Source organism: Collimonas sp. (assembly GCF_039923675.1).
Classification (GTDB): domain Bacteria; phylum Pseudomonadota; class Gammaproteobacteria; order Burkholderiales; family Burkholderiaceae_D; genus Collimonas.
In genome coordinates, this window is record NZ_JBDTCG010000097.1 from 56,287 (window position 1) to 157,706 (window position 101,420).

Sequence of the window (101,420 nt, forward strand, 5' to 3'; positions counted from 1 at the left end):
CCGCACGGTCCTGATCGAGCCAGCTCTGTTGCTCAAGCAAAGCCAGGATCTGTTTGCCGCTAAGGGACATGAGCACCAGCGTGTTGCCATACGGCGTGGTGGCGGCAACCTGGGCGTAGTTGCTGCCGCCCGCGCCGCTCTCCAGGTTTTCGCGGATGCTCTTGTGATTGATCAGCGCAATTTGTGCGCCGAGCTTGCTGGTGGCTGCCAGTTGCGAATCAGCGATGACGTCGCCCAGCGGCGATTCGCCGGCATCGTCGATCTGCTTATCGATATGTGGCACGGCAATGCGGGCAATCGGCTGCGCAAGTACGACATCGCTGCGCGCTTTCAGTTTTTGCAGGAAGCTGGCAAGCGCCGGATCGGGCGCAAAGCGTTGCGGGTCCATCAACACGTTGCGTGCGCTGATGGCGGTAATTTTTTCCGGCAAGCTTGCATTGCGCGGATCAATGGTCAGGGCAATGCGGGTCAGCATGTGGCCGAAGGATTCGCCTTGCGTCACGGTGCGGCCATCGACCTGGCAAGTGTAGCCATTGTGCGAATGGGCGCTGATGACCAGCTTGATGGCAGGATCGAGCCGCTTGACGATGTCGACGATCGGACCGCGCAGCTGGCTGCAGCCGGCCTTGTCGAACGGTTCGGGTGTTTCTCCGCCCTGGTGAATCAAGACCACGATGGCGCTGACGTTTTGTGCTTTGATCTCGGGAACCCATTGATTGATCGCGTCGGCTTCATCGATAAAATGGACATTGGCAATGCCGTCGGCGGACACCATTTTCTCGGTTTCGCGCACGACAGCGCCGATGAAAGCGATTTTGACGCCATGCGCCTGTTCAATCCGATAGGGCGACAAGAGCGGGCGGCCGCTATCGTTGACGATGACATTGGCTGCCAGATAAGAGAATGTGGCGCCCGGGAATTTGTCCTCGTAGTGACATGCCTTGTCCTGACGGTTGGATTGGCAACCGCCATGCTGATAACGCAGCAGTTCCGCCGTGCCTTGGTCGAATTCGTGATTACCGACCGAGCTGACCCGCAGCTTGAGCTGATTGAGCGCGGCAATGGTCGGTTCGTCAGCCCAGATCGACGACAGCGCCGGACTGGCGCCGATCAGGTCGCCGGCGCCGACCAGCAGCAGTTGTGAATCTTCGGCGCGCCATGCATTGAGCGCGCCGCCGATGGTATCGATGCCGCCGACCTTGAGTTTGCGCGGGTTGGCGTCGGTGACGCTGGCAAAGCTTTTGGTTTCCGCTTCCAGATGACCGTGCAAGTCGTTGATGGCGACCAGGTTGACGATGACCGGCGCGCCTGGCGGCTGGCTTGGCATGCCGCTACAGGCTGTCAGGAAAAAGGCCGCCAGGCAGCTCGCCAATCCGGTCCGGCTGAAAGATGTTGCACGCATTTGATTCAACCGGTCCTTTACCATGAATTAATCAGGCGAGATGCAGCTTTCCTGCTTCAACCGCTGCAGCAGCCTTCGCAATCTTGCCGGCATCGCGGCCAACGCAAGCGCGCAACATCAAGACCTTCAAGTGATCGTTGATGCGCTCGATCCGTTCCTGGAACATGTTGAAGAAGAACATGCCGACTACCGCAATGCCGATCCCCAACGCCGTTGCATACAAGGCGGTGCCGATACCCTGAGATACCTGGCCCGGATCGGAAACACCGGAGACCGCGAGCGCCTTGAAGGTATCGATGATACCTAAAATCGTGCCGAGCAGGCCGAGCAATGGCGCGGCGGTCACAATCGTATCGAGAATCCACAGACGGTGCTGGACCGCGCCGCGGTTGGCGATATACACCGATTCGCTGAAATCTTCGAGATCCTTCTCGGTGGTCAGCTGGTGCTTTTCAGCCAGGATATCCGACACCAGAGTCAGCGGCAAGCTGGCGCGCGCCGTCAGTTCGGCCGGCAATTCCTGTACGTGCTGCACGGCGTGCGTCATGGCTTTTTCCAGGCCGACGGCCTGGCGCAACGTGTAGTTGAAAAACAGTCCGCGTTCGACAATCACGAAGATCGCCAGCGCAGCGCAGGCGTACATCAGATAGAAAGCGAGCTCGTGGAATAATTGCATGTTCATGGTGACCTCTTTGTGCACTTATGTTGCAGCGGCAGACCCCGGACTGGAGTCCGCCGCCTGGGATGACAACCGGTTTAGAAATCCGCGACCAGCGTTACGCTGAAGGTCCGCGGAGGACTGACATAGAAAGATGGCGCCGATGCCGCGATATTGCCGACTGCGACGGCATTCGTGGTGAACTGGCTGCCGCTGCCGGAACTCAGGCTCAGGAATTGTTTGTCGAAGATATTGTTGACGTTGAAACGGACCGTCGGTTTCTTCAGCCAGGTTGACGACGGGAAGGTATAGCCTGCGCCGGCGTTGAACACGGTGTAGCCGCCGATGCTATCGTCATTGACCAGCGTCGTGTAGCGCTTGCCGGTGTATTTGCCCTGGCCGAATACATACCAGTTGTCCTGTTGATACTGCAGGCTCAGGCCGCTCAGCCAGTTCGGCGTATCCGGGAATTCCTTGCCGCCGGTAGGCAATGCCGTGGTGGCTGAAAACGGCATGTCGTTATCCATTTTGCTCTTGATGTAGGAAAGCGAACCGTACAGGCTCAGATTCTTGGTGAGCGAATAGCCGGATTCCAGTTCCAGGCCCTTGGAGGTGGAGTCGCCAACGTTAAAGTCGGTGTTGCCGCCAGTCAGAGGGTTGTAGGAGGTCGCAATGCGGTTCTTGAAATCGACATAGAACAAGGAACCCGAGAAAGTCCACTTGTCGGCAGCAACGCGGTAACCGAGATCGTAGTTCCACGAAGTTTCCTTGTCTACCTGAGGGTTGCGCACGGTGCCCCCGGTATACACGCCGTTAACAATAGTGCCGCCTGAGATCAGGTTGAAAAAAGAGAAATTGCCAGGTGTTTTGAAATTTTTCGCAGCATTGAAAAATATCGAATCTGTTTGTGTCAGCTGATAACGGGCGCCGAAACTGGGCAACAGATCGGAGTAGGTTTTTTGTAAAGTATAGAAGCCGGGCGCACTCTGGCTCGGATTGTTGACGATGTCGCGGTCGACGCTCGAATAGCGTGCGCCGATCTGCAGGTTCAGCTTGTCTTGCAGCAGGCTGATATTGTCCTGTGCAAAAACCGATTTCCCGGTGCTGATCGTCATTGTGTCGCGGTACTGCACGTAAGAGCCGTTCTGGTTCTTCAGCCACAGGTCGGGATTGTTGAGCCAGATATCGGCGGCGTTGCCGTTGTTGTCGATCGATGTGTAAGGACCGGTTTGCTGGTGACGTGCACGCTCGTACCAATAGCCCACCAGCAACTTGTGATTGTCGATCTGCTGGTTGAATTTGATCGTCACGCCTGGACGATAAGTGCGGGTGCGGCTGCCTTCATAGGCGAACACGGTGTCTTTGGTATCGCCGTCGCCGTTCGCGTCACGTACGCCGCCAGCCAGCAGGTTGCCGGCATTGCCTTCGGTGACAGTCTGCAGCTGATTGGCGCCGGTACCGAAGCCGTACCACATGTAGGGGCTCACATCCAGGCTAGATGCCGGCGTCAGCGCGAAGTGCGCGTTCATGGTCGCCAGCCAGTTCTTGAACGGATTGAGGTTATAGCCGTAGTACAGATTCTTGTTGCCGTTGTTGATGCCTGCGTTCGGACCGTAGGTCGAATCGTTTTGCGCGCCGGGACCGCCGGGCTGGTGTACCGGCGGCACCGTGCCGAAATCCAAGCCGGGACCGTACTGGGCGATCTGCGCCTTGGTCAGCGAGCGGAAGTTGTTGTTGATCGCCGAGTTGTACATGAAACCGGTGTCGACATAGCTACCGCCACCCAGGTCGAATTTGCTGTTGAAATCGATATGCTCCTTGTCGGCGCGGCCTGCACCTTTAAATTTGTCGGCCTGGGCCTTGGAGTAAGAGATGAAGAATTTGAAGCGGTCGTTGAACAGCTTGCCGGAATCGAAGCGGACGTAGCTTTTTTGCAGATGACTTGAGCCAAAGGTATATTCGGTGCGGAAACGCTGCTGGTCTTCCGGCGTACACATGGTCATGCCGATATTGCCGCCGGAGGCGCCGACGTGCGGCGCTTCAGTATCGGTGGAGCCTTGCGTGACGAAGATGTCGCACAGATTTTCTGCGTCTGTGTATTCTTGCGGATAGACTGCAAAACTGCCGGAATCGTTGACCGGCGCGCCGTTGATGGTGAAGCCCAGCTGGTCGCTGTTGAAGCCGCGCACCCGGATATTGCCGCCGAACAGGCCGGTACCGTCCTGGTCATAGGAGTTCACGCCTGGCAGCAGATTGATCATCTGGTAAGGATTGCTGGTCGTCCCTTGTTTTTCCATATAGTCGCGATTAACCGAGCTGCGCGCCTTGGCTGACTCTTCTTGCTGGATCAGGCCGGTGCTTTGACCGCCGCCGGCGTCACCCTGCACGGTGACCTTGCCGACGTCGGAGGTATCGGCGGCGTAAGTTAGCGGACTGATGGCGATAAATAGCCCGGAGATCAGCAGTGACAGCCGGGTGACTTTGAATTGCATGGTGTTACTCCCTGTATGTTTTTGGTGTGTGTTTGAACCAGGCGTTCAAACGAAGTCTTCAACTCGGTTTTGAAACTGCTGCTCAGCCCGCTCCCGGGATGAACTCCAACTCGGCGCTGAATCGATGGGTCGCTTCTCCGGCCCAGCTGGATTCCGGGAAAGCGGTAAAGGTGGCGCGGTTGATGGTCTTGCGGGCCGCTTCGTCGAGCAGCATCGAATTCGACGATTCCTCGATGCCTTGATCGGCCAGCGTGCCGTCGCGGTTGAGCACGAACCACACCTTGACCTTGCCTTGCGGCCGCTGCTGGCTGGCCTCACGGCCGGTCGGATAGCGCTTGATGCTGTTCAGATGGGCGCGCACCTTGCTGATATAGCCGGCTTCGATGTTGGCGTTGTTCGGCTTGACGACAGGCACAGGCGGCGCTTCAGGTGTTGGTACGGCTAAAGCGGCTGCGGCCGGCGCAGCTGGCAGCTTGGGCGGCGCCGGTGCCGCCAGTTCCGGATTCGGCGTATTGCTGACAGCTGCCGGGGTGACTGTTTGCGGCGGCGTCGGCAATGGCAGCGGCTGACGTACCGGCTGTACCGGCGGCGCTATTAATGGTTTGACTACCTGCGGTGGTGCTGACGGCGTCACCACAGGCGGTGCAGGCGGCTCCGGTTCGGTCAAGGCGATCTGCACCAGTGAATCGTCACTATGCGGCTGGATCTTCACCGCCTTCTGGATACCGGTAAAGATCAGGATCGCCAGAATGAGAATGGATGGCAGCGTCGCCAGCGCATCACGAAAGCGATAAAAAAACGGCATGGTCGTCATTGCCTGCATCACGGTTTGCGGGTAGCGATGGAGATCGACTCGAAGCCATTCTGCTTCAGGGTATCCATCACTTCCACCAGCCGTTGCACCTCGACGCCGCGATCGCTGTTGACGATGACGTTGAGTTTTTCACCGTTCTTTTTTGCCAGGTTCAGGCGCGCCGGCAATCCGCTGATCTTGGTGTCGACGCCGTCGACCTGCAACGCATCGTTCAAGCCGATGGTAATCACCGCCTTGTTTTGCGGCTTCAGGTCTTGTGAACTGCTGGCGCTCGGTAGATGTGTTTTCAGGCCCAGGGCCGGAATCACGTTGAGACTGATCAAGACGAAAAACACCAGTAGAAACATCATGACGTCGATCATCGGAATAATCTCGACGCGGGCTTTCCGTTTTTTTTGTTCGTCCCAACTACGCATTGCTATACCCCCGGTTGAAGATGTGCGGTGAGCGCGATAACGTGCACGGCGCTACGCAGTTTGCGCAACACTACACTGGTTGATCGCTATAATTTCTATAACTGTCGGCAGAATAGCGAGGAATTATTTCGGCAGTATTACAATGAATAACAATGTGGCGATCGCGCCACGTCTTGGTTTGCGGTACTCTGGGAGAGTGTTGGATCAACCTCGGATTTTCGCGGCGTGCGCGTCAGGAATCAGTTGCGCGGGAGGGGGAAGAAAGATAACAGGAGCTTGATCGCATAGACCACGATCAGCGAGCCGGTCAGGTCGCCGATCGACATGACGATCAGGCCCGACCAGAAATGATAGGAGACGCCGCGCAAGACAAACCACATCAGTTGCAGCAGCGGATTGGCGAGGCCATAGAGCAGGATGCAGGCCAGCAGGTTAGTCGTGGTCAGGTTGCTGAGCGACGGCTGCAAGCGCATTTCCCGCAAGGTGAAGCGATAGGAAAGATAAGGCGCCAATGCCGAGATTGCGCTATAGCCGATGGTGGTGACAGGATCGCCGGGAAATAGCGCGTAGATGCTGGAAGTTAGCAATGAGCCAATCAGGATGCCGATGACGCCGGCTTCGGCAAATAGCAAAGTACAGATAAGGCGTATCCCTGCCGGCAAATAGATCCAGGCAATCCCTTGGTTAAACTCGATGTGCGTGAACAGCCAGACATTGGTCGTGTACACGAGCGTGTACACCGCCACCGTGATGGTGATGGTCAGCAGATTTTGGCGCAGCTTGTCGGCAAGGGGTGAAGTAGATCGCATGGCGCGCTTATTCTACTGAATTAAGTTGCCGATGTATCTGCATGTGTGGCGCAATGTGCTTGCGGCGGCTGCAAATTGACAGGTATGATCGTTATGTAATCAATAGCGCCAGCTTTTGGTTTTTTACTGCAGTTTATAAAATAGCCATGAACAAAGACAACCGACCTGCAGATATCTATGTACGTTTTCTACAACTGGCGAATGCGCTGCGCGGCTTGCCGTCATTGCCGTCGCTGGACCCGCTGGAAGACCGCATCCTGGCCTTTGTCGCCCGCTCCGGACAAGCGCGCGAGCGGCTTTCGGTACGCGACATGATGGCGCAGAGCGAACTAGGTTCGCCGGCCATGTTGCATGCGCGGCTGAAATCGATGCGGGAAAAAGGCTGGATCGTGTTGTCGGATACCGACGATACGCGCCGCAAGCAGGTCGAGCTCAGCCAGGCCGCCTGGCTGCATTTCGATAAGTTGTCCAAGTGCCTGGTGCAGGCGACGCGGGACGCCAGTAAATAGATGTCGTTTGCTCACAGTGGGGCCGGCAAGTTCCTTGCAATGAAAAATACGCCATCGGCGTATTTTTTTTGCCTGTCGTTTGTAACAGGCAGGTCATATTTTCTTTTTATAATTTGCCAACTCTCCGTCATCTACCTTCAATTCTGTGAGCACCATGGACGCCATCAAGCAGCAACAACAGCGGAAGCCATTTGCAAAAACCATAGGCCTGGCTTCGACCATGACTCTCAGCCTGCTGGTGGCAGCCTGCGGTGGTAGCGACAGCAATATCGATGCCGGCGTCAAAGCTGCCTGGGTGACGGTCAACAGCAACAACCAGGCGATCGTCCGGGTGATCACCACCGATGCCAGTTGCCCCGAGGTGCATGATGGTTTCAGCTACACGGCGATGACTTTGCGCGCCGTCGCCGGTACCGTGGCGCAGCGTCCGACCGCAAGCGCGGCCACGGACTCCAAGCCTTCCGCTTTCCCGGTTACTGCCTGTGAGTACAAGGTTCCCGCCGACAGCAGCGGCATCTCTGTCGGTTCGCGCAACTTGCCGCTGCCGAAGAAGACACCCCAGCGTATCGTGGTGCTGGCCGATACCGGATGCCGTTTGAAAAAGGCCGACAATGCCTGGCAAGCCTGCGATGACAACGACTCCTGGCCATTCCCTGAAATCGCCAGCACGGCGGCCGCCATGAAGCCCGATCTGGTGCTGCATATCGGCGATTATCATTATCGTGAAAACGCCTGCCCGGCCGATATCGCCGGTTGCAAAGACAGTCCCTGGGGCTACGGCTGGGATGCCTGGCAAGCCGATCTGTTCAAGCCGGCGGCGCCGCTGATGGCCGCCGCGCCGTGGGTCATGGTGCGCGGCAATCATGAAGAATGCGCGCGCGCCGGCCAGGGCTGGTTCCGCTTCCTCGATACGCAAGCGCTTGATCCCAAGCGTTCATGCGACGATCCGGCGAATGACGCTGCCGGCAATCTCTCCGACCCGTACGCGGTGGCAGTCGGCGCCGACACGCAAGTGATCGTGTTCGATTCAGCCAAGGCGGGCAGAGCCGCGCTGGCCACCAACGATCCGCAATTCATCGTCTATCAGGCGCAATTCCAGACAGTCAACCGGCTTGCGGCGAAAACCGGCGTCAACAGCATATTTACCAACCATCATCCGATTCTCGGTTTCGCGCCGATCGCCGGCGCACCGCCGGCGCCGGGTAACCAGGCGCTGCAATCGGTGATGCAAAGCGTCAACCCGACCGCGTTTTATCCGGCTGGCGTCAAGACGGCGATCCATGGCCACGTCCATGATTTCCAAGCCATCAATTTTTCTTCGAACCATCCCGCCACGTTCGTCTCCGGCAACGGCGGCGACAACTTGGATGTGAATTTCGCCGATCCTTTCCCCGCCAATACCAATCCGGCTCCCGGCGCCATCGTCGACAAGATTTCGCACACCAGCAGTTTCGGCTTCATGGTGATGGATCGCCAAAGCAATGGCAACTGGGCATACAAAGCCTATACCCGCAAAGGACTGCTGCTGACCACCTGTATGCAAAGCGGGAACCAGATCAGTTGCGACAAGACCGGTTATCTGGCGCCAAACTGATGCGTTGGAAGTCGATGCAGATCCTGGGGGCGCTATTGCTGCTGCCGCTTTTGGCAGCAGCAGCGAACACGCCGCTCTACCCTGAAATGCCGGCGCCCGCTGCTGCGCCTGTCGATTCACCGGCACTGGTCGCCTTAGGCCGCAAGCTGTTTTTCGATACGCGGCTGTCGGAACCGCGCGGCACCAGTTGCGCCGGTTGCCATGCGCCGCAGCAGGCTTTTTCAGGCAATCACGGTTCACGCATCGGCGTCGCGCTCGGCAGCCGTCCGGCCAGCCTCGGCACGCGCAACACACCTTCGGTGCTTTACCTGCGCTATACGCCGCCACGCTTTTTCTACCAGGACGACGACGCCCTCGCGCCGATCCCATTCGGCGGTTTATTTTGGGATGGACGCGCCGACACCCTGGCAGAGCAGGCGCAAGGCCCCTTGTTCAATCCGTTGGAAATGAATAACCGCAATCCGCGTCAGCTTGCCGCAAAACTGGCGCAGGCATATGCGTCGGATATGCGGGCGCAATTTGGCGCGGCGATATTTGAGCGGCCAGCGAAAGCCACGGAAGCCGCCACGCTTGCGCTCGCAGCATTTCTACGCAGCGACGAAATGACGCCGTTCAGTTCCAGGTACGACGCCTATATTCGCGGCAGCGGCAAACTGGACGAGGCCGAAATGCGTGGCCTGCGCTTGTTCAAAGACCCGGACAAAGGCAACTGCGCGTCCTGTCATAAATTCAACGACAGATCGAGCAATCCGGCGCGCTCGATGTTCACCGATTTTGGCTACGACGCGGCGGCTGTGCCGCGCAACCGCCGCATTGCAGAGAATCGCAATCCCAAGTTCTATGATGTCGGTTTGTGTAAAACCGCGGATCAGCTGCAATGGCCGGACAGCAGCCAATGGTGCGGCTATTTCAAAACCCCCGGCTTGCGCAACGTCGCCGTGCGCGAGAGTTTTATGCACAACGGCGTATTCACTTCCTTGCGTGATGCCGTCGCGTTTTACGCAACCCGCGCCACCAAACCGGGCAACTGGTACAAGACCGGTGTCAAGTTCGATGACGTCCCTCCCGCCTATCGGGAAAACGTCAATATCAATTCGGTGCCGTACAACCGGCGCGAAGGTAGTGCGCCGGCGTTGAGCGACAGCGATGTTGACGATCTGGTGGCTTTTTTGAAGACGCTGACGGATGCTCAGTTTGTCAAACCGCAAACTAATGCGGCGAGTAGATAAAAATTCTGGCCCGTTCGAATGGTCTTTATCTCATGACGTATGCATTTTTAGTTAACACTTATGCATGTCATTATCAACAACAGGCACGCGCAGAGCGATACGAGGATTTTTCACTTGATGAATGCTTTCTAATTCCTGTTGGATGGCTTGCTTAGGAGTGTTACAAAATCAAGCCGCGTTTGGTCTACGAAATACGGGACGTGCAACTGATCGTGCAGGTGGTGGCTGTCGGAAAGCGTGAGCGCAATGCCGCGTACAAGCTTGCAGAAAGACGTTAGGGAGTGTCTTGCGGCTCCCCAACGGGACACAGCAGTTTAATTTTTGTTCAGCATGCTCAGCGCAACCGCTTCCGCCACCCGGATCCCGTCAATCGCCGCCGACATGATGCCGCCGGCATAACCAGCGCCCTCACCAGCAGGGAACAAACCGGTCGTATTCAAGCTTTGCAAACTGTCGTCATGGCGCTTGATGCGTACCGGCGACGAGGTGCGGGTTTCGACGCCGGTCAATACCGCATCGGCCATGGCGAAGCCGCGGATTTGTTTGTCGAAAGCCGGCAACGCTTCGCGAATCGCTGCGATTGCGTAGTCCGGCAAGGAGGTGCTGAGATCGCCCAGCAGCACGCCGGGTTTGTAGGATGGGATCACCGAGCCAAGTTCAGTCGATGGGCGGCCGGCAATGAAGTCGCCCACCAGTTGGCCCGGCGCATCGTAGGTACCGCCACCGAGTTCAAAGGCGCGCGATTCCCATTGCTGCTGGAAAGCGATTCCCGCCAGCGGATGGCCGGGATAGTCGGCCGGGGTGATGCCGACCACGATGCCGCTGTTGGCGTTGCGTTCATTGCGTGAGTATTGGCTCATGCCGTTGGTGACCACACGGCCGGGTTCCGATGTGGCCGCCACCACGGTGCCGCCAGGGCACATGCAGAAACTGTAAACCGCTCGACCACGTGCTTGACCAGATTCACAGTGATGTACCAGCTTGTAATCGGCGGCGCCGAGAATCGGATGACCTGCACTTGGGCCAAAACGGCAGCGGTCGATCAGCGATTGTGGATGCTCGATGCGGAAGCCGAGCGAGAACGGCTTGGCTTCGATATAGACGCCGCGATCGTACAGCATCTGGAAAGTATCGCGCGCGCTGTGGCCGATCGCCAGCACCACATGGTCGGTGACGATGGTTTCGCCGCTGGCCAGCACGACCGCTTGCACCTGGCCCTGGCCATCGTCCGACTTGATAACGATGTCTTCCACTTTTTGCTGGAAGCGGAATTCGCCGCCGAGCGCCTCGATCGTCGCACGCATTTGCTCGACCATCTTGACCAGGCGGAAGGTGCCGATATGTGGCTTGCTGACATACATGATTTCTTCCGGCGCATCGGCTTTGACGAACTCGGTCAGTACCTTGCGGCCGTAATGCTTGGGATCCTTGATCTGGGTCCACAGCTTGCCGTCGGAAAAAGTGCCGGCGCCGCCCTCGCCAAACTGGACATTGGATTCGGGCTGCAATTCGCGCTTGCGCCACAGGCCCCAGGTATCCTTGGTGCGCTCGCGCACCGCCTTGCCACGTTCCAGGATGATCGGATTGAAGCCCATTTGCGCCAGGATCAATCCGGCGAACAGGCCGCAAGGGCCTGTGCCGATCACGACCGGCCGCGATTTCAGCTGGCCGGGCGCCTGCGCCACAAAGCGGTAATTGGAATCGGGCGTCGGCGTCACGTTGCGATCGCCCGCGCGCCGCTTGAGGACGGCGCTTTCATCCTTGAGCTCGACATCTACCGTGTAAGTCAGGATCACCGCGGTTTTTTTGCGGGCATCGTAGCTGCGCCGGAAAATTGTGTAACCGAGCATTTCCTCCGCGGCGATGCCGAGCCGTTCCAGAATCGCCGCGTGCAGGGCGTCTTCAGGATGATCTAGAGGCAGTTGTACTTCATTCAATCGCAACATGGGTAATCCGGGAAGTCAGGTGGGGATAGCTGGCAAGCATAGTCTGGCGAGGCGTTGGCGCTATCCCGCATATATTTTATAAAACGACAATGCCTTCTGGCAGGCCGCCATTTTACCTTAGCGGGGCCTGCTCCGGCAGTTCACAAGGGATTCCGGCGCCTGGACAGCCTGTATCTTTTGGAAACACAAAATTACAAGTGGCCATGGTTTTATGACCTATATTTAATCGTCGCCGGAAGTTTTTAAATAATTAAAGGAGGTCCCCAATGAAGATCAAATCGATTTTATGTGTCAGCGCCCTGGCCCTGAGTGCAGGAATGATGGCGCCAATGAGCCAAGCTCAAGCCCAGGCATATGTAGGTGTCCAGATCGGCCAACCGCCGCCACCGCGCTATGAAATCGTGCCGGGGCCACGCCGTGGCTATCAATGGGCGCCAGGGTACTGGCGCTGGAACGGCCGTCGCCACGAGTGGATCGGCGGCACCTGGATGAGAGCGCGGCCGGGTTACCGTTACGTACCGCCAAGCTGGGTCAGAGGTCCGCGCGGCGATTGGCAAATGCGGCCATATCGCTGGGATCGTTAAGCAACGCCAAGGGCGCCTCAGGGCGCCCTTTTTAATGGGACGGGTTTAGTATCATGGCGTTGTTTTTTTAGTAAAAACCGTCCCGGGTCGAGCGCTGCAGCCAGATCCGCCTCGATGGGTAATGGTTCGCCCCCAAGTTGCGCCGCCAGTAATTCCGCCGCCAATGGCGCCCAGATCAGGCCGCGTGAAGCGTAGCCCAGCAAACTATACAGCCCTGGAAAGCGCGGCAGATCCTTCAATTTTGCTTCGCGCACGCTGGATTGCCCCGCCTGGTCCGGCAATCCCCCAACCAACGGCAAGCGGTCGCCGGCCACGCAGCGAAAGCCGACACGCCCGGCCAGCGGCAACTCGCTGCCCAGCCATCCCGGCAGGATATTTGCCAAGCGCGCCAGATTGTCGGCCTGGCTGTCTTGCCGCAATTCCGTATCAGTATCCTCGTCGTAAGAAGCGCCGACGCTGCAGACGCCTTCGCAGGCCGGCGTCAAATAGGCTTCGCCGCAAATCACCGGCGTGATGGCGGGAGTCAGATCGGCGTCGATATGGGTGATCTGCCCGCGTATCGCCGTGAGGGGCAAATTCTCTGCTTGCGGAAAGTCGAGCGCCTCGCAGCCATTGGCCAGGATCATTACCGGCGCGCGCGCAATCTCGACGCCGTTCTGGTCGCGCGCTATCCAATGTTGCTGTTCGCGCTCAAGGGTCGTCACGCGTTGCTCGAAAAGAATTTTCAAACCAGAGCCACAATCATCCAGCATTGCCCGACACAGACTCTGCGGCTGCACCCAGCCGGCGGCCGGGAAATACCAGCCGCCGTTGCTGACCGGATTGCCGGCCAGGCGGGTTGCCGCTGCTTGATCCAGCCATTCGGCAAAGTCCTCCGGATAACGCCAACGATCGGCCAGTTGTTGCTGAGCGGCGGCATGTCCGGCATCGCGCGCGATTTGCAGTACGCCGCAGGTAGCGCCGGTGAATGCGTTGCCGATACCGCCTAGCTGCTGCCAGACATGCCGGGCAAACAAATAAGCGTTGCGGCTCAGACGCGAACTTGGGTTATCGTCGCGCGACAGCAGCGGCATGAAAATGCCCGCTATGTTGCCGGAGGCTTCTTGCGCTATTTCAGCGTGGCGCTCGATCAGCGTGACTCTCCAGCCGCGCCGCGCCAGCCGCTGGCAAGCCGCACTGCCGGCCAGTCCGGCGCCGATCACAATAGCGTGGCGATCAATGACGGCCGGGGTATTTTCTATTTGCGATCGTGGCGTAAAGCGCGGCGAAAAAATGGCGCGCGAGGCATCTTTGTCAAAAATAAATCCTGCTTGCTCGAGCGCAGCCTGCCGCGCTTCAAGACCCGCTATCTCGAGGGAGCATATGGAGAGACTCGCCTGCGCGGCCGCCATTCTGCCCAGCGTGCCAAGCAGGGGCCGGGACCACGTCAGCCAACTCTGGCCATGCAAATGGAAAGCATCAATACTTGCCACAATCTGGCGCAGGCAAGCAGTGCTGTCGCCGACCATCAGCGTCAGCACCAGCTGGCCGCTCTGTAAAAATAGCCGGTGAAACCCTGGCACCGCAGGCGGCCATACGGCGCACAACTCAGCGGCAAGCGCTTGCCATTGCGGCCATTTTTCCAACAGGGGCTGCAACGCCTGTAGCGAGGTCATGTCAGGCATCAGGGCCAGGTAATGCAACTGTTGCGGACGTTGCGGGTGATCGCGCCAGGCTTGCCAGGTCGTCAGGAAATATGCGCCATCGCCAAAGTCGCTGTCCAGTAGCACAAAGCGATCCTGTCCCCGCCACCGGCTGGTGTGTTCTGACGATACTTTGGCGGAATGGCTGATGGACATGAAGAGAGCGTAAGGCGACAGTGGTCAAGAACGAATTATAGGCACTATCGTGTTTCCGTAGCAGCCATAGTAACGCCGGCTTGATCTATGTCAAAGCGCAGGCCAGCCCTGCAAGCTAGGCTATAGCGATAGACATAGCACATCGCCGGAGCCAGATCATGTTAACTTCCCCAACGCCGATAGCCGCGGTTGCGTCGCTGGCTGCGCTTGCGTTCGAACCGTCCTTGCTGAGCAAGCTGAACCAGCTCGGACCGCGCTATACCTCCTATCCGACGGCAGACAGGTTTTCCGATGCATTCGGCGTCGAAGCCTATGAACAGGCGGTTTCCGACCGGCGGGCGATGGGCGCGCGGCACGCCTTGTCGCTGTATCTGCATATTCCATTTTGCGACACGGTCTGCTATTACTGCGCTTGCAACAAGGTCGTAAGTAAAAATTTGAACAAGGCCGCACTCTACCTGACTTACCTGAAGCGCGAGATTGAAATGCAAGCGGCTTTGTTTCAAGGCATGAACCAGGTTGAACAGCTGCATTTCGGCGGCGGCACGCCAACCTATCTGAGCGATCGCCAGATGAATGAACTGATGGCGCATCTGCATCAGCATTTTCAGTTTGCGCCGGATCAACTGGGCGAATATTCGATAGAAGTCGATCCGCGCACGGTCACGCCGAAGCGCATCGTCACGCTGCGCCGCCAAGGTTTCAACCGGCTCAGCCTGGGTGTGCAGGATTTCGACCACGCGGTGCAGAAAGCGGTGAACCGGATCCAGGCGGAAGAGGACACGCTACGCATCATCGATGCGGCCCGCTTTGCCGGCTTCCGCTCGGTCAGCATCGATCTGATCTATGGCTTGCCGAAGCAGAGCCTGACGTCGATTGCGCAAACGCTGGACAAAGTGATTGCGGCTGCGCCGGATCGCATCGCCATCTACAATTATGCGCACATGCCGCACCTGTTCAAACCGCAACGGCGGATTGCCGACAGCGACCTGCCGACGCCTGCCAGCAAGATCGACATGCTGTTCCTTTGCATCCAGCGTCTGACGGCGGCTGGTTATGTGTATATCGGCATGGACCATTTCGCCAAACCGGACGATGACCTGGCGATCGCACAGCGGCAAGGACGTTTGCACCGCAATTTTCAAGGCTATTCGACGCATGCCGAGGCCGACCTGGTGTCTTGCGGCGTGTCGGCGATCAGTGCCGTCGGAGCCAGCTACAGCCAGAATGAAAAGACGCTGGAGGCCTACTATGAGCGGCTCGACCGGCAGCTGCTGCCGATTGCGCGCGGGATCAAACTGAGCATGGATGATTTGCTGCGGAGACTGATTATCCAGCACCTGATGTGCCATTTTGAATTGTCGCCGGCGTCGATCGAGATGGCCCATCCGATCAAGTTCGCCGAGTATTTCGCGAAGGAGCTGGCGCAGCTGAAATTGCTGGAAGCGGATGGCTTGCTGCTGTTGGAAGACGACTGGATCAGCGTCACCATGAAAGGGCGTTTGCTGATCCGGAATATCTGCATGGTGTTCGACCGCTATCTGGATCCCGTGAAAGATCCTGTACGCTACTCGAAAACCATTTGATGCAGGCGCCGCGAACCGCCAGCGATCAGATGCAAGCCTCGGCGCCGGTCGCCAGTGTTTTCAATGCCGGCAAGTCGATCAGCTCAATTTCCCGGTTGCTGACTTTCAGCATGCCGTCTTTCTTCAGCTTGGACAGCAGGCGGCTGATGCTTTCGATCGTCAGGCCGAGATAGTTGCCGATATCCTCGCGCGTCATGCGCAGCTGGAAACTGGTCGATGAATAGCCGCGCGCCGCGTAACGCGACGATAGGTTGACCAGGAAAGCCGCAAAGCGCTGTTCGGCGCGCATGTTCCCAAGTAGCAGGATGACGCTTTGTTCGCGCGTGATTTCCTTGCTCATGATGCGATGGAAATGCCGCAACAAGGTGGGAATGTCGCCGAACAGTTCTTCCAGCCGCACAAAGGGAATTTCGCAGACCTCGCTATCTTCCAACGCCATCGCATCGCACTGATGGGTATCGGTGCTGATCGCATCCATGCCCAGCAATTCGCCGGTCATCTGGAAGCCGGTGATTTGCTGCGCGCCGTCGGGATTGGCTTGCGAGGTCTTGAACTGGCCCACCCGCACGGCATACAAAGAGTTGAATTTATCGCCGATACGGTACAAGGTTTCTTCGCGTGCGATGCGGCGGCGGCCGATAATCCCATCCAGGCGCTGCATCTCAGGTTCATCCAGTCCCATCGGCAGACATAGTTGGTGCATGCTGCAAGAAGAACAACTGGTGCGCAAGGCTCTGATGTCCAACAGCGGCGCTGTACGGAGTGGAGCGTGATTCATGGCGGGATCCGGTGGAAAGCGTGGCGTTGTAACTTGCCAAGACATGCCATTCTACCGCCATGTGCCGTAGAACAGCCAAAACCTGACTGGAATCAATTGACGATGGCAGCCGCGCTGGTCGGCATGCCGGCAAAATCAGTCCAGCAATGACGCCGGAAATCATACAGTTTGCAGCGCCGCGCCGTATCGAAATACCAGCGCCAGGAAAATTTCTGGATCACGATGCGCAGGGGCAGCATGGTTTCAAGAATCTGCTGCGCTTCCTGCAGGCGATACAGCGGGATACTCATGTCGACGTGATGCGCGGTGTGCTCCATGATGTGATGCAAGAGCGCGCCGATGCGGTAGCGGAACGTCAGGTGCACGGTGGTCGAGACAAACGGTTGCGATGCCGCCCAGGTGGCTTTCTGATCGTACCAGGCGATGCCGGTATGGGTGTGATGCACGTAGACGACAAAGCCGATCATCGCATTCCAGAACAGGAACGGCAGCACGAAGCCGGCCATCAAGGTCAGCCAGATCGATTGCGTGGTGGCCAGTGCCGCGGCAACCAGCACGGCAATCCAGACCAGCGCCGCCACCGTCACCAGGATGCCGTCCCAGACGAATACCGGACGCCGGGTCGGCATGGTGCGACGATTCGGAAAGTACATGCGTTGCCACCACATTTCAACCAGGTAGTACAGCCACGGCGCCCAGCCGCTGCGGTAGATGCGTTCCAGCCATTGACGCCGGCGCGGCAGGGCCTGGAACTCTTCCAGCGACAGCGGTTGCCAGACGAAATCGAAGCCTTTCAGATTGGTGTAACCATGATGCACGACGTTATGGCCCACATCCCACAGGCTGTAAGGCGTCAGCGACGGCAGGAACACCAGGCGGCCGAGCCAGCGGTTGAGACGCCGGTGCGGCGTAAAGCTTTGATGGCAGGCATCATGGCCGAGGATGAACAGACGGCCGATGATGAAGCCCGCGATCGCACCGGACAATAATTTCATCGCGATATTTTGCAGCCAGACAGTGGCGACGATCGCCAGTGCGAACAGGCATAGATCGAGCAGCACCAATGCCAGCGCACGGTTGGTGTTGCGCTGCGCGACCGGCAGCAGCCAGGAACGAATTACTTTTCGATGTGGCATGGCTGTCGACGGTGATACCGGCTCGGGCAAGTGGGAGAAATACATTTGGCAAACCTTTGATAGGGAGATGACGCCGCCTGATCTTAAGAGAGTTGATCGGGAGCGACCTTGATTTCGATCAAAGATTGTTGAGATTGGCCGTGCTGCGATCCCGGGTCATGTCAGCAGTGGAAAAAAGCGCGCCAGGCAGCTTTGCCCCTGGCGCGCAACAGTCCGGGGAAAGACTGATGAGGTATTGATTTCGCGATGACGCGAACGCGTATCCGGTCTAGAAGCGGTAGCCGACGCCCATGCCGATCAGCCATGGATCGATCTGCACGCGGCTGATTTTTTCGCCGCCGGCATAGACATCGCTGCGGATCTGTATTTTTTTCACATCCAGGTTGAGCGACCAGTTTTTATCCAGCTTGTAATCAAGCCCGGCCTGCAGCGCCAGGCCCCAGCTGCTGTTGTCCAGCGAACCGGCGCCATTCAGCAGGTCGACGTTCGAAATACGGGTGTAGTTAACTCCGGCGCCAAGATACGGGCTGAATTGCGCTTGCGGCAGGAAATGGTATTGCAAGGTCAGCGTCGGCGGCAGATGTTTGAAACTGCCGATATTTTTTCCATCCAGCGAAACATTCTGCTTTTGTGGATAGGTCAAGACTAGTTCCGTCGCCCAGTTCGGCGTGAAGAAATAAGTAATGTCGACTTCAGGGATGGTCTTGTTATTGACCTGCAAGCGGTCGGATGCGCCGACGCCGCCAATCGGATCCGACTTGTTCGCCGGCTTCAGATAGTCGGCGCGCAGCCGTATTTGCCAGGGACTTTCTTGCGCCATGCTGTTGCCGGCCAGGACCAGCGCCAGCGCCGAAAGCGCCAATATGCATGCAGGTTTTTTCATTTCCAATTCCCGTTTTTTCTGTGAGAGGTCTGTGTTGACCTTAACTGTAAAAGGAAACGCTGCACTATGATTTGATGTAAATCAAATCAATCGCAGAACCCCGAAATGCGGGTAGTCATGATGACGCGTCGGGTTTCAGTAAACCCGCTTCACGCTATAACCACGCTGCTGCAATATTGCCAATACGCTGTTGGGCCCCACCAGGTGCAGCATGCCTATGGCGACGAAGGGATAGTCGCTCGAGTTGGCCAGTTTGGCGATGCCGTCCGCCAGTCCCGGATTTCTGCCGTCGAGCAAGGCGCGTTGCACCAATTTGCTGGCAAACGTATCTTCGGCATTCATTTCCGCCAGCATCGCGGCCAAGCCGTCGACATCGCCGCTGCGCCACAGATTGACCAGCTCCAGCGAGCGCTGCGCTTTGGCGGGATCCTGGATTTCATCGACGCTGTCTTGCAGGAACCGGACTTGTTCGGTAAGCGACAGGCTCCCCAGCAGCGACAGCTGCGCTTCGGCGGTTTCCAGCTCGACCAGCCGCTTGTTGCTGCTTTTCGCCAGATTGGCCAAGGTGGTGTCGACGCCGTATTGCGACAGATAGCCTTGGCTGCTGTACTCATTGATGCCTAACATGGTCGCTATCAGCCAGGGTTTCAGGCTGGCGACCTGGTCCGGCGCCATGCCGTATTTTTCCAGCAGCGCGGCGAGCTGCCTTTGCAGCTTGGGCGGCAAATCCTTCTGGTGCGATTGACCGTCCGGGTAGATACCATATTTTTTTATCAACGGTATCATGCCCTGGCTATTGTTCGGATCGATTTCCAGGGCGATACACGACGATTGTTGTATGGCTTGCAATACTTTGGTATCTAATGGATAAAAATCCGCCTTGCCGACGTGAATCGTGCCGAACACGTAGGCGCTATGGCCGCCGCGTTGTATCTGGAACATGGCGCCGCCCTGGCGCACGCTGGCGGCCGGCTGTAGCGAGGCGGCGGCAATGCCATCCTGGGCGAACAGCGGCGGCGCTCCCGCCAGCAACGCTCCCAGCCCCAAGGTCAGCAGCAGTTGGCGTGGCCCGATCCATGGCCAAGGGCAGGGCAGTGGCGCGAGTAATCTCGCGGCTGAACGTAGTCCTGCCACACCTAATATCACTATAATCTGACGAAACACATGTTCCCCTTTTGCTGGTCGACTCAAAGATTCTAATTTCCGGAAAATCACCGGCGTTCATCATGGTAATGGATTCAAGAAGAAAAAATACAAGGGGAAAGAATAGGGCCATGCTCTGGCTGTTCGACCTGGACAATACCCTGCACAACGCTTCGCATGCGATTTTTCCGGCGATTCACGTCAACATGAACGCCTTCATGGCGCGCACCCTTGGCAGCGACGGCGTTGACGCCGATGCCGCTACTGTCAATGCCGCGCGCGAAAATTACTGGCGGCGCTATGGCGCGACCTTGCTTGGCATGGTAAAACATCATCAGGTACGGCCTGAAGATTTTTTACGCGAAGCGCATCGCTTCGACGATCTGCCGGGCATGATCCGGGCCGAACGCGGCCTGATCAATTTGCTCAAACGGCTGCCGGGCCGCAAGATTCTGCTGACCAATGCGCCGCTGCGCTACTCTGGCGATGTCATGCGCCACTTGCGCCTGCAGCGTCATTTCGGCAAGCATATTTCGATTGAGGCCATGCATGTACACCGCCAACTGCGGCCCAAGCCGTCGCGGCATTTGCTGCGGCAGCTGGTGGCGCGCGAGAAAGTGCCGGCGCGGCGCTGCATCCTGGTGGAGGACACGATCACCAATCTCAGGGCCGCCAAATGGGTCGGCATGCGCACCGCGTGGGTGACGCAGTACCTGAAGGATCAGTCAAATACGATAAAGCGCCCCAATTACGTCGATGTCAAAGTAAAATCCGTCCGTCAGCTGAGCAAGAATCTGCACCGTTTGCGTTGAAGCCGCCATAGCGGCTAGTGTGGTGGTCCGGCGCCGGGGTTCCGATTCGGCCACAGTTTTCCTTATCTCCATCATTACTAAAATAAAAAATCATGGCTACTACCAAACCAGGCGAGCGTAAACTTCAAATCCTTCAGACCCTGGCGGTCATGCTGGAACAACCCAAGGGCGAAAAAATCACCACGGCCGCGCTGGCGGCCCGGATCGAGGTCTCGGAGGCGGCGCTGTACCGGCATTTCGCCAGCAAGGCGCAAATGTTCGAAGGCTTGATCGATTTTATCGAGAACACCGTCTTCGGCCTAGTCAACCAGATTACCGAACAGCAGGAAAAAGGCTTGCATCAGGCGCAGGCCATTACGCTGATGCTGCTCAATTTTGCCGAGCGTAATCCTGGCATGACCCGCGTCATGATCGGCGATGCGTTGGTGAATGAGGATGAACGCCTTCAACTGCGCATGAACCAGTTCGTCGACCGCATCGAACTGTCGTTGAAGCAAGCGCTGCGCACCGCCGCCGCGCAAGGCGAAGCGAACGAAGCGGAAACCGCGATGCGGGCCAATATCCTGGCCAGTTTCGTGCTGGGCCGCTGGCAGCGTTTCGCCAAGAGCCGTTTCCAGCACAAGCCCGGCGCCGACGCCGCGCAACAGGTAGCGCTGATGCTGGTTTGATTTTTTTGCTACCATCGTGGGCTTGGCGCTCTCGCCGCCCGTGACGGCTGCGCACAAGCGCTATAACCACATGGAGCAGATCAGATGAAAAAAGCATGGTTGGGGATGACCGTTCCCGCAGTACTGGCAATCAGCCTGGCCGCAGGCAGCGGCGGCGCGTACGCCCAGATCAAAGTAGGTGTGAGCGTGTCCGCCACCGGCCCGGCGGCTTCACTGGGAATCCCGGAAAAAAATACCTTTGCCTTGTTGCCGAAGGAAATCGCCGGTCAGAAAGTGGAATACATCGTGCTTGACGACGCCACCGACAGCACCACCGCCGTCAAGAATGCGCGCAAGCTGGTCAGTGAAGAAAAGGTCGACCTGCTGATCGGTTCGACCGCGGTGCCCGGCTCGCTGGCGATGAGCGATGTCGCCGCCGAATCCGGCACGCCGATGATCACGATGGCGGCTTCGGCTGCGTTGATCGAGCCGGTCGATGCCAAGCGCCGCTGGATTTTCAAGACCCCGCAAAACGATTCGCACATGGCGACCGCAATCATCGCCCACATGGCGGATGCCGGCGTCAAGAGCGTGGCCTTTATCGGCTTCTCCGATGCCTACGGCGAAGGCTGGTATCGCGAGTTTTCCAAGCTGGCCGAGCTGCGCAAGATCAAGATCGTCGCCAATGAGCGTTTCGCCCGCAACGATACTTCCGTGACCGGCCAGGTATTGAAAATGGTCAGCGCCAATCCCGACGCCGTGCTGATCGCCGGCGCCGGCACCCCGGCCGCCTTACCGCAGAAGACCCTGAAAGAGCGCGGCTACAAAGGCAAGATCTACCAGACTCACGGCGTCGCTAATAACGACTTCTTGCGTGTTTGCGGCAAGGATTGCGAAGGCACTTTCCTGCCTGCCGGCCCGTTGCTGGTGGCGGAGCAGCTGCCGGACAGTAATCCGGTCAAGAAGTCGGCCATGGCTTACCGTGCAGCCTATGAAAAAGCCTATGGCGTCGGCAGCATCTCTACCTTCGGCGGCCATGCCTGGGATGCCGGCATGCTGCTGGGCGCCGCTGTGCCTGCGGCCCTGAAGAAAGGCAAACCAGGCAGTCCGGAATTCCGCGCCGCGCTGCGCGACAACATAGAAGCCATCAAGAACCTGCCGGTCTCGCAAGGCATCGTCAACATGAGCCCGACCGATCACGTCGGTTTCGACCAGCGCTCGCGCGTGATGGTGGAAATCGTCAACGGCAAATGGAAACTGCTGGGCGTTGCGCAGTAACTCGGTAACCTCGGTAACTTCACGCGGCACAGGTATACATCATTATGGATTTTTCAATCGCCGCCATCCTGGCGCAGGATGGCATCACCAGCGGCGCCGTCTACGCGCTGCTGGCACTGGCGCTGGTGCTGGTGTTCTCGGCCACCCGCGTGATCTTTATCCCGCAGGGCGAGTTCGTGGCTTTCGGCGCCCTGACGCTGGCGGCCATCCAGGCCGATAAACTTCCCTTGTCGGCGACCCTGCTGGTGGTGCTTGGCGCGTTGAGCTTTATCCAGGAAACGGTTGCGCTGGCCTTCGACCGCAATGGCGAAAGCCGCGGCACAGTTGTCCGGCGCATCAGCGTGGCTTTGCTGAAATTCGTGCTGCTGCCGCTGGCAATCTTTGCCGTTGCAAGAGTTTATGGCCATGCATCGCTGGCCATGCCGCTGCAGGTGTTGCTGACCCTGGCGATCGTGGTGCCGACGGGACCGATGATTTACCGGCTGGCGTTCCAGCCGCTGGCGGAAGCCAGCACCCTGGTCTTGCTGATTGTCTCGGTGGCGGTGCACTACGCCTTGACCGGCATCGGCTTGCTGATGTTCGGGGCGGAAGGTTCGCGCACCACATCGTTTTCCGACGCCCGTTTCGAGATCGGCGGCTTGACGGTTTCCGGCCAGAGTTGCGTGATCATCATGGTGTCGCTGCTGCTGATCGTCGCGCTTTACCTTTACTTCGAACGGACATTGTCCGGCAAGGCCTTGCGCGCCACCGCCGTCAACCGGTTGGGCGCGCAGTTGGTCGGCATCGGCACCACGCAAGCCGGACGGTTGGCGTTCACCCTGGCCGCCGCGCTGGGCGCGCTATGCGGCATCCTGATTGCGCCGCTGACCACTATCTATTACGACAGCGGTTTCCTGATCGGCTTGAAAGGCTTCGTCGGCGCCATCATCGGCGGCCTCGGCAGCTATCCGGTGGCCGCCGCCGGCGCTTTGCTGGTGGGCTTGCTGGAATCGTATTCTTCGTTCTGGGCCAGCGCTTTCAAGGAAGTGATCGTGTTTACACTGATCATTCCGGTGCTGTTGTGGCGTTCGCTGACCAGCAAGCAGATTGACGAGGGAGGCCAGTGATGCGCCATCTCTCCGTGCGCAATCTGCCGCTGATCGCGTTTGTCGCCGTCCTGGTGTTATTGCCGGTCTTGCCGACGCCCGAATTCTGGATCACGCTGGCCAATTACTTCGGCCTGTATGCGATCGTGGCGCTGGGCCTGGTGCTGCTGACAGGAGTCGGCGGCCTGACGTCGTTCGGCCAGGCCGCCTTTGTCGGTCTTGGCGCTTATTCCACCGCTTACCTGAGCACGCATTTCGGGCTGTCGCCATGGATCGGCTTGTTGACCGGTCTGGGCGTGACGACCTTGGCGGCATTGGCGATCGGCGGCATCACCATGCGCCTGTCAGGACATTTCCTGCCGCTGGGCACGATTGCCTGGGCGTTGTCGCTGTATTTCCTGTTCGGTAACCTGGAGTTTCTCGGCAAGTACGACGGCTTGAACGGTATTCCCGCCATCAACCTGTTAGGCATCGAACTCGATAGCGGCCGCAAGATGTTTTACCTGATCTGGGTGATCTTGCTGGTTGCACTGGCCGGCTTGCAGAACCTGTTGAATTCACGCTCGGGCCGCGCTATTCGCGCGCTCAACGGCGGTGGCGTGATGGCCGAGGCGATGGGTGTCAATACCGCCTGGATCAAGGTGTTGATTTTTGTCCTGGCGGCTTTGCTGGCCAGCGTCTCCGGCTGGCTTTACGCTCATCTGCAGCGCTCGGTGAGCCCGACCCCGTTCGGCCTGAATGCCGGTATCGAATACCTGTTCATGGCGGTGGTCGGCGGCGCCGGTTACGTATGGGGTGCGATCCTGGGATCGGCGTTGCTGACCGTGCTGAAGGATCAGCTGCAATCATGGTTGCCGAAACTGCTGGGCGCCAATGGCAATTTCGAGACCATCGTCTTCGGCATCCTGATGGTGTTGCTGCTACAGCGCGCACGTAACGGACTGTGGCCGTATCTGCGCAAACTGCCGCCAGCCAAGCCGACGGTGAGGGCGCCGGAATCAGCCACTGCGTTGGCGGCGAGAAGCAAGCATGCAGACGCCGCAACGGTGCTGGAAGTCGACCGGGTACGCAAGGAATTCGGTGGCCTGGTCGCGGTCAATGACATGAGCTTTAGCGTCAAGGCCGGACAAATCGTGGGCCTGATCGGTCCTAATGGCGCAGGCAAATCGACCATGTTCAACCTGGTGACCGGCGTCTTGCCGCTGACCGGTGGTTCGATCAGGTTCCGTGCAGAACGGGAGTTGCAGCAGATCTCGGGTTTGCCATCGCGCCGGATCGTTGCGCGCGGAATTGCCCGCACCTTCCAGCACGTGCGCCTGATGAGCAGCATGTCGGTGCTGGAGAACGTCGCCATCGGCGCGCACCTGCGCGGCAGCCATCGCGATGTCGGCGGCATCGCGGCCAGCCTGCTGCGGCTTAATCGCGCGGAAGAAAAGACCCTGCTGTTCGAGGCCAGGACGCAGCTTGAGCGTGTCGGCCTCGGCCATTTGCTCTACGAAGAGGCCGGCAGCCTGGCGCTGGGCCAGCAGCGGATCCTGGAAATCGCCCGCGCCTTGTGCTGCGATCCCACTTTGCTGCTGCTGGATGAACCGGCGGCGGGATTGCGTTATCAGGAAAAGCAGGCGTTGGCGGATCTGCTGCGCAAGCTGAAGGCCGAAGGGATGAGCATTTTGCTGGTAGAGCACGATATGGATTTCGTCATGAACCTGACCGACCATTTGGTGGTGATGGAATTCGGCAGCAAGATTGCAGAAGGCCTGCCGGCCGACATACAGCAAGACCCGGCGGTGCTGGAAGCTTATCTGGGAGGGATCGATGACTAATGTGATAGCCAATTCCGTGCTGGAAGTCAGCGACCTGCACGTCGCCTACGGCAAGGTGGAGGCCTTGCATGGCGCCAGCCTGCAAGTCGGCGCCGGTCAGATCGTCACCGTGATCGGCCCCAACGGCGCGGGTAAATCGACCATGCTGAATGCGATTGCCGGCGCCATGCCGAACAGCGGCAGCATGCGCGGCAAGGTGCGCCTGCTGGGCCAGGATACCGATGGCGTGGCGATAGAAACCCGGGTCGCACGCGGCATGTGCCTGGTGCCGGAAAAGCGCGAACTGTTTGCCAGCATGACAGTGCAAGACAATCTGCTGCTCGGCAGCTATCGACGCTACAAGGCCGGCGAGAGCGGTTATGCCGACCAGATGGCGGTGGTGTACGAGCTGTTTCCGCGTCTGCAGGAACGGCGCAGGCAGCTTGCCGGTAGCTTGTCCGGCGGCGAACGGCAGATGCTGGCGCTAGGGCGCGCCTTGATGGCGAAGCCGCAACTGCTGATGCTGGACGAGCCCAGCCTTGGACTGGCGCCATTGATCGTCAAGGAGATTTTCCACATTATCGTGCGTTTGAAACAGACCGGCGTGGCGATCTTGCTGGTCGAGCAAAACGCCCGCGCGGCCTTGCAGGCTGCCGATTACGCCTACGTGCTGGAAACCGGCGACATGGTCTTGCAAGGTCCGGCCGCAGAACTGGCGCATGATCCCAAGGTGATCGATACCTATCTCGGGCTGGCCCGGAAAACCGGTTGACGCCGCCGCTGCCGGATCCGGCCGGTTTGTGCAGCGCCGCAATTTATGTGATAAATTCTCTGCTCGGTGTGCCATCAATCTGGTTCGCCGAAACGTTCTCAGGGCGGGGTGTGATTCCCCACCGGCGGTAATTGCGTGCAATGCGCATAGCCCGCGAGCGCTTGTTGTTATTTTTTACAGCAAGGTCAGCAGACCCGGTTTGATTCCGGGGCCGACGGTATAGTCCGGATAAAGAGAGAACAGGTCGCGCAGTGCTTGTCATCATTGACAGGCGTCTTGCTGCATGCCGCCGAGGCGGAGGCAGCGTTATTGCTATTGGCAATCGACGCCTGTGGATGTTACTTGAGTGCGTGCTTCCTTTCGATCCGATGCGCCCTGTTTTTATCATGTAAACAGGAGTCTTCACATGCAACAGCAACAAACTTCAGCAGTCGATATCAAATCAAAAATTCCCGGCACAGCCAATGAACGCATCGCCTTCATCCAGGCCGGCTGGCATCGCGAGATCGTGGATCAATGCCGCATCGCCTTCATTGCCGAAATCGCCAATGCCGGCTACACCGAGCAAGACATCGATTTCTTCGAAGTCGCCGGCGCCTTCGAAATTCCCTTGCACGCCAAACTGCTGGCCAACAGCGGCAGGTACGCTGCGGTGGTCGCTACCGGGCTGGTGGTGGATGGCGGCATCTATCGCCATGAATTCGTCGCCCACGCAGTGATCGACGGCTTGATGCAGGCGCAGTTGGAAACCGGCGTGCCGGTATTGTCGGCGGTATTGACGCCGCATCATTTCCACGGCGGCGAAGAACACCATAAATATTTCTTCGAACATTTCCTGGTGAAAGGCGCAGAAGCAGCGCGCGCTTGTGCCGATACGATCCAGAAGCTACGGGCGCTGAAAGCCATGCAAGCAAGCGGCGCTGTGCGCGCTTTGCATAGCGCTTAAGGGGCTTTGCGCTATCGCCTGCCATTCTCTCGGCAAGCGATAGCGTCATTCATAACCTGAGTAACCTGATCAAACGTTGTCTTCAATCTGCGGCGTGGTCGAACCCTTTGGCAATGTCATGCGGGTCCGTTTCAGCAACGGTTGCTGCGGCGCGCTGCCATCGCCGGCAAGCGGCTTGACCTTGTTAAATACCACCACAATGCTGTCGTTGGTCACGGTTGCCGTGGCATAGCCCTGGGCATCGTGATCGACATAGGCAAAGTCGGGATTGAAGTGTTTTAGCAGACTGTCGAAAATCTGCGGTGTCTGCACCAGCTGGCCCAGCAGAGGATTGACCACCGCGGCGCCGGACTTGATGTAGTTGTAAAACGACTGGCTGCTGATGCCGGCCGTCAAAAAATCCACCAGCACAGGCGGACTGCTCAGGTCGCCCGGATTGGCGCGCACTACACCGCATTGGAAGGCATGCAAATCGCCGGTGATGGCCACCACGTTCTGGATGTTTTGCGTATTCAGATAGGATAGGAGTTCGGCCTTGTGGCTGGGATAGCCATCCCATGAATCGCAATTGATCACATACAGCTGGTTGTACGGCGCCGGAATCCCCAGCGCCGGCGGCGTCAGGTCGGCCCACATGCGGTTCAGCATGATTTCATTGCCCCACACTTTCCAGGTCGCATCCGAATTTTTCAGCGTGTCTTTCCACCACTGGGTCTGAGTCGGCCCGAGGATCGACGGTGTCCGCCCCAGTTTGGCGGTTTCCTGCGCTTCCATTTGCAACAGCAGCGGCTGCGGCACAAAATAGCGCGAACCGATGGAATCGTCGCCGTTGACCGGATCATGGCCCAGCTGCTGCGCCACCGATTGTTCGCTGACCACGTGGTCGTCGCGATACAGGCGTTCGTCGGTCATCACCAGATGCATCAGTTTGCCGAAGCGGAAATCGCGATAGATACGGATGTTCTGGTAGCTGCTGTTGTTGAGGTCGAAGGACAGGTCGCCGAAATCGATCGGCGTGTATTCGGCCCAGGCCTGGGTAGCGCTGCGGCGGCGCCCGGTCTGCTGCAGGTTTTCATTGGTATAGACCTGGTGATCTTGCCAGCAATCGTCTGAGAATTCATGATCGTCCCAGATCGCGATGACCGGGAATTTATGATGGATGCTCTGCAGGCGGGCATCGGTTTTGTAGGTGCGGTAAAGAGTGCGATAGTCATTGACCGTATTGGCGTAGATGCCGCCGCCGGGATGCGCCAGGCCATCCGGCAATTTGATCGTGCCGTGCGCCGGTTCGGCGCCGCCGGTCTGAAACGAGGCGCCCACGGTTTCATAAATGTAGTCGCCGACATGCACGACGAAATCCAGGTTTTCCTGCGCCAGCAAAGACAATGCCTGCCAATGGTTGACCGACCAGTCCTGGCAAGTAATCCAGGCGAATCGTACTTGCTCGTTGCTGCTGCCGGCAAGCGGCGCGGTCTTGGTCTGGGCCGTGACGCTGACGTCGCTGCCGGCGGTAAACCGGTAGTAATAGATGGTGTCCGGGTTGAGTTGGATGACCTTGGCGCGGACCGTGAAGTCGTAGTCGGCGCTCGCGCTCAAGTTGACTTGCGCTGTGAAGCTGGAAAAATTCGCCCTGGTGGAAACGTCGAGGCGGACGTTCACCGCATCGGCAATGGCGCTGTTGTTGTGCACTACCCGGCCCCAGAACACCACGCTGCTGTCCTTCGGATCGCCGGAGGCGATTCCCTGCGGAAAAGCATACGTTCCCGCTGCGCTGCTGCCGATATCCGCGCCGCCGCCGCAAGCGCTGAGCATGCCTGATGCTGCTGCCACCGTAAAAAATGCCGAGCCCTTCAAAAACTGTCTGCGTTTCATGCCTTTATCTCCCGCTTATATTTATGTGATGTTTATCGCGTGTTTTCGTGACACGATAACAAGACGTAATTTAAAGCAGCGGAAGGAATTGGCGGAAGAAAAAGCGGACGATCAGAAGGATATGTCTAATTACCGGATTAGTAATTGCTACTACCGGCCGTAGTGTGCAAGCGTCGGCTTTGAATCAGGCGCGATGCTGCGTTCCGCAGACCGGGCAGGCGGCATCGCGGGCGACGCCGATGCGTGTCCATTCCATGCTGCGCGCATCCAGCATCAAGAGAAATCCTGACAGGGAAGTGCCGATGCAAGCGATCAGCTTGAGTGCTTCCGCTGCCTGCATGCTGCCGATGATGCCGACCAGCGGCGCAAATACGCCCATTGCGGAGCAGGCGACTTCTTCAAATTCGCGGTCCGGCGGGAACAGGCAGGCATAGCAGGGCGACTTTGCATCGCGCGCATCGAAGACGCTGATCTGGCCGTCAAACTGGATCGCGGCGCCGGACACCAACGGTACTTTCAGCGCGACGCAGGCGCGATTGATGGCCTGCCGCGTGGCGAAATTGTCGCTGCAGTCGATGACCACATCGGCGCCGGCGATCAGTTCATGCAGGCGCGCCTGGTCTGCGCGTTCGGCCAAGGCGACGATCTCGATGCCGGGATTGATTTGCGCCATGGCCGCTTTACCCGAGCTGACCTTGGCCTGGCCGACCCGCTCGCTGGTGTGCAGGATCTGCCGCTGCAGGTTGGTCAGGTCGACCGTGTCGTTATCTACCAGCGTGATGCGGCCGACGCCGGCCGACGCCAGGTACATCGCCACCGGTGAACCCAAGCCGCCGGCGCCGATGATAAGGGCATGCGCCGCCAGGAATTTCTCCTGGCCGCCGATGTCGATATCGTCCAGCAGGATGTGGCGCGAATAGCGGAGTAATTGCTGGTCGTTCATAAGAAGCTGTCAAAAAATAAATGTACGCCGCGCCATCAGGCAACAGCCGGCAACAGCTGCAGCCATAAAAAAAGCCGCATCGCTGCGGCCTTAGTTTAACGTGAAAAGCGATTATTCTTTGTCGCCTTTCATGTCGTCCTGTTTCTTGTCCTTTTTATCGTCAAGCTTCAAATCTTTCTTGATCATGGCGCCGGCGGCCGGATCGGGTTTGTCATCTTTCGACGTCTTGTCGTCCTTGTCGGTTTCCGAGCGAATTTCCGGCTTGACCTTGGACACCTGCACCGGCAATCCCTTCAACTGGTTGATCGCTTGCGCCAGCTGGAAATCGTCCTTGCTGCCGTATTCCAGGGGTTTGCGCTTCTTCTCGGCGGCGGCAATCCGTTGCGCTTCTTCCAGTTCATCGACCTTGGGCGCGGTGACTTCAGGACTCTTGTCGGTATCGTTGCTCAGATGCTTGGTGAGGTCGGCTTCGCGCAGGCGCAGGCCGTTCAAGCCGTCGCCGTCGCTATATTCATCCACCATGACGTCAGGCACGATGCCCCTGGCCTGGATCGAGCGGCCGTTAGGCGTGTAGTAGCGCGCCGTGGTCAGCTTGACTGCCGTGTTGCGGTCAGGCGGCAGGGCGATCACGGATTGTACCGAACCCTTGCCGAAAGTCTGCGTACCCATGATGGTGGCGCGCTTGTAGTCTTGCAAAGCGCCGGCGACGATTTCCGAAGCGGACGCGGAACCGGTATTCACCAGCACCACCATCGGCACTTTTTTCAGCGCTTCCGGCAGGCGCGCCAGCGGGTCGTTGCCCGGATTGGCATAGTATTCGCGCTTGGCGTAGAACGAGGCCTTGGAGCTTGGCAGCTGGCCGTTGGTCGTCACCACCACCGAATCCTTGGGCAGGAAGGCGGCCGACACGCCGATCGCGCCTGGCAGCACGCCGCCCGGATCGTTACGCAGATCCAGCACCAGACCCTTCAGGTTAGGCTCCTGGGCGTAGATGGCGGCGATTTTCTTGGCCATGTCGTCGACCGTCGGTTCCTGGAACTGGGTGATGCGCAACCATGCATAACCCGGTTCGACCACTTTCGACTTCACGCTCTGGACCCGGATTTCCTGGCGCGTGATGGGGATGATCAGCGGCTTGTCTTCGCCCTTGCGTGAAATGGTCAGGGTGATCTTGGTGTTCGGCTCGCCGCGCATGCGCTTGACTGCCTGCTCCAGAGTCAGGCCTTTGACCGGGGTAGCGTCGAGACGGGTGACCAGGTCGCCTGCCTTGATGCCGGCGCGGTAGGCCGGTGAATCCTCGATCGGCGAGATGATCTTGATGTAGCCGTCTTCCATCCCGACTTCGATGCCGAGGCCGACAAATTTGCCTTGCGTACTCTCGCGCAGCTCTTTGTAAGCCTTCTTGTCCAGGTAGGCGGAGTGCGGATCGAGCGAGGCGACCATGCCGGAGATGGCTTCGGTCAGTAGCTTTTTGTCATCGGCCGGCTCCACGTAATCCGACTTGATCAGTCCGAATACATCGGCCAGCTGCCGTAACTCTTCCAGCGGCAATGGCGCAGCAGCACTCTTCTGCGCGATGGCGTCGAACTGGATAGAGGCGCCGATGCCGGCAATGACGCCTAAACTGATTAGACCGATATTTTTAAGCTTACTGCCCATGTTTCACCTAGTAGTTACCCATCCGAGTGGGTCGAACGCACGGCCTTGATGCCGAATTTCGAAGTATAAACCCGATTGTTCATTACCGCCGCTGTTGCCGGCATTGGCAATCACGTCGCCGGCTTTGACCGCATCGCCGGGACGTTTCAATAATGCCTGATTATTACCGTAAATAGTCATGTACTGGTTGCCGTGATCAACAATGATCAGGTTGCCGAAGCCGCGCAGCCAGTCGGCAAACACCACGCGGCCGGCGGCAACCGCCTTGACCTCGCTGCCTTCCGGGGTGCGGATGAACAGCCCTTTCCAGCTCGGGCCGTCGCCACGCTTGCTGCCGAAACGCGCCATGACGTCGCCGCGCACCGGCAACCGCAGCTGGCCGCGCAAGGATTCGAACGGCCTGCCGTAGGAAACATCCTTGACGTCGGCTTCCGGCGTCAGCTCATTGCGCGCCACTGGCGCTGCCGGAACCGGCGGCGTGACGGCCACGGCCGGCGGCTGGTCGTCGTCGATGGCATCCGGATTGACGGGCTTGGGCTTGACCGGATTGTCGCCGGCGGGCGGCTTTTTGATCTGGGCGGCGCGTTGCTGTTCAAGCAGGCGCTCGCGCGCCGCCTGGGCTTGCGCCAGTGCTTCGGCCTTGGCTTTTGCCTGTGCCAGCTGTTGCTGTCGCAGTTTCTCACGGGCCGCGGCTTCGGCTTGTTTTTGCGCTTCGATCAACTGCGCCAGCTTATCCACCAGCCCCGACAGGCGCTGGTCGTCGCGTTCGATATTGCCGACTTCCTTGCGCTGGCTGCTCAGTTTGCTGGAAAGCTGGGTCAGCAGCGTCGCCCGCTTGGCCTTCTCCTGGTCCAGCAGTTTTTTCTGGTCGCGCTGTTCCTGGGCGATTTCGTCGAGATCGTCCTTGGCGCTCTGGACTTCAGTCTGGTTGGCTTCCACCGCGGCCAGGTTGGCGCGCAGCGATTCCAGCAGCTTGGCTTGGGCCTGCGAGACGTAGCCCATGTATTGCAGGTCGCGGTTGATGCGGTTCGGATTGTCGCCGGACAGCAGCAGCTTGATGCGGTCTTCATTGCCGGCCACATATTGCTGGCGCAGCAGGTTGGCTAGCTGGGTTTGCTGCTTTGCCACGGTCTTGCTGAGCTCGTCGTGCTGTTTGGCCAGCTTGGCCAGCTTGGCTTCGGTCTGGTTTTGTTCGGCGCCAAGGTCGCGCAAGGAGCGGGTGGCCTTGGAAACCGCTTCTTCGGAGTCCGCCAGCGCGTCGCTGGCGTCGTCTTTTGCGGTTTCAGTCAGGCTGATGTCGCGCTTGAGGTTATCAAGTTTTTGCCGCAAGTCGGCGCGCTGCGCTTCTGCTGCCTGCTTTTGCTTGCTGCGTTCCGTGATTTTGGCGGGAGCGGCGTTGGCGACGACGGGCAAGGCAGCGCCCACCGTCGCCGCCAGCAGCAGCGCCAAAGACCACGCCAAGAGCGCCGGCTGGCGGCGTTTGGCGTGGCGGGTTTTGCGCTTGCCGAAGGGCGTCAGGAGATGACCCGGCGAGATATTTATTTCGCTTTCCCCTGGCTGGCGACGGCGTTCATCGCCGCTGCTATCGCCGCCTGGTCGCCGAGGTAATAGCTCTTGATCGGCTTGAGATCCGCATCCAGCTCATACACCAGCGGCTGGCCGTTAGGGATGTTGAGGCCGACGATATCTTCGTCGCTGATGCCATCCAGCATCTTGATCAGGGCGCGCAAGCTGTTGCCATGCGCCGAGATGATGATGCGTTTACCGCTGCGGATAGACGGTGCGATTTCATCGTTCCAGTATGGCAACACGCGCGCCACTGTGTCTTTCAGGCATTCGGTCAGCGGGATGTCATCGCGCTTGAGGCCGGCGTAGCGTGGATCGGCATAGGATGTACGTGGATCGCTCGGCTCCAGCGGCATAGGCGGCGTGTCGTAGCTGCGACGCCACACCATGACTTGCTCGTCGCCATACTTGGCGGCGGTTTCGGCCTTGTTCAAACCTTGCAGGGCGCCGTAATGACGCTCGTTCAGACGCCAGCTGTGCTGGACCGGCAGCCACATCAGGTCCATCTCGTCGAGCGTGCCCCACAACGTGCGTACCGCACGTTTCAGCACCGAAGTGTAAGCCAGGTCGAAGGTCAAGCCGGCTTGCAGCAACAGCTGGCCAGCCTGTTTGGCTTCCGCTACGCCCTTTTCGGTGAGGTCGACATCGACCCAGCCGGTGAATCGGTTAGCCAGGTTCCAGGTGGATTCGCCGTGGCGCATCAATACGATTTTGTACATGGTAAGTTTGCTAAGTTAAGTAAGAAATCAGTTGTACGCGGTTGTTCGCCATCGATATCCAGCCAAATGCGTCGCACGGGGCAGGGTTTTTTCACTGAACCCTATACGAATTGAATGGCGCTCCAGCTTCTATTTTATAATGGCGGGATTAACTAATACCATTGGATCGCCGTGAAATTCTTGATTGATAACATTTTTCTGATTGCAGTAGCATTTTTGTCGGGCGGCGCACTGTTGCTCCCTTTGTTGCAAAAACGCGGTAACCGGGTAACGACTTTACAAGCTATCCAGCTGATTAACCAGGGTAAAACCCTGGTGCTGGACGTACGTGACAGCGATGCATTTGCCGCCGGCCACCTGATCGACGCCAAAAACATTCCTTTGAAAGATTTGCCGCAGCGCATGGCCGAAGTGGACAAGTTTAAAGCAAAGAATGTGGTGGTGGTTTGCCAGACCGGCAACCAGGCCACGAAAGCGGTAGCGCAATTGAGCCAGGCCGGCTTTGCCCAGGCCTATAACCTGGAAGGCGGCATCGCCGCCTGGCAGACCCAAGGCCTGCCTACCGTCAAATGATCGCCGCCGCCCGCAGGGGCAACGGTACAGATTGAACCAGAAAGAGTAGTCATGACAGCACATGTTGTAATGTATAGCACTGCGGTATGCCCGTACTGCATCCGCGCCGAGCAATTGCTGAAGGCAAAAGGCGTGGAAGATATCGAAAAGATCAGGATCGACCTCGACCCGTCGCAACGCGAGACGATGATGCAAAAAACCGGCCGCCGCACCGTGCCGCAAATTTATATCGGCGAAACCCACGTTGGCGGTTTTGACGACTTGCACGCACTCGATCGCGATGGCAAGCTTGAGCCCCTGCTGCAAAGCGCCTGATTTTCAGCAATAAGCCAGCAAATAAGCTGGCGATTCAGGTATTGTTGCAGACTGTACGGAGAAACAGGTCAGATGGCATTATCCGCAATCTGGCTAATTTAAATTAACTGAAAGAGTGTCATGGCTGAAGAGAACCAACAAGTTGAAGCACCGGTGTTCCAGATTCAACGCGTTTACCTGAAAGATTTGTCGCTTGAACAACCGAATTCGCCGGCCATTTTCCTCGAGCAAGAGGCTCCGCAAATCGAAGTGGCAGTTGATGTAGGCGCAGAAGCGCTGGCCGAAGGCATTTTCGAGTCGACCGTTACCGTTACCGTCACTGCCAAGGTGAAAGACAAGGTTGCATTCCTGGTCGAAGGCAAGCAGGCCGGCATTTTCGAACTGCGCAATATCCCTACCGAACAACTCGATCCGCTGCTCGGCATCGGCTGCCCGAACATCGTGTATCCCTATCTGCGTGCAAACCTGGCCGACGCTATCACGCGCGCCGGTTTCCCGCCGATCCACCTGGCGGAAATCAACTTCGAAGTGTTCTACCAGCAACGCCTGCAAGCATTGGCCGAGCAAGCGCAAAAAGGCAGCGGCGACAGCATCGCTGTTGATGGTTCGACAGCAATCAACTAATGTCGTCGGCCGCACCGGCGGCAAAGCGCCGTCGGTCGCGGTTGGCCAATGAGTGCGGTATGTCTGGCGGCAAGCCGTCCGCTCTGGCGGGCGCTTGCCACCCAGCGATTTTTTCCGCAACTGGAGATCAATAGATGAATTTTGCACGCATAGCCGGTGCCACCACGTTGTTCATGGGAAGCTTGCTTGGCGTTGCCGGTTCTGCCCATGCCCTCGATTTCAAGGCGATTGGCGCAGCACCTGTAGTGTTATACGACGCGCCTTCGGAAAAAGGCCGGCGCGTAGCGGTCGCCCCGCGCGGCATGCCGGTCGAAGTCGTGTTGACCTACGGCGAATGGACCAAGGTGCGCGACGCCAGTGGCGATTTGTCATGGTTGCAGTCGAAAGGCCTGGTCGCCAAGCGCAATTTGCAAGTCAGCGTAGCGAATGCCAAGATCCACGCCAATCCCGACGATGCCGCCGCGGTCGTGTTTTCTGCCGACAAGGGTGTCTTGCTGGAACTGGTTGATCCCGTAGCATCTGGCTGGGCCAAAGTGCGTCATCGCGACGGTCAAACCGGCTATGTGAAGGCTACCGAGGTTTGGGGCGATTGAGTTCTATCCGGTTTTTTTGTCATTTACGTGCCAACCACCCGTGTCTTCCGAAGCCACCATTGCATCCATGAACATTACTGTACTAGGCGCCGGCGCCTGGGGCACCGCCTTGGCGATTGCCCTGGCGCAGCGCCATAGCGTAACGCTGTGGGGACGGAATCCCGACACCATGGCGGCTGCTGCCGCGCAGCGTGAAAATAGCGTTTATCTGCCAGGTTTTGCCTTGCCCGACAATTTGCGCTTGAGCGCCGATTTTGTGCAGGCCATTGCCCATGTGACCGGCGACGCGCTTGCCTCTCAGGCCGAGGGTTTGCTGATCGTCGCTTCTTCGGTTGCCGGCTTGCGTGAACTGGCGCAGCAGCTGCAAGCGTATCCGATTCCGAATATCGTCTGGCTGTGCAAGGGTTTTGAAGAAAACACCAGCTTGCTGCCGCATCAGATCGTGCGCGAAGTGCTGGGCGATGCGATCCCGGCGGCGGCGCTGTCCGGACCGTCGTTCGCGCAGGAAGTCGCACGCGGGTTGCCTTGCGCCTTGTCGGTCGCCAGCGCGCATGCCGGCTTGTGCGATCAGGTGGTGGCGGCGGTGCACGGCGATCACATCCGTGTGTATTCGACCGACGACCTGGTCGGGGTTGAAGTCGGCGGCGCGGTAAAGAATATCCTGGCGATCGCCACCGGCGTTGCAGACGGCCTCGGGCTCGGCCTGAATGCGCGGGCAGCCCTGATCACCCGCGGCCTGGCGGAAATCACCCGGCTCGGCGTCGCGCTTGGCGGCCGCAGCGAAACCTTCATGGGTTTGTCGGGGGTAGGGGACCTGATCCTGACCTGTACCGGCGACCTGTCGCGTAACCGCAAGGTCGGGCTGGGACTGGCGCAGGGCAAGCCGCTGGCGACCATCGTAACCGAACTCGGCCATGTCGCCGAAGGCGTGCGTTGTGCCGCCGCAGTGCGCGCCCTGGCGCAGCAGCGCGGCGTCGACATGCCGATCACCAATGCCGTGGCCGGCGTCCTGTTCGACGGCGCTTCCTTGCGTTCGGTCATGGAGCTCTTGTTGTCGCGCAATCCGCGCGAGGAAGCTGTATAGGCAGCCGTATTGAACCATTTGGCCCGGCCATATGAGCGGGCTGCACAAACCAGTCGATAAAGCCGATCCTACATAGCGATGCAATGTCGTTATGCCGCTTTATGGCCGCATCAAGTAATATCATTTCTTTGTGTCAAATCAATGACAAAATCCGGATAAATACACTGACATTAATTAAGTGTATTTCTCCTGCTTGTTAGCAACGATTGCGGCATATAATCGCCCTTTCCAAACATGCTCATGGTTTTTTTGATAAGGAAAGAAATGCATAGCACAATGTTCCCGGCTGTTCGACGTCGCTCTGCCCTTATGCAACGTGGATTCACGCTGATTGAAATCATGGTGGTGGTGGTGATCATGGGTATTCTGGCCGCTTTGGTGGTGCCCAAATTGATGGGCCGTACCGACGATGCGCGGATCCAGGCTGCGCGCCAGGATATTGGCAGCCTGATGACTGCACTCAAGCTGTACAAACTGGATAATCAGCATTATCCGAGCACCGAGCAAGGGCTGCAGGCATTGATCGCCAAACCGACTAGCGGCCCGTCTGCCAACGGCTGGAAAACCGGCGGTTATATCGACAAGCTGCCAAAAGATCCCTGGGGTAATCCTTATCAATTCCTGTCGCCAGGCATCAAAGGCGAAGTGGATATATTTTCCTATGGCGCCGATGGTCAGCCGGGCGGAGAAGGCAACGACGCCGATATCGGCTCGTGGGATCTGTAATGTCCTTCATGGCGCATCGCAATTTGCGCCAAGGTGCACCGCGCGGCTTTACGCTGCTGGAGTTGCTGGTGGTGGTGGTGATTGCCGGTATCACGCTAGGCGTGGTGTCGCTCAGCGCTTTTCGTAGCGATCGCCAGGTCATGCAAGACGATGCGCAACGCATCGCCTTGTTGTTGCAACTGACGCGCGAAGAAGCCATCTTGCGCAATCGTCCCACGGCTTTCGAAGCCGACGCCAACAGCTATCGGTTCATGGTGCGCGAAGAAGCCGGCTGGCAGCAGCTGGTGCAAGACGACACGCTGCGCCAGCGCGATTTCAAACGCACGCCCATGCAATTGTTCATGGATCCGCCGCCGACCGAGGCGGCGCCGCCCAATACCCTCCGCATCACCTTCGGCCGCGAACCGGTAGACAAGCCATTTGCGCTGACCATGACCAGTGGCGACAGCAGTGTCATCATCCGCGCCGATGGCATCGGTCATTTTGTGGTCGAATAAATGCCTACGCCACGTATATTTTCCAACCGTTATGGAGCGGGCTTCACCTTGCTGGAAGTGCTGGTGGCGCTGGTCATCGTCGGCACTGCGCTGGGCGCCAGCTTGCGCGCGGTCGGCAGCCTGACGCAAAACAGCAGCGGCTTGCGGGCCTCCATGATGGCAAACTGGTCGGCGGAAAACCGCCTGACCCAGATCCGTCTCGGCAAAGAGTGGCCATCGATCGGCAGTCGTGCATTCGAATGCGCCCAAGGCGAACTGCCGTTGCACTGTGAAGAAAAAGTTTCAGGTACGCCCAACCCGTATTTCCGGCGGGTTGAAGTCTCCGTGTTCGCCGACGCCAGTTCCGATCGGCGCATCGTCAATCTGTCGCAGGTGGTGCCGAATGCGCGCTGACCGAAAGTTTAATGGCGGCAGCCGCGGTTTTACGCTGGTGGAGCTGATCATTGCCGTCACGATCCTGGCAATGGTGGCGGTACTGGGCTGGCGCGGCCTGGACGGCATCGTCCGCTCGCGGATTTCGCTGACCGCGGAAATGGAAGAGACGCGCGGCATGCAATTGACGTTTGCCCAGTTGCAAAGCGATTGCGCGCAAATCGCTCCCAAGAGCCTGATGACCACGCGGCCGTATTTGCTGGCGCAACCGGGCCGTTTGCTGCTGGTGCGGATGGTGTTCGCCGACCAGCAGCCGACGCGTTTGCAAGTGGTGGATTACCGTCTGCGCGACGGCAAGCTGACGCGCCAGGAATCGGCGCCGACGCGGGATTTGAATGTCCTCGATACGCTGTGGCAGAGTGCGCTCAACGATGGTGGCGACGGCAACAACAGCCAGGCTGTGCTATTGCAATCGAATATCGCCAGCATGCAAATGCAGGTGTGGGGTAGCGACCAGCAGGGTTGGCGGCCGCCTTCCGCGATCAGCGCCGGCAGCCAGGATACCAGCGTCAACGCCAATCGCTGGACCGGCTTGCAAGTGGCGCTGCAACTGCGCGGCCATACCAGCACCATGGCCAAGACTTTCCTGCTGGGGGCTGTATGAACCGCAGGTTCCGGAACCGATCCACCCAGCGTGGCGTCGCGGTGGTGACTGCCTTGCTGTTGACGACGCTGGCGATCACCATCGTCGCCAGCTTGTTCTGGCAACAGCAGGTACAGATGCGCTCGGTCGAAAACCAGCGCCTGCAATTGCAGAAGAACTGGATCATGCGCGGCTCGCTGGATTGGGCCGGCATGATTTTGCGCGCCAGCGGCAGACAGTTCCAATACGATGATCTGGGGCAGCCCTGGGCCGTACCTTTGGCAGAGACGCGGCTTGATCAATATGCGGAAGATGGGGCGGCGGCCGGCGATGCGGCGGATGCAGTCTTGTCTGGCAACATCATCGATGCGCAATCGCGCTACAACCTGAATAACCTGAGCACCAATGGTGTTCCGGTACCTGATGAGGTGGCCGCTTTCAAACGTTTGCTGACTTATCTGCGCCTGTCGACCACCTTGGCTACGGCCGCGGCCCAGGCTATCGCCCAGGCGCAACCTGTCACGGCGCCGACCGGGCAGCAGAGCCCGGCTGCTTCAAGCAACGGTACGATGCCGCTGCTGCTGGTCGACGATTTGCTGGCGGTGCCGGGATTTACGCCGGACATCGTGCGCCAGTTGCAGGATTATGTGGTGCTCTTGCCATGGACCGGAGCCGCTACGCCTGTCAATGTGAATACTGCGCCGGCGGAGGTACTGGCCTCGCGCTTTGTCAACTTGTCTTTGGCGCAGGCCAATTCCCTGGTCGCCGCGCGCCGCACCGCGCCATTTACCGATGTCGCTAATTTGAATGCACAAATGTCAAACCTGTTTGGCATATCCGTGCCGCCAACCGCGAATATTGCGGTTTCCAGCAACTTTTTTTTGGTCTACGGCAAGATTCACATGGGTCGCGCCGCCCTGAATACCGTATCCTTGTTGCAGCGTGGCACTAATGGCTCCAGCACCAATATCGTGTGGATTAGAGAACAATAAATGGAAGATGCGTTTTGAGTACCTTACTTATCCGCTTGCCCGCAAGGGCAACACTGGACAGTGCGGCGGCGGTGGCCATGCCCGATTGTCGCTACGCGCTGGTATCGGATGCCGGTCGCATCGAGCGCCAAGGCGTGGAGCAGCTGGCGGGTCTGGCCGAGCCGATTGCCGCGGCGACCCGGGTGGTGCTGATACTGGCTGCGGCCGACGTCAATCTGCTGCAGTTGCAGGTGCCGCCGTTGTCAGACAGCAAATTGAAGATGGCGCTGCCGAATCTGGTGGAAGAACAACTGCTGGTCGATCCCTTCGACTGCGTGATCGTCGCCGGCCGCAAGCGTCCTGGCGCGGTTGCCGCCGCAAATAACCTGCGCCTGATCGCGGTCGTGCAAAGAGACTGGCTGGAGTTGCTGGTCAAGACCTTGTTGACATTAGGCGCGCACAATCTGCAGGCCTGGCCGGCCCAGCTTTGTCTGCCGTTGCGCGAGCCGGAGATGGCGGTGGCGGCGATTACCGATCACGGCGGCGACATCGACGTCGCCTTGCACGTGTCGGCCGAGCAGGGCATGGGCTGGTCGCTGTCGCCGGTATCGGGGCAGTCGGTGGCGCAAGAAGTGCTGGAGGGATTGACCGCCATCTTGCCGCAGCAGCAGATCACTTTATATGTGCCGCAATCCAGCCTGGCTGCCTATCAGGAACTGGAGCCGGCGCAAATCACGGTGCTGGCCGACGACTGGAGCCACTGGCTGGCAGGGACGCAGGAACTGGCGTCGGCGCGCAGTGGCATCGACCTGATGAGCGGACTGACCGCCAGCGCGGCCGGCACCGAGTTCAGTTGGCGCCGCTGGCGCTGGCCGCTGGGTTTGGCGGCGGCGCTGCTGCTGGTGAATATCGTGAGCGTCAATTACGACTGGCTGCGCATGCGGCGCGAAGCCGCCGGCTTGCGCAGCGGCATGATGCAAAACTACCGCGCCGCCTTCCCGAAAGAAACCGTGATCGTCGACCCGATCGCCCAGGCCAGGCAGAAAATCGCCGTCGCCCAGCGTGATGGCGGCCAGCTTGCGGCCGACGATTTCCTTTCGCTGGCAACCGCTTTCGGGACTGCCTGGGCCGGATTGCCGCAAAGTTCAGATAGCGGCGCGATCGCCAGCCTGGATTACCGCGACCACCATCTGTTGGTGCGTTTGAAAAATCCCGGCGACGCAGATGGTGCCGAAACACAAATCAAGAGTGCATTGGCAAGTATGAAATTAACGCTGAGCAAACCGACTACCGGCGTCTGGCAAATCGGGAGCGGCAAGTAATGTCTACACGCAATCCCCTGCAGCAAACCTGGGACCGGATCTCGATTCCGGCCGGCGCCTATTGGGCCCAGAGAAACCAGCGCGAACGCCGTCTGCTAAGCGCAGCTGGAGTGCTGATTCTGCTGGCGGTCATCTATCTGCTTCTGCTGGATCCCGCCTTGAGCGGTCGCAGCCGGCTGCAAAAGGATTTGCCGGCGTTACGCCAGCAAGCTGCCGAATTACAGTCTTTGACAACCAAGGCGGTGTCCCTGTCCGGCCAGATGGCGGAACGGCCGGCTTCGCCGTTGAACAAAGAGGCGGTCGAGAGCGCATTGAAAAGCAAAGGGCTGAGCGCACAGAGCGTGACGCCGAACGGCGATATGGCCAAGGTGCAGCTGTCGTCAGTCGCCTTTGCCGGCTTGCTTGACTGGCTCGACGATGTACAGAAAAATTCGCAATGGCAAGTGGTGGACGCCAATGTCACAGCGCTGGGCGGCGCGACTCCTCAACCGGGTATCGTCAACGCCACGGTCACTTTGTGGCAGCAAAAGCATGAGTAGTGAGCAACAAGGAATGCCGTCGGCAGCGTCATCGCAAATGTCGGGATATCGATGCGCGGACTAGGCAGAGTATTGATATGGCTGGTGGCGGCGGGATTGAGTGCACTGATCACGGTACTGGCGTTTTTACCGGCTGCGTGGCTGGCGCCTTTGCTGGAGAGCCGCACCGGCGGCCGTCTCACCTTGGGCGATGCGCAAGGGTCGTTGTGGCAGGGGTCGGCTTTTATCGGTGCGGCGCCAAGCGGCAAGGATGCTGTTGCGGCCTTGCTGCCAGGCCGGTTTGCCTGGCGTCTGTCGCCGCTGGTATTGCTGGGGAAGGTCGATGCGACGCTGGAAAATGCGCAAGTATTGTCGAGCAAGGTAAGCATTCGCGGCAGCTGGAGCGAATGGACCGTCAGTCCGTCCAGCATGCTGTTGCCGGCCGAACGTCTGTCGACATTGGGTGCGCCATTGAATACCTTGCAGCCGTCAGGCAAGATGCAACTGAGCTGGCAACAGCTGACGCTGGCGCGCACCAAGGCTGGCAGCGCTGACGGGATTGCCTTGAATGGCAGCATGACGCTGGACCTCCTAGCGATGGCGTCGCGCATGTCGCCGGTCAAGCCGCTTGGCAGCTATCGCATGCGGCTCGATTGGCAAGGCACCCAGGCGGCTTTGACGCTGACCACCTTAGGTGGCGCGATGTTGTTGAACGGCAGCGGTAAATTGCAAGACGGTCATTTTCAGTTTTCGGGGACCGCGGAAGCGGCGGCGGGTCAAGAGGAAAAGTTGGCTACTCTACTGAGCTTGCTCGGCCAACGGCGCCAGATCAATGGCAGAAATGTTATCGGACTAGAGTTTAAATCATGAAAGATAAAATGTATCTCGCACCATTCAACAACATTGCGTCGACATTCGAGACACCCAATTTGCAGATGGCAGTGCGCAGCTCGTGGCGCTATGCCGCCGCCATTGCCTTGCTGACCTGTGCCGCAGGCGTTCCCGTCGCCGCGATTGCGCAGCCGGTGTTGGGAACGGCCCCCGCAGGCGCCACCACCGACGTCCCAAGCGGCCAGGCAGTGATGAATTTTGTCGGTGCGGATATCGAGTCGGTGATCAAGGCGGTCGGTCAATATACCAATACCACTTTCATCGTCGATCCGCGCGTCAAGGGCACCATCAATCTGGTGTCGGAAAAGCCGGTAAGCAAAACACAAGCTTTCGATTTGCTGGCATCGACCTTGCGTCTGCAAGGCTATGCCGTGGTGCGCGGCGACGGTTTTGTCAAAGTGGTGCCGGAAGCGGACGCCAAGCTGCAAGTGGCGCCAACCCGGCCGGCCAGCGTTCGCGGCGATCAGATCGCCACGCAGATTTTCTCATTGAACTACGAATCGGCAACCAATATCCTGCCGGTGCTGCGGCCGCTGATTTCTCCGAATAACACGATCAATGCCAATCCTGGCAACAACACGCTGGTTGTCACCGATTACGCTGAAAACTTGCAGCGCCTTGGCAAAATGATTGCCGCGTTGGATGTGCCTGCGATCAATGATCTGGATGTGATCCCGATCCGCTACGCGGTGGCCAGCGATATCGCTGTGATGGTGACCAAGTTGCTGGATTCCGGCTCTGCGGCGCCGGGCGGCAGCGATAGCGCGCGCACCATGATCATGGCCGATTCCAGAACCAATTCGGTGGTGGTCCGCGCGCCGTCTGCCGGACGCGCCAACCTGGCCAAGTCGCTGATCGCCAAGCTTGACCAGCCGACCACCAACGCCGGCAATGTCCACGTGGTGTATCTGAAAAACGCTGATGCGGTAAAGCTGGCGAAAACCTTGCGGGCGATTGTTTCCAACGATACGTCGTTGCCGACTTCCAGCTCATCCAGCAAGAGTTCCGGCAGCGGTTCCGGCGGCATGCTGCAAGGCTCGAACAGCAATAGTGCATTGAATTCAGGTACATCGACCCAGCCTTCGTCGCCGTCGACAGATACGTCTTCACAATCGTCGGGCGGTGGCAGCAGCGGTGGCGCTGCGGGCTTTATCCAGGCCGACGATAGCACTAATACGCTGATCATTACCGCCAGCGAACCGGTCTACCGCAACATTCGCGGGGTCATCGACCAGCTTGATACCCGCCGTGCGCAAGTATACGTGGAAGCCTTGATCGTTGAAGTCAACGACAGTGCTGCGAGCGAGATAGGGGTCCAGTGGCTGGCGCTGAGCGGCAACTCAACCAGTGCATACCGGGTCGGCGGTGGCACCGGATTTACCGGCACCAATACCGGCATCAATCCGAGCAATACGGCAGGCGGCAATATATTCAATACAGCGGTTGGCTTGGCTGCCGGGAGCGGTACTACAGGACTCCCAAATATAGGTAGTGGTATGCAACTCGGGGTATTCCGCCAGATTGCCGGAAAAATCGGTCTTGGCGCTTTAGCCAGCGCCTTGAACAGCACCGTCGGCAGCAATGTGTTGTCGATGCCTAATTTGCTGACGCTGGACAATGAAGAGGCAAAGATTATCGTCGGCCAGAATGTGCCATTCGTGACCGGCTCCTACGCCACTACCGGAGGAAGCAGTTCGACCGCGAGTCCGTTTACTACTGTTGACCGCAAGGATGTCGGCACTGCGTTGAAGATAAAGCCGCATATCTCAGAAGGAGGCACGGTGCGTCTGGAAATCTCGCAAGAGGTATCCGCAGTGCTTCAGGGCACGGCTGGCAATGCTAACGGACCGACTACGTCTAAACGTTCCCTGGACACCAATGTGTTGGTTGATGATGGCGAGATCATCGCAATAGGTGGTTTGATTGGCGACGACAACGAAAGCAGCATACAAAAAGTGCCGCTGCTGGGCGATTTGCCCTATATCGGCAATTTGTTCAAGTATCAATCCGGTTCCCGCGCCAAAACCAATCTGATGATCTTCCTGCGTCCGACGATTGTCCGTGACAAGGATACCGGTAGCAACCTGGCCGCGGATCGTTATGATTACATGCGCTCGCAACAGATCCGCACGCAACCGGGCAAGACTGTCCTGACTGATTTCGGTTCTGCGATCGCAGCCAAGCTGGAAGACGGCGGCCCGTTCGTCGATCTGCGCAAAAAGCAGACGCTACCGGATGCGCCAGACCAACCGGCGCCGGAGCAACAGCAGATGCCTGTGTTGGTTCCCGCTAAACCGCAGGTTTCGCCGGCCCCTGGTTTCTTGAACGACGGAACGCCATGAGCGATCCCAGAATGACCGATACGCGTCTGCTACCGTACGCCTTCGCCCGCAATTTTTCATTGCTGGCGCAGCGTACCGAAGACGCCAACGGCGCAGATAATCCAGTGGAACTGTGGATTTCCGAAGCCACCCAGCCGAGCGCGATCGCCGAAGTCAGCCGGCGTTTCGGCCGTGTCAAATTTCGCAAGCTGTCGCGCGATGAGCTGGAGGCGGCGATTGCCTTGGCTTATGCCGGCGCTGGCGGCGATGCGGCGCAAGTGGTGGATGAGTTTGAATCCGATATGGATCTGGCCAAGCTGATGCAAGACATGCCGGCGATCGAGGATTTGCTGGAGTCGTCCGATGATGCGCCGGTGATCCGCATGATCAACGTGCTGCTGACGCAGGCGCTGCGCGAAGGCGCATCCGATATCCATATCGAGCCGTTCGAGCAGATCTCGGTAGTGCGTTTCCGCATCGACGGCAGCTTGCGCGATGTGGTGCGACCGAAGAAAGCCGTACATGCTTCGCTGATTTCGCGCATCAAGATCATGGCGCAACTCGATATCGCTGAAAAGCGCTTGCCGCAGGATGGCCGCATCACGTTAAGAGTCGGCGGCAAGCCGGTCGACGTCCGGGTTTCTACTTTGCCTACCGGCCACGGCGAACGCGCAGTGCTGCGTTTGCTGGACAAGGAGGCCGGCCGCCTGGATTTGCAGCATCTGGGGATGAGTCCGACGATGTTGCCGCAATTCGACCGCCTGATCGCCCAGCCGCACGGCATCGTCCTGGTGACCGGGCCGACCGGCTCCGGCAAGACCACCACGCTGTATGCAGCGCTGTCGCGTCTGAATACCAGCAGCACCAATATCCTGACGGTGGAAGATCCGATCGAGTACGAACTGGCCGGAGTCGGCCAGACCCAGGTCAACGCGCGTATCGACATGAGCTTCGCCAAGGCCTTGCGGGCCATTTTGCGGCAGGATCCGGACGTCATCATGATCGGCGAAATCCGCGACCTGGAAACCGCGCAGATTGCGGTGCAGGCATCGCTCACCGGCCATCTGGTGCTGGCGACCTTGCATACCAATGATTCCGCCGCCGCAGTCACGCGTTTGCTGGACATGGGGATCGAGCCGTTTCTGTTGTCATCGTCCCTGCTGGGCGTGGTGGCGCAACGATTGGTGCGCAAGCTGTGTGTGCATTGCCGCCGCCATGACGGCCAACTGTGGCACGCGGTCGGTTGCGAGCAGTGCGGCCACACCGGTTATCACGGCCGCGTCGGCGTCTATGAGTTGCTGCTGACCACCGACGAGATCACCGCGCAGATTCATAACCGGGCTTCCGAAGCCGAGATCCAGCAGGTGGCGCTGCGCAATGGCATGCATACCATGCGCCAGGATGGCGAACGTTGGCTGACTGAAGGCATTACGACGCAAGCCGAGTTGTTGCGCGTAACCAAAGAGTAAGGCCGAAAGCAGGCCGGGATTCAAGTTGAAAATTTAAGCGAGGAGCAGAGTGCCAGCATTTCGTTACGAAGCGGTAGATACCAGCGGCAGCACCACCAAAGGCGTGGTGAATGCGGACAGCGCCAAGGCGGCGCGGGCGGATTTGCGCGCCCAGGGTTTGCTGCCTTTGACCGTAGACATCATTGCGCAACAGGTGGATGCCGCCGGCAATACGCAACGGCGCGGTTTTGGCGAGCACTTGTCGACTGTCGAGATTGCCTTGTTCACGCGTCAACTGGCCAGTCTGCTGGAAGCCAGCCTGCCGCTGGAGCAGGCGCTGACGGCGTTGCTGGAACAGTCCGAACGCAATTATCAGCGCGACTTGATCGCTTCGATACGTTCCGATGTGATGGGTGGCGCTTCCTTGTCCAGCGCATTGGCTGGACATCCGCGCGATTTTGCCGAGATCTATCGGGCGCTGGTGGCCTCGGGTGAACAGATCGGGCAATTATCCCGGGTGCTGTCGCGGCTGGCGGATTACATCGAACGCCGCAACGCGCTGGTGCAAAAGGTCAAGCTGGCGTTTACCTATCCGGCCATCGTGACCGTGGTGGCGTTCGTGATCGTGATCTTCCTGCTGACCTATGTGGTGCCTCAGATCGTTTCAGTTTTCGCCAACACCAAGCAGAAATTGCCGCTGCTGACCGTGGTGATGCTGGCGACTTCCGATTTCGTCCGCAGCTATGGCTGGATCGTGCTGATCGTGGTGATCGCATTGTTCTATGCCTGGCGCACGGCGCTCAAGAACCCCGCCACCAAGATGCGCTGGCATACCTGGCTGTTGAGCGCCCCCCTGTACGGCAAGTTTGAACGCAGCCTGAATACCGCGCGCTTCGCCAGTACGCTGGCGATCACCACCGGCTCCGGCGTGCCGATTCTGAAAGCTTTGCAAACCAGCCGCGATACGCTATCCAACGTCGCCATGCGGCAGCAGGTCGATACCGCCGCCACCAGCGTCCGTGAAGGGGTCGGCCTGGCGCGTGCTTTGGCGGCGCACAAGCATTTTCCGCCGATGCTGATCCATATGATACGCGCCGGCGAAGTCACCGGAGAATTGCCCGCCATGCTGGAGCGCGCCGCCAGCGCCCAGGAGCAGGATCTGGAGCGGCGCGCCATGACCATTGCCGGCTTGCTGGAACCGGCCCTGATTCTGGCGATGGGGGTGGTGGTATTGCTGATTGTGCTGGCTGTGCTGATGCCGATTATTGAAATCAACCAGTTGGTCCACTAGGAATAAATGTGAATGTACCGATAAGTAAAAAACTCGGCCGGCATACCAAGCGCCTGCCGGAATTCATCAGCCTGCTGCTGTTCATGCTGCTATGCGCCTGCGCCGCCTATTGGGTGATGCAGCTGATCAAGCCGCCGGTGCGCCCGGTGGCTGCGCCGCCGCCAGCCGCTGATGCGCAGGTTGACGTGACGCTGGCGGCCGGCTTGTTCGGTGGTCGCGGCACGGTCACTGTCGCCAGCAATTATCAGCTGCTGGGCGTCGTTGCTGCAAAAAAGGATGGCGAGAGCGTCGCCATCCTGAGCGCCGACGGCAAACCGCCGCAAGCTGTGCGGCAGGGCAAGGAACTGCTGCCTGGAACCAGTATCAAAGAGGTGCACGCGACTTATGTGCTGCTGTCGGAAGGTGGCGTGCTGAAGCGGGTCATGTTGCCAGAAGATGCGCGCGCCAAGTCGGGCATGGCGAATGCCTCGCCTGTACAAGCACCGCCTCAGATGGCGCCACAACCCCCGCCAAACCAGGATCTGCCGCCTGAGCAGCCGGCGGTGCCGGTGCAGGACAAATAAGCATTGCAGGATAGCTTCGATGCCGGCATACGGCAGCCGCACTGAATTCTGTGAGATTGGCCGATGGTGAGGACGGATTTGGTATGTTGCTGTTTTACCGAATGACGGCTAGCGGGACAGAGCGGCTCTGCCCCGCATTTTCTTAAAGCACGTAGCGTGACAAGTCTTCGTTCACCACCAGAGCGCCCAGGCGCTGATCGACATAAGCCGCATCGATCACCATGGTTTTTTCGGTGGCGTTGGTCGCCGAAAACGAGATTTCTTCCAGCAGTTTTTCCATCACCGTGTACAAGCGGCGGGCGCCGATGTTTTCGGTTTTCTCATTGACCGAGAAGGCGATTTCCGCGAGCCGTTGTACGCCTTCCTTGGTGAACTCCAGCGTCACGCCTTCGGTTGCCAGCAACGCTTCGTACTGCTTGGTCAGGCAGGCGTCGGTACCGGTCATGATTCTTTCGAAATCGCTGATCGACAAGGAATCGAGTTCGACCCGGATCGGGAAGCGCCCTTGCAGTTCCGGGATCAGGTCGGACGGTTTGGCCAGATGGAAGGCGCCGGAGGCGATGAACAGGATGTGATCGGTTTTGATCATGCCGTACTTGGTGTTGACGGTGGTGCCTTCCACCAGCGGCAGCAGATCGCGCTGGACGCCGGCGCGCGAGACATCGGCGCCGCCGTTTTGCGAACGGGTAGCGATCTTGTCGATCTCGTCCAGGAACACAATCCCGTTTTGCTCGACGTTGTTGATGGCTTTTTGTTTCAGTTCATCTTCGTTGACCAGCTTGGCGGCTTCCTCTTCGATCAGGACTTTCATCGCATCCTTGATCTTGATCTTGCGGTTTTTCTTGCGGTTGCTGCCCATCCCGGAAAACATGGATTTGATCTGCTCGGTCATCTCTTCCATGCCCGGCGGCGCCATGATTTCCATTTGCGATGCGGCTTCCGACAATTCGATCTCGATTTCCTTGTCGTCGAGCGCGCCTTCGCGCAGCCGCTTGCGGAAAGTCTGGCGCGTGTTGCTGCCCTTGTCAGCGGCGTTGTCGCTGTCACCCGTGCTTTGTTCCGGATGAAAGCCGAAATCGCGCGCCGGCGGCACCAGGATATCGATGACACGGTCTTCGGCGGCATCTTCTGCGCGGGTGCGGACCTTGCGCATTTCCGCTTCACGAGTCTGCTTGATGCCGATATCGATCAGGTCGCGGATGATGGTGTCGACATCGCGCCCGACATAACCGACTTCGGTGAATTTGGTCGCTTCGATCTTGATGAAAGGTGCATCGGCCAATTTGGCCAGGCGCCGCGCGATCTCGGTTTTGCCGACGCCGGTAGGGCCGATCATCAGGATGTTCTTGGGAGTGATTTCGTGGCGCAGCGGTTCAGCTACCTGCTGCCGGCGCCAGCGGTTGCGCAAGGCGATCGCCACAGCGCGTTTGGCGCGATCCTGGCCGACTACGTGTTTATCCAGTTCCGAAACAATTTCTTGAGGCGTCATGTTCATGGTTTTTCCGCGTTTGATAGTTGAATGCGCAAGCTGGCTACACTGTCCGGCCATTTACCGGATCGGACATTGATTTGCTCAGCGTAGCGTTGGCGCATCACAGAATGTGTGGAATCTTGAATGTGGAATCAATCCAGCGTTTCGATGATATGCGACTGGTTGGTGTAGATGCAGAGCTCGCCTGCAATCACCAGCGATTTCTTGACGATTTCGGCCGGCGTCAGCTCGGTGTTTTCCTGCAGCGCCTTGGCCGCCGACTGCGCAAAGGTGCCGCCGGAACCGATCGCGCCGATGCCGTCGGTCGGCTCCAGCACGTCGCCGTTGCCGGTGATGACCAGCGTGGTTTCGCGATCGGCTGTCAGCAGCATGGCTTCCAGCCGGCGCAGCATGCGGTCGGTGCGCCACTCCTTGGCCAGATCGACCGAGGCGCGCATCAGGTTGCCCTGGTGCTTCTCCAGTTTTGACTCAAACAGGTCGAGCAGGGTGAATGCATCGGCGGTGCCACCGGCGAAACCGACCAGCACTTTGCCTTGATACAACTTGCGTACTTTGCGAGCAGTGCCCTTCATGACGACATTGCCGAGTGTTACCTGGCCATCTCCGCCCAGGGCGACGCTATTGCCGCGCCGCACTGAAAGAATGGTGGTGCCGTGAAATTGTTCCATTGTTTTCGAGCCTCAGAAAATGCGGACAGTGCCGCTCATGCAGGGCGCAGGATGCTGCGGCCATGCTGCATGTGATTCAGTATCAAACGATAAATTGATGCTGTTCCGAAAAAATGGGGACGGCCGGCGTGATTACAAGCACTGATTTTGGTCGATTTGGCGTTGTTTTCTTAATTACTGGAGAGTCGGATTTTGCTAAAAACTTAATTTCAAGCCTAATTCTTGCGCGGCACTACCCGGACGATTTCCTGTATGCCAACTACCTTGAACAAGGCCGTCACCAGATGATTGACGCTGTGAAATTCAATGGCGTTGCCGTTGCTGGCAAGCATGGATAAACCATTCAACAATTCGCCTGCGGCGCTGAAATCCACTCTGACCAGGCGCGAGCAATCCATGATCGCCGGACTATGGCTATTGGCGTGGGTTTGAATCTTGGTTATCAGGTCCTCGGTGCGGCCTTCTATCAGGATCGGCATCAGCAAGCTGTTGCCGCCAGCCATATTGGAGACCTGCGTGTTGTCTTCCGCCGCCGTCATGATCTTGGCGTGCGGTACGACAAACGGTGGCGGCGAGACTTCAAAGGTAATCGAATAATCGATGCTGGCGTCTTCATAAGCTTGTTCAAGATTGAGCAGGTGAAGGATTTCCAGCAGCAGCAGCCATGGGGCAGCGGTTTCATCGCGGCGGCCGACCTGCAGGATATCGCGGATTTTGTCCGCCAGTTCATCCGCGCCGACCAGTACCAGGTCGAGTCCGGATTTTTGCAATTTTTTCAGCATGCGCAGCAACAGGCCGCAACCGATCGGATCCACCGAGCTGACCCGGGTAAATTCCAATCGCACCGCAGGATGGGTGACGCTCAGTTTTTGCGCGCGTTCGAGCTGCTTGCCGATGTTGGCGTCCAGTTTGCCGGAGAACGCCACGGCCGGCGTCGAGCCGGGTTTTTCCTGGTTTTTTGCCTGCGGATCGAGGGTCATGATGTCGATCCAGGTTGGCGGCGAGGTTTCAAATTTGTTGGCGAAATCGACGGACAGGTTATCGAATTCATGTTGCTTGCCGGTAATCTGGTACAAGTCCAGCAGCATCCACCAGACAATGTGGGTGGAAGAGCCGAGATCGTCTGCACCGATCGCATTCAACAGCAGCGCTTCGGCGATATCGCTCTGGTCGCTGGCAAACAGCACTGCGGCTTCCTCGATGACTTCCGGCGTGTCGGAGATGGATACTTCGATGCTGCCGCTTCTGGATTGATCGTCCAGGTATTCCGTGGTTCTGCTCATGACCGGCAGCGTCAGCTGGGTGGTGTTCGGTCCCTGCGTGGTGACGGGCGGCGCGGTAGTCGAGTCGGTCAGCGATTTTGCCGATGGCGGCAGATGGACGAACTCGGAAGACATCTCCGATTCGATGGCGTCGATCTTCATGGTGGTCGTGCTGCTGGCGTTATGACGTGAGGAGCCATCGCGTAGCGTAGTCGAGTTGGCCAGCCGCTCCGGGCCTTCGCCAAACAGAACCGGCGCCTGATTGTCTGCCGCGGCTGGTAACTTGTCATCCTCCGGTCGCGTACCGTTTGGACGATTATTTTTGCCGAAGAGCGAGAAAATCCCCACGTGTTAATCCTGAAAGTTAGTTGCTGTTATAGCTGCGTATGAGTAGCTGCGTTAGCTGGTATTTTATTGAAAACCGGGTTGTCGGGTAAGGCCATTTATTGTGAGGCCTGGCGCCGATTCCACGAATTTCCAGATGCGCTTTTGTCATCGCTTTGGCCACTGCTTTTACTGTCTTCGTGGCCGCATTTTTGTTTAGAGACTGTTCTGGCTTTTACCTGTTTTCGAGAAAAAAAAGCACGATCAATCGGTACCGCTAAAGGTAACACAAAGCCACCCGGTAAGTATGTCTGGAACCCTCTAAGTTATGACATAAATATGTTGTGATTTTTGCATATGCGCTACTAAAAGTGATCATCTTTTGTACTTTTGTACTTTTGTACATTTGAAAACAAGCGGGGATTGCACAGCGCGAGCGGGTTGGCCTTCCGGCTTTGCAATCCCGCTTGTGCCGCTTAGAACCTGGTGCGTACGCCGAGAATCAAACTACGTCCAGGTTGTGGAGCAACAGCCTTCAGTACTGACGTCGCCAGGCGGATATCCTGGTTCAGCAGGTTTTTAGCCAAGGCAAACCAGGTCACCTGCGTCGCCCCTATTTTTTGCGTATAGGAGAGATTGGCGTCGATCTTGGTGTAGGCAGGCGTCACGCTGTGCTCAAATGTCGCCAGCCGGTCCTGTTGCTGCGCGCGCAGAATCGTCATGCCGCTGCGCCAGGCGCCTTGCGCATAGCCGAGATCGACGCCGTAACGGCTTGCCGGTTGCAGCGGCAGGTTACCCATCTGGTCCAGCTTGCCGCGCGAGGTGTCGGCAAAGCCGCGCACCGAGAAACCTTCACCGCGCAGGTTGTAGCTGATTTCCGCTTCGGCGCCGCGGATGGTGGCGTCGGCTTGCGACCAGAAGCGTTCGGTGAATTCACCGTCGGCATCCGCTGCGCCTTCCTTGTCGACCTGGCCGGCGTTGCGGCCGAAGACATAGTTGCTGACATGGTTCTGGAACAGATTGGCTTTCCAGCGGATCATTCCTGCGGTTTTTTGCAAGGTCAGTTCGATATTGCGCGAGGTTTCTTTTTTCAACGCCGGATCGCCGATATCGAAAGTCGCGGTCGATTCATGCGGGCCGTTGGAATACAACTCTTCCGTCGCCGGCGCGCGCTGCGCAATCGATACCGTGGGGCCGAAACCGTAACCCGGCAAGAAGCTCCACAATGCGCCGGCCGAATAAGAGGCCAGGTTGAATTTGCGACCGGTAAAACCGGACTCGGTATCGGGCCGGCGCTTGACCGATTCCAGGCGCAGGCCGGCACTGGTCAGCACCGGACCGAAGTTGCGTTCTTCAACCAGGAAGGCGGCGACCGAGGTCGACTTGGTGCGTGGCACGGTGTCCGGCAAGCCGCTCTCTGCGGATAACGCCGAGAAGCGGGTATCTTCGGTTTGCATACCGAAAGTGCCATGCCAGCCGGCCAAGGGTTTGTGTGCGAGTTCCCAGCGGGTCTCAGTGGATTGATTGGAGAAGATGGTATCGGCTGTGCCGTCTTCCTGCTTCTCGGTATGGGTGTAATCGGTATGCCCGAGCTTGAACGTGAATTTTTCAAAACCAGCCAGCGGTTCGTCGATCTGGCCGGCGATGTCGTAGCGGGTTTGATGCAGGTCGATGAAGGATTTTTCCGCTGTGGGGATGCCGTAGTGATCATCCAGCGTCGCCACCGATGCGCCGATATAGCCCCAGGTGGCGAGGCAGGAGGCGCCGGCGCCGACGCCGGTTTCGTGCGTGAAGGAATTCGGCAGACGACCGGAAGCCGAGTTCGGATCGCCTTGGGTGGCGTGGCCCGGAATCTTGTAGTTGCCGGTGTCGCGCCAGTTGCCATCCAGGTGCATGCCGATCGGCCCGGTGGAACCGTCCAGCACCAACGAGGTGCTTCTGCCGTTGTCGACGCTGCCATAGCGTACTTCGGCTTCGCCGCTGATGTCTTTTTGCAGCTGCGTCGGAATGCGGTTGTTGACCACGTTGACCAGGCCGCCGATAGCGCCGGAGCCATATAGCAATGCCGCCGGACCGCGCAGGATTTCAATCTGGCGGGCGGTGGCGGCTTCGGTGGCGACCGCATGGTCGTTGGACAGGCTGGAGACGTCGGCCACCGACATGCCGTTCTGCAGGATCTTGACGCGCGGTCCTTCCATGCCGCGGATGATGGGGCGCGATGCGCCGGCGCCGAAACCGGATGCCGATACGCCCAGTTCTTGGGACAAGGTATCGCCGAGCGATGTGCCGGTCTTGTTGCGCAGTTCTTCGCCGGACAAGACCTTGGCCGGCGCCAGGATCTGGGTGTCGACATTGGCGTTGAGCGGAGTGGCGCTGACCACGATTGGAGGCAGGGTAGTGTGCCCTTCGGCAGGAGTGGCTTGGGCGATGGCGTTGGACGAGAGGGCGGCCAGCGCGGACAGGACCGCATTGGATGACAATGTACGTTGGACAAACATGATGATTCCTTGACAGGCAATGGCCGTCGCCTTCCACTTCAACGCGGATATTCGACGTGACAGTGCTGCGCGCCGGGCAGCGTGCTTGCTGCCGGCGAGCGCTTATGCCCGGCGCACGGCCGCAAAGCCTGTGCACGCGGCAAGACTGTCACGCCTTGGATCACGAGTGACGATGGCGACGGCTATAAATGATGTGATGCTTCGCCATGGGCGAAGCTGATAGACGAGTCCTGTCAGGACTGTGGCGGCGCCCGCGGCGAAAAGTGGCAGGTGAACGGCGCATCCCAGGAAGCAAAGGCTTGCCACAAGGCCAGCAGATGCTTGCCCGGGAGCGGCGGCAAATTCAGCGGGGTCGCGTAAATCGTCGCCGCCAGGGTGGCGTCGTCGAACGCAGCGCAAGAGTGATGCGCTTTGCCGCCGCCTTCGATCACACGTTCAATCACCGACGTGATGTGCGTCAGGTGGTTCTCGGATTTACTTTCCCAGGCGGCATGGACAATGCTATGCGTGAGTCCCAGCCATTGCGCAAACAGGATCGCAAACACCAGCACCGGCGCCAGGGCGGCATGCCGGAGGTGTCTTGAATGAGAGGGCTGGGCTGGCATCAAGGAATCGGAGAGTGCACAAACAGCTATGCATCAAGCGTAACGATCCGGAGATAGAAAAACTATCTGAACTGCTCGCCTGCTTCAGCTGCAACAAAGCTTCATTGCTGCGATTGCAGGCGTATCTTCTCCCCAGACCGTCAGCGAGAATCAGTCGCCGTAAAGTTTTTGCTTCAGTTCGCGACGTTGTTGTGCTTCCAGCGACAAGGTTGCAGTCGGCCGCGCCAGCAGGCGTGGAATGCCGATCGGCTCGCCGGTTTCTTCACACCAGCCGTATTCGCCGGCGTCGATCGATGCGATCGATTGCTGTACTTTTTTCAGCAATTTGCGTTCGCGGTCGCGCGTACGCAATTCCAATGCATGTTCTTCTTCAATCGTGGCGCGATCGGCAGGATCCGGCACGAGGACGGTTTCCCGCAGATGTTCGGTGGTTTCGCCGGCATTTTTGAGCAGGTCGATTTCCAGCTGCTGCAAACGCGCCTTGAAGAACGCCAGTTGTGCCTCATTCATGTAATCCTTCTCGCCCATCTTGAGGATTTGCTCTTCGGATAACAGAATGTCAGAGGTTGGTTTGGTTGTTTTAGTAGCCACTTCGCTTGCTTTCGATACGACGTTTTTTTCAATTTTATCCGTTGATCCGGCACTAGCAGGCTTGCTGCTGGTATTACTGGCGCCGGATCTGGCCGTTGGGGAATTCAGTTTCTTTGTAGCAGAACTACTGGTTTTCACCGCTGTATTACCCGTTACTTCATTACGGATTACCTTATTGCGTGTTTCCTTGTCGGCTGCAGGATCGGATCTTGTTGCAGTCGCCGTTTTCTTGGCTAGGGATTTTACAACAGGTTTGGGACTGGGTTTGGCAACTTCGGAAACTGCCTTGGTTGCGGCTGCCGTAGGGGGCTCGGTTTTGCGGGCCGCCTTGGCGGCAAGTTTGCTTACATTTTCAGTTGTTTTTGCGCTGCCGCCGCTACCGGTCTTCCCGGCGGCCGCAGAAGCCCGGCCCGATTCACGGGCTTTGCTTGACGACGTCGATTTCCCTAGCGAGACCGGCGCTTTGGCGGCGGTCCTTTTATCGGTCAGGTTCATGGTCCTCTCCCTTAATCAGCGGCCAAAGGAAGATGCTATTGGCCTGCTATCCAGTGATTTCCCAGCGCAAAAACTGCCATAGTTTATACCAAACATTGCTCTAAACCGCGAATAAAGATGTCTTTCGGCAGATTCTTGCCGATGAAGACCATTTTACTGCCGCGTGTCTCATTTGCATCCCATTTGCCGCCGACATCGCTGCCCATGATCTGATGCACTCCTTGAAACACCACCTTGCGGTCGGCGCCATCCATCAACAATACGCCTTTGTAGCGCAACATGCGCGGTCCGTATACTTGCACCAGGCCACCGAGGAATTCATCCAGGCGCGCGGTATCGAACGGTTTTTCGCTTTTGAACACAAAAGCGGCGATTTCATCGTCATGGTGGGCGTGATGATGGTTGTGGTGATGTTGATCGTGGTCATCGTGCTGATGGGACGGATGGTCGCAATCATCGCCGACATGGTCGTGATCGTGCTCTTCCGTTGCCAAAAAGTCAGGATCGATTTCCAGCTTGGCATTCAGGTTGAAGCCGCGGATATCCAGGATCTCTTCAATCGGCATGTGTTGCGGATCGAGCGTGATGATCGGCGCGCGCGGATTGATGCGCTTCAAGCGGTGGGTCAGGGCGGCTACCTCTTCCGGGCTTACCAGGTCGGTTTTGGAGAGCAGCAATTTGTCGGCGAAACCCACTTGCCGTTGCGCTTCTTCCTGCTGGTCCAGCTTCTTCATTGCATGTTTGGCATCCACCACCGTGACGATGGCATCCAGCATGAAGTGCATCGCCACTTCGTCGTCGACGAAGAAGGTTTGTGCTACCGGCCCCGGATTGGCCATGCCGGTGGTTTCAATGATGACCCGGTCAAAATTCAGTTCGCCGGCAGTGCGGCGGCGCGCCAGCGTGGTGAGCGCAACGATCAGGTCGCCGCGCACGGTGCAGCAGATGCAGCCGTTGTTCATCTCGACGATTTGCTCTGTGCTGTCTTGCACCAGGATTTCGTTGTCGATATTTTCCTGGCCGAATTCGTTTTCAATCACGGCGATTTTATGGCCGTGCTGCTGTTGCAGGATACGGTTCAGCAAAGTGGTTTTGCCGGCGCCGAGGAAGCCGGTCAGGATCGTAGTGGGTATGAGTGCCATGGCAGGTTCGGAAAATTAAAAATAAAAGGGGGCCGGCAGAGGGCCGCAATGTGTAGCCGCACCCGCCGGTCAGATATCAGGCGGCTGGTTAGTGGGCGCAGTCGGCGCACCAGCCCTTGATAGTCAATTCGATCTCGTGGCCTTGGAAACCCTTGCCTAGCGTGTCTTGCAAGGCCTGCTGCAATTGCTTGCGCAACGCTGCCGGGGTGCTGCTGGCGTGGCCATCGCCGAGCGCCAGTATGCTGTCGAGGAAGCCTGCATCGCCGCTGCCATCCAGGCAGAACACCTTGGCGCAGCGGGTGCATTTGAAATGGCCGTGCTGGTGCTGGGCATGATGCGCCGCATCGCCGTGCGCTGCGGAATCGCCATGTTCTGTGCCCGCGCTATAGCGGAATACGCGGTCATCGCCGGCGATCTTGTGCGCCAGTCCGGCGTCGGTCAGGCAGTCGAGGGCGCGATACAAGGTTACCCGGTCCATGTCGACAAACTGGTCCTGCATGTCCTGATGCGAAAAAGCGCAGCGCGCTTCCAGCAAGGCGGCCAGGACCTTGATGCGGGCCGGCGTGATGCGCAACGCGACTTCGCGCAGCTGCGCCTCGGCCAGAGCGGCGGCATGCTGATTGGGGCCGGCCTTGGCATGCGCGGCGGCGGATTTGGATTTTGGAACTGGATTCATAGTGTGATGCATGCTGCCGGGTTGTATGAGGGTTCAATTATGCCTGAAATGCAATTCAGTTGCATATTTGATGTGGATCGCAAAACAAGCGCTTCAGTTCGCCCGGCTTGCGATTTACTTGTCGGAGATTTTTTTTGCGCGCGGGTGGGCCGCATCGTAGACCTGCGCCAGACGCTGGAAATCCAGCGATGTATAAACCTGGGTGGCGGCAATCGATGCGTGGCCCAGCAATTCCTGCACCGCCCGTAAATCCCCCGACCCTTGCAGCATGTGCGAGGCGAACGAATGGCGCAGCATGTGCGGATGGACATTGCTGCCGATGCCGAGCGCTTGCGCATGGTGCTTCAAGCGCAATTGGATCACACGTGACGACACGCGGCTGCCGCGCTCGGTCAGGAACAGCGCAGCCGCATGCTCGGCCTGATCGCTTTTGAGCAGTGTTTCCCGCTGCGGCAGCCAGGCGGTAATGGCATTGATGGCCGGGCCGCCGACCGGCACGCTGCGCTTCTTGCTGCCTTTGCCGGTGACAGTCACTTCGGCGGCGTCCAGGTCGATCCAGCCGGCCGATTCGTAGCCGTCCTGGCGTGTATAGCGCAGATCCAATCCGGCCAGTTCAGAGACCCGCAAGCCGCTGGAATACAGTAGTTCGAACATGGCTTGATTGCATAAGGCCATGCTGGATCCTGCATCGGCCAGCGGATTGCCGCTGGCGACCAGGTGGATGGCGTCGTCCGCCGCCATGGCTTTCGGCAGCGGCTTGGCGCGTTTGGGGGCTTTGACGCCTTCGACCGGATTGCTGGCGAGCGTGGTTTGCTCCGCCAGCCACTCGAAAAATCCGCGCCAGGCGGACAGCTTGCGCGCAATTGAGCTCGGGCTCAAGCCGCGCGAATGCAATTGCGCGGCGAATTTACGGATATGGAAATGATTGATGGCGGCGAACTGCCACTGTTCACCCAGCGCTTGCGTCAGGCTGGCCAGCTCCTGCAGATCGCGCGCATAGTTGCTGATCGTATGCGCGGATAACTGGCGCTGTCCCGCCAGGCTATCCAGATAGCTGCTCAGATAAGACTGGTTGGTGGCGCCGTTCACGTTGTCGCTGGTCCTTTGGTTTCCGCTTAGTCGAGCAGGCAGGCGAGGGCGGCGCTCGCAGTCTCACCGATCTGCACCAGGAAATCGGTCGCCATGTCGGCGCTGAAGCGCTGCGCATCGGGCGAGCCCAGCACCAGCAGGCCGAAGGTGGCTGAGGCCGCGCTGCTGCTACGTAGTGGCAGCATGGCCACGGACTGGATGTCCTGCTCCAGCCAGGAGGCAGCTTCGAAATCGTTGTTGCTGCCGCAAAACGGCATGCTCAGGCCGTTAGCGAAGATTTTGACATCGTCTGACGCCGCGGCGGCAAACCAGGTATGCGAATAGGCTTCGGCCACTCCCCAAAGACGCAAGGTCGCCTGTGGCACGGCAAAAGTGGTGCGCAATCCGTCTACTAGTGTGTGCGGCAAGTCGACATCGTTACGGGCCATCAGCAGGCTGCGGGTCCAGCTATGCAGTTTTTGTGAGCTGGCGTCATTCTCCTGCGCATTGCGCACCATGTCGGCCAACCGCAAATCCTGTACTTTGATTTTTTCGCGCAGTATTTCCATTTGCCGTTCTTGCAGCGATATGGCGCGTCCGAGCAGCGGACTGCTGAGGCGGATTTTGCCAAGCAGTTCAGCGTGTTCTTCGAAAAAATGCGGTGAGTCGATGAGGTATCGGGCGACGCTATCGGGATCCAGAGGAGAGGTCATGTGCAGTGTGTCGACGATGAAGAAAGAGAAGAACCTAGGGTACACCGCTAAGCGGCTGTGTGACAACCTGAGGTGTTCATAGAGTGGCGGGGAGATGCGGCTGGCGATAAAAAAGCCCGCATGGCGAACCATGCGGGCTTTTTAACTCTTGATTCAAGCAACCTGACCCGCTTGTTGCTGCAGGTTCGGCTAACCTAAATTAGAACTTGTGACGGATACCAACAGTAACTGCTGTTTGGTTAGTTGCATCGCCAGTACCACCGTTTTCAATGCCTGGGTTAGCGGCGTTCTTAGCTTGCAGGTAAGAAGCGAATGCATACAGGTCGGTACGCTTGGACAGGAAGTAGTCTGTACCCAGGTTGTACTGGATCAGCTTACCGTTGCTGTTCAGGCCAGTGCCATCAGGAACGAAAGTCAACTTGTTGTACTGAACGCTGCCCAACAGGTGCAGAGGAGCAGTCACAGCGTAGTTAACACCCAGTTCGAAGATGTCAGCTTTGCTGTTGTTGATCGAACCAACGCTGTAGAAGTTAGGAGCACCCGAAGCGCTTGTCAGAACCGATGTACCGTTCCATGCAGTAGCCAGTGGCTGCTTGACGCGCGACCAGTTACCGTACAGGCGAGCAGGACCGGCTTGGTAGCTAGCGCCCAACGAGAATGTCTTCAGAGCTGTATCGCCAGCGTTGCCAGCGAATGCAGGTGCGTTGTTAACCAAGGAAACGTCGCTTGGTGTATTGCCCTTTTTCGATTGGTAGTATGCCGCGAACAGACCCAGTGGACCGTTTGCGTACTGACCACCCAGGCCGAACGATTGACCGCTCGAAGTTTGGCCAGCTGTTTCGCCGAAGCCATAGATCAGGCTGCCGGTGAAGCCGGACAGATCTGGTGTGTTGTAACGGATCGAGTTGTTGGTACGAGTACCTTCCAAACGGTCCAGATTGTGACCGACGGAACCAGTTACACCACCAAAGTCTTGAACCGAAGTCCATTGGCTGACGTCGTCCAGGATGTCAGTTTGACGACCCAGCAGAACGGAACCGAAGTTACCGCCCAGGCCAACTACCGACTTACGACGGAACAGAGTTGACGAACCTGTATCGCTTTGCAGCGCGCCAGTATCGTTCGAGAAACCAGCTTCCAATTGGAACAGAGCCTTCAGACCGCCGCCCAGATCTTCAACGCCCTTGAAACCCAGACGCGAACCTTGGATGATGCCGGAGTTAACAGCAAATTTGCTGCCGGTAGCGGACGATGTGCCGTTTGTACCAGCGTTTGCAGTCGAAACCTTGTTTGTGTAAGTGATACCAGTATCAACGATACCGTAGATGGTTACGGAGCTTTGAGCTTGTGCTGCACCTGCGATTGCGCCTAGTACGGCCAGTGCGATTAGTGATTTCTTCATTTGACGTCCTTTATTTAGAAAACTGTCTTAAGGATCCGTACATCTTGCCGGATGGATGAACATTAAGGGGTCTCGCCGTCTATGCTGGCGGTTTGGTTTCCTGTGATGCTATAAATTGGTCGAAATTGAGGAAGATTGTTAATTGTGTTGTATTTTTGGGACAAGTATTAAAGGCCTGGCGCTGCTTTCGCAGCCCAAGCTTTTCTTGTTTATCCCGATATCGTTTGAATTTTCCTTGGCGCAACTGGGTAAGTCGGGCAATGAAAAATAGATAATTAAGCGGAGGATTTTGATCGATGTTTACAAAAAATCCCGGACGGTGTTACCGCCCGGGCGAGTTTGCAAAAAGCAAATCTCAAGTATTGCCGCCTGGCGGCTGACTTATGTTAGAACTTGTGGCGGATACCGACAGCTACCGAAGTCTGGCTGCTTTTGCCGGCGTCGTCTTGTGCTACAGGCGCATTGTAGTAGCCGACATCGCCGCCATTTTTGCCCTTGGCGTAAGAAGCCAGGGTGTAGAGGTCGGTACGCTTCGACAGGTAATAGTCCAGGCCCAGGTTGATTTGGGTCACTTTTGCCTTGGAGCCATTGCTTTGATCGCCAGCGTTGTCGATGGAATCGACTTTATGTTGGACGGCAGCCAATACGTGCAGTGGCGCAGTGACTGCATAGTCCATGCCGAGCTCAAAAATGTTGCGCTTGTACACGTCTGGAACATTATTGCGTGACCAGTTGCCGTACAGGCGTGCCGGGCCAACCAGATAGCTGGCGCCCAGGCTGAAGATCTTGCTGGACGTTGCGCCTTCAGGGAACATGACGTCAGTCGGCAATGGGTCCTGGTCTGCAGGGTTGACACCTACTTTCGACTGATAGTAGCCGAGGTATAGTCCCAACGGGCCGTTGTCATAAGTACCGCCGGCGCCGAACGCCTGGCCGTTTGAATTCGCGCCGGCTTCTTCGCCGAAACCATAGATCAGGCTACCTGTGAAGCCTTGCACATTTGGCGAGTTATAGCGGATCGAATTCTGGGTGCGCGCGCCTTCCAGGCGGTCGCCCTCATGCATGGCGCCGACGAAATTACCGAAGTCTTTCACTGAAGTGTATTTATTGCCGGCGTCTTCCAGCAGGTCGGCTTGACGACCCAGTAACACGGAACCGAAGTTGCCGCCCAGACCGACTACCGATTTACGGTTGAACAGGCCTGTATTGTCGTCGTTGTTGGAGCCCAAGGCGCCGGTGTCGGTCTGGAAGCCGGCTTCCAGTTGGAACAAGGCCTTGAGGCCGCCGCCCAGATCTTCCACGCCCTTGAAGCCGATGCGGGAAGTGTCGATATTACCGGAGCCGACGCCGAACTTGCTGCCGCCGAGACGGCTGTTCTGATCGGCGTTGCTTGCCGGTACATTGTTATTCGAGAAAGTCACGCCAGCGTCCACGATACCGTAAATGGTGACGGAGCTTTGAGCTTGTGCCGTACCTGCGATTGCGCCGAGTACTGTCAGTGCGATAAGTGATTTTTTCATTTGACGTCCTTTATATAGAAAACGGTCTTAAGGGTCCGTACATCTGTCGGATGAGTGAACCTTAAGCGGTGCTGTCAGGGACGTCTGAAGTTTGGTGTGTTGTGTATTTATAAATTTGTCAAAACCCTCAGCGCTGATCGATTGTGTTGTATTTTTACTACTAAAATATTTCCATTGGTATATTTTTTGTAATTAAGCGAACTTGGTGAAAGTTAAATGTATGTTGGGAGAAGTTATAGGATTTGTCCTAATTTCTATGCAACTTTTCACATTCTGTCCGTTCCAAGAGGAGTTGTTGCATAAAAGATTCACATATTCTAAAAAACGGGTGGAAATAAAATTTTATGAATTTATCGGGGATAATTTACGTTTTAGTAGCGAGTGCTTATGGCGAAACGTGAAGACTTGGCGATTATTCGCGCCGCCCGTGCCGGGCAGGGGCCAGCGCAACTGGCCTTGGGCAAACGCTACTTATTTGGCGGCAACGGTTTGCCGCAAAGTCTGCCGACCGCGCTGCATTGGCTGGATCGGGCGGCGCAGCAGCAGGAACCCGAAGCCTGGTTACTGATCGGCAGCCATATTCCGCTGGACGTGGCGCGCGCTGCCGCAGATCCGCTAGGCCTGTGCGTCTGGTACGAGCGGGCTTTCGATGCCGGCTTGATGCAAGCCGGCCTGGTGTTGGCGCAACTGGTCCTGACTGGTGACGGCCAGGCTGCCGCGCATGCGTCGTCAGGATTACGGACGAAGGTGATCAAGGTGCTGGAAACGGCGGCCAATGCAGGCGTGGCCGAAGCGCAGTGGCTGTTGGCGCAACACTCGGATATTGCGCCGCAAACCTTGGCCGAGAGAAAACCCGCAACCGAGCGTGTTACCGCTATCCAGCCGCAAAAACTTGCCGAGCAGCAGGCGGAGCAGGACGCGACCCTGAAATGGACCGCGCGCGCCGCCGATGCCGGCGTCACGCAGGCGCAGCAATCGTTGGCCCAGCTGGCTTGGGAAAAAGCCGACTGGCCGGTCTTTCTGGAAAGAGCGTTGCCGCTGGCCAAAGCGTTGGCGCAGCAATATACCGACATCCTGGCGCAATTGAATGTGCCGTCGGAAACCCTGGCGCGTCAGCTGGGCGAAGAAAACCTGTCCTTGTTGCTGCGTTGCGCCCAGGTGCTGCAGGCCAGCACCGGTTTCGATGCCGCCGAAGTGCAGCAGTTTCTCGAGCTGGCAGCCTACGGCGACGATAAAGCCGCGCAGCTGTCGCTGGGCCTCTGGTATGCCCGCATGAACAGCGATGGTGAGCGCTTATTGGTAGGAACCGGCTCGGCCAATTATAAAAAAGCCATCCGTTGGCTGACGCTGGCCGGCGAGGCTGGTTTGGCGGATGCCTGGTACGCCTTGTCGCGCATCTATTTGAAGTCCGAATTTTCCCAGCGCAACCTGGTCGACATGCAGCGCCACTTGGAGCATGCCGCTGAAATGGGCCATTGCGCGGCGCAACTGGAATGCGGCTTGAGCGCATGGCGCAATCGCCGCGAGAAGCTGGCCAACGATGTACGGGCTGTGTACTGGCTGCAAAAGGCGGCGGCGCAGGGCAGCAGTGAAGCCGCCGGTTTGTTGGCAAAGATCGCGGATAGCGCGCAGCCGGCTCCCTGGGCCGAGTCGGCGAAACAGCAATTGACGCGTGAATTGGTCAAAGCCCATCCGTTTCTTGCCGCACGCATCGAGCTGGCGACCATATTCGGCTTGAGCCGGCCGGAAGCCTTGTTGCTGGATTTGAATCAGGCCGATTGCGGGCATTGCCTGGTGGTTGACATCCGGGCGCACTACGCACGCAGCAAGCGGCGTTTGATCCAGATCCAGACCGGCGATGAACGCCAGGCGCTGAGCCGGATTGCGCGTTTGTTTGAAGATGTGGATTGCGGGCCGAACGGCCCCGAAGGCAATTATCGCCAGCGCCTGTACCGCTTCAAGGCTGCGGTTCCGGCTGCGGCATCCGGCGCCGAAGCCGACGAGCCGGCCTAGTCTAGTCGGCAGCGATCTCGATTTCGCCTTCGAATACCGAAACCGCAGGGCCGGTCATCATGACCGGCTGCTGGCTGCCGCCCCAGGCGATCGACAGTTCGCCGCCGTGCGTCTGGACTTTCACCGGCGTATCCAGCAAGCCGCGACGGATCCCCGCAACCACCGCCGCGCAAGCACCGGTGCCGCAGGCCAGCGTTTCTCCGGCGCCGCGTTCGAATACGCGCAGCTTGATATGGTGGCGATCGACAATCTGCATGAAGCCGGCGTTGACCCGTTTCGGAAAGCGCGGATGATGTTCGATCAGCGGGCCGTCGACCAAGACCGGCGCGGCTTCGCTATCCTCGACCACTTGCACCGCATGCGGGTTACCCATCGACACCACCGAGATCCAGACTTGCTTGCCCTGGATTTCCAGCGGCCATAACGCATCCTCGCCTTGTACCTGGCTGCTCAGATTGCCGGCATCGAACGGCACAGCCGCAGGTGCCAGGACAGGCGCGCCCATATCGACGGTTATCCGGCCATCGTCTTCCAGCCGCGGCTCGATGATGCCTGACATGGTTTGTACCCGGATCGCACGTTTGCTGGTCAAGCCCTTGTCGGTGACGAATTTGACGAAAGCGCGCGCGCCGTTGCCGCATTGTTCGACTTCGCCGCCATCGGCGTTGTAAATTCGATAGCGAAAATCGACGCCTTCTGCCGGCGATTTTTCCACCACCAGCATTTGATCGGCGCCCACGCCGAAGCGGCGGTCGCCCAACAGTTGCCATTGCGCCGCAGTGAAGTCGACCCGCTGGCTGATGGCGTCGATGACGACGAAATCATTTCCGGCGCCGTGCATTTTTGTGAATTTGAGTTTCATGTGGCTATTATCACGGAAACCGTGCCTGGGCGCTGCGGAGTTTCAAGTCTGGTCTGATGATGATGCGGTATATACATCGGCCTGCCCCGGCGGTCGGGTCTTGAAGCGCTTGTGGGCCCAGAAATACTCGGCTGGCGCTTCCAGGATGCGCGCTTCGATAAAGGCATTCATGCGGCGGGTAGCTTCGATCATGTCGTCGCCCGGATAGTTTTCCCAGGCCGGATAGAAGGTGACTTTCCAGCCTTTGTAGCCGGGCAGGAAAGTCGCAATCATCGGCACCACGCTGGCTTTGGTGGCGGCGGCAATCCGTGCGGTGGCGGTCAGCGTTGCCGTCGGGATGCCGAAAAACGGTACGAACTCTGCATCTTTCATGCCGAAATCCATATCCGGCAGCATGATGAATGGATAGCCTTCGCGCATGGCGCGGATGATCGGCTTAACTCCCTGTTCACGGGCAAACAACTTGACCGGCCGGAAGCGTGAGCGTCCCTTCAGCAGCGCGGCGTCGGTCACTGCATCCTGTTGGCGTGTATAAATGGTGCAGATCGATACCGATGAATTCAGCACCAGCGCAATCCCGGGAATTTCCAGGCAGACGAAATGCGGACACAGCAGGATGGTCGGGCCGGCTTGCAGCGTGCTGAGCGGCAGGTCGGATTCGATTTTGATCAAGCGTCGCAAGCGCGTCTCCGATGCCCACCACAGCACGCTGCGTTCCAGCACGCTGCGCGAATAGGCCTGGAAATGGCGGCGCGCCAGGGCGATGCGTTCCTGTTCCGGCATCTCGGGAAAGCACAGGCGTAGATTGGTTAGCGTGATATGTCGCCGCGGCTTCATGATGATAAACAACAATGAGCCCAGCGCCTCACCAACGGGGCCGAGGATCCATAGCGGTAAAAAATGTGCCAGCCACAATAGTGCCAGTAGCGCTCTCATGCCTGCGGCTCCGGCGCTGTTGCCGGCGTCACTCCCGGTGGCGTCTTGTAGCGGTTGTAGCTCCAGATATATTGCGCCGGGCAACGCGCAATCAGCTGTTCCATCGCCTGATTGATGGCGAGCGTGCGTTGTTCAGGGGTATGACCCGGGGTGTCGTCGAAAGGCACGAAGCGAATCACATAGCCGCGCCCGAAAGGCAGCCGTTCGGCGTAAGACAGAATAATCGGCGCACCGCTCATCTGTTGCAATTTGGCTGGTAGCGTCATGGTATAGGCTGGAAGTCCGAAGAAATCGGCCCATATACCTTCACCGTTTTGCGGCACCTGGTCCGGCAGCAGACCGATCGCCTGGCCTTTCTTGAGCGCCTTGAACAAGGTGCGGACACCCGCCAGATTGGCTGGCGCCAGCAGCAGGTTATGGCGTCCGCGCGCGCCTTCGATCAAGGGCTTGAGGGCGGCTTTGCGCGGCGGCCGGTACAGCGCCGTAAGCGGGGTCTTGGTGGCGATGGCTTGGGCGATGATTTCAAAGCAGCCCAGATGCGGCGTCAGGAAAATCACGCCGGTCTTGGCGTCCAGCGCTGCCTGCGCCAGTTCCCAGTTCTCGATGGTGGCGGTGCGCAATACCCGTTGCGGCGATGCGCACCAGATGAACGGCAGCTCAAACATGCTCTTGCCTGATTCACTGACCGCTTGCGACAGGGTGGCCTGATAACTGGCCTGCTTCAGATTGGCTTTCAATTTTTGGCGGTACGAGGAAGAGGCCAGATAGACCAGCCAGCCGCCGGCCGTGCCTATTGCATGTAAGAAAGAAAGCGGTAATGTCGATAGCAGGCGAAAGAGTGATACAAGCATTGGATGAGCCTAAAAGAGCTAGACAAGACCTCAAACGGGGCCGGATTTTGCCGATTTTTTTCAAGAGGCGTAAAATAGCACAATAGTCTGGAATTCAAATGACGTTGCAATATCGTTTTTGAATTGCAGAAGTTTGCTTATAAGAATCATCTTAATATATAGTAAGCAGCAAGTAATCCGCATTATCAGTACTATCCGCCGAGTTAATAGACAACTTGCGAGGCGGAATACAAATTTCGCTAAAGCGTCGCAGGCTCAACAGGTTTGACTGCGACATGGTCACCACTTGTTTTTTGTTGGAGCTTGCAATGGCACATGAATACCTTTTCACCTCGGAATCCGTCTCTGAAGGTCACCCCGACAAAGTCGCGGATCAAATCTCCGACGCGATTCTCGACGCAATTTTCACCCAGGACCCGCAAGCCCGGGTCGCCGCTGAAACCCTCTGCAATACCGGCCTGGTAGTACTGGCCGGCGAAGTCACCACCTTTGCCAATGTCGATTACATCGCCGTTGCGCGCGAAACCATCAAGCGTATCGGCTACGACAACGCCGACTACGGCATCGACTACAAGAGCTGCTCGGTGCTGGTCGGCTATGACAAGCAATCGCCGGATATCGCCCAAGGCGTGGATGAAGGCAAGGGCCTTGATCTCGACCAGGGCGCCGGCGACCAGGGCCTGATGTTCGGCTACGCCTGCGATGAAACGCCGGAACTGATGCCCGCCGCGATCTACTACGCTCACCGGATCGTCGAACGCCAGTCGCAATTGCGCAAGGACGGCCGCCTGCCTTGGCTGCGTCCGGACGCCAAATCGCAAGTCACGCTGAAATACGTCGACGGCGTGCCGGTGGCGATCGATACCGTGGTGCTGTCGACCCAGCACGCGCCGGAAATGCTGCATAAGGCAATTGAGGAGGCGGCAATTGAAGAAATCATCAAGCCGGTGGTGCCGAAGGAATGGCTGCAGAATACCCGCTATCTGGTCAACCCGACCGGCCGTTTCGTCATCGGCGGTCCGCAAGGCGATTGCGGCCTGACCGGACGCAAGATCATCGTCGACACCTACGGCGGCGCAGCGCCCCACGGCGGCGGCGCATTCTCCGGCAAGGATCCGTCCAAGGTCGACCGTTCGGCGGCGTATGCCGGCCGCTACGTGGCAAAGAATATCGTGGCAGCCGGTCTTGCCAGCCGTTGCCAGATCCAGATTTCGTATGCTATCGGTATCGCCAAGCCGACGTCGGTGATGGTGACTACTTTCGGCACCGGCAAGATCAGCGACGAAAAGCTGGCGCAACTGGTGCTGGAGCATTTCGACCTGCGTCCTAAGGGTATCGTGCAGATGCTTGACTTGCTGCGGCCGATTTACCAAAAGACTGCAGCTTACGGTCATTTCGGCCGCGAAGAGCCGGAATTCACCTGGGAACGCACCGACAAGGCTGCCGCCCTGAAAGCCGCTGCCCTGTAATCGAGTGATCAGGCATGGCGGGTTTTTGCCCGCCATGCCCATACCGATTATCTGCGATGCCAGAATCGTGCTTTGCACGATGGTTACGACTTGTTACACTGATCATCTCAGTGACTATCCTAAAAGAAAGATACAAGAGCATTACTTCGCCCTCGTCGTAATGTGCTTGATCTAACCAAGTCCCCACATGGCCTCTGCCCGCAAATCCGTGCCCGAATTCCCTTCCGCTTCCCGTCAGCTGCGTCCGGTAGTCACCGAGTTGCCACGCTTTCGCCTGGCCGCCTGGCTGGTGGCGCTGGCGGTGCTGTTTCTGGTCATGTCCTTGCACATGCTGACAGCCCTGCTGGCCGGCTTGCTGGTGTACGAACTGGTGCGGACGCTGACGCCGTTTGTCCAGCGCCGGCTGACCAGCGAACGTGCCCATCTGATTTCAGTGGTGTTCTTGTCGGCGATTATCATCGGCTTGCTGACCCTGCTCATTTTTGGCTTGATCGCTTTCTTTCACGGCGGCCCCGACCGTCTGCAAGTGCTGCAGTCGAAATTGATGGTAGTGGTGGACCAGGCGCGCACCCAGCTGCCGGCTTGGCTGCAACAGTATCTGCCCGATGATGTCGAGGATATCCGGCAAATGATCGGCGACTGGCTGCAATCGCATAGCGGTGAAGTACAACTGGCGGGCCGCGAGGCGGTGCAGGTATTCGTGCATGTGCTGATCGGCATGGTGCTGGGCGCCATGGTGGCGTTGAATGCGGCGCATCCGATGCCTTTGCTGCAACCGCTGGCGAGCGAGCTGCTGGGCCGTGCGCATTTGCTGGCGGATGCCTTCCGCCGCGTGGTGTTCGCCCAGATCAAGATTTCGCTGCTGAACACGACCTTGACGGCGATCTTCCTGCTGGTGGTGCTGCGGCTTGGCGGCATTCATCTGCCGTTGACCAAGACCATGATCATCGTCACCTTCCTGGCGGGACTGCTGCCGGTAATCGGCAACCTGATTTCCAACACGCTGATCGTGCTGGTCGCCTTATCGGTATCGATATATGTCGCTCTTGCCGCGCTGGTGTTCCTGGTGGTGATTCACAAGCTGGAGTATTTCCTGAATGCGAAAATCGTCGGCACCCAGATCAATGCGCGCAGCTGGGAGCTGCTGCTGATGATGGTGCTGGCCGAAGCCGCATTCGGCTTGCCGGGACTGGTGGCGGCGCCGATCTACTATGCTTATATCAAGAGCGAATTGCATGAAATGGGCTGGGTTTGATAGCAGTCCGGCTATTCATTGATCCGGATAGCCGGAATTTGTATTGCGGCCAGCCGTAAACCCGCCAATTTGCTTTAAAATGACAGGCCGTATCCAAGGAGCGTTGCGACAGACATGGTCTGCCAGGCTTGGTACAGTCAACATGCAACCGCGCTCACGTTACTTTTTTTCTAACGAAAGGAGGGCGTGATGAACGCCGCTGTAATGAACTCTACAACCTCTTCAACTCAAGACTACGTCGTTGCCGATATCAGCCTGTCCGGCTGGGGTGATAAAGAAATCAAGATCGCCGAAACCGAAATGCCGGGCCTGATGGCGATCCGCGACGAATTCGCCGCGGCCCAGCCGCTCAAGGGCGCGCGCATCACCGGTTCGATCCACATGACGATCCAGACCGCGGTGCTGATCCAGACACTGGAAGCACTCGGTGCGAAAGTCCGTTGGGCATCCTGCAATATCTACTCGACCCAAGACCACGCCGCCGCCGCCATCGCTGCGGCCGGCACGCCGGTGTTCGCTTTCAAGGGCGAATCGCTGGACGACTACTGGGAATTCACCCACCGCATTTTTGAATGGCCGGGTGAAGAGCAAGCCAACATGATCCTGGATGACGGCGGCGACGCAACCCTGCTGCTGCATCTCGGCACCCGCGCGGAAAAGGACGCATCGGTCTTGAATAACCCAGGTTCCGAAGAAGAAATCTGCCTGTTCAATGCGATCAAGAAAAAGCTGGCGACAGCGCCGAATTGGTATTCGACCCGTCTGGCCCAGATCAAGGGCGTGACTGAAGAAACCACCACCGGCGTGCATCGCTTGTACCAGATGCACAAGGAAGGCAAGCTGGCTTTCCCTGCCATCAACGTCAATGATTCCGTCACCAAGTCCAAGTTCGACAACCTGTACGGTTGCCGCGAATCGCTGGTCGACGGCATCAAGCGCGCCACTGACGTCATGATCGCCGGCAAGGTTGCCGTGATCGCCGGTTACGGTGATGTCGGCAAGGGTTCGGCTCAAGCCATGCGCGCTTTGTCGGCGCAAGTCTGGGTGACTGAAGTCGATCCGATCTGCGCTTTGCAGGCGGCGATGGAAGGCTATCGTGTGGTGACCATGGAATACGCGGCCGAGCACGGCGACATTTTCGTCACCTGCACCGGCAACTATCACGTGATCACACATGCGCACATGCAAAAGATGAAAGACCAGGCGATCGTTTGCAACATCGGTCACTTCGACAATGAAATCGAAGTCGCCGCACTCAAGCAACACACCTGGGAAAACATCAAGCCGCAAGTCGACCACATCATTTTTCCGGACGGCAAGCGCATCATCCTGCTGGCCGAAGGCCGCCTGGTCAACCTGGGTTGTGGCACCGGCCATCCATCGTATGTGATGAGCTCGTCGTTCGCCAACCAGACCATCGCCCAGATCGAATTGTTTGTGAACACCAAGGCCTATCCGGTCGGCGTGTACACCTTGCCAAAACACCTGGACGAAAAAGTCGCGCGCCTGCAGTTGAAAAAACTGAACGCGCAACTGTCGGTACTGACTGAAGAACAGGCTGCTTACATCGGCGTCAAGCAAACCGGCCCTTACAAACCGGAACACTACCGCTACTAACAGCTCGGCCGCCTGCCGCCATGTGCAGTGATGCATGGCGGCAGGCAGATCTCCCATAACCAAGAGGAAAACCCAATGCGCTTACTGATAACCTGGCTGATCAATACCCTGGCCTTGCTGGCGGTGCCGTATCTCATGCATTCAGTGCAGTTCACCAGTTTCGGTGCGGCACTGATCGCGGCGCTGGTGCTGGGCTTCATCAATACCCTGATCCGTCCGGTGCTGCTACTGCTGACCTTGCCGGCCACCTTGCTGACCCTGGGTTTGTTCATCTTTATCATTAACGGCCTGATGTTCTGGCTGGTGTCGCATCTGGTAAGCGGTTTCTATGTCGCCAGTTTCTGGGCGGCGGTAGGCGGCGCAATCTTGTACAGCATCGTTTCGTGGGCGCTGTCCACGCTGTTGTTGAAGAAGAATTGATTGGCACAGAAAATGGCACAAAAGAATTTTAGTATCGAGTTTTTCCCGCCGAAGACACCTGAGGGCACCGAAAAGCTGCGGGTGACGCGCGCCAAGCTGGCGGAGCTGCATCCGCGCTATTTTTCGGTTACTTTCGGCGCCGGCGGTTCGACTCAAAAAGGTACGCTGGATACGGTGCTGGATATCCGCAGCGAAGGCCACGAAGCGGCGCCGCATCTGTCTTGCCTGGGTAGTTCGCGCGAATCGTTGCGCGCCATCCTGACGCAATACAAGGATCACGGCATCAAGCGCCTGGTCGCCTTGCGCGGCGATTTACCCAGCGGCTACGGCGCGGTGGATTTTTCTTCCGGCGAGTTCCGCTATGCGAATGAGCTGGTGGAATTCATTCGCGCAGAAACCGGCGACTGGTTTCATATCGAAGTTGCGGCTTATCCTGAAATGCATCCGCAGGCAAAGTCGCCGCAAGACGATGTGCAGCGATATGTCAGCAAGGTGAAAGCCGGCGCCAATGGCGCCATCACCCAGTATTTCTACAATGCGGATGCGTACTTCCGCTTTGTCGACGAAGCGCAAAAACTGGGTGCTACAGTGCCGGTGATTGCCGGCATCATGCCGATCACCAACTATTCGCAACTGATGCGTTTTTCCGACATGTGCGGCACCGAGATCCCGCGCTGGGTCCGTCTCAAGCTGGCCAGCTATGGCGACGATACCGATTCGATCAAGGCTTTCGGCCTGGATGTGGTGACGCAGCTATGCGAGCGCTTGCTTGCCGGCGGCGCGCCAGGATTGCACTTCTATACGCTGAACCAGTCGCTGGCGACGGTCGCCATCTGGCAGCGCTTAAAATTGTAAGCGGTTATAAGCTGATTGTTTCAGTGATGATGGCGTCCAGCGCAATATCATGCGGCGCGCCGTCAAAATCCACCAGTCCGCAGGAATAGGCAATCCCGATTGCCTGCGGACGCGGCGTCGGCGCCAGCGTCCTGTCATAAAAGCCGCCACCATAGCCGAGCCTTACCTTGCGGCGATTGAAGCCGACACAGGGAATCAGCAAGGCCGATGGTGTCGCAGTCATATTGCTGGCCGGTACTGAAACGCCGAAACTATCCTTGTTCATGCTCTCACCCGGCGTCCACGCCACAAAGCGCAAAGGCTGGTCATTGGCGACCACGACCGGCAACGCCAGCTGCAGCCCGCGCGCCGCCAGTTCTGCACAGGCCGGCCGCAAATCCGGTTCGCCGCGGATCGGCCAATAGATTCCCAGCACGCCATCCGGATTGGTTTGCCGCCACTGCGTGACCCAGGCAATTACCCGCCGCCCGAGTTCCGCGTCCCAATCCTGCCGCCTGCCCGCATCTATCGCGCGTCGCGCCGCCAGCAGCGCAGGTCGCAATAACGCTTTGTCCGAGCCGCTTTCCGGTGTTGCATCACTGGCATCACATGCTATGCTAGGCGTCATCGTTCGTACCCGTAAAAAATAGGTTTAACATGCTTAAAAAGAAATGGCTTGCTGTTATCGCCGTCGCCGTGGCGTCCTCCGCCGTGGTGACAAGTACAGCTTATGCGCAAAAGCGCTCCACAAACAGCGCTGCTATCGGCAGCTACGCCAGCCAGGATGATGCATTCCTGGCCCTGCGCGATGCCTCGCGCGCAAATAACCCCGACAAAGCAGAGCTGCTGGCTTCTACCTTGAGTGATTATGACATTCCTTCGTATGTCGATTATTACCGTCTGAAACCGTTGATCAAGGACCTGGTCGCTCCGCAGGCAGACATTCGCGACTATCTCAGCCGTTACGACGGCAGCGCGATCGCCGACCGGCTGCGCAACGACTGGTTGCTGGAGCTAGGCAAGGCCGGGGACTGGGCTACGTTTGACGAGCAATATCCAAAATTCGTACTTGATGACGACACGCAGCTGAAATGCTATGCGTTGACCTCGGCGGCTTCGAAAGGCACGAATGTGGCGCCGCAGGCGCGCGCCTTGCTGATCACGCCGAAAGACTATGGCCAGGGTTGTACCGATCTGATCGGCACGCTGGCGCAAAATGGCCAGTTCACAGCCGATGATGTCTGGTTCCAGATACGGCTGGCGGTAGAGTCCGGCTTTGCCGGCGTGGCGCGCCGGATGACGCCGTTTATCGATGCCGACGATACCCAGGTGACGCAAGCGACCGATAAATCGGCGCTGGTGGTGGCGCGCGGTCCTGGCGCCGGCCGCAGCGGCCATGAGTTATTCATTCTGGCGCTGGGGCGTGTAGCCAAAAACGATACCGGACGTGCCGCGGGAGCACTGAATACCTCTTCCGAGCAGCTGTCAACCTCGGAACGTTCACTGGCTTGGGCGCAGATCGCGCTGCAGTCGGCGCTCAAGCTGGAGCCGCAAGCCATTGATTACTGGCGGCAAGTAAAGAACAATGCGTCATTATCCAGTGATGCCTATCAATGGCGCGTGCGTTCAGCGCTGCGCGGCGGCGACTGGAAATTGGTCCGCAGCGGCATCGAAGCGATGCCGGAGGCTTTGCGTAGCGATCCGACCTGGGTCTATTGGCTGGCCCGCGCCGACCAGGTCGAAGGCAAGGTTGATCAAGCACAGGAGAAGTTCCAGTCGATAGCGGACCAGACCAATTTCTATGGCCAGCTGGCATTGGAAGAACTGGGGCAAAAGATTATTGCAGTGTCTTCCACGCAGGCATTCACCCCGGCCGAAATGGCGGCGATGACAAGTAACCAGGGTTTCCGTCGCGCCTTGCGTTTCTTCGACATGAATCTGCGTTTTGAAGCCGTGCGCGAATGGAACTGGGAATTGCGCGGAATGACTGACCGCCAATTGCTGACGGCTGCCGAATTCGCACGGCGGAACGATATCCTGGATCGCATGGTGAATACATCCGACCGCACCAAGGTCGAGGTCGATTTCAGCCAGCGCTTCCCGTCGCCGCATCGCGATGTCATGAGCACAAATACCCAAAACCTGGGTCTCGACATGGCTTGGGTATACGGCCTGATCCGGCAAGAGTCGCGATTCATGCGCAGCGCCCGTTCGAATGTCGGCGCCAGTGGCCTGATGCAGGTGATGCCGGCGACGGCGAAATGGGTCGCCAAGAAAATCGGGCTGAACGGTTTTACCACAGACCAGATTTCTGATGTGAATACCAATATCATGTTGGGGACGAATTATCTCAGCATGGTGCTGTCTGATCTGGACGGTTCCCAAGCGCTGGCCTCTGCCGCCTACAACGCCGGCCCCGGCCGGCCGCGCGCCTGGCGTTCGACCTTGCCTGGCACGGTGGAAGGGGCGATCTTTGCCGAGTCGATTCCGTTTAACGAAACCCGCGGCTACGTCAAGAACGTGCTCTCCAATGCGACTTACTACGCTGCCTTGTTTGACGGCAAGCCGCAATCCCTGAAGGCGCGTCTGGGCACCGTTGCGCCTAAGGGGTTTGTCGAATCGGCTTTGCCTTGACCGTCGTATTTCTGCAGTCGGCGCCCGGCAGGAATATTGCGTGGAATTTTGACATTCGTAGTCTCGGAGCGGTATATGCAAACCACAGAACTCGATCCAAGCCTGTCGGCTTCCTTGAAGAAAGCCGGAGATGGGGGCCTGACGCTGGTGATCGCCAATAAAAATTATTCCTCATGGTCGATGCGGCCGTGGGTGGCGATGACCGCGTTCGGCATACCCTTCAAAGAGCACAAGATCCTGTTGCGTCAGGCGCATACCGCCAACGAAATAGGGCGCTATTGCGCCAGCGGCCGGGTGCCGATCTTGATGGTGGGCGAGACGCCGGTCTGGGATTCCCTGGCCATCTGCGAATACCTGGCGGAACAGTTTCCCGATCTCGGCATGTGGCCGCAGGACACGCTGGCGCGCGCCACCGCGCGCTCCATATGCGCCGAGATGCATTCGGGATTTTCCGCTTTGCGCTCAGATATGCCGATGGATATTCGCGCCCACAAGCCGGGCCATGGACGTACCGCCGGCTCCCAGGCCGATATCGCCCGGGTGGTTGAAATCTGGGAAACCTGCTTGTCAGAATTCGGTCATCATCAGTTCTTGTTTGGCGCATTCTCGATTGCCGACGCTTACTTTGCGCCAGTCGTGATGCGTTTCCACAGTTATGGCGTATCGCTGGCGCCGGCTCTGCAAGCCTATGCCGAGCGAGTCCAGGCCCACCCGGCGGTGACGCGCTGGATGCGCGAGGCGTTGGCGGAAACGGAAGTATTACCAGGTTAAGGATTGCCGGATTTGCATTTCATTACGGGTTCAATTGAAGACATGAAAGTTTTTGCGGTTGGCGGCGCAGTACGCGACGAATTGCTCGGGTTTCCGGTAAAGGACCGTGATTACGTGGTGGTCGGCGCGACGCCGGAAGACATGCTGGCGCAAGGGTTCCGTCCGGTCGGCAAGGATTTCCCGGTGTTCCTGCATCCGGACACGCATGAAGAATATGCGCTGGCGCGTACCGAGCGCAAGACTGCGCCTGGCTACAAAGGTTTTGTGTTCCATACCGCGTCCGACGTCACGCTGGAACAAGACCTGGTGCGCCGCGACCTGACCATCAACGCCATCGCGCGCGCCGACGACGGCGCCCTGGCCGATCCGTTCAACGGCCGCCAGGATCTGCAGGACCGCATCTTCCGTCATGTCTCCGATGCTTTCGCCGAAGACCCGGTGCGCATCTTGCGCGTCGCCCGGTTTGCCGCACGCTTCACCGATTTTACAGTGGCGCCGGAGACCAACGCATTGATGCAGAACATGGTGGCAGCCGGCGAAGTGGATGCACTGGTGCCGGAACGCGTCTGGCAAGAACTGGCGCGCGGCCTGATGGAAAACCGGCCATCGCGCATGTTTGAAGTCTTGCGCGCATGCGGCGCACTGGCGCGCATCTTGCCGGAACTGGACGTTTTGTGGGGCATTCCGCAGCCGGAGAAATATCATCCGGAGATCGACACCGGCGTACACGTGATGATGGTGGTGGACACTGCCGCCCGTGAAAATTATCCGCTGCCGGTGCGTTTTGCCTGCATCATGCATGACCTGGGCAAGGGCGTGACGCCGGCGGCCGGCTGGCCCAGCCATCACGGCCATGAAAGCCTTGGGCTGGAACTGGCGGAGCGGGTTTGCCAGCGTCTTAAAGTGCCGAGCGAAGCGCGCGACCTGGCGCTGATGACGACGCGGGAGCATGGCAACGTCGGCCGCGCTTTCGAGCTGCGTGCCAGCACCATCGTCAACTTGCTGGGACGCTGCGACGCCTTTCGCAAGCCCGAGCGTTTTATTGATATGCTACGTGCCACCGAATGCGATTCCCGCGGCAGGACCGGCTATGAAGACAAGCCGTTTCCGCAGTTGGCGTATTTGCAGGCTGCGCTGCGGGCGGCGCAGTCGGTCAACGCCGGCGTGATTGCCGGCATGTTCCAGCAGCAGCCGCAGCGGATACCCGAAGCGATTCACGCCGCCCGGGTCGAGGTGGTTGAGCAACTGGTGCAAGCGCAGCGGCGATAATCCGGATCAGCTGATCCGACCAGAGAGGCCAGGATGACGGCGACAGATGCGAAGGTGGGCGGCACCAGCGGGATACCCGCTGGCGGCTCTGACCATGCCAAGACGTCGCGGCCGACCATCTTCGTCAAGGAATTGTCGCGGCGTGCACGTAAGCGGCTGTTGCGTCATTTCCTGGCATTGAGCAGCGGCGACCGTTTGCTGCGCTTCGGCTCGGTGCTGTCGGATGACCTGGTCAGCCGCTACGTCGACAATATCGACTTCTCTCGCGATACCGTGTTCGGCGTCTACGACCGTAAATTGCGCTTGCTCGGGGTCGGCCATCTGGCATTTGCGCCGCGCGAAGCGCTGCCTTCTGTGAGCGCATCCACTACCAAGGAAAGAGTGGCCGAATTCGGCGTCTCGGTGGCCGCGTCGGCGCGCGGCATGGGCGTCGGCAGCCATTTGTTCGAACGCGCAGCGATACGTTGCCGCAATGTCGATATCGATACCTTGTATATGCACTGCCTGTCATCCAACAAAGTGATGATGCACATCGCCAGGAAAGCCGGCATGGCGATCCATCGCGATTACGGCGAGGCCGACGCCTACCTGAAACTGCCACCGGCAAGTCCCGCCAGCGTGCTACAAGAAGCGGTTCAAGAACAGGTGGCGAGGCTCGATTACACCTTCAAAGCCAATCTGCGCGCGGCGCTGAAGTGGCTGGGCAACTTGCGGGGAGTTAATCGCGATAAATGAAGCGTTGGTCCGCTTAAAGCAAGGGCAGCGCCGTCGTGTCTTTCACCCGTTGCAGGGCAAAACTCGATTTGACGTCGAGTACCGCCGGATGACGCAGCAATGTCTCCATCATGAAGCGCGAAAAGTGCGCCATGTCTTCCACGTGCACCCTCAGCAGAAAATCCATTTCGCCGGTCATTGCATAACAGGCAACCACTTCCGGCCAGCGTTCCACTGCCGTCGAGAAAGAGACCCGTGGTGACATGGTCTGATGCTGTGCCGCTGCCGCTTTGGTGCCGCTCAGATAGAGCGGGTCGCTATGTTTTTCCAGGCGGACGTTGATATAGGCCAGCAGGCCGAGGCCGATCTTGTCCGGTTCCAGCAGCGCCACATATTGACGTATCACACCGGCTTGTTCCAGCTGTTTGATGCGGCGCAGGCAAGGCGACGGCGACAGATTGACGCGCTCGGCCACCTCTTGATTACTCAGGCGCCCATCTTCCTGCAAGATCGCCAGGATTTTACGATCGGTTGCATCCAATGCAATGGTTGGCATAAATAACCTCAAATATAGGTGTTTTTGATATATTAATGCGCAAATCTCAGTCAGAGGAATTAATTTTGCAATTAACTGCCTCCGACTCGCCCGTATACTGTACGCATAAACGTGTACGCATAAACGTAGCAAAACGCCTTGGATCCGGGACAAACAGAATGAATGCAAACGTAATGGGCATGAGCCTGAACACCGATGATTTTTTTGCCACCGTCGCTGAAAAGTCGGACGGCGCCTCGCTGCGCGGCGACTACAGCAAGATCGATGCGCAATACGTGGTCAAGCAGGATTGGGATGCCTACACGCCGGAGCAGCATGCACTGTGGCGTCGCCTGTATCAACGGCAAGCCAAGCTGATCCCGGGCCGGGCCTGCGATGTGTTCATTGAAAGCCTGGAGCTGCTGAACATCGGCGACGGCATTCCGCGTTTTGAAGAAAGTTCGGCCTTGCTGTTCAAGGCCACCGGCTGGACGCTGGTGGCGGTGCCTGGCCTGGTGCCGGATCACACTTTCTTCGAGCACCTGGCCAATCGCCGCTTCCCGGTCACGGTCTGGCTGCGCGACCCGGAAGAGTTCGACTACATCGTCGAGCCGGACGTCTTCCATGATTTTTTCGGTCATGTTCCACTCTTGTTCAACCCGATTTTTGCCGACCATTTGCAGGACTACGGCATCGGCGCCCTGAAGGCGATGAAACTGGACGGCCTGTCGATGCTGGCGCGCCTGTACTGGTATACGGTTGAATTCGGCCTGATCCAGAGTCCGGAAGGCTTGCGCGTATATGGCGCCGGTATCCTGTCGTCGGGCGGCGAAATCGAGCATTGTCTGAGCAGTCCGGCGCCGTTGCGTTTGCCGTTCGATGTCGAACGCGTGATGCGCACCTTGTACAAGATCGACTCGTATCAGGAAACCTATTTTGTCATCAATGATTTCAAGCAGCTGTTCGATGATACCGCACCGGATTTCACGCCCGTCTATGCGCGCCTGAAAACGCAGGAGCCATTGCCGGCGAATGCTTTGCAGGCAGGCGAAACTAATCTGGCGTTGAAATAAAAAAGCGGATCCTGCCGGGGAGAGCAGAATCCGCGAACTAGTGATAATGGGAACACTAGAGGGAGGAATGCCCGACATGGCTGGTCCAGGGGAGGTATTCAACCATATCAGACAAGGTGCCATTACACGCCCAGTCGCTCTTCTGATCTACTCGATTTACCAGTTGTTACAGTTGTTACCCCGATACCGGCCTGCCTGATTGCTGCGCCGTGCATTGAGTCGGCCCCCCGCATGTGATAATCTTGGGGCCGTAACAGGCAGGAAAAATGCAGGAAAAAAATGAACGATTTGCCCACAAGGCAAAGACGTTTGACCGCGTAGGATAACCTCCACGCAGTGCAATCAAAAACATAATTTTTGGCACGGAGACTGAATGAACGCACCACTCAAATCGGCGGAAGACTTGCTGCCCGCACAAACGGCGCAAGCGTCTGAAGGCGATAACATCACCCTTGATGACAAATTTACACTAGAACGTGGCCGTGCTTTCATGACGGGCACGCAGGCCATTATTCGTTTGCCAATGTTGCAACGGCAGCGCGATGTGATGGCTGGTTTGAACACCGCCGGTTTCGTTACCGGCTATCGTGGCTCACCGCTTGGCAGTGTCGACCTGACCGCCGCCAAGGCAAAAAAATATCTTGAATCGCACCACGTCAAATTCCACCCCGGAATGAACGAAGACCTTGCCGCCACCAGTGTCTGGGGTACGCAGCAGGTGAACCTGTTTCCGGGCGCGCAATATGACGGCGTATTCGGCATGTGGTACGGCAAAGGCCCCGGCGTCGATCGCTGCGGCGACGTTTTCAAGCACGCCAATATGGCCGGCACCTCCAAGAATGGCGGCGTGCTGGTATTGGCAGGTGATGATCACGCGGCAAAGTCATCGACTACCGCGCATCAAAGCGAACACATCCTGAAGGCCTGCGGTATCCCGGTACTGTACCCGTCTTCGGTGCAGGAATATCTGGATTACGGCTTGCACGGCTGGGCCATGAGCCGTTATACCGGCTTGTGGGTGTCGATGAAATGCGTCACCGACCTGGTCGAATCCGGCGCCTCGATCGATCTCGATCCGGACCGCGTAAAGATTGTCTTGCCGACCGATTTCGAATTGCCTGCCGATGGTTTGAATATCCGTTTGCCGGACACCGTGCTGGGACAAGAAGCGCGGATGAACAATTACAAATGGTACGCCGCGCTGGCCTACGCCCGCGTCAACAAGCTGAACCAGATCATCTGGGACAGCCCACGCGCCAAGATCGGCATCATCACCGCCGGCAAATCGTATCTGGATACGCGCCAGGCGCTGGCCGATCTCGGCATCGACGAAACCGTCGCGCGCGACATCGGCATCCGTCTGTACAAGATCGGCATGACGTGGCCGCTGGAAGCGGAAGGCGTACGCGAGTTTGCACAGGGCCTGGAAGAAATCCTGGTGGTGGAAGAGAAACGCCAGATCCTGGAATACCAGGTCAAGGAAGAACTGTACAACTGGCGCGACGATGTGCGGCCACGCGTGGTCGGCAAGTTCGACGATACCGGCGAGTGGAGCAACCGCAGCGGCGAAGGCCATGGCGACTGGCTGCTGCCGGCGACCTATGAATTGAATCCGGCGCAAATCGCCCGGGCGATTGCGACCCGCGTCTCGAAATATTTTGCCGGCCATCCGGTGGCGCAGCGTGTGCAGCAACGGGTAGCCTATCTGGAAGCGAAGGAAGCGCTGCTGAACATCAGCAGCAAACCTGATCCGAACAAGGATCGTGTGCCGCATTTCTGTTCCGGCTGTCCGCACAATACTTCCACCAAGCTGCCGGATGGCAGCCGCGGTCTGGCGGGTATCGGTTGCCATTACATGGTGCTGTGGATGGACCGCGAATCGTCCACTTTCACCCACATGGGCGGCGAAGGTGTGACTTGGGTCGGGCAAGCGCCATTTACCTCGGAAAAACACGTGTTCGCCAATCTCGGCGATGGCACTTATTTCCACTCCGGCCTGTTGGCGATCCGTGCCTCGGTCGCCGCCAAGGTCAATATCACCTACAAGATCCTGTTCAACGATGCGGTAGCGATGACCGGCGGCCAGGCTTTCGACGGCCCGCTCGACCCGGCCATGATTTCACGCCAGATCGCCGCAGAAGGCGTGACGCCGATTATCGTGGTGACCGATGAGCCGGAAAAATATGCTTCCAGCACCGACTGGGCGCCTGGCGTGACGATCCGTCACCGTAGCGAACTCGATGCGGTGCAACGTGAGCTGCGCGAGATCGAGGGCACCTCGGCAATGATTTACGACCAGACTTGCGCTTCGGAAAAGCGCCGCCGCCGGAAACGCAACGAGTATCCGGATCCAGCCAAGCGCGCGGTGATCAACGAAGCCGTCTGTGAAGGCTGCGGCGATTGCAGCGTGCAGTCGAATTGCCTGTCGGTGGAACCGTTGGAAACCGATCTCGGCCGCAAACGCCAGATCAACCAATCCTCATGCAACAAGGATTTTTCCTGCGTGACCGGTTTTTGTCCGAGTTTTGTCACGGTCGAAGGCGGCAGCCTGAAGAAGCCGGCCAAGATAGCGGCAACCCCGGCAGCCGCTGCCGCACCTGTCGCCGCTTTGCCGTCGCCGGTCTTGCCCAACACCATCAAGCCGTTCGGCATCCTGGTGACGGGTATCGGCGGTACCGGCGTTGTGACCATTGGCCAGATCCTGGCGATGGCTGCGCACGTCGAGGGTAAAGGCTGTTCAGTGCTGGACATGAGCGGGCTGGCGCAAAAGGGCGGTCCGGTGATGTCGCACGTGCGGCTGGCCGATCATCCCGATGATATCTATTCAACCCGCGTCGGCACCGGCGACGCCGATCTGGTAATCGGTTGCGACGCCATCGTCAGCGCCAATCGCGATGCCTTGTCGCGCATGGGCGAAGGCCGCACCTACGCCGCGATCAATTCGACCAAGACGCCAACCGCGGCATTCGTCAAGAATCCCGATTGGCAATCTCCCGATGCAGCGGCCGAGCACGACATCCGCGCGGCCTGCGGCAGCGACCGCGTCGAGTTCATCAATGCCGGCCAGATCGCCACCGCCTTGATGGGCGATGCCATCGCCACCAATATGTTCATGCTGGGCTATGCCTGGCAAAAGGGTTGGGTACCGTTGCGGGAAGCATCGCTGATGCGGGCGATCGAACTGAACGCGTTGCAAGTGGCGTTCAACAAGCAAGCCTTTGTTTGGGGCCGTACCGCAGCTATCGATTTGGCCGGGCTGGAAAAACGCACTCGTCTCAGCGATACGCCGGCGCAGGTGATCGAGTTCAAACGCACGCCTAATCTGGACGACCTGATCAAACGCCGGGTGGCGTTCCTGACTTCCTACCAGGATGCCGCTTATGCAGAGCAGTACCGCGCCTTTGTCGAGCAGGTGCGTGCCGCCGAGCAGCCACATGCAGATGCCGGACGCGGCACGCAGCGCCTGAGCACGGCGGTGGCGACGTATTTGTTCAAACTGATGGCTTACAAGGATGAGTACGAAGTTGCACGCTTGTATACCGATGGTGCTTTCAAGGCGAAAATTGCCGCCATGTTCGAAGGCGACTACAAGCTCAAGTTCCATCTGGCGCCGCCATTGCTGGCCAAGCACGATGCCCATGGCCATCTGATCAAACAGGAGTTCGGTTCGTGGATGATGCGCGCTTTTGGCGTCCTGGCGAAACTGAAATTCCTGCGCGGCGGCGCGCTGGACATTTTTGGCTATACCGCCGAGCGCAAGGAAGAGCGTGCCTTGATCGTGCATTACAAGGAACTCATCGCCTCCCTGTTGCCGAAGCTGACTGCCGATAATCTGGCCAGCGCGGTCGCCATCGCCAGCCTGCCGGAAGAAATTCGCGGCTACGGCCACGTCAAGGACCGGCATCTGGCGGCAGCCCGCGCCAAGGAAGCACAGTTGCTGAATCAGTTTGCTGCACCTGAAGCAAAAGGGGAGTTGCCTCGTTCAATCGCTGCGTAGTTGAATGTTGATCGCGGTTGATCGTTAAAAAAACGGCGGGTAGATGAAGATCTACCCGCCGTTTTATATTTGCATTTCAGGATTTTTCTCAGCTAGAGTAGTGATTCGCACTTTTATGTGCCGACAAGTGTGAATCACTGCACTAACCGCCGAGTTCGCGATTCAACTGGCTGAAGTTTGTTTGTTTTGCTTGTATTGCTGGTAGCCACGCGCCCGTAGCGCACATGCCGGGCAGGTGCCGCAGCCATAACCCCAGTCATGCAAGGCGCCGCGCTCGCCCAGGTAGCAGGTATGGGTATCGGCGCGGATCAGGTCGACCAGGCCGTCGCCGCCCAAATCCTGCGCCAGTTTCCAGGTTTCCGACTTGTCGATCCACATCAGCGGCGTTTCCAGCTTGAGCCGCGTCGCCATACCCAGATTGAGCGCTACCTGCAAGGCTTTCATGGTGTCGTCACGGCAATCGGGATAACCGGAGAAATCGGTTTCGCACATGCCGCCGACCAGCACATTCAAACCGCGCCGGTAGGCCACGGTGGCGGCTACAGTCATGAACAGCAGGTTGCGACCGGGGACGAAGGTGTTCGGCAAGCCGTTTTCCTGCATCACGATTTCGACATCCTCGGTCATTGCGGTCGATGAGATCTTTGAAATCAGCGACAGGTCGATCATGTGGTCTTCGCCAAGTTTATCTGCCCATTGGGGAAACTGGGCGCGGATCTTTTGCAGCAAGACCGGCCGTACGGTCAGCTCGACGGCATGCCGCTGGCCGTAGTCGAAGCCGATCGTCTCGACCCGTTCATAGCGCCCCAGCGCCCATGCCAGGCAAGTGGTGGAATCCTGGCCGCCGCTGAAGAGGACGATGGCGCCATTTGGCGTGGTCACATTTGTAGTCATGGTTTTGCTCGCTTTTTTCTCGTATTTTGCTTATTTCTTGCTTAGTTCTTGCTTATTTTTTGCTGACTTGCTGCAGGGTTTGTTCGACAAAATCCTTGTTCGGATCGGTAAAGCGCACACGCACGGGATACCATTCCAGGGAGGGTGCCAGCCAGATATCCACCTGCTGGTCTTTAGCGTCTGGCGGCGGCGCCTTGAAAAAATGAACGGTTTCCAGATCGCCCATCGGCGTCTTGATTTTTTCCGTGTTGACGACTTTGAAGGTCCACGGTTCTGCATCGTGCATGCCCGCCACGAAGAAAGTCCAGTCGGAGCCTGGCTTGAATTTTTGCGGCGCCGCCCGGGCTACGGAAATCAGCTGCCAGATGATGCTGGTGCGATCCTGTTCGCCACCTTTGATCGGGTAGGTGTCGCCGGATTCGGAAAAACTGATGGTGCCGCCAGTGTCATTGCCGCGCTGGAAAGTCGTGGTCGTAGCTTCCTTGCGAAAACGCTTGTTGATGAACTGTGTCGGCGCCAGGCCGTAATCGTCAATTCCGCCTTCGCTGGATGATTCCAGGATTTTGCCGAACAACATGGCGCGGGTTTCCGAGTTGACGCTGAAGTGCTTGTCGGCTACCTGCCACTTGACCGTGCCTTCGCCGCCCAGCGTAATCCCGCCTTGCTTGGCTTGAATCGTATAGTTCAGCTCGGCCGACGGCGGCAGATCGGTCTTGTACTTGGTGGCGGGATGGTCCGCGCCGGCTGCGGACGCACTCAGCAGATTGCCGCAGAGTGCGGCGGCCACCGACAGGCGCAGCAAAGAAGATAGGGTTGATTTCATGATTTTCCAAAAAATATTGCTGTGTTGTTGCTGCTGATTCCTTGGATCTCACCAGCTGGGTCTAATTCAGTACCGTATCCAAACGCTTCAGCTTGGACAGCGACATGTCCAGATAGTCCCCGTCCGTCTCTGTAAAGCGCAACCTGACGGGATACCAGTCCTGTTGCGGCGATAGCCAGATGTCCAGCCGCTGTTCGTGAGAACCCGGCTCAGGAATGCGGATCACGTGCCACACCGAGAGATTGTTGCCGTCAACCTCGAGCTGTTCCTGGCCGACCACTTGCATGCGCCAGGTTTCGGCGTCCAGCGGGCCGGCGACAAACAGGTCGATCACTGCCCCCGGCGAAAATTGCGCGCTGTCGCCGCGGCCGATGCTGGCTAGCTGCCACACTACGCTGGCGCGGTCCTGTTCGCCGCCGCTGCGCGGATATTTGTTCGCCGACGACGAAAAGACAATGTTGTTGTGCTCGCGATCAAAGGTGGTTTCGGTCGCGGGTTTGCGAAAACGTTTTTGCGTATAAATCACCGGCGCTACGCCGAAGCCATTGATTTCGCCGCCGCTCTTGAAATCCAGCACGGTAATGAACAGCGCCCCGGCCTGGCCGTTGATGGTGTAATTGGCGCCATCGGTTTGCCAGGTGATTTTACCGCTGCCATGATAATTCTGGCCTTTTTGCAATGCTTCCACATTGTATTTGAGCTCCGCTGAAGGCGGCGGACTGGTCTGATAGCGTTTGCCGGCGGCGGGGACGGCTTCGGCAGGCGCTGCAGGAACCGGCGGTTCGGCGGCCGGATTGGCGGCGCTCGCGCCGTTACCCGCCGTGGCGTCAGCCATGGCTGGGCCGGCCGGCTGGGCATCGACAATAGGGGTCACGGTTTCCCTGATCGGCGTATCCGGTACTTCTACCGGCGGCTCGGTGGGGGCGCGTGGCTTAGCCGTCGCCACGGCGGAGCTCGGTTTCGGAGCCGGTTTGGGTTGCGCCTTCGGCACCTGTGGCAACAGCACAGGTTTTTCAACCGGCGGCAGGGGAACGATATTGGCCATCACCAGCTTCTCAGGCCGTTCAACCGATACCGGCAAGCTGAATTGACGGCTGCCCCAGACGATCAGGAGCAGGTGCAGCAAAGCCGTGAGCAGCAATACGCCCAGCCATCTGCGACGGCTGAGAAAAGTGTTGCTCGAAGTCAAGGAGTATTCAGAGGAAGACGACATCGGCATAGTGTAAACGATCCGTCCAGATTAACCGCGGTAAGCGCAGAGGGATGCAATAAACCACGTAAAATATTGTATCCATATGAAACCGAAATAGTTGCCGATGCTACACCGAACACGTTTCACCGTCAGCGCTGCGCTGGCATTCACGCTGGCTGGCGCGCTCGCGCCATCGTCGGCGTCCGTCTCAATGCCAGCCAATCTGGCGCCGATCCGGCTGGGCATGATCGAAGGCACGTCGGGCCCGTTTGCCAATGCCGGCGAGGCGGTGGAGCACAATATCCGTTTCGCGGTGGAACAGGTTAATGCGCGCGGCGGCGTGCGCCTGCCAGATGGCCGCCATTCGCTGAGCCTGACAGTGTTTGACAGCAAGCAAGGGGTCGAAGACGCCTTGTTGCAGTTAAAGCAATTGACCGACCAGAAAATCCCGTTCGTGCTGGAGGGTAATAGCTCTGCAGTTGCCGGCGCGTTGGTGGAGGCGATCAACAAGCACAATGCCAGAACCCCCGGCAATCGGGTGCTGTTCATGAATTACTCGGCGGTCGATCCGGCGCTGACCAATGAGAAATGCAGTTTCTGGCACTTCCGTTTCGATGCCAACGCCGACATGCGCATGCGCGCGCTGGTAGAGGTCATCAAAAACGATCGCCAGGCCAAAAGCGTGTACCTGATCGGCCAGGATTACAGTTTCGGCCAGCAGGTGGCCAAGGCAGCGCGCCAGCAACTGCAGGCGGCGCGGCCGGACATCAAGATCGTCGGCGATGAGCTGCACCCGATCGGCAAGGTAAAGGACTTTGCCCCTTACATCGCCAAGATTCGCGCCAGCGGCGCCGATACCGTGATCACCGGTAATTGGGGCAACGACCTGACCTTGCTGGTGAAAGCGGCGAAAGAAGCCGGCTTGCATCTCAAGTTCTACACCTTCTATGCCAACAGCCTGGGAGCGCCCGCGGCCATTGGCGATGCCGGCGTAGGCACCGTGCGCGCTGTTGCCGAGTGGCATCCGAATGTTGCGGATGGCGTCCAGGATGCCGCCAGCGATGCGTTCTACCGCGGTTTCCGCCAGCGCTTCCCGCAGCCGAAAGATGACTATCTGTTTTTGCGTATGGATGTCATGATCGACATGTTGGCGGCGGCAATCGAGAAAGCCCAGACCACGGACGCAATAGCGGTGGCGCGGGCGCTCGAAGGAGCGCAATACAAGAGTCAGTTTCACCAGGCCGGCATGCGCGCCAGCGATCATCAGCTGATACAACCGCTGTATGTGGCGGTCATGCAGAAGCTTGCCGATGGCGGTATCCGTTTTGATAATGAAGGCAGCGGCTATGGCTTCAAGACCGAGCGCTATCTGGCGCCGGAAGCGACGGCTTTGCCCACCACATGCAAGATGCAGCGCCCCTGAAGCTGAGGCGGCGGTAATATGGATTTTCCTTGAAGGAGATGGGTAATGAGCAGTTCTAATATTCCAGGAGCCGGTGCAATGCAGGATAGTCTCGAATTTATCAAGAAGATGTGGGGCGGCATGGGCGTGCCAGGGATGGTTGTGCCGACCTTGTCGGTGGAAGAAATCAACAAGAAAATCACCGACCTCAAGGCGGTGGAATCATGGCTGAATCTCAACCTGAACATGTTGCGCACCACGATCCAGGCGCTTGAAGTGCAAAGTGCGACACTCTCGGCCTTGCGGGCGATGGGCGCAGTCAATCAACCGGATACGGACGACGGCGAACCGGCGGCGAACGCCTGGAGCATGCCGTCGGGTTTCCCGTTTTCCTTCATGAATCCATCCCAGAATGGCGATGCGCCGTCAGCGTCAAGTCCAACTGCATCCGCAGCGCCGAAACAGCATGAACCGGAGCCACCCGTTGCGCCGACGGTGGCAGAAGCGGCGCCTTCCTCTCCAGGGAATGCAAACGCCTGGTGGGACCTGTTGCAAAACCAGTTCAAGCAAGCGGTGAACAGCGTGGCGGCGACAGAAAAGGCGGCGAAACCCGCATCCACCGCTGCCGCCAAGAGTGATGCCAAGAGCGGCCCCAAAGCGCCTGCCAAACCACGCAGCAAACCGGCGGCCAAGCCTGCAGTAAAAAAAGCCGGCAGCGTAGCCGACGGCAAGACAAAGCCTGCTGCGGGAAAAGCCAAGCCGGCTCCCAAATAGCCAGCTGCCGCCTACTTGCGCGCGGCGCGTTTCAACATCCGCATCAAGCCGCCTAACAGCGGCAATTTTTCGTACAGTTCTTCCGCCGCGTCCCAATAGTCGCGATGATAAGTGACCAGGCCGGCGCCATTGAAATGCAGATGCGTGGCGCCGCGTATCGATTGTGGCGCCTTGGAAAACCGTTTCATCCTGAATTCGAAGTCCCAGGTCAGGAAAGCGCTTTGATCTTGCGCCAGTTGCGAGGTCACGACAAAACGCGCGCCATCGACCTGTACAAACATATGGGCAAAGATGTGGCGGATCTCGGCCACGCCCTTGACTTCGTTGAAGGGATCCTTGAACCAGGCGTCGTCGGCATAGATCAACGGCAGTTCCGACAAACTGTCGAGCGACAGGTTCTCAAAAAAATGCACCGCTCTTGTCTGCGGATTGTTCATAACCCGGTCGCCTTGTGTATCAACGCAAAATACAGGCGATACGGCAGCAGGCGCGCCAGCCGCAGCCAGTTGGTAAAGCGGCGCGGGAAATGCAGATGAAAATCGCCCCGTTCCAGACCCTTGATGAGAGCCGACGCTGCCTCCGGCGCGGGCATCAGCGCGGGCATTTTGAAATTGTTTCCCGCCGTTAGCGGGGTATCGACGAAACCGGGATTCACCAGGTAGACGCCGATATTGCGTGGCCGCAGGTCAAGGAACAGGCATTCCGCCAGATTGATCAAGGCGGCTTTGGTCGGGCCGTAGACCAAAGCCTTCGGCAAGCCGCTATAGCCGGCGACCGAAGCCACGATGCCGATTGCCCCCTTTTCCTGTCTCAGCAGCATCGGCAAGGTCGCGTCCAGGCAATTGAATACGCCGCGCAGATTGGTGTCGATCAGCTGGTTGGCGATTTTCAGATCGAATCTGTCGGCGCGCATTTCGTTATAAGCGCCGGCCACGATCAGCACCAGGTCGATGCCCTCCCATTGCCGCAGGATGCTGTCGCGCGCTGCGGTCACGGTCCCCGGTAAAGTGATATCCAATCTCAGTTTCAGCGCTTCGGGATGGTCCGCGGCAATCTGCTGCACGGCCTCGACATTGCGCGCTGAGAGGGCGACGCGCGCGCCTTTTGCCAGCAATTGCCGCGCCGTTTCAGCGCCGATGCCGCTCGATGCGCCAATAATCCAGACCCGCAAATTGCGCCAGTCCGTAATGGGAGGATTCAAAGGCTTCATGGACGAATATCCGGATGACGCTTACTGAACGATAAGGTGATGTCGCCCAGCTTGATGCCGTATTTGCTCATGACTGCGTGGTTAAGCATGATTTTTTCATTCATCAGTATCATCCAGTCGTCGAATGTAACTTCAATTATCTTGTCGTCTACCGGCAGCGCCATGACATAAGCCCAGTGCAGGGTGTTGCCGCCGGTATGGCCGATGGCGTCGCCGACAATATCGGCAGCGTTGCCGGTGTAAACATTATCAGCTGTTTTCCGGATGGTCCAGATACGTCGCTGCGTAGAACCATCGGCATACGTGAAATGCTCATCCAGAGTGCCGATATCGCCTTGCCAGCTACAGTCGATCACCACTGTGAAACGTTTCACGACTTTCCCTGAGCGATCCTGGAACATGCCCCAGGCGTCGAGTGTGCCATTGAAATACTGTTGCAGATTGAGGGCCGGTTGCTGGCCAGCATAATACGCCGGTTCGACTGTCGTGCCGCAGGCCGCCATGCACGTGCATAGGCAAACAGTGATGAGCAAGGATTTCAGCTTGTACATGATGGAAACTCCGGATTCAGACGTCGTGTAAAGGAGCGCGCCACAAGATCAGCGCCGCCAGCAGTTTCAATCCACAAGGAAGCAACGCATAGGCACATGCCAAGGCATGCGCGCCGTGCTGGCTATTGCTGCCGGGCTGATAGCCGAGATACTGCAGCAGCGGCAGCGAAATACCTGCCGCCAGTGCCAGGTTCATTTTGGTGGCCCAGTTCCAGATGCCGAAGTAAGCGCCTTCTTTCTGGCCGCTATGGCCGGCGCGGCCGATGACTGCGGCCAGCAGCGCCGGCGGCAGTACCAGGTCGGCGCCCAAGGCAAAGCCGGAAATGACGCAAATCACGGCGAAGGGAAAAAGGTCGCCGGCTCCCAAGCCGTAAGCCCAGATGAAGGCGCAGATCGTCAGCAGCATCGCCACCAGCCAGGCGCGTGCTTCGCCATAGCGTTTAGCCAAGGCATGCCAGGCAGGCATCGAGGCGGCGCCGGCAATGAAATACAACACCAGCAGCGGACCGCTGAAGGCGGCCAGCCGTAATCTGTCGTCGACAAAAAATAAAAACAGCGTCGCCGGGATGGCGGCGGCGATGCCGTTCATCAGGAATGCGGCGAGCAGCCAGCGAAAGCGGGGATTGCGAAATGGTTCGCATGCCGCCACTGTGACAGACTGCGGCTTGAAGCACGCCACGATCACCGGCCGCGGCGCCATGCGTAGCAGCAGCGCGCTGCCAAGCAGAACCACGGTAAACACCAGCGGCAGCCACTGGATATGCATCATGCTCGGCAAGATCGCCGCCAGGATCACGCCGATTAATCCGCAGCCTTCACGGGTTGCCGTCAGGCGCGTGCGTTGCGTCTGGCTTTGGGTCAGGGCCGCGCCCCAGCTTTGATGGGCGATCGTCGCCAGGCTGAAGCCGATATAGACCACCAGCAGGCTGCCAAGTAGCCAGGACAAGGCGAAGGAGTGGGCAAACGCGGGTGGAATAAACAGGCCGTACATGCCTGCCAGCAGAAACGGTAGCGAAAAGCGGATCGCGTTGCCATAGCGATCCAGGTTGCGCGAACGGTCGAGCCAGTTGCCCAATGCAGGATCGAGAAAGGCATCGAACAAGCGGGAAAGCAGCAGCACAGCGCCGATGGCGGCTAGCGACAGGCCGAAATTTTGCGCGTAGAAATGCGGCACATAGACATATACCGGCAACGCCACCAGCGCCAGCGGCATGCCGAACAAGCCATATGCCAGCAGTTGCCGGAAGCGGAACGCGTCCATCACTGTGGCTCGATAGGCTTGATATTTGCCAGCAGTTTTTTGCGCAGCCCGGCCGCGCTGGTTTTCGGGCTCAGCCAGATTGCAAAGAAGGCGTGCGCGAACTGCGGATCGGTGATGTCGCCGAGCGCTCTGCCGTCGAGGAAGAAGCGGGCGCCATAGCCCGGCATGAAGATACCGGTGACGTGGGTTCCCTTCACCACGTTTTTGAACAGTCCTTTCATCTGCTGCAACCAGTGGCCATAACGTTCATCGCTGGCCTCACCGGTCTTTTTCATTTCTTCGATGCTGGTTTCGGCTATGCTGTCGCTGTCAAAGGAACGGGCGTAATGCAGGTCCAGCGCAAAAGGGGCAATATCTGGCGCTGCCGCCTGATAACCTTTGGGGCCGACCCAGAGCTGCGCATCGTAAATCAGCAAGCCGAACCAGCGAAAACTGCCCTGGCCGGCCAGGCGCGCATCGGCAATGGCTCTTTCGACAAACAGCGGCGCGCCAGGCTTCAGGCCGGCATCGTTGCTGCCTTCCGCACTGGCGCTGCCGACCGTCAGCAGGGTTAACAGCGATACCGAGAGCATCCGTAGCGTCATACATCCTCCGCGGCTTAGATTTTTTGCAATGTAAATTGCGCGACATTGATGCTGCCGGCGCGGAAACCTGCTTCGCAATACGCCAGGTAAAAATCCCAGGTGCGCAGGAAGCGGTCGTCGAAGCCTTGCGTCAGCAATCTTGGCAGTTGCTGCTTGAAGGCGCTACGCCATTCCGCCAGCGTGCGCGCATAGTCGATGCCGAACAATAGCGTATCGACCACTTGCAAACCGTGCTGTTCAGCGTGTTTGCAAAATACCGAAGGCGAGGGCAGCATGCCGCCCGGGAAAATGTACTGCTGGATGAAATCGGTGCTTTTGCGATAGCGTTCAAATAATTCGTCAGCGATGACGATGCTCTGGATGCAGGCGCGGCCGCCGGCTTTCAGGTTGCGCGCAACGCAGGAAAAATAGCCCGGCCAATATTTTTCGCCAACCGCCTCGAACATCTCGATCGATGCAATGCCGTCGAACTGGCCGTTGACGTCGCGATAATCCTGCAGCAGCAATTCAGTTTTGTCGACCACGCCGGCCTGCTGCAGGCGCTGGTTGGCGAATTGCAGTTGCTCGGTCGATAAGGTCAAGCCGGTAACGTGGGCAGCCGCGTCGCGCGCGGCGATTTCGGCAAAGCCGCCCCAGCCGCAGCCGATCTCGAGTACCCGGGCGCCGTCTTGTATGTCGAGCTGCTTCAGGATGCGGTGATATTTCGCCTCTTGCGCATCCTGCAGGCTTTCCACATGGCCGTCGGAAAACAGGGCGCTGGAATAGGTCATCGATGGATCCAGCCACAGCTGGTAGAAATCGTTGCCGATATCGTAATGGGTATGGATGTTCTTGCGGCTGCCGGCTTTGCTGTTGTTATTGAACAGGTGCTTGACGCGATACAGCAGGTTGCCCCACCAGGTGCCGTAGATAATCGATTCGACCGCCAGCCGGTTGCGCACGAACAGTTCGATCAGGCCCGGCAGGTTGTCGGTGGTCCAGTGCTTGTCGATATAGGTTTCGGCAAAGCCGATATCACCAGACTTGAGCGCGGCATGGCAGACATCCCAGTTTTTCAGGGTCATGCTCAACGGCCGTGGATGGGCGTCATCGACTTTGCCGAAGGTAGCGCTCTGGCCATCCGGGAACTGCATGGTGAGGGCGCCATGTTCCAGCTTGCTGAGCATTTGCAAAATGAACTTCGCTTGCGGCGGATAACCGTCGGCCGACAAAGAGGCATTCGCCGGGCTAAGGCTGAATGCGCTGGCATGGGTGGAGTCGTAATTCATCGGGTCACCTCACTGGATGGCGGAACGGGTTTGCTGAAAAAGGGAACGCGCTTGCACCACAATCTGACTGCCTGCCAATGAATTTTCAGAATCACGCCGAAGGTCATCATTGGATAGGCCAGCATGGCCTTGGCGATAGCCCCATTGGAAATCGCCACGCCTGCCGGCGCACTGCCGCTGACGCTGGTCAACAGCAGCGGGCCGCACGCATCGTCATAGTCGATGCGTGCGGTGGTGCATTCGTGATCTTGCTGATGAGTGCTGCGTCCGGTATGCATGACGCGGAAAAAGCGAAAGCGATACACGCCTTCGACGCGGCAGAACGGCGACACATGGAGTATTTTGTTGGCGCGCAATTCGACGCCGTACGGAATATTGGCGCCCGCCACGCCTTCCAGCAGATAGCAATGGCGTTCGCCGAAGGTATTGCGGACTTCGCACAAGACCGCGCGCAGCGCGCCATCGGTACGGTGGCAAAACCAGAATGAAACCGGATTGAAGGCATAGCCGAATACCCGTGGAAAGGTCTGTAGCCAGATCTCGCCTTGGGCGTCATGGATGCCTTCCGCGCGCAGCAAGCCGTCGATCCAGTCCAGCGGCGTTTGCTTGCCGTCACCGTAATCCTTGTCGTGGAACGACAAAAGGTTGAAGCGATTGCGCGACAAAAACGGATTGTCGAAACCACCGGACGTAAGCGTACTCAAGGTACGCAGGGGCAGCCGCAAGTAATACACGCCATAGCTGAAAGCGTTACGCTTCGGCTTCAGGCGCAGATGACGGACTTTGCCGAAGCACAGTTGGATTTGATGCGGCGTCGTTTGCATGATGAGGTCCACGATTCAACAGGCTTGGGGTCAGGCAGCCATGCTGCTGAAATCCGACGTCGCCGCCATCGGCGCCAGATGAATCGCGCGCGCCACTTCCTGGCCGGATTTCAAGCCGTCTTCATGGAAACCGTAACCCAGCCAGGCGCCGGCAAACCAGGTGTTGCGCTGTCCCTGGATACGGCTGAAATGCGCTTGCGCTTCGACCGCGCGCGCGTCGAATACCGGATGCGAATACGCAAAACTCTCGATCACGCTGCCGGCTGCCGGCGCTTCGATCGGATTCAGCGACACAATCAGTGGCGTCTTGAACGGCAATGGCTGTAGCTGGTTGAGCAGATAGTGCACGCAGACCTTTTGCTCGCTGCCGCCACTGCTCTGATAATTCCAGGCCGACCAGGCCTTGCGGTTTTGCGGTAGCAGGCTGGCGTCGGTATGCAGCACAGCCTGGTTGGTCTGGTACTTGATCGCTGCCAGATACTTGCTTTCCTGCGCCGTCGCATCTGTCAACATGGCCAGGCTTTGATCGCTATGGCCGGCCATCACCACATGGTCGAACAGGTGGCTGCCGTTGCCCGTGTCTATCTTGATTTTGGTGTTGTCGCCGTGCGGCAAACGGGTGACGCCGGTGACCGGAGTTTGCAAATGCTTGTAGGGGATCGCGGCCAGCATTTTCTCCACATACTGGCGCGCGCCGCCTGGCACAGTCTGCCATTGCGGCCGGTTGCGGACTTGCAGCAAGCCGTGGTTATGGCAAAAGCGGATAAAGCTGGATACCGGGAACGCCAGCATTTTCTCGGTCGGGCAGGACCAGATGCAACCAGCCATGGGCAGTAGATACCAGTCGCGGAATGCATCGCCATAGCGGTATTTTTCCAAAAAGTAGCCCAGCGAGATCTGGCTGGCGCCGCCGTCGAGGGCCATCGCCGTAGCTTGCCGGTTGAAACGCAAAATGTCGCGCAACATGCGCAGATAACGTAGGTTCAGCACATTGCGGCGTTGGGCAAATACGCTATCGAGGTCGGCGCCGGCCCATTCCAGCATGCGGCTGCCGGAACCGGCGGCAATCGGCATCTTTACCGAAAACGACATATCGGTTGCCACTGTGGCAATGTCGAGTTCCTTGAACAGCTTGACTAGTGCTGGATAAGTGCGATGATTGAAGACGAGGAAGCCGGTGTCGACACCGCAAGTCTGGCCCTCCAGCGTGACGTCAACCGTATTGGTATGGCCGCCGAAATAGCTGTTGGCCTCGTACAGCGTTACCTGTTGCCCGGATGTGGCGAGCCGGTATGCGCAAGAGAGGCCGGCGATACCCGAGCCGATAACCGCAATTTTCATCTGGTTGCCTTCTGCAGAAAAGATCAAACAATGGTCAATGGTCTGTCCCCTGAATCCGGGGCTTGCAAAGAGATACGCAGAAAAGAGACAACCGGATTCAAAAATGGCGGGTAGGTTGGATTTTTATTGCTATGGTGGGGTCGCGGCTGAATCCGTTTTTTCCCTGCTGCCGTATGAATCAGGCGGGGATTGGACGAATAGTCGATTCCCGACCGATTAATGGCTCTAAACGAACAATTGACTTTGTTGTGATTTGCACCAAATTTCAGTAAAAAATGCGGCTTGATGGGTTTATAAACGGTCTTGTAACAAATTCTTGGTAAAATCGAGCAGTTAACTCACTTGCTTAAGGTATGTATGCTGTATCCAGAACTGTTTAAATCGCTTGAACAAGTCCGCTGGAACATGGAGACCGATATTCCATGGGACAAATTTGATGCCAGCCAATTGTCCGACGAACAAGCGCAGACTATTCGTATGAATGCGATTACGGAATGGTCGGCGCTGCCTGCAACCGAGATGTTTTTGCGCGATAACCACGGCGACAGCGATTTTTGCGCTTTCATGTCGGTCTGGTTTTTCGAAGAGCAAAAGCATTCGCTGGTCTTGATGGAATACCTGCGCCGCTTCCGGCCTGAGCTGGTTCCTACCGAAGCCGAGCTGGACAATGTGCGTTTCGAATTCGACCCGGCGCCTGCGATGGAAACCCTGATGATGCATTTCTGCGGCGAGATTCGCCTCAACCACTGGTATCGTTGCGCCTCCGACTGGCATACCGAACCGGTGATCAAGCAGATTTACAAAATCATCAGCCAGGATGAAGCCCGCCACGGCGGCGCTTACCTGCGCTATATGAAGAAGGCCTTGTCGGAAGTCGGCGACAGCGCTTCGGCGGCATTTGCCAAGATCGGCGTCCTGATGGCGTCGGCGCGCCGCACCGAAAAGCCGCTGCATCCAACCAACCTGCACGTCAACCAGTCGCTGTTCCCTAACGATACGGTGCAAAGCCGCCTGCCGGATCCGGAATGGCTGGAGCGCTGGCTGGACGACCAGATCAAGTTCGACGGCGTCTGGGAAAAGAAAGTGGTCGACCGCATCCTGCACAATATGTCTTTGCTGTTTGAACGTACTTTCGACACCGTGCAAGAACTGAACCGCTATCGCAAGGAAGTCGTCGCGCGCTTGGCATTGAAATCGGCCGAAGCAGTCTGATAGTGGCAAGCGGCGCTTGCGCCGCCGGCTGCGATAACTGTACCTGTTGCCATCAAGCCGCTTTGTTGCGGCTTTTTTTATATTGCCCATGCCTACATTTGAAAACAAGCTTTGTACCCGCGCCGCACTGAAAGTCCGCGTCGCCGCCTTGCCGCAACCAGTGGTGCTGACCAATGGCGTCTTCGATATCTTGCATCGCGGCCATGTCACTTATCTGGCGCAAGCGCGCGATCAGGGCGCATCGCTGGTAGTGGCTGTGAATACCGACGCCTCGGTCAAGCGGCTAGGCAAGGGCGACGACCGGCCGATCAATACCTGTGCCGACCGCATGGCGGTGTTGGCAGCGCTGGAAGCCGTCAGCCTGGTGGTCGAGTTTGATGAAGATACGGCGCTGGAAGTCGTGCAGGAAGCGCAGCCCGGCGTGTATGTCAAAGGCGGCGATTATCAAATGGATGCGATTCCTGAAGGTCAAGCGGTGCTGGCCTATGGCGGCCAGGTGGTCGCGATCGCCTTTGCGCATGACCGCTCGACCAGCAAATTGCTGGACAAGGTGCGGCAGGGTTCCTGATCCTTATAGATGGCAGACGTAGAAAAAGCGCGAATTTCGCGCTTTTTCTATTTTTGGGGCCGCCGGTAGTCAGTGCTGATGCGCCGGTTCGGCCGCTTTGCCGCTGATGTCGGTGACTTGTACCGAGACATCGATCTTGCCGGCTTTCTGGAAGGTCAGCGTCAGCGGAAACTTGTCGCCTGCCTTCAATTGCTGAGTCAGGCCGATCAGCATGATGTGATAACCATTGCCGGGTTTCATGTCGACAGTGGCCGCCGGCGCCAGTGCAATTTCGCCCACTTCACGCATTTTCATGACATCGCCGTCCATCGCCATGCTGTGGATCTCTGTGCTTTTAGCGGCTGGCGAGCTGACGCCGATCAGTTTGTCGCCTTCCTTGCCGGTATTTTCGATGCGGAGAAAAGCGCCGCCACTAGGTTGTCCGGGAACTGTTGCGCGGGCGTAAGGATGGCTGATGTGTATTGCGCCAAGCGTGTACTCGTGGGCGTGGGCGGAGACACTGAATGCCAGCGCGCAGAAGAACAGGGAAACCGAACGTAAAGACATGCTGATCCTTTAATAAGATTAGGCAAATGCGGATGTGTTTGCAGCGCTAGCTGCCGGACTTACGATTATAGCAATGCTGCCTGAATTATTACTTTATCTAAAGAAATGTTTATCAAGCGCCGCCGCTAAAGCCATTCTGACGCCAGGCCTCATACACGACGACGGCCACCGTATTGGAAAGATTCAGGCTACGGTTGTCCGGCCGCATCGGCAAGCGGATCCGTTGCGACGGTGCAAATGATTCACGCAATGCCGGATCGAGACCGCGGGTTTCGGAGCCGAACACGAATACGTCGCCCGGCTGGAAGGTCAGATTGGCGAACGGCGTCGAGCCGTGGGTGGTCATGGCGAACATGCGGCTCGGCGCGTAATTACCCGCTTCTCGCATATCGGCGACGAAAGCATCCCAATTGGCATGCACTTTCATGCTGGCGTAATCGTGATAGTCCAGCCCGGCGCGACGCATCTTGGCGTCGTCCAACGGAAAGCCGAGCGGTTCGATCAAGTGCAACTGCGCGCCGGTATTGGCGCACAGGCGGATGATGTTGCCGGTATTCGGCGGAATTTCCGGTTCAACCAGTACGACATGGAACAATCTGACTCTCCTTCTATATATAGAGTAATGGTGACGCAAGCTTGTTACGGGGTTCTTGCGAACACTAAATTGGTAATGCGGCGCGCGCCGTGGCGGCGCAACGTCTTTGCCAGCGCATGCAGGGTTTCACCGGTAGTCATCACATCGTCGACTATGCCTATGTGGCGACCGCGTATTGTCGCTGATGCCGCTGGCGGCACGGCAAAGGCCTGACGCAAATTGCGGCGGCGCTGTTCCAGATCCAATCCCATCGATTGTGGCAAAGTATCGCGTTGCCTCAGCAGCAAATCGCGGCGCAAGGGAATGCCGGTCCAGCGCGCCAGGGGTTTGGCTATTTCCTGCGCTTGGTTGAAACCGCGATGTTGCAAGCGTTGTGCGCTTAGCGGGACCGCTGTCAGTATATCCGGCAGGTCTGTCGGCGACGACGCCTGATCTCCAACTGCCGCCGCCTGCCGTAGCATCGCATCGCGCAGCATCTTTGCAAATACCGGCGCCAGGGCCAGCTGGCCACCGAATTTCAGCGCCAGGATCAACTGGTCGACCGGCGCGGCATAATCGCATACTACGATCGTGGTGTCGAACGCTCTAGACTGCTTCAGGCAATTACCGCAACGGATCGGGGCGACGCCACCGGGCTGGAGCAACGGATTCGCACATTGCATGCAGCGATGAGGATGTGCAGAAAAATACTGTTTGCTGCAGCCATCGCAGATCACCCGTTTGCCGCTCTGGCCGCACAGCGCGCAGCAAGATGGCATGCCTGACAAGATACGGGCCAGTTGCTGTTGCGGCCATAGTCTTAGCTGGGGGGATAGCAATGGAGACATCTTGTTCCGGAGTTTGATGGCAGTACGCTCAGCCTACAGGCAATCAAGCGTGTAAACTACTGGCGATTATCGCATTTCATCTCACTTGCCGGATTCTGATGTCTACCTCACTCCCTCCTTCTGAAGCCAGCCAAAGCGCCCCTATCGACTTGCGCCGGGTGCGCCAACTGTTTGCCCAGCCCGCGCTGGTGCGCGAATCCGAGTTCATGCGGCGGGAAATATCGAGTCGCATGCACGAACGTCTTGCCTTGGTGAAACTGACGCCGCAACGGGTATTGGATGCCGGCTGCGGTGCCGGTCCTGATATATATACATTGCAGCAACGCTTTGCCGATGCCGCGATTATCGGGCTGGATGCTTCGGTCGCCATGTTGTCATTGGCAAAAGAGCAACGTCGGGGTGCGCAACTATCAGTCAATCGCTTGTTAAAGAAGTGGCTGCCATTTACCGGCAATGGTGGCGAGTTGTCTTCCGCCCTGTTGTGTGGCGATTTCGCCCGGTTGCCGCTGGCGCCGAACACGGTGGATCTGGTCTGGTCGAACCTGGCGCTGCACTGGCATCCGCAGCCGGATCGCGTTTTCGCCGAATGGCGTCGCATATTGCGGGTGGATGGCTTGCTGATGTTCTCTTGTTTTGGACCGGACACCTTTAAAGAGCTGCGCAACGCATTTGCCGGCATCGATGACGGCGCGCATGTATTGCCGTTCGTGGATATGCACGACTTTGGCGACATGCTGGTCAATGCCGGGTTCTCTACGCCGGTGATGGACATGGAAACTATTACTGTTACTTACGATACGGTAGAGAGGTTGCTGGCCGATGTCAGGGCCTGGGGCGGTAATCCCCTGGCGACGCGGGGCCGCGGCCTGTTAAGTAGAGAGGCGGGCATCCGCCTGAAAGCGGCGCTGGAAGCACGCCGCAGGCCGGACGGAAAACTGCCGCTGACTTTCGAGATCATCTATGGCCACGCTTTCAGGCCAGTGCCCAAAACAAGCAGTAGCGGTGAGTCGATCGTGCAATGGAATCTGGGCAAAAACAGGTAAATGAAAATATTTTAAAGAAAATGCATAAAAGTACTTGCGGGGAATAAGGGGGATTGCTATAGTTCGCCTCCCGTTGAGAAAGACGCGAAACAAACGAAGGAGCCGGGTAGTAAATCTGGGTGTTTTGGT

Annotated in this window: 95 protein-coding genes and 2 riboswitches (1 of these 97 running past the window's edge); of the genes, 47 read left to right on the plus strand and 48 right to left on the minus strand. The window is 58.1% G+C overall.

The window, feature by feature from the left end; all coding sequences use genetic code 11:
- The 6 genes from ABI171_RS21785 to ABI171_RS21810 form a co-directional block, all read right to left on the minus strand.
- A protein-coding gene (locus ABI171_RS21785) for a bifunctional metallophosphatase/5'-nucleotidase (RefSeq protein WP_348094661.1) crosses the window boundary here: on the minus strand, nucleotides 1–1,402 show its 5' portion. The gene continues 320 nt to the left of window position 1, outside the view; 1,402 of the gene's 1,722 nt are visible here — the first part of the coding sequence; it begins with the start codon at nucleotides 1,400–1,402; its stop codon lies beyond the left edge, outside the window.
- A gap of 31 nt (nucleotides 1,403–1,433) precedes the next feature.
- Complete coding sequence (locus ABI171_RS21790; protein ID WP_348094662.1) at nucleotides 1,434–2,084, minus strand: MotA/TolQ/ExbB proton channel family protein; 651 nt, start codon at nucleotides 2,082–2,084, stop codon at nucleotides 1,434–1,436.
- A gap of 74 nt (nucleotides 2,085–2,158) precedes the next feature.
- Complete coding sequence (locus tag ABI171_RS21795) at nucleotides 2,159–4,552, minus strand: TonB-dependent receptor (RefSeq protein ID WP_348094663.1); 2,394 nt, start codon at nucleotides 4,550–4,552, stop codon at nucleotides 2,159–2,161.
- 82 nt (nucleotides 4,553–4,634) lie between these two features.
- Nucleotides 4,635–5,357: a TonB family protein gene (locus ABI171_RS21800; protein ID WP_348094664.1), complete on the minus strand. Its 723-nt coding sequence runs from the start codon at nucleotides 5,355–5,357 to the stop codon at nucleotides 4,635–4,637.
- A 17-nt stretch (nucleotides 5,358–5,374) separates the two neighbouring features.
- On the minus strand, nucleotides 5,375–5,782 hold the full coding sequence (locus ABI171_RS21805) for a biopolymer transporter ExbD (RefSeq protein WP_348094665.1): 408 nt from the start codon (nucleotides 5,780–5,782) through the stop codon (nucleotides 5,375–5,377).
- A 239-nt stretch (nucleotides 5,783–6,021) separates the two neighbouring features.
- A complete protein-coding gene (locus ABI171_RS21810; protein ID WP_348094666.1) occupies nucleotides 6,022–6,591 on the minus strand; it encodes a hypothetical protein in 570 nt (189 codons plus the stop codon).
- A gap of 146 nt (nucleotides 6,592–6,737) precedes the next feature.
- On the opposite strand from ABI171_RS21810, the gene ABI171_RS21815 reads away from it, so the two are divergent.
- The 3 genes from ABI171_RS21815 to ABI171_RS21825 all read left to right on the plus strand — a co-directional run bounded on the left by ABI171_RS21815 (nucleotide 6,738) and on the right by ABI171_RS21825 (nucleotide 9,923).
- Complete coding sequence (locus tag ABI171_RS21815; protein ID WP_348094667.1) at nucleotides 6,738–7,100, plus strand: winged helix-turn-helix domain-containing protein; 363 nt, start codon at nucleotides 6,738–6,740, stop codon at nucleotides 7,098–7,100.
- 220 nt (nucleotides 7,101–7,320) lie between these two features.
- Entirely contained in the window at nucleotides 7,321–8,694 is a 1,374-nt protein-coding gene (locus ABI171_RS21820; protein ID WP_348094747.1) for a metallophosphoesterase, read from the plus strand.
- 14 nt (nucleotides 8,695–8,708) lie between these two features.
- Nucleotides 8,709–9,923: a cytochrome c peroxidase gene (locus ABI171_RS21825; protein WP_348094748.1), complete on the plus strand. Its 1,215-nt coding sequence runs from the start codon at nucleotides 8,709–8,711 to the stop codon at nucleotides 9,921–9,923.
- 314 nt (nucleotides 9,924–10,237) lie between these two features.
- Here the strand turns inward: ABI171_RS21825 and ABI171_RS21830 are convergent, their stop codons facing one another.
- Entirely contained in the window at nucleotides 10,238–11,869 is a 1,632-nt protein-coding gene (locus tag ABI171_RS21830; RefSeq protein WP_348094668.1) for an NAD(P)/FAD-dependent oxidoreductase, read from the minus strand.
- A 329-nt stretch (nucleotides 11,870–12,198) separates the two neighbouring features.
- Between ABI171_RS21830 and ABI171_RS21835 the strand changes: the two genes are divergently transcribed.
- Nucleotides 12,199–12,453 carry a hypothetical protein gene (locus tag ABI171_RS21835; RefSeq protein ID WP_348094669.1) on the plus strand — a complete coding sequence of 85 codons (255 nt, stop codon included), beginning with the start codon at nucleotides 12,199–12,201 and terminating at the stop codon, nucleotides 12,451–12,453.
- A gap of 17 nt (nucleotides 12,454–12,470) precedes the next feature.
- On the opposite strand, the gene mnmC is transcribed toward ABI171_RS21835, so the two are convergent.
- Nucleotides 12,471–14,222, minus strand: a complete 1,752-nt coding sequence (gene mnmC / locus ABI171_RS21840) for an FAD-dependent 5-carboxymethylaminomethyl-2-thiouridine(34) oxidoreductase MnmC (protein ID WP_348094670.1) — start codon at nucleotides 14,220–14,222, stop codon at nucleotides 12,471–12,473.
- A 227-nt stretch (nucleotides 14,223–14,449) separates the two neighbouring features.
- Here mnmC and hemN point away from each other — a divergent pair, with 227 nt between their 5' ends.
- A complete protein-coding gene (gene hemN / locus ABI171_RS21845) occupies nucleotides 14,450–15,877 on the plus strand; it encodes an oxygen-independent coproporphyrinogen III oxidase (protein ID WP_348094671.1) in 1,428 nt (475 codons plus the stop codon).
- 25 nt (nucleotides 15,878–15,902) lie between these two features.
- Here hemN and fnr read toward each other — a convergent pair whose 3' ends face one another.
- The 4 genes from fnr to ABI171_RS21865 form a co-directional block, all read right to left on the minus strand.
- Nucleotides 15,903–16,655, minus strand: coding sequence for a fumarate/nitrate reduction transcriptional regulator Fnr (gene fnr, locus ABI171_RS21850; RefSeq protein ID WP_348094672.1), 753 nt, complete (start codon nucleotides 16,653–16,655; stop codon nucleotides 15,903–15,905).
- Nucleotides 16,656–16,747: 92 nt separating this feature from the next.
- Complete coding sequence (locus tag ABI171_RS21855) at nucleotides 16,748–17,836, minus strand: fatty acid desaturase (RefSeq protein WP_348094673.1); 1,089 nt, start codon at nucleotides 17,834–17,836, stop codon at nucleotides 16,748–16,750.
- A gap of 223 nt (nucleotides 17,837–18,059) precedes the next feature.
- Entirely contained in the window at nucleotides 18,060–18,674 is a 615-nt protein-coding gene (locus tag ABI171_RS21860) for an OmpW family outer membrane protein (protein WP_348094674.1), read from the minus strand.
- Between the two features lie 135 nt (nucleotides 18,675–18,809).
- The gene (locus ABI171_RS21865; protein ID WP_348094675.1) at nucleotides 18,810–19,808 is read right to left on the minus strand and encodes a TraB/GumN family protein; all 999 of its coding nucleotides are present in this window, start codon (nucleotides 19,806–19,808) and stop codon (nucleotides 18,810–18,812) included.
- Nucleotides 19,809–19,948: 140 nt separating this feature from the next.
- On the opposite strand from ABI171_RS21865, the gene ABI171_RS21870 reads away from it, so the two are divergent.
- The 7 genes from ABI171_RS21870 (at nucleotide 19,949) to ABI171_RS21900 (ending at nucleotide 27,159) form a co-directional block, all read left to right on the plus strand.
- On the plus strand, nucleotides 19,949–20,629 hold the full coding sequence (locus ABI171_RS21870) for a pyrimidine 5'-nucleotidase (protein WP_348094676.1): 681 nt from the start codon (nucleotides 19,949–19,951) through the stop codon (nucleotides 20,627–20,629).
- Nucleotides 20,630–20,721: 92 nt separating this feature from the next.
- Nucleotides 20,722–21,297 carry a nucleoid occlusion factor SlmA gene (slmA, locus tag ABI171_RS21875; RefSeq protein WP_348094677.1) on the plus strand — a complete coding sequence of 192 codons (576 nt, stop codon included), beginning with the start codon at nucleotides 20,722–20,724 and terminating at the stop codon, nucleotides 21,295–21,297.
- Between the two features lie 105 nt (nucleotides 21,298–21,402).
- Nucleotides 21,403–22,554, plus strand: a complete 1,152-nt coding sequence (locus tag ABI171_RS21880) for an ABC transporter substrate-binding protein (protein ID WP_348094749.1) — start codon at nucleotides 21,403–21,405, stop codon at nucleotides 22,552–22,554.
- 44 nt (nucleotides 22,555–22,598) lie between these two features.
- The gene (locus ABI171_RS21885) at nucleotides 22,599–23,660 is read left to right on the plus strand and encodes a branched-chain amino acid ABC transporter permease (protein ID WP_348094678.1); all 1,062 of its coding nucleotides are present in this window, start codon (nucleotides 22,599–22,601) and stop codon (nucleotides 23,658–23,660) included.
- Nucleotides 23,660–25,462: a branched-chain amino acid ABC transporter ATP-binding protein/permease gene (locus ABI171_RS21890; RefSeq protein ID WP_348094679.1), complete on the plus strand. Its 1,803-nt coding sequence runs from the start codon at nucleotides 23,660–23,662 to the stop codon at nucleotides 25,460–25,462. The genes ABI171_RS21885 and ABI171_RS21890 overlap by 1 nt, the downstream gene beginning before the upstream one ends.
- Nucleotides 25,455–26,213: an ABC transporter ATP-binding protein gene (locus ABI171_RS21895; protein WP_348094680.1), complete on the plus strand. Its 759-nt coding sequence runs from the start codon at nucleotides 25,455–25,457 to the stop codon at nucleotides 26,211–26,213. Before ABI171_RS21890 ends, ABI171_RS21895 begins: the two co-directional genes overlap by 8 nt.
- 90 nt (nucleotides 26,214–26,303) lie before the next feature.
- Nucleotides 26,304–26,458: riboswitch (FMN riboswitch) on the plus strand.
- 161 nt (nucleotides 26,459–26,619) lie between these two features.
- Nucleotides 26,620–27,159, plus strand: coding sequence for a 6,7-dimethyl-8-ribityllumazine synthase (locus ABI171_RS21900; RefSeq protein WP_348094681.1), 540 nt, complete (start codon nucleotides 26,620–26,622; stop codon nucleotides 27,157–27,159).
- 69 nt (nucleotides 27,160–27,228) lie between these two features.
- On the opposite strand, the gene ABI171_RS21905 is transcribed toward ABI171_RS21900, so the two are convergent.
- From ABI171_RS21905 to gpmA, 5 genes are all read right to left on the minus strand, one after another.
- A complete protein-coding gene (locus ABI171_RS21905; protein ID WP_348094682.1) occupies nucleotides 27,229–29,031 on the minus strand; it encodes an alkaline phosphatase D family protein in 1,803 nt (600 codons plus the stop codon).
- Between the two features lie 184 nt (nucleotides 29,032–29,215).
- Nucleotides 29,216–29,974 carry a molybdopterin-synthase adenylyltransferase MoeB gene (moeB, locus tag ABI171_RS21910; protein ID WP_348094683.1) on the minus strand — a complete coding sequence of 253 codons (759 nt, stop codon included), beginning with the start codon at nucleotides 29,972–29,974 and terminating at the stop codon, nucleotides 29,216–29,218.
- A 111-nt stretch (nucleotides 29,975–30,085) separates the two neighbouring features.
- Nucleotides 30,086–31,633 (minus strand): S41 family peptidase, encoded by a 1,548-nt coding sequence (locus ABI171_RS21915; RefSeq protein WP_348094684.1) that lies wholly within the window; start codon nucleotides 31,631–31,633, stop codon nucleotides 30,086–30,088.
- Nucleotides 31,634–31,636: 3 nt separating this feature from the next.
- The gene (locus ABI171_RS21920) at nucleotides 31,637–33,073 is read right to left on the minus strand and encodes a peptidoglycan DD-metalloendopeptidase family protein (RefSeq protein ID WP_348094750.1); all 1,437 of its coding nucleotides are present in this window, start codon (nucleotides 33,071–33,073) and stop codon (nucleotides 31,637–31,639) included.
- 98 nt (nucleotides 33,074–33,171) lie between these two features.
- On the minus strand, nucleotides 33,172–33,918 hold the full coding sequence (gpmA, locus tag ABI171_RS21925) for a 2,3-diphosphoglycerate-dependent phosphoglycerate mutase (protein ID WP_348094685.1): 747 nt from the start codon (nucleotides 33,916–33,918) through the stop codon (nucleotides 33,172–33,174).
- A 171-nt stretch (nucleotides 33,919–34,089) separates the two neighbouring features.
- Between gpmA and ABI171_RS21930 the strand changes: the two genes are divergently transcribed.
- From ABI171_RS21930 to ABI171_RS22010, 17 genes are all read left to right on the plus strand, one after another.
- Entirely contained in the window at nucleotides 34,090–34,491 is a 402-nt protein-coding gene (locus ABI171_RS21930; protein WP_348094686.1) for a rhodanese-like domain-containing protein, read from the plus strand.
- Nucleotides 34,492–34,542: 51 nt separating this feature from the next.
- Nucleotides 34,543–34,806 carry a glutaredoxin 3 gene (gene grxC, locus ABI171_RS21935; protein WP_348094687.1) on the plus strand — a complete coding sequence of 88 codons (264 nt, stop codon included), beginning with the start codon at nucleotides 34,543–34,545 and terminating at the stop codon, nucleotides 34,804–34,806.
- Nucleotides 34,807–34,926: 120 nt separating this feature from the next.
- Nucleotides 34,927–35,430, plus strand: coding sequence for a protein-export chaperone SecB (gene secB / locus ABI171_RS21940; protein WP_038493558.1), 504 nt, complete (start codon nucleotides 34,927–34,929; stop codon nucleotides 35,428–35,430).
- Nucleotides 35,431–35,564: 134 nt separating this feature from the next.
- Entirely contained in the window at nucleotides 35,565–36,023 is a 459-nt protein-coding gene (locus ABI171_RS21945; protein ID WP_348094688.1) for an SH3 domain-containing protein, read from the plus strand.
- Between the two features lie 67 nt (nucleotides 36,024–36,090).
- Nucleotides 36,091–37,107, plus strand: a complete 1,017-nt coding sequence (locus ABI171_RS21950) for an NAD(P)H-dependent glycerol-3-phosphate dehydrogenase (RefSeq protein ID WP_348094689.1) — start codon at nucleotides 36,091–36,093, stop codon at nucleotides 37,105–37,107.
- 309 nt (nucleotides 37,108–37,416) lie between these two features.
- A complete protein-coding gene (gene gspG, locus ABI171_RS21955; protein WP_348094690.1) occupies nucleotides 37,417–37,833 on the plus strand; it encodes a type II secretion system major pseudopilin GspG in 417 nt (138 codons plus the stop codon).
- Nucleotides 37,834–37,841: 8 nt separating this feature from the next.
- A complete protein-coding gene (locus ABI171_RS21960) occupies nucleotides 37,842–38,330 on the plus strand; it encodes a GspH/FimT family protein (RefSeq protein WP_348094691.1) in 489 nt (162 codons plus the stop codon).
- Nucleotides 38,331–38,723 carry a type II secretion system minor pseudopilin GspI gene (gene gspI / locus ABI171_RS21965; protein ID WP_348094692.1) on the plus strand — a complete coding sequence of 131 codons (393 nt, stop codon included), beginning with the start codon at nucleotides 38,331–38,333 and terminating at the stop codon, nucleotides 38,721–38,723.
- On the plus strand, nucleotides 38,713–39,366 hold the full coding sequence (locus ABI171_RS21970) for a prepilin-type N-terminal cleavage/methylation domain-containing protein (protein ID WP_348094693.1): 654 nt from the start codon (nucleotides 38,713–38,715) through the stop codon (nucleotides 39,364–39,366). The genes gspI and ABI171_RS21970 overlap by 11 nt, the downstream gene beginning before the upstream one ends.
- The gene (gene gspK, locus ABI171_RS21975; RefSeq protein ID WP_348094694.1) at nucleotides 39,363–40,337 is read left to right on the plus strand and encodes a type II secretion system minor pseudopilin GspK; all 975 of its coding nucleotides are present in this window, start codon (nucleotides 39,363–39,365) and stop codon (nucleotides 40,335–40,337) included. Before ABI171_RS21970 ends, gspK begins: the two co-directional genes overlap by 4 nt.
- A 14-nt stretch (nucleotides 40,338–40,351) precedes the next feature.
- A complete protein-coding gene (gene gspL, locus ABI171_RS21980) occupies nucleotides 40,352–41,638 on the plus strand; it encodes a type II secretion system protein GspL (protein ID WP_348094695.1) in 1,287 nt (428 codons plus the stop codon).
- Nucleotides 41,638–42,177 (plus strand): type II secretion system protein GspM, encoded by a 540-nt coding sequence (gene gspM / locus ABI171_RS21985; RefSeq protein WP_348094696.1) that lies wholly within the window; start codon nucleotides 41,638–41,640, stop codon nucleotides 42,175–42,177. The genes gspL and gspM overlap by 1 nt, the downstream gene beginning before the upstream one ends.
- Before the next feature lie 51 nt (nucleotides 42,178–42,228).
- Nucleotides 42,229–43,026: a type II secretion system protein N gene (locus ABI171_RS21990; RefSeq protein WP_348094697.1), complete on the plus strand. Its 798-nt coding sequence runs from the start codon at nucleotides 42,229–42,231 to the stop codon at nucleotides 43,024–43,026.
- Nucleotides 43,023–45,389 carry a type II secretion system secretin GspD gene (gene gspD, locus ABI171_RS21995; protein WP_348094698.1) on the plus strand — a complete coding sequence of 789 codons (2,367 nt, stop codon included), beginning with the start codon at nucleotides 43,023–43,025 and terminating at the stop codon, nucleotides 45,387–45,389. Before ABI171_RS21990 ends, gspD begins: the two co-directional genes overlap by 4 nt.
- Nucleotides 45,386–46,837 (plus strand): type II secretion system ATPase GspE, encoded by a 1,452-nt coding sequence (gene gspE / locus ABI171_RS22000; protein ID WP_348094699.1) that lies wholly within the window; start codon nucleotides 45,386–45,388, stop codon nucleotides 46,835–46,837. Before gspD ends, gspE begins: the two co-directional genes overlap by 4 nt.
- Nucleotides 46,838–46,886: 49 nt before the next feature.
- The gene (gspF, locus tag ABI171_RS22005) at nucleotides 46,887–48,107 is read left to right on the plus strand and encodes a type II secretion system inner membrane protein GspF (RefSeq protein WP_348094700.1); all 1,221 of its coding nucleotides are present in this window, start codon (nucleotides 46,887–46,889) and stop codon (nucleotides 48,105–48,107) included.
- A gap of 8 nt (nucleotides 48,108–48,115) precedes the next feature.
- Entirely contained in the window at nucleotides 48,116–48,670 is a 555-nt protein-coding gene (locus ABI171_RS22010) for a type II secretion system protein N (RefSeq protein WP_348094701.1), read from the plus strand.
- Between the two features lie 142 nt (nucleotides 48,671–48,812).
- On the opposite strand, the gene hslU is transcribed toward ABI171_RS22010, so the two are convergent.
- The 6 genes from hslU to dksA all read right to left on the minus strand — a co-directional run bounded on the left by hslU (nucleotide 48,813) and on the right by dksA (nucleotide 56,074).
- Nucleotides 48,813–50,165, minus strand: coding sequence for an ATP-dependent protease ATPase subunit HslU (gene hslU, locus ABI171_RS22015; protein WP_348094702.1), 1,353 nt, complete (start codon nucleotides 50,163–50,165; stop codon nucleotides 48,813–48,815).
- Between the two features lie 128 nt (nucleotides 50,166–50,293).
- Nucleotides 50,294–50,830, minus strand: a complete 537-nt coding sequence (gene hslV / locus ABI171_RS22020) for an ATP-dependent protease subunit HslV (protein ID WP_038493529.1) — start codon at nucleotides 50,828–50,830, stop codon at nucleotides 50,294–50,296.
- A gap of 215 nt (nucleotides 50,831–51,045) precedes the next feature.
- Entirely contained in the window at nucleotides 51,046–52,440 is a 1,395-nt protein-coding gene (locus tag ABI171_RS22025; RefSeq protein WP_348094703.1) for a hypothetical protein, read from the minus strand.
- Nucleotides 52,441–52,892: 452 nt separating this feature from the next.
- Nucleotides 52,893–54,914: a TonB-dependent receptor gene (locus ABI171_RS22030; RefSeq protein WP_348094704.1), complete on the minus strand. Its 2,022-nt coding sequence runs from the start codon at nucleotides 54,912–54,914 to the stop codon at nucleotides 52,893–52,895.
- A 233-nt stretch (nucleotides 54,915–55,147) separates the two neighbouring features.
- Nucleotides 55,148–55,519, minus strand: a complete 372-nt coding sequence (locus tag ABI171_RS22035; RefSeq protein WP_348094705.1) for a hypothetical protein — start codon at nucleotides 55,517–55,519, stop codon at nucleotides 55,148–55,150.
- Between the two features lie 150 nt (nucleotides 55,520–55,669).
- Entirely contained in the window at nucleotides 55,670–56,074 is a 405-nt protein-coding gene (gene dksA, locus ABI171_RS22040) for an RNA polymerase-binding protein DksA (RefSeq protein ID WP_061946557.1), read from the minus strand.
- Nucleotide 56,075: 1 nt separating this feature from the next.
- On the opposite strand from dksA, the gene ABI171_RS22045 reads away from it, so the two are divergent.
- The gene (locus ABI171_RS22045; RefSeq protein WP_348094706.1) at nucleotides 56,076–56,687 is read left to right on the plus strand and encodes a hypothetical protein; all 612 of its coding nucleotides are present in this window, start codon (nucleotides 56,076–56,078) and stop codon (nucleotides 56,685–56,687) included.
- Nucleotide 56,688: 1 nt separating this feature from the next.
- Here ABI171_RS22045 and ABI171_RS22050 read toward each other — a convergent pair whose 3' ends face one another.
- From ABI171_RS22050 to ABI171_RS22075, 6 genes are all read right to left on the minus strand, one after another.
- Nucleotides 56,689–57,747: a GTP-binding protein gene (locus ABI171_RS22050; RefSeq protein ID WP_348094707.1), complete on the minus strand. Its 1,059-nt coding sequence runs from the start codon at nucleotides 57,745–57,747 to the stop codon at nucleotides 56,689–56,691.
- An 88-nt stretch (nucleotides 57,748–57,835) separates the two neighbouring features.
- Entirely contained in the window at nucleotides 57,836–58,423 is a 588-nt protein-coding gene (locus tag ABI171_RS22055) for a transcriptional repressor (RefSeq protein ID WP_348094708.1), read from the minus strand.
- Nucleotides 58,424–58,537: 114 nt separating this feature from the next.
- Nucleotides 58,538–59,512, minus strand: a complete 975-nt coding sequence (gene xerC / locus ABI171_RS22060; protein ID WP_348094709.1) for a tyrosine recombinase XerC — start codon at nucleotides 59,510–59,512, stop codon at nucleotides 58,538–58,540.
- Nucleotides 59,513–59,538: 26 nt separating this feature from the next.
- Complete coding sequence (locus ABI171_RS22065; protein ID WP_348094710.1) at nucleotides 59,539–60,204, minus strand: DUF484 family protein; 666 nt, start codon at nucleotides 60,202–60,204, stop codon at nucleotides 59,539–59,541.
- A gap of 199 nt (nucleotides 60,205–60,403) precedes the next feature.
- On the minus strand, nucleotides 60,404–61,606 hold the full coding sequence (locus ABI171_RS22070) for a porin (RefSeq protein ID WP_348094711.1): 1,203 nt from the start codon (nucleotides 61,604–61,606) through the stop codon (nucleotides 60,404–60,406).
- 386 nt (nucleotides 61,607–61,992) lie between these two features.
- Entirely contained in the window at nucleotides 61,993–63,126 is a 1,134-nt protein-coding gene (locus ABI171_RS22075) for a porin (protein WP_348094712.1), read from the minus strand.
- A 387-nt stretch (nucleotides 63,127–63,513) separates the two neighbouring features.
- Between ABI171_RS22075 and ABI171_RS22080 the strand changes: the two genes are divergently transcribed.
- A complete protein-coding gene (locus ABI171_RS22080) occupies nucleotides 63,514–65,139 on the plus strand; it encodes a hypothetical protein (RefSeq protein ID WP_348094713.1) in 1,626 nt (541 codons plus the stop codon).
- Between the two features lies 1 nt (nucleotide 65,140).
- Here ABI171_RS22080 and dapF read toward each other — a convergent pair whose 3' ends face one another.
- From dapF to ABI171_RS22095, 3 genes are read right to left on the minus strand one after another with little or no spacing between them, the layout of a single operon-like run.
- A complete protein-coding gene (gene dapF / locus ABI171_RS22085; protein ID WP_348094714.1) occupies nucleotides 65,141–66,001 on the minus strand; it encodes a diaminopimelate epimerase in 861 nt (286 codons plus the stop codon).
- 42 nt (nucleotides 66,002–66,043) lie between these two features.
- Nucleotides 66,044–66,937 carry a lipid A biosynthesis acyltransferase gene (locus ABI171_RS22090; protein WP_348094715.1) on the minus strand — a complete coding sequence of 298 codons (894 nt, stop codon included), beginning with the start codon at nucleotides 66,935–66,937 and terminating at the stop codon, nucleotides 66,044–66,046.
- Nucleotides 66,934–67,788, minus strand: a complete 855-nt coding sequence (locus tag ABI171_RS22095) for a lysophospholipid acyltransferase family protein (protein WP_348094716.1) — start codon at nucleotides 67,786–67,788, stop codon at nucleotides 66,934–66,936. The genes ABI171_RS22090 and ABI171_RS22095 overlap by 4 nt, the downstream gene beginning before the upstream one ends.
- A gap of 308 nt (nucleotides 67,789–68,096) precedes the next feature.
- Between ABI171_RS22095 and metK the strand changes: the two genes are divergently transcribed.
- From metK to metF, 5 genes are all read left to right on the plus strand, one after another.
- The gene (gene metK, locus ABI171_RS22100) at nucleotides 68,097–69,257 is read left to right on the plus strand and encodes a methionine adenosyltransferase (protein WP_038493489.1); all 1,161 of its coding nucleotides are present in this window, start codon (nucleotides 68,097–68,099) and stop codon (nucleotides 69,255–69,257) included.
- 187 nt (nucleotides 69,258–69,444) lie between these two features.
- On the plus strand, nucleotides 69,445–70,512 hold the full coding sequence (locus ABI171_RS22105) for an AI-2E family transporter (protein ID WP_348094717.1): 1,068 nt from the start codon (nucleotides 69,445–69,447) through the stop codon (nucleotides 70,510–70,512).
- 88 nt (nucleotides 70,513–70,600) lie between these two features.
- Nucleotides 70,601–70,675: riboswitch (S-adenosyl-L-homocysteine riboswitch) on the plus strand.
- Nucleotides 70,676–70,701: 26 nt separating this feature from the next.
- Nucleotides 70,702–72,129 (plus strand): adenosylhomocysteinase, encoded by a 1,428-nt coding sequence (gene ahcY / locus ABI171_RS22110; protein WP_348094718.1) that lies wholly within the window; start codon nucleotides 70,702–70,704, stop codon nucleotides 72,127–72,129.
- A gap of 75 nt (nucleotides 72,130–72,204) precedes the next feature.
- Nucleotides 72,205–72,549 (plus strand): phage holin family protein, encoded by a 345-nt coding sequence (locus ABI171_RS22115; protein WP_348094719.1) that lies wholly within the window; start codon nucleotides 72,205–72,207, stop codon nucleotides 72,547–72,549.
- A gap of 12 nt (nucleotides 72,550–72,561) precedes the next feature.
- Complete coding sequence (gene metF / locus ABI171_RS22120) at nucleotides 72,562–73,404, plus strand: methylenetetrahydrofolate reductase [NAD(P)H] (RefSeq protein WP_348094720.1); 843 nt, start codon at nucleotides 72,562–72,564, stop codon at nucleotides 73,402–73,404.
- Between the two features lie 4 nt (nucleotides 73,405–73,408).
- On the opposite strand, the gene ABI171_RS22125 is transcribed toward metF, so the two are convergent.
- Nucleotides 73,409–74,011, minus strand: a complete 603-nt coding sequence (locus ABI171_RS22125; RefSeq protein ID WP_348094721.1) for a 5-formyltetrahydrofolate cyclo-ligase — start codon at nucleotides 74,009–74,011, stop codon at nucleotides 73,409–73,411.
- Between the two features lie 29 nt (nucleotides 74,012–74,040).
- Here ABI171_RS22125 and ABI171_RS22130 point away from each other — a divergent pair, with 29 nt between their 5' ends.
- The 4 genes from ABI171_RS22130 to ABI171_RS22145 all read left to right on the plus strand — a co-directional run bounded on the left by ABI171_RS22130 (nucleotide 74,041) and on the right by ABI171_RS22145 (nucleotide 78,792).
- Nucleotides 74,041–76,017, plus strand: a complete 1,977-nt coding sequence (locus ABI171_RS22130) for a transglycosylase SLT domain-containing protein (RefSeq protein WP_348094722.1) — start codon at nucleotides 74,041–74,043, stop codon at nucleotides 76,015–76,017.
- Nucleotides 76,018–76,092: 75 nt separating this feature from the next.
- Nucleotides 76,093–76,788: a glutathione S-transferase family protein gene (locus ABI171_RS22135; protein ID WP_348094723.1), complete on the plus strand. Its 696-nt coding sequence runs from the start codon at nucleotides 76,093–76,095 to the stop codon at nucleotides 76,786–76,788.
- Between the two features lie 42 nt (nucleotides 76,789–76,830).
- Nucleotides 76,831–78,057, plus strand: a complete 1,227-nt coding sequence (locus tag ABI171_RS22140) for a multifunctional CCA addition/repair protein (RefSeq protein WP_348094724.1) — start codon at nucleotides 76,831–76,833, stop codon at nucleotides 78,055–78,057.
- Between the two features lie 33 nt (nucleotides 78,058–78,090).
- The gene (locus tag ABI171_RS22145; RefSeq protein ID WP_348094725.1) at nucleotides 78,091–78,792 is read left to right on the plus strand and encodes a GNAT family N-acetyltransferase; all 702 of its coding nucleotides are present in this window, start codon (nucleotides 78,091–78,093) and stop codon (nucleotides 78,790–78,792) included.
- 13 nt (nucleotides 78,793–78,805) lie between these two features.
- Here ABI171_RS22145 and ABI171_RS22150 read toward each other — a convergent pair whose 3' ends face one another.
- Nucleotides 78,806–79,327 carry an Lrp/AsnC family transcriptional regulator gene (locus tag ABI171_RS22150; RefSeq protein WP_098494301.1) on the minus strand — a complete coding sequence of 174 codons (522 nt, stop codon included), beginning with the start codon at nucleotides 79,325–79,327 and terminating at the stop codon, nucleotides 78,806–78,808.
- A 173-nt stretch (nucleotides 79,328–79,500) separates the two neighbouring features.
- Between ABI171_RS22150 and phhA the strand changes: the two genes are divergently transcribed.
- Together phhA and ABI171_RS22160 are read left to right on the plus strand one after the other, a co-directional pair.
- Entirely contained in the window at nucleotides 79,501–80,379 is an 879-nt protein-coding gene (gene phhA, locus ABI171_RS22155) for a phenylalanine 4-monooxygenase (RefSeq protein ID WP_348094751.1), read from the plus strand.
- 373 nt (nucleotides 80,380–80,752) lie between these two features.
- Nucleotides 80,753–84,376 carry an indolepyruvate ferredoxin oxidoreductase family protein gene (locus ABI171_RS22160; protein WP_348094726.1) on the plus strand — a complete coding sequence of 1,208 codons (3,624 nt, stop codon included), beginning with the start codon at nucleotides 80,753–80,755 and terminating at the stop codon, nucleotides 84,374–84,376.
- A 162-nt stretch (nucleotides 84,377–84,538) separates the two neighbouring features.
- Here ABI171_RS22160 and queC read toward each other — a convergent pair whose 3' ends face one another.
- From queC to ABI171_RS22175, 3 genes are all read right to left on the minus strand, one after another.
- The gene (gene queC / locus ABI171_RS22165; protein ID WP_348094727.1) at nucleotides 84,539–85,270 is read right to left on the minus strand and encodes a 7-cyano-7-deazaguanine synthase QueC; all 732 of its coding nucleotides are present in this window, start codon (nucleotides 85,268–85,270) and stop codon (nucleotides 84,539–84,541) included.
- A 52-nt stretch (nucleotides 85,271–85,322) separates the two neighbouring features.
- Nucleotides 85,323–86,093, minus strand: coding sequence for a DUF3108 domain-containing protein (locus tag ABI171_RS22170; protein WP_348094728.1), 771 nt, complete (start codon nucleotides 86,091–86,093; stop codon nucleotides 85,323–85,325).
- 61 nt (nucleotides 86,094–86,154) lie between these two features.
- Nucleotides 86,155–87,282 carry a DUF3108 domain-containing protein gene (locus tag ABI171_RS22175; protein WP_348094729.1) on the minus strand — a complete coding sequence of 376 codons (1,128 nt, stop codon included), beginning with the start codon at nucleotides 87,280–87,282 and terminating at the stop codon, nucleotides 86,155–86,157.
- A gap of 127 nt (nucleotides 87,283–87,409) precedes the next feature.
- On the opposite strand from ABI171_RS22175, the gene ABI171_RS22180 reads away from it, so the two are divergent.
- Nucleotides 87,410–88,708, plus strand: a complete 1,299-nt coding sequence (locus ABI171_RS22180) for a branched-chain amino acid ABC transporter substrate-binding protein (RefSeq protein WP_348094730.1) — start codon at nucleotides 87,410–87,412, stop codon at nucleotides 88,706–88,708.
- Nucleotides 88,709–88,753: 45 nt separating this feature from the next.
- Nucleotides 88,754–89,461, plus strand: coding sequence for a PhaM family polyhydroxyalkanoate granule multifunctional regulatory protein (locus tag ABI171_RS22185; RefSeq protein WP_348094731.1), 708 nt, complete (start codon nucleotides 88,754–88,756; stop codon nucleotides 89,459–89,461).
- 11 nt (nucleotides 89,462–89,472) lie between these two features.
- Here the strand turns inward: ABI171_RS22185 and ABI171_RS22190 are convergent, their stop codons facing one another.
- From ABI171_RS22190 to ABI171_RS22225, 8 genes are all read right to left on the minus strand, one after another.
- Nucleotides 89,473–89,898 carry a nuclear transport factor 2 family protein gene (locus ABI171_RS22190; RefSeq protein WP_348094732.1) on the minus strand — a complete coding sequence of 142 codons (426 nt, stop codon included), beginning with the start codon at nucleotides 89,896–89,898 and terminating at the stop codon, nucleotides 89,473–89,475.
- Nucleotides 89,895–90,671, minus strand: coding sequence for an SDR family NAD(P)-dependent oxidoreductase (locus ABI171_RS22195; protein WP_348094733.1), 777 nt, complete (start codon nucleotides 90,669–90,671; stop codon nucleotides 89,895–89,897). Before ABI171_RS22195 ends, ABI171_RS22190 begins: the two co-directional genes overlap by 4 nt.
- Nucleotides 90,668–91,174 carry a DUF3833 domain-containing protein gene (locus ABI171_RS22200; protein WP_348094752.1) on the minus strand — a complete coding sequence of 169 codons (507 nt, stop codon included), beginning with the start codon at nucleotides 91,172–91,174 and terminating at the stop codon, nucleotides 90,668–90,670. The genes ABI171_RS22195 and ABI171_RS22200 overlap by 4 nt, the downstream gene beginning before the upstream one ends.
- Before the next feature lie 64 nt (nucleotides 91,175–91,238).
- The gene (locus ABI171_RS22205) at nucleotides 91,239–92,483 is read right to left on the minus strand and encodes an MFS transporter (RefSeq protein WP_348094753.1); all 1,245 of its coding nucleotides are present in this window, start codon (nucleotides 92,481–92,483) and stop codon (nucleotides 91,239–91,241) included.
- Entirely contained in the window at nucleotides 92,483–93,067 is a 585-nt protein-coding gene (locus ABI171_RS22210; protein WP_348094734.1) for a chalcone isomerase family protein, read from the minus strand. The genes ABI171_RS22205 and ABI171_RS22210 overlap by 1 nt, the downstream gene beginning before the upstream one ends.
- Before the next feature lie 14 nt (nucleotides 93,068–93,081).
- Nucleotides 93,082–94,335, minus strand: a complete 1,254-nt coding sequence (locus tag ABI171_RS22215; protein ID WP_348094735.1) for a cyclopropane-fatty-acyl-phospholipid synthase family protein — start codon at nucleotides 94,333–94,335, stop codon at nucleotides 93,082–93,084.
- Nucleotides 94,332–95,159, minus strand: coding sequence for a DUF1365 domain-containing protein (locus ABI171_RS22220; RefSeq protein WP_348094736.1), 828 nt, complete (start codon nucleotides 95,157–95,159; stop codon nucleotides 94,332–94,334). The genes ABI171_RS22215 and ABI171_RS22220 overlap by 4 nt, the downstream gene beginning before the upstream one ends.
- 30 nt (nucleotides 95,160–95,189) lie before the next feature.
- On the minus strand, nucleotides 95,190–96,500 hold the full coding sequence (locus ABI171_RS22225; RefSeq protein WP_348094737.1) for an FAD-dependent oxidoreductase: 1,311 nt from the start codon (nucleotides 96,498–96,500) through the stop codon (nucleotides 95,190–95,192).
- Between the two features lie 357 nt (nucleotides 96,501–96,857).
- Here ABI171_RS22225 and ABI171_RS22230 point away from each other — a divergent pair, with 357 nt between their 5' ends.
- The gene (locus ABI171_RS22230; RefSeq protein ID WP_348094738.1) at nucleotides 96,858–97,712 is read left to right on the plus strand and encodes a ferritin-like domain-containing protein; all 855 of its coding nucleotides are present in this window, start codon (nucleotides 96,858–96,860) and stop codon (nucleotides 97,710–97,712) included.
- Nucleotides 97,713–97,800: 88 nt separating this feature from the next.
- Nucleotides 97,801–98,280, plus strand: a complete 480-nt coding sequence (gene rfaE2 / locus ABI171_RS22235) for a D-glycero-beta-D-manno-heptose 1-phosphate adenylyltransferase (RefSeq protein WP_348094739.1) — start codon at nucleotides 97,801–97,803, stop codon at nucleotides 98,278–98,280.
- A gap of 69 nt (nucleotides 98,281–98,349) precedes the next feature.
- Here the strand turns inward: rfaE2 and ABI171_RS22240 are convergent, their stop codons facing one another.
- From ABI171_RS22240 to ABI171_RS22250, 3 genes are all read right to left on the minus strand, one after another.
- Nucleotides 98,350–98,826, minus strand: a complete 477-nt coding sequence (locus tag ABI171_RS22240) for a copper chaperone PCu(A)C (protein ID WP_348094740.1) — start codon at nucleotides 98,824–98,826, stop codon at nucleotides 98,350–98,352.
- Nucleotides 98,827–98,938: 112 nt separating this feature from the next.
- Nucleotides 98,939–99,421 carry a tRNA (uridine(34)/cytosine(34)/5-carboxymethylaminomethyluridine(34)-2'-O)-methyltransferase TrmL gene (trmL, locus tag ABI171_RS22245; RefSeq protein WP_348094741.1) on the minus strand — a complete coding sequence of 161 codons (483 nt, stop codon included), beginning with the start codon at nucleotides 99,419–99,421 and terminating at the stop codon, nucleotides 98,939–98,941.
- A gap of 44 nt (nucleotides 99,422–99,465) precedes the next feature.
- Nucleotides 99,466–100,248 (minus strand): ComF family protein, encoded by a 783-nt coding sequence (locus ABI171_RS22250; RefSeq protein ID WP_348094742.1) that lies wholly within the window; start codon nucleotides 100,246–100,248, stop codon nucleotides 99,466–99,468.
- Between the two features lie 98 nt (nucleotides 100,249–100,346).
- On the opposite strand from ABI171_RS22250, the gene ABI171_RS22255 reads away from it, so the two are divergent.
- Entirely contained in the window at nucleotides 100,347–101,291 is a 945-nt protein-coding gene (locus ABI171_RS22255) for a methyltransferase domain-containing protein (RefSeq protein ID WP_348094743.1), read from the plus strand.
- Nucleotides 101,292–101,420: the final 129 nt, after the last annotated feature.

Coding starts and splice junctions, on each gene's coding strand:
- ABI171_RS21790 (WP_348094662.1), bottom strand. CDS start 2,084: ATGAACATGCAATTATTCCACGAGCTCGCTTTCTATCTGATGTACGCC.
- ABI171_RS21795 (WP_348094663.1), bottom strand. CDS start 4,552: ATGCAATTCAAAGTCACCCGGCTGTCACTGCTGATCTCCGGGCTATTT.
- ABI171_RS21800 (WP_348094664.1), bottom strand. CDS start 5,357: ATGCCGTTTTTTTATCGCTTTCGTGATGCGCTGGCGACGCTGCCATCC.
- ABI171_RS21805 (WP_348094665.1), bottom strand. CDS start 5,782: ATGCGTAGTTGGGACGAACAAAAAAAACGGAAAGCCCGCGTCGAGATT.
- ABI171_RS21810 (WP_348094666.1), bottom strand. CDS start 6,591: ATGCGATCTACTTCACCCCTTGCCGACAAGCTGCGCCAAAATCTGCTG.
- ABI171_RS21815 (WP_348094667.1), top strand. CDS start 6,738: ATGAACAAAGACAACCGACCTGCAGATATCTATGTACGTTTTCTACAA.
- ABI171_RS21820 (WP_348094747.1), top strand. CDS start 7,321: ATGACTCTCAGCCTGCTGGTGGCAGCCTGCGGTGGTAGCGACAGCAAT.
- ABI171_RS21825 (WP_348094748.1), top strand. CDS start 8,709: ATGCAGATCCTGGGGGCGCTATTGCTGCTGCCGCTTTTGGCAGCAGCA.
- ABI171_RS21830 (WP_348094668.1), bottom strand. CDS start 11,869: ATGTTGCGATTGAATGAAGTACAACTGCCTCTAGATCATCCTGAAGAC.
- ABI171_RS21835 (WP_348094669.1), top strand. CDS start 12,199: ATGAGCCAAGCTCAAGCCCAGGCATATGTAGGTGTCCAGATCGGCCAA.
- hemN (WP_348094671.1), top strand. CDS start 14,450: ATGTTAACTTCCCCAACGCCGATAGCCGCGGTTGCGTCGCTGGCTGCG.
- fnr (WP_348094672.1), bottom strand. CDS start 16,655: ATGAATCACGCTCCACTCCGTACAGCGCCGCTGTTGGACATCAGAGCC.
- ABI171_RS21855 (WP_348094673.1), bottom strand. CDS start 17,836: ATGTATTTCTCCCACTTGCCCGAGCCGGTATCACCGTCGACAGCCATG.
- ABI171_RS21860 (WP_348094674.1), bottom strand. CDS start 18,674: ATGAAAAAACCTGCATGCATATTGGCGCTTTCGGCGCTGGCGCTGGTC.
- ABI171_RS21870 (WP_348094676.1), top strand. CDS start 19,949: ATGCTCTGGCTGTTCGACCTGGACAATACCCTGCACAACGCTTCGCAT.
- slmA (WP_348094677.1), top strand. CDS start 20,722: ATGGCTACTACCAAACCAGGCGAGCGTAAACTTCAAATCCTTCAGACC.
- ABI171_RS21880 (WP_348094749.1), top strand. CDS start 21,403: ATGACCGTTCCCGCAGTACTGGCAATCAGCCTGGCCGCAGGCAGCGGC.
- ABI171_RS21885 (WP_348094678.1), top strand. CDS start 22,599: ATGGATTTTTCAATCGCCGCCATCCTGGCGCAGGATGGCATCACCAGC.
- ABI171_RS21890 (WP_348094679.1), top strand. CDS start 23,660: ATGCGCCATCTCTCCGTGCGCAATCTGCCGCTGATCGCGTTTGTCGCC.
- ABI171_RS21895 (WP_348094680.1), top strand. CDS start 25,455: ATGACTAATGTGATAGCCAATTCCGTGCTGGAAGTCAGCGACCTGCAC.
- ABI171_RS21900 (WP_348094681.1), top strand. CDS start 26,620: ATGCAACAGCAACAAACTTCAGCAGTCGATATCAAATCAAAAATTCCC.
- ABI171_RS21905 (WP_348094682.1), bottom strand. CDS start 29,031: ATGAAACGCAGACAGTTTTTGAAGGGCTCGGCATTTTTTACGGTGGCA.
- moeB (WP_348094683.1), bottom strand. CDS start 29,974: ATGAACGACCAGCAATTACTCCGCTATTCGCGCCACATCCTGCTGGAC.
- ABI171_RS21915 (WP_348094684.1), bottom strand. CDS start 31,633: ATGGGCAGTAAGCTTAAAAATATCGGTCTAATCAGTTTAGGCGTCATT.
- gpmA (WP_348094685.1), bottom strand. CDS start 33,918: ATGTACAAAATCGTATTGATGCGCCACGGCGAATCCACCTGGAACCTG.
- grxC (WP_348094687.1), top strand. CDS start 34,543: ATGACAGCACATGTTGTAATGTATAGCACTGCGGTATGCCCGTACTGC.
- secB (WP_038493558.1), top strand. CDS start 34,927: ATGGCTGAAGAGAACCAACAAGTTGAAGCACCGGTGTTCCAGATTCAA.
- ABI171_RS21945 (WP_348094688.1), top strand. CDS start 35,565: ATGAATTTTGCACGCATAGCCGGTGCCACCACGTTGTTCATGGGAAGC.
- ABI171_RS21950 (WP_348094689.1), top strand. CDS start 36,091: ATGAACATTACTGTACTAGGCGCCGGCGCCTGGGGCACCGCCTTGGCG.
- gspG (WP_348094690.1), top strand. CDS start 37,417: ATGCAACGTGGATTCACGCTGATTGAAATCATGGTGGTGGTGGTGATC.
- ABI171_RS21960 (WP_348094691.1), top strand. CDS start 37,842: ATGGCGCATCGCAATTTGCGCCAAGGTGCACCGCGCGGCTTTACGCTG.
- gspI (WP_348094692.1), top strand. CDS start 38,331: ATGCCTACGCCACGTATATTTTCCAACCGTTATGGAGCGGGCTTCACC.
- ABI171_RS21970 (WP_348094693.1), top strand. CDS start 38,713: ATGCGCGCTGACCGAAAGTTTAATGGCGGCAGCCGCGGTTTTACGCTG.
- gspK (WP_348094694.1), top strand. CDS start 39,363: ATGAACCGCAGGTTCCGGAACCGATCCACCCAGCGTGGCGTCGCGGTG.
- gspM (WP_348094696.1), top strand. CDS start 41,638: ATGTCTACACGCAATCCCCTGCAGCAAACCTGGGACCGGATCTCGATT.
- ABI171_RS21990 (WP_348094697.1), top strand. CDS start 42,229: ATGCGCGGACTAGGCAGAGTATTGATATGGCTGGTGGCGGCGGGATTG.
- gspD (WP_348094698.1), top strand. CDS start 43,023: ATGAAAGATAAAATGTATCTCGCACCATTCAACAACATTGCGTCGACA.
- gspE (WP_348094699.1), top strand. CDS start 45,386: ATGAGCGATCCCAGAATGACCGATACGCGTCTGCTACCGTACGCCTTC.
- hslU (WP_348094702.1), bottom strand. CDS start 50,165: ATGAACATGACGCCTCAAGAAATTGTTTCGGAACTGGATAAACACGTA.
- hslV (WP_038493529.1), bottom strand. CDS start 50,830: ATGGAACAATTTCACGGCACCACCATTCTTTCAGTGCGGCGCGGCAAT.
- ABI171_RS22030 (WP_348094704.1), bottom strand. CDS start 54,914: ATGTTTGTCCAACGTACATTGTCATCCAATGCGGTCCTGTCCGCGCTG.
- ABI171_RS22035 (WP_348094705.1), bottom strand. CDS start 55,519: ATGCCAGCCCAGCCCTCTCATTCAAGACACCTCCGGCATGCCGCCCTG.
- ABI171_RS22045 (WP_348094706.1), top strand. CDS start 56,076: ATGTCAGAGGTTGGTTTGGTTGTTTTAGTAGCCACTTCGCTTGCTTTC.
- ABI171_RS22050 (WP_348094707.1), bottom strand. CDS start 57,747: ATGGCACTCATACCCACTACGATCCTGACCGGCTTCCTCGGCGCCGGC.
- ABI171_RS22055 (WP_348094708.1), bottom strand. CDS start 58,423: ATGAATCCAGTTCCAAAATCCAAATCCGCCGCCGCGCATGCCAAGGCC.
- ABI171_RS22065 (WP_348094710.1), bottom strand. CDS start 60,204: ATGACCTCTCCTCTGGATCCCGATAGCGTCGCCCGATACCTCATCGAC.
- ABI171_RS22070 (WP_348094711.1), bottom strand. CDS start 61,606: ATGAAGAAATCACTAATCGCACTGGCCGTACTAGGCGCAATCGCAGGT.
- ABI171_RS22075 (WP_348094712.1), bottom strand. CDS start 63,126: ATGAAAAAATCACTTATCGCACTGACAGTACTCGGCGCAATCGCAGGT.
- ABI171_RS22080 (WP_348094713.1), top strand. CDS start 63,514: ATGGCGAAACGTGAAGACTTGGCGATTATTCGCGCCGCCCGTGCCGGG.
- dapF (WP_348094714.1), bottom strand. CDS start 66,001: ATGAAACTCAAATTCACAAAAATGCACGGCGCCGGAAATGATTTCGTC.
- ABI171_RS22090 (WP_348094715.1), bottom strand. CDS start 66,937: ATGAGAGCGCTACTGGCACTATTGTGGCTGGCACATTTTTTACCGCTA.
- ABI171_RS22095 (WP_348094716.1), bottom strand. CDS start 67,788: ATGCTTGTATCACTCTTTCGCCTGCTATCGACATTACCGCTTTCTTTC.
- metK (WP_038493489.1), top strand. CDS start 68,097: ATGGCACATGAATACCTTTTCACCTCGGAATCCGTCTCTGAAGGTCAC.
- ABI171_RS22105 (WP_348094717.1), top strand. CDS start 69,445: ATGGCCTCTGCCCGCAAATCCGTGCCCGAATTCCCTTCCGCTTCCCGT.
- ahcY (WP_348094718.1), top strand. CDS start 70,702: ATGAACGCCGCTGTAATGAACTCTACAACCTCTTCAACTCAAGACTAC.
- ABI171_RS22115 (WP_348094719.1), top strand. CDS start 72,205: ATGCGCTTACTGATAACCTGGCTGATCAATACCCTGGCCTTGCTGGCG.
- metF (WP_348094720.1), top strand. CDS start 72,562: ATGGCACAAAAGAATTTTAGTATCGAGTTTTTCCCGCCGAAGACACCT.
- ABI171_RS22125 (WP_348094721.1), bottom strand. CDS start 74,011: ATGACGCCTAGCATAGCATGTGATGCCAGTGATGCAACACCGGAAAGC.
- ABI171_RS22130 (WP_348094722.1), top strand. CDS start 74,041: ATGCTTAAAAAGAAATGGCTTGCTGTTATCGCCGTCGCCGTGGCGTCC.
- ABI171_RS22135 (WP_348094723.1), top strand. CDS start 76,093: ATGCAAACCACAGAACTCGATCCAAGCCTGTCGGCTTCCTTGAAGAAA.
- ABI171_RS22140 (WP_348094724.1), top strand. CDS start 76,831: ATGAAAGTTTTTGCGGTTGGCGGCGCAGTACGCGACGAATTGCTCGGG.
- ABI171_RS22145 (WP_348094725.1), top strand. CDS start 78,091: ATGACGGCGACAGATGCGAAGGTGGGCGGCACCAGCGGGATACCCGCT.
- ABI171_RS22150 (WP_098494301.1), bottom strand. CDS start 79,327: ATGCCAACCATTGCATTGGATGCAACCGATCGTAAAATCCTGGCGATC.
- phhA (WP_348094751.1), top strand. CDS start 79,501: ATGGGCATGAGCCTGAACACCGATGATTTTTTTGCCACCGTCGCTGAA.
- ABI171_RS22160 (WP_348094726.1), top strand. CDS start 80,753: ATGAACGCACCACTCAAATCGGCGGAAGACTTGCTGCCCGCACAAACG.
- queC (WP_348094727.1), bottom strand. CDS start 85,270: ATGACTACAAATGTGACCACGCCAAATGGCGCCATCGTCCTCTTCAGC.
- ABI171_RS22170 (WP_348094728.1), bottom strand. CDS start 86,093: ATGAAATCAACCCTATCTTCTTTGCTGCGCCTGTCGGTGGCCGCCGCA.
- ABI171_RS22180 (WP_348094730.1), top strand. CDS start 87,410: ATGCTACACCGAACACGTTTCACCGTCAGCGCTGCGCTGGCATTCACG.
- ABI171_RS22185 (WP_348094731.1), top strand. CDS start 88,754: ATGAGCAGTTCTAATATTCCAGGAGCCGGTGCAATGCAGGATAGTCTC.
- ABI171_RS22190 (WP_348094732.1), bottom strand. CDS start 89,898: ATGAACAATCCGCAGACAAGAGCGGTGCATTTTTTTGAGAACCTGTCG.
- ABI171_RS22195 (WP_348094733.1), bottom strand. CDS start 90,671: ATGAAGCCTTTGAATCCTCCCATTACGGACTGGCGCAATTTGCGGGTC.
- ABI171_RS22200 (WP_348094752.1), bottom strand. CDS start 91,174: ATGGCGGCCTGCGGCACGACAGTCGAACCGGCGTATTATGCTGGCCAG.
- ABI171_RS22205 (WP_348094753.1), bottom strand. CDS start 92,483: ATGGACGCGTTCCGCTTCCGGCAACTGCTGGCATATGGCTTGTTCGGC.
- ABI171_RS22210 (WP_348094734.1), bottom strand. CDS start 93,067: ATGACGCTACGGATGCTCTCGGTATCGCTGTTAACCCTGCTGACGGTC.
- ABI171_RS22215 (WP_348094735.1), bottom strand. CDS start 94,335: ATGAATTACGACTCCACCCATGCCAGCGCATTCAGCCTTAGCCCGGCG.
- ABI171_RS22220 (WP_348094736.1), bottom strand. CDS start 95,159: ATGCAAACGACGCCGCATCAAATCCAACTGTGCTTCGGCAAAGTCCGT.
- ABI171_RS22225 (WP_348094737.1), bottom strand. CDS start 96,500: ATGAAAATTGCGGTTATCGGCTCGGGTATCGCCGGCCTCTCTTGCGCA.
- ABI171_RS22230 (WP_348094738.1), top strand. CDS start 96,858: ATGCTGTATCCAGAACTGTTTAAATCGCTTGAACAAGTCCGCTGGAAC.
- rfaE2 (WP_348094739.1), top strand. CDS start 97,801: ATGCCTACATTTGAAAACAAGCTTTGTACCCGCGCCGCACTGAAAGTC.
- ABI171_RS22240 (WP_348094740.1), bottom strand. CDS start 98,826: ATGTCTTTACGTTCGGTTTCCCTGTTCTTCTGCGCGCTGGCATTCAGT.
- ABI171_RS22250 (WP_348094742.1), bottom strand. CDS start 100,248: ATGTCTCCATTGCTATCCCCCCAGCTAAGACTATGGCCGCAACAGCAA.
- ABI171_RS22255 (WP_348094743.1), top strand. CDS start 100,347: ATGTCTACCTCACTCCCTCCTTCTGAAGCCAGCCAAAGCGCCCCTATC.